The sequence below is a fragment of the Streptomyces sp. NPDC053474 genome (genome assembly GCF_044544845.1).
Classification (GTDB): domain Bacteria; phylum Actinomycetota; class Actinomycetes; order Streptomycetales; family Streptomycetaceae; genus Streptomyces.
In genome coordinates this window covers 283851-365134 of the sequence record NZ_JBITXV010000012.1, presented here as the reverse complement: position 1 = coordinate 365134, position 81284 = coordinate 283851, and the positions used below count along the sequence as shown (strand labels likewise).

Sequence of the window (81284 nt, the reverse complement as noted above, 5' to 3'; positions counted from 1 at the left end):
CCGGTGGTGTGGGGCACGCCCGGCACGAACGGTCAGCACGCGTATTACCAGTTGATCCATCAGGGTACGAAGCTGATCCCGGCGGACTTCATTGGTTTCGCCGAGCCGGTCGCCGACCTGAGGCCGGGCCTGGTCGCCCAGCATGATCTGCTGATGGCCAACTTCTTCGCCCAGACGCAGGCCCTGGCCTTTGGCAAGACGCCGGAGGAGGTGCGGGCCGAGGGCATCGCGGAGGAGCAGGTCGCCCACCGCACGTTCCGGGGCAACCACCCCACGACGACGATCCTGGCGCGGGAGCTCACGCCCTCGGTGCTTGGTCAGCTCATCGCGCTGTATGAGCACAAGGTGTTCGTCCAGGGGGCGATCTGGAACATCGACTCCTTCGACCAGTGGGGTGTGGAGCTGGGCAAGGTCCTGGCCAAGCGCGTCGAGCCCGCCCTGACCGAAGGCGCGGACGTCCCCGGCCTCGATGCGTCCACGAAGGCCCTGGTCACGAAGTACCGCGAGCTGCGCGGGCGTACCCCGGAAGGTGTGTGAACCGACATGGAACTCGGACTCGTAGGCCTCGGCAAGATGGGCGGCAACATGCGCGAGCGCATCCGCCGCGCGGGCCACACCGTCATCGGCTACGACCGCAATCCGGACCTCGCGGATGTCCACAGCCTCGAAGAGCTGGTGAGCAAGCTCAAGGGCCCTCGCGTGGTCTGGGTGATGGTTCCGGCCGGTGCCCCCACGCAGTCCACGATCGACGAGCTGAAGGACCTGCTCGCCGAGGGCGATGTCGTGGTGGACGGCGGCAACTCCCGCTGGACGGACGACGAGAAGCACGCCGCCGAGCTCGCCGAGCGCGGCATCGGCTTCGTCGACTGCGGTGTCTCCGGCGGAGTGTGGGGCCTGGAGAACGGCTACGCGCTGATGGTCGGCGGGGACGACGAGCACGTCGCGCGCGTCCAGCCGGTCTTCGACGCCCTCAAGCCCGAAGGCGACTTCGGCTATGTCCACGCGGGCAAGGTCGGCGCCGGTCACTTCTCCAAGATGGTCCACAACGGCATCGAGTACGCGATGATGCAGGCCTATGCCGAGGGCTGGGAGCTGCTTGAGGCCGTGGACTCGGTGACGGACGTCCGGGAGGTCTTCCGGTCCTGGCAGGAGGGCACGGTCATCCGTTCCTGGCTGCTGGACCTGGCGGTCAAGGCGCTGGACGACGACGAGCACCTGGACAAGCTGCGGGGCTTCGCCGCGGACTCCGGTGAGGGCCGGTGGACGGTGGAGGCGGCGATCGACAACGCGGTGCCGTTGCCCGCGATCACGGCGTCGCTGTTCGCGCGGTTCTCCTCGCGGCAGGACGACTCGCCGCAGATGAAGATGATCGCGGCGCTGCGCAACCAGTTCGGCGGCCACGCCGTCGAGTCCAGGAGCGAGCACTGAGCGAGGGCTGAGCGGGCTGTGACCCAGCCCCTCGGCCCGCGCGGCCCCTCGGGCAGGCCCTTCGCGGCCTGCCCGAGGGGCCGCGCGGAAAATCGCTGGCCGCACCGCGGCCGGGGCCGTACGATCACGCCCCATGAAGTGAGTGATGACCTCAGCGCGCCGATCCGCACGACGCCGTCCGAGCCCCGGCTCCGGCGTCGGCGCGGCGCGCCCGCACGCCCGTCATCCCCTTCACACGATCGGAACGCCATGACCGACGATGTCTTCCTGCACTCCGTCACCGAACGCCTCGCCGCCCTGCCCGGCGTGCACGCCGTCACCCTCGGCGGCTCGCGCGCCCAGGGAACCCACACACCCGACAGCGACTGGGACATGGCGGTGTACTACCGGGGCGCCTTCGACCCGGCGGACCTGCGCGCCGTCGGCTGGGACGGCGAGGTGTCCGAGCTGGGGGAGTGGGGCGGCGGCGTCTTCAACGGCGGGGCCTGGCTCAGCATCGAGGGCCGCAGCGTCGACGTCCACTACCGTGACCTCGACGTCGTCGAGCACGAGCTGACGCAGGCCTGGCAGGGGCGCTTCCACTGGGAGCCGCTGATGTTCCACCTCGCGGGCATCCCCAGCTACCTCCTCGTCGCCGAACTCGCCGTCAACCAGGTGCTGAGCGGCGCCCTGCCCCGCCCCGAGTACCCGTCGGCGCTGCGCACGGCGGCCCCGGCGTTCTGGCGCGGCCGGGCCGCCCTGACACTCCAGTACGCCAAGGGCGCGCACGCCGGGCGGGGCCGGGCCACCGAGGTGGCGGGGGCGCTCGCCGTGGCCGCCATGGAAACGGCCCACGCGGTCCTCGCGGCGCGCGGTGAATGGACGACGAACGAGAAGCGCCTCCTGGAACGCGCCGGGCTCCGCGACCTCGACACGATCGTGCCGGACCTGCGCTCGGACCCGGAGGCCCTGGCGCGCGCGATCGCGAAGGCGGAGAAGCTGTTCGCGGCAGCGTCCTGAACGACGTAGGGGCGGAAGGCTCGAAGCCCTCCGCCCCTACAGGAGTGCCCGAAGGGGCGCGGGGAACTGCGCGCCCAGCCACGAAGGACCCGCAGGTGACCCACGGCCCAACGCGGCCTACAGCCAAGCGTTAGCGAAGGGCACTGCCGAACAGCGCCGCCACAGACGGCGCCGAGAGGTCCTTGGGCCCGAAGGCCACGGACTTCTTGGCGGTGAGCCCCGCGGAGGTACCGCGCAGCGACCACAGGGCGCCCGCGCTCGCGTTCTCGTTGACCGAGGACGCGGCGAGGTCGGCGCGGCCGTCGCCGGTGACATCGAGCAGGGCCGTGGCGGCACCGAACGCGTCGCCCTTCTCGCCGACGCCGGGGATCCCGGGCGTGTCCTGCTGGAACGCCTGCGCACCGACGCCGGTCACACCGGCGGCGCTGCCGCGGACCAGGACGACGGAACCGGCGTCGGTCACCCGGCCGACGTCCTCGCCGGGCACACCGACGGCGATGTCGGCGAAGCCGTCGCGGTTGACGTCACCCACGGCGACGGAGGCGCCGAAGGCGTCACCGTCCTCCTCGGCGCCGGGGACGCCGGGCAGGTCCTGGTTGACCTTCTGGACCTGGCCGTCGCCGAGCTTCAGCCCGTCCTTCGAGCCGTAGGCGACCATGACCCCGGACTCGTATTCGCTGTCGCCGACCACCAGGTCGGCGTAGTGGTCGCCGTTGACGTCGCCGAGGGCGAGGGCCCCGTCGGAGCCGGGGGCCTGGCCCCGCTTGAAGCCGGTGGGCGAGCCGTACAGGACCTTGTTGCCCCACTCGCCGTCGCCGTAGTAGTCGTTCATGGCGATGTCGGCGCGGCCGTCGCCGTTGATGTCGCCGACGGCCTTGGGCACGACCGGGCCCTTCACGGAGCGCGGGCCGTCGATGCAGCTCTCGGGCTTGTCGGGCAGCGGGGAGCAGTTGAGGTCGGGGCGGTCGTCGCTGCCATAGCTCCACCACTGCGACTTGTCCATAAAGTCGAGGGTCGCGGTGGGCTTGGCGGTGCGGGAGATCGGGCCCTTCCACAGCTTGGCCCGCTGGTCGACCGGGTCGTCGCCGTGGTACGCCACGGTGGCGAACAGCGCCAGGTCGGTCTTGCCGTCACCGTCGAAGTCGCCCGCCTGCGGGGCGTGACCGTACGTGTTGATCTTCGTGCCGCCGGTGAGGCCGGACGCGGAGCCCCACACGATCACCGACCCGTCGTCCCGCCAGCCGGTGCCGATGACGAGGTCGGTGTAGCCGTCGCCGTCCAGGTCGCCCTTGGTGAAGGTGCGGCCGAACTCCTGCTTGGTGGTGGCCGCGCCGGGCACTCCGCTGGTGGAGCGGCTGATGATCTTCTTGTGGGCGGGGTCGAGGCCGTTCTTGGAGCCGTAGGCCACCGCCACGTACCCGGCCTTCTTCTTGCCGGAGACGGTGGCGCCCGGGGCGCCGACGACCAGGTCGGCGTAGCCGTCGCCGTTGAAGTCGTCCGTCGCCTTGGCGGCGGCGGCCTTCTGCGCGGCGGGCGTCGCGGCCTCGGCCGGGCTCTGGCCGAGGGACCAGATCGTCAGCCCACCCGTCAGCAGGGACATGGCGACCAGGGGCGTGGTGAGACGGGCTCGGCGACGTGCTGGAGACATGAGGTTCCCGGATTCCTTTGGTCGAAGGTCGGCGGTGCGTGTCCGTAAAGGTCGGCGGTGCGTGTCCGTACGGGAGTTCACCGCCGGTTCACTCCCTTGACCGCCCACGTCGCCCAATGGTTGCCCTGCGCCTCGGAGGTCTCTGTGGGTGACCGGGGAGTGACCGGGCGGGGCGGGCCGTCTGTCCAGGGCGGGGCGCGCAAGGCCGCCCGCGACCCGCGCCCTCAGGGGGGCGCGGCTCGCGGGCGGCTCGGACGGGGCCCCGGAGCCCCTGGTTCAGAGCAGGGTCAACAGGCCGCGTCGACGGAGCTCAGCTTGTTGTCGTGGGCGGGGTTGAGATTGCCCTTGAACCACCCCGGCATGGTGCCGAGGCGCCCGGTGTAGGTGCCGTCGTAGAGGACGATGGGCGTCGGCGTCCTGTTCCAGGCCGATGTCGCCTTGCCGTCCAGATAGCCGGGGACGTGGTGGCGTCCGCAGCTCGGGACGACCCAGAACAGCCCTTCGCCGTTGTAGTGCTGGAAGAAGCACGTGCCCGCACCGCAGCGGTCGTAGGCGTCCTGCGCGATGACGTCGCTGTTGGCTCCGGTCACCCGGTACAGGCCCTCGACCCCGGGGACCTTGGTGAACTGGGTCTCGGACGCGCTGGCGGCGTTCGGTCCGACGAATGCCGCCGCGAGCGCGACGGCACCGGCGAACACGGTTAGCGATTTCCGCACGAATTTCCCCTTCGGTTAGGAGTGTTGTGCTGGAGACGCGCGTGGAGCGGCAGCCGGTGGTGGCGCGAAGGGTGAGGGGCGCGAGGCGCGAGTGACAGCACGGTGCCGGGCCCCCGTTCCCTCTCCGGCTGCCCTCACATTGTGGCGCGCGGGCAGCTCGGCTTGTTGGCGCTGAGCGCGGGGTTCCTTGGCCCTCGGCGCAGGCTGCCGGGCCCGCCTTGACATGCAGCTGTATGGCTGCCTATCGTTTTAGGCAGCTGAATGGCTGCCTATCGGAGGGTGGGGATGGACCACCAGATGGACGAGGTCTTCAAGGCGCTGGCCGACGCCAGCCGCAGACGGCTCCTCGACAGCCTGAACGCGCGCAACGGCCAGAGCCTGCGTGAGCTGTGCGCGGGGCTCGACATGGCCCGGCAGTCGGTGAGCAAGCACCTGGCCCTCCTGGAGGAGGCCCATCTGGTCACCACCGTCCGGCGGGGCAGGGAGAAGCTCCACTACCTCAACGCCGAGCCCATCAACGCCATCGCCGACCGCTGGATCAGCCGTTACGACCGGGCGCGGGCCCACGCGCTCGCCGATCTCAAGCACGCATTGGAGAGCAGCACCATGAGCCGCACCGACGACACCGCGTTCGTCTACACCACGTACATCAAGACCACCCCCGAGAAGCTCTGGCAGGCCCTGACGGACCCGGTCTTCACCCGGCGCTACTGGGGCCTGGAGTTCGTCACCGACTGGAAGCCCGGCTCGGTCATGGCCTGGGAGGGGCACGGCCTGACCGGCCCCGACCCGGAGCAGGTCGTCCTGGAGTGCGACCCCTACCGGAAGCTCTCCTACACCTGGCACACGTTCACGCCCGGCTTCGCCAAGGCCGTCAACCTGGACGACGAGTCGCTCGCGAAGATCGCCGCCGAGAAGCGCTCCAAGGTGTCGTTCGACATCGAGCCGCAGGGGGAGACCGTCAAGCTCACCGTCGTCCACGACGGCTTCGAGCCCGGCAGCGCCGTCCTGGAGATGATCCACGACGGTTGGGCCGCGCTCATCTCCAGCCTCAAGACCCTCCTGGAGACGGGCGAGGAGCTCCCGGACCCCGACCGGAAGGACGCTTGAACTCCCGAGGTGCCCGCGGCGTCATAGGGGCATGACGACCCCACGGTCCACCGCGGTCCCGCTCGCCGTCGCCGCCCTCGTGGCCGCCCTCCTCGCGACGGGCTGCGGCGCGTCCGACGAATCCGACGAGGAAGACGCGAAGCCCGCCGGGGCCACTCTGCCCGCCCGTGAGCGCCCCACGGGGGACGAGTGGGCACAGGGCCCCGCCCGCCCGAAGGAGGGCGAGCCGTACGCGTACGACATGCTCGCGCACTGCGAGATCGCGTACGCGCGGTTCGGCGGGCGGTGGTGGAAGCTGGAGAGCGTCTCGGTGACGTCGAGGAGCCATGTGCGCGGGAAGGCCGCGGGGCCGGGCAACATCGTCCCCGGGTACATGTCCCTGATCGGGCCGGACGCGGCCGTGTTCGAGGCCGCGGGGCTCCCGCCGATGCACTTCGCTCCGCACCGGGGCAAACCCCCCGCCTGCCGGTAGCCTGACGGGGGAGGTGGGGACATGAGGGACGCGGACCCCGGGCTCTTCGGGCCCTCGTCGGTGACGTGGCAGATGCACGGCGACCCCATGATGTGGGTCGCGGGCATACGCGCCCTGTACCTCCAGGCGCTGCACCCGCGCGCCGTGCGCGGCGTCATGCAGAACTCCGACTTCCGCAAGGACGCCTGGGGCCGACTGATGCGCACGGCGGGCTTCGTCGGCACGACGACGTACGGCACCACCGAGGCCGCCGAGGCGGCGGGCGCCCGGGTGCGCAAGATCCACGCGATGCTGTCGGCGACCGACCCGGACACGGGGGAGCGCTACGGCGTCGACGAACCCGAGCTGCTCCTGTGGGTGCACTGCGCCGAGATCGACTCCTACCTCCACGTCGTGCGCCGCTCCGGCTTCCCGGTCGGCGCCGCGGCCGCCGACCGGTACGTCGCCGAACACCGCGAGAGCGCCCGCCTGGTGGGCCTCGACCCCGCCCGCGTACCTGCCTCGACGGCCGAACTCGCCGCGTACTTCGAGAAGGTGGCCCCCGACCTCGCCGCCGGAGCGGAGGCGCGCGCCGTCGACGACTTCCTGCGGCGGCCGCCCACCGCGCCCCTGCTGGTCCCGGCGCGCGCCCTGCTGTGGCGGCGCGTGGCGGACCTCGCCTACGCGTCGCTGCCCCGCTACGCCCACGAGCTGTACGGCAGGAGCGCCCCGCCGCCCGCGACGGTGACGCGCCGCCTCGTCACCACGGGTACCGTGCTGCGCTGCGTTCCCGCGCGTCTGCGCTGGCAGTTGCCGCCCCGGCACATCCTGCGCGCCATGGCCCGGCTCGGCCCGGGCAGCCGCCCCGCGTCGTACAAAGTCGCCAGACAGGACGCCATACTGGACGGGCCGGGGAGGGCGCGACGACGCGACGGGGGCGACAGCACGAGATGCCAGAGTCGGGGGACACCAGGCTGATCCAGGGCCGGTACCAGCTGCTCGACCTCATCGGCCGCGGCGGCATGGGCGAGGTGTGGCGGGCCCGCGACGAATCGCTCGGCCGCAGGGTCGCCGTCAAGTGCCTCAAGCCGCTCGGGCCCCAGCACGACCCGGCGTTCACCCGCGTCCTGCGCGAGCGCTTCCGGCGCGAGGCCCGGGTCGCGGCCGGGCTCCAGCACCGCGGCATCACCGTCGTGCACGACTTCGGCGAGTGCGACGGCGTCCTGTTCCTGGTGATGGAGCTCCTCGAAGGCCGCAACCTCAGCCAGCTCCTGGACGACAACCCGCGGCACCCGCTGCCCGTCGCCGACGTCGTGGACATCGCCGACCAGGTCGCGTCCGCCCTCGCCTACACGCACGAACAGGGCATCGTGCACCGCGACTTGAAGCCCGCGAACATCATGCGGCTGCACGACGGCACGGTGAAGATCTGCGACTTCGGCATCGCCCGGCTCGGCGCCGACATCGGCTTCACCTCGCGCCTGACCAACACCAACATCGCCATGGGCACCCCGCACTACATGTCGCCCGAGCAGATCAGCGGCGCCGAGGTCGACCAGCGCAGCGACCTGTACTCCTTCGGCTGCGTCCTGTACGAACTCGCCACCGGCGCCCCGCCGTTCGACCTCGACGACGCGTGGGCGATCCTCGTCGGCCACCGCGACACCGAGCCCGAGCCGCCGCGCCGCCGCCGCGGCGAACTCCCCGAGTTCTTCGACCGGATCGTCCTCGACCTACTCGCCAAACACCCCGACCAGCGGCCCGGCGACGCCCGCGAACTGGGCCGCCGCATCGCCGCGGGCCGCGGCGCCAAGCCGACCCGCCCCACCTACGTCCCCACCGTCGTCAGCCCGCCCCTGCGCCGCACCCAGCACCCGCCCCCCGAGCGGCCCACGGGGCGGCCCGCGCCCGGCCGGTCCGAACCGTCCCTGCCGTCGTGGACGCGCGGCATGACCACCGGCCACAAGGCGGCAGGCGCGGGCCCCCTGCGCCTGCCGCCGCCCGACGCGGCCGCGGGCCTCACCGGCGAGTGGATCCCGCGCGCCACCGGTCGCCCCACCAGCGAGCCGCGGCCCCCGTCCACCCCGTCGCCGGACCTGCTCGCGACCCTCGTCAGCCGCCACAACGCGGGCCTGAGCCTCGGCCGCCTCGGCCGCTGGACGGAGGCGGGCGAGGTGCACCGCGCCGTCGCCGCCGAGCGCGAGCACGTCCTCGGGCCCGACCACCCCGACACCCTCGCTAGCCGCTACGAGGTCGGGTTCACGCTCAGCCGCACCGGGCGGCCCGCCGACGCCCTGCGCGAGTACACCCGCGTCGCCGAGGGCCGCGAGCGCGCCCTCGGCGGCGAACACGCGGACACGCTCGCCGTCCGCCAGGAGATGGCGTACGTACTGGGCCAGCTCGGTCGGCACTTCGAGGCCCACCAGGTGTACACCTCGGTGCTCGCCGTGCGGGAGCGCACCGCGGGCCCCGACCACCCCGACACCCTGCGCTGCCGCCACAACCTGGCGTTCAACCTCAGCCGCCTGGGCCGCCTTGAGGACTCCTACCGGCTGGCCCGCGACGTCGCGGCGGCCCGCGCCCGCGTCCTCGGCCCCACCCACCCCGACACCCTCGTCACCCGCTACGAAGTCGCCTACACCCTCGGCCAGTTGGGCCGCTGGCCGGAGGCGCTGCACACCTACCGCGAGGTCGCCGAGGCCCGCGCCGCCGCCCTCGGCGCCGACCACCCCGACACGCTCGCCGCGCGCTACGAGGTCGGCATCAGCCTCGGCCGCCTCGGCCGCAGCGCCGAGGCCCTGGAGCTCTACCGCTCCCTCATCGAGGACCGCGCCCGCGTCAACGGCCCCGCCGACCCCGAGACCCTGCGCGCCCGCCACGGCCTCGGCGTCAACCTCGGCCGCCAGGGCCGCTGGGAGGAGGCGCTCGCCGAGGCCCGCGACGTGTGCGCCGTGCGCGAGCGCGTCCTCGGCGCGGACCACCCCGACACCCTCGTCAGCCGCCGCGAGATCGCCGTCGGCCTCGGCTGGCTCGGCCGCTGGGCGGACGCGCTGACGGCCTACCGCCACGTGGCCGCGGCCCGCGAGCGCGTCCTCGGCGCGGACCACCCCGACACCCTCGCCAGCCGCAACGACGAGGCCCACTGCCTGGAGCAGCTCGGGCGCGGCGCGGAGGCGGTGGCGCTCTACCGCAGGGTGGCGGCGCTGCGCCAACAGCGCGCGACGGGCAGCCCCTGACACACGGGGCGCCCCCACGTCCGAAGCGCACACCGCGCGAAACGCCTCCCCGCCCCGCGAAACGCCCCCTCGAAAACTGATCCGTGCTACGAAGAGGCATGCGACCCAGCTATGACGCCGTCGTGATCGGCGGCGGCCACAACGCGCTGGTGGCGGCCGCCTACCTCGCCCGCGCGGGCCACTCCGTGCTGCTCCTGGAGCGTCTGGGCCGACCGGGCGGCGCCGCCGTGTCCACCCGCCCGTTCCCCGGCCTCGACGCCCGCCTCTCCCGGTACTCGTACCTGGTGAGCCTGCTGCCCAGGAAGATCGTGCGCGATCTGGACCTGGACTTCCGGGTCCGCACCCGCTCCGTGTCGTCGTACACGCCGACCGTCCGCGACGGACGTCCCACCGGGCTCCTGGTGGGCCGCGGCGAGTCCCGGACGCGGGCCTCCTTCGCCCGGCTGACCGGCGACGACCGGGCGTACGAGGCCTGGCGCGACTTCTACGCGCTGACCGCGCACGCGGCCCGGCGGATCTTCCCGACGCTCACGGAACCGCTGCCCGGCAAGGCGGAGCTGCGGCGCCTGGTCGACGACGACACCGTCTGGCGCACCCTGTTCGAGGAGCCGATCGGCCGGGCCGTCGAGGCCCGCTTCACCGACGACCTGGTGCGCGGCGTCGTCCTCACGGACGCCCTGATCGGCACGTTCGCCGACGCCCACGACCCGGACCTGCGGCAGAACCGCTGCTTCCTCTACCACGTCATCGGCGGCGGCACCGGCGACTGGAACGTCCCCGTCGGCGGCATGGGCACGCTCACCCGCGCCCTGGCCGACCGCGCCCTGGCCGCGGGCGCCGACCTGCTCACCGGCCACGACGTCACGCGCGTCGAGACCGACGGCCTGCGCGCCGAGGTCTCCTACCGCACCGCGGACGGCGACGGCACGGTCGCCGCCCGGCACGTGCTCGTCGGCACCTCCCCGCACGAACTCGCCGCCCTCACCGGGCAGCCGCCGCCCCCACCCGCCGAAGGGGCCCAGCTCAAGGTCAACATGGTGCTCAAGCGGCTGCCCAAGCTCCGCGACCCCTGCGTCGACCCCCGCGAGGCCTTCGCCGGGACCTTCCACATCGCCGAGGGCTACGAGGAGTTGGCGCGGGCCCACGCCGAGGCCGCGGGCGGCGCGCTGCCCGCGGCGCCGCCCGCCGAGATCTACTGCCACTCCCTGACCGACCCCACGATCCTCGGCCCCGACCTGGTCGAGCGCGGCTACCACACCCTGACCCTGTTCGGCCTGCACACCCCGGCCCGCCTGTTCACCGAGGCCACCAACGCCACGGCCCGCGACGCGCTCCTGACCGCCACCCTCGCCCAGCTCGACGCGCACCTGGCCGAGCCCCTCGCCGACTGCCTGGCCACGGACGCGGACGGCCGCCCCTGCGTCGAGGCGAAGACCCCCCTGGACCTGGAGCGCGAGCTGCGCCTGCCCGGCGGCAACATCTTCCACGGGGACCTCTCCTTCCCGTACGCGGACGACGCCGCAGGCCACGAGGACCGCTGGGGCGTGGCCACCGCCCACCCGAACGTCCACCTCTGCGGCGCGGGGGCCCGCCGCGGCGGCGGCGTCAGCGGCATCGCGGGCCACAACGCCGCGATGGCGGTCCTGGGGCGCTGATCAGCGGCGGGAGCACTGATCAGCGGCTGGAGCGCTGATCGGCGGCGATCGGCGCTGGTGTACGGTCGGTCCCGGCCGACGCGGGGCCGGGAGGAGCGCCCCACGCGTGTGTGAAGGAAACGAGAGGTGCTCACCATGGCTGCCCGACGAGACGGCCGCCGCGCGGACACACCGACCTTCACCGAGCAGGCCCGCCGTCGCCAGCTCATCGAGTGCACGATCGACCTGATCTCCACCAAGGGCTATCCGTCGACGTCCCTGTCGGCCATCGCCGAGCGGGCGGGCCTGTCCAAGGCCGCGGTCCTCTACCACTTCGCCTCCAAGGACAACCTCACCCGGGCCGCGCTGGCCCACGTCCTGGAGGAGTTCACCGCGTACGTCAGCGAGCGCGTCGCGGCCGCGCCGGAGCCGCGCGCCGCCGTGGTCGCCTACGTCCGCGCCATGGTCGGCTACCAGCGGGAGAACCGCCGCCACGTGCGCGTCATCACCGAGATGCTCCTCGACGACCACGGCGGCACCCGCCTGAAGACCCCCGGAAGCCACGACACCGCGGGCCGCTGGCAGGCCCTCGCGGACCTGCTCACCGCGGGCCAGGAGGCCGGACACTTCCGGCCCTTCGACCCCGCCACGACCTCCCTGGCCATCGGCGGCGCCATCGACGGCGTCATCAGCCACTGGCTGGCCCACCCGGACCTCGACCTGACCGCGGCGGAGGACGAACTGGTGACCTTCACCCTGCACGCGATCGACCGACGCTGACGCGGGTCTCACCCGTCCTTGTCCACCGTGTCCATGGCCTTGCGCACGACGGCGCGGGTGCGCTCGACGAGTGCCGGGAGGGGGCTCTCGGCAGCCGTCGGGCCCAGGGGGGCCAGGGTCCGCGCGGCCCGCACCCCGGCCGCCATGGTCGTGAGGCGGCCGGGCTCGGTGTGTCGGCGCACGTGGGGGAACTCGTACCGTTCCTCGGCGCGGGCGTGCCGCGCCACCTCGGTGCGCAGCACGGCCAGGGCGGGCAGGAACTTGGCGTCCTCCGGATCCACGCCGTCGAGGCGCGAGAGCAGTTCCTTGGCCTCCCCCTCCTCCGTGAGCCGGTCCCGGACGACGTCGCGTCCGCCTGCGAACGCCGTCCGCGCGTAGGGGTGCAGGACCTCCTCCTCGGCCGTCTCGTGCACCGCGAGCAGCCGCACGAGGTGGCGGAAGGCGGTGCGCCGCTCGTCGCCCGTGGTGCGTTCCACCTCGTCGAAGAGGTTGCGGATGTCGCCGTGCTGCCGCATGAGCAGGGTGACGACGTCGCCGTCGCTCGCGGGCGTGTCAGGCATGGCGCTTCCTCTCGCGGGATGCGGTGTCGGGGTGGTCGCCCTCGGGCTGCGAGCGGTACTCGCGCCCGAACAGGTCGGCGTGCTGGGCCATGACCCGCTCGCTCGGCGGCTCCTCGCCGCCGTGGATCCGCTCCTGCATGCTCCGGAACCGCTCGTGCGCGTCCCGCACGTAGCCGGTGCCCAGCGTGGTCAGGTCGATCTGCGTGCCGAGGAGGCCGCGCACGTACTGCTTGTTGGGCTCGAAGGTGAGGACGCCGGGCAGCTCGGGGGCGAGGATCTCCCCCGGATCGCGTCCGTCGTGGCGGCGCATCAGGTCACAGGCGATGCGCAGGTGCTCCAGCTCCATGTTCAGGTGCAGCTCCCAGACGGCCTTCACCTTGGGGTCGGTCTCCTGCTCCATGAAGGAGTGGTAGAGGTAGCACTCGTTGTACTCGTGGGTGACGAGCTGCTCCCACCACGTCTCGCCGGGGTCGACGAGCGACTCGTAGTGGGTGACGTGCTCCTCCTCGACGAGCGCGATCTCCTGGTAGAGCTGGCGCGCGATCGGCTCCATGTACTGCGGGCCGACGTTCATGTAGAAGTTCATGGTCTGCTGCTCGGCGGACATCACGGTCAGCGCGTGCAGCTTGGACAGGGGCTGCGTGGTGGAGCGGTCGTAGGGCTCGCGGACGTTGTCCTCGGGCTGCCGGTGGTGGAGCTTGGTGGGGCGGCCCGGCATGACCTCGGTGAGCTGCTCGACGATCGCGTCGGCCTTGCGGTGCTCGATCATCTCGTAGAGGTTCGCGTACCGGAACAGGTGGTCGAAGTCCTCCAGGACGCCGAACTGGTACGCCTGCTGGAGGTACGGATCAGGCTCCGACCGGGCCACCCAGGCGGTGAGGTCCACCGCGACCTGCTCGTACGCGATGGTCGTCTCCAGGACCGAGGCGAGCCCCGGCAGGAGCCAGTTGACGGCCTTCTGCTGCTGTTGTTCGACGTACCTGACCTCGGCGAGGCGCCGCCGCACCTCAGGGTCGGGGCAGTGGCGGGCGAACTGATGGCTGAAGAGCGCCGCTTCGACCTCGATGCCGTTCATCGTGATGATGCGGCACCGGGTGTACGGATCGCAGTGGTCGGGGTCGATCGGTTCCACGTCCAGTTCGCGCCAGGAGCGTATCTGGCGGTCCAGCGGGATGCCTCGCTGCTCCAGGGGGTTCAGGGTCATCGGGGACTCCTCGGTTTCGCCGTGCCGGACAAGGCCGGCGCCGGGTACCCGGGGCCCGATGGGCGAAACGACGGGCCGGTGCCGGTCGGCCAGACGCCGTCGGCCGCGGGGACGGCACGTCGGACTGCGTCATGCGCGGCGCGGGCGCACGCTGGAGGCATGACAGCAGAGATTGTGGTGCACCGCGCGTCCCCGACCGGCGGCCGACGGGTGGACGTGCACGGGGAGAACGTCGGCGTCGCCCACAGCGTGGCGGACGTGACCGAGTTCCTGCGGCGCGCGGGCCTGGACCTCGACCCGGTGGAAGTCGCCGTGTCGCCGCTGATCGAGTGGCGCGGGGGCGGGCCGGAGGGGTGGGGACAGGGGAGCGGCGGCAGTCAGGAGGCGCCGCGGGGGTGAGGGAGCGGCGCCTCCTGGCTGCCGCCGCGGTCCGCTGTTCGCGCGGTCCGCTGTTCGCGCGGGGCGCGCCGCGAAGCGTCATGACGCAGGGCCATGTGACGTCACGTCATATGGCCCTGCGGCGTTTGTGGCACGCGGTCGCGTCGTGCGAGGTCGTGCGGCGTGAAGATCACTTGCGCACTCCGCCGGTGATTAGTTAGGTTAGCCTTACCTGAGTGGGCGGGGGAGTGTGTGGATTCGGAGCTGGTCACTTTAGGTGTGGGGGCGGCCGCGCGTCGGTCGTGGCCGTGGTCCGGCAGGGGCGTCGCCCCTGTCAACTCCCTTCTCCTCCCGTGTACTTGCCGCCCGGTGCGACACCCCGCCGCCCACCCCGTGCCGACCGCGCCGTCGGCCCCGATGCCCCCAGGAGCCACCCGATGACCCAGACCCTGTCGCCCGAGCAGCTCCGCGCCGACGTCGCGGAGCTGCTCGACTGCGACCCCGCCGAGATCGCGCCCGACGACAACCTGATGGACCACGGTCTGGACTCGGTGCGCATCATGTCCCTCATCGAGCGCTGGCGCGCCGCGGGGGCGGCCACCGTCGAGTTCCCCGACCTGGCCGAGCGGCCCGAACTCGGCCACTGGACAGCGCTGTTGACCGGTGGCGCCGCATGACGCTCAAGGACCACAGGGACCGGCACCTGGAGCGCATCGCGGAGGTCAGGGCGGGCCGCCACGCCGAGAAGGTGGGCTACCCGATCCGCGTCCGGCAGACCGAGGTCGTCCGCACCGCCATGGTCGGCACCGGCCTGCTGCGGCTCACCCTGGGCGGGCCGGGCGCCGCCGGGTTCGAGGCCCACTCCCCGGACGAACACGTGAAGCTGCTCTTCCCGGAGCCGGACGGCACGCTGCGCCTTCCCGAGCCGGACGGGTCGATGCTGCGCTGGCCGCGCCCCGCGCCCACCTCGCGCGAGTACACCGTGCGCCGCTACGACCCCGACGCGGGCGAGATCGACATCGACATCGTCCCGCACGCGGGCGGCCTCGCGTCGGACTGGGCCCACGCGGTCGAGCCCGGTGCCGTCGTGCACGTCGCGGGCCCGCCCGGCGGACTGATCGTCCCGCACGCCTACGACCGCTATCTGTTCGCGGGCGACATCACCGCGCTGCCCGCGATCGCCCGCTGGCTGGAGGAGCTGCCCCGGGACGCGCGCGGCTGGGCCTTCGTCGAAGTCGCCGACGCCGCGCAGGAGATCGACCTGTCCGCGCCCGAGGGCGTCGAGGTGCGCTGGCTGCACCGCGGCGACCGTCCGCCAGGCAGCGGCGACGCCCTGGCGCGAGCCGTGACCGAGGTGACCGTGCCCGAGGGCGAGCGGATCTACGTATGGGTCGCGGGCGAGGCCGGGCAGATCAAGCCGCTGCGCCGCTGGGTCCGCGACGAACTGCGCCTGGACAAGGCCGACCACGACATCACCGGCTACTGGAAGCGCGGCGTCGCCGACTTCGACGACGAGCACGACCACTGACCGTTCCCTCCCCTCCCCACCGCCGCCCCACGAGGCGGCCTCCCCGAACGAGCAAGGAGCTCCACATGTCGATACGCAGATCGTCGGGCCTGGCCGGCGCCGTCGCGCTGGGCCTGGTCCTGACCGGATGCGGGTCGTCCAAGGACGGGTCGGACGCGTCGGACAAGGGCGAGACCCGGGTGTTCGCCGCGGACAACGGCAAGATCAAGATCCCGGTCGAGCCGAAGCGCGTGGTCGCCACCGGCTACGCCGTGCCCGCCATGATCGAGGCCAAGGCGCCGCTGGTCGGCATCTCGTCGTGGAAGCGCGGCGAGCCCATGATGAGCAAGAAGGACCTGGCCATCTACAAGAAGGTCCCCAAGGTCGCGGGCGAGGCGGCGACCGAGACCAACTACGAGGCCATCGCCGAGGCCGAGCCCGACCTGATCGTCATCGGCGTCCCCGCCCCGGTCCTCGGCGACATCGACGTCAAGCGCCTGGAGTCCATCGCCCCGGTCGTGGCGATCGGCCCGACCGTGCCCTCCGCGTGGCGCGAGCTGTCCCGCAAGCAGGCCGACGCGGCGGGCTCGCTCAAGCGGTTCGACTCCCTGCAGTCCAAGTACGAGGCCAAGGCCGCAGGGCTGAAGAAGAAGTACAAGAACGTGCTGCCCCAGCTCAAGCTGGGCCACGTCGGCGCCTACGGCGAGTCCGCCAAGGGCACCTTCCAGCGCGAGTTCGGCCGCTCCTGGGGCACCAACATCGCCGAGGACATCGGCGCCACGTACTACGGCAAGGTCAAGAAGCCCGGGCCCGGCTCCCGCGCGGTCAGCGAGTACCCCTCCATCGAGGAGCTCCCGGCCTCGCTGCGCGACGCCGACGCCATCACGTACACGGTGATGGCCGACGGCAGCGTCCCGAAGTCGGTCCAGTACGTCATGGACTCGAAGCTGTGGAAGAACCTCCCCGCCGTCAAGGCGAAGAAGACCTTCCCGATCCGCTACACCGAGGCCGCGACCTACGGGCAGGCCATGCAGACCCTGGACGCGATCGACGAGTCGTTCGCTCCGCTCCTGAAGCGGTGACCGTCGCGGGCCGCGCGTCCGGAGCGGCATCCACCGGGCAGGTGGCGGCACCCGCCGAGCGGGACGCGCCGCGGATCGGGCTGCTCGTCGGCGGCCTGGTGCTGCTCGCGGCCGTCGCCGTGCTCAGCATGGGCGTCGGTGCCCGCTCGGTGCCGCCCATGGAGGTCGTACGGGCGCTGTTCGACTTCCAGGGCACCGACGACCACGTGGTCGTGCGGGACGTCCGGGCGCCCCGCGCGCTGCTCGCCGTCGCGGTGGGCGCCGCCCTCGCGGTGGCGGGCGCGCTGATCCAGACGCTGGCCCGCAACCCCCTGGCCGAGCCCGGCATCCTCGGTGTCACCGCGGGCGCCGGGTTCGCCATCACCATCGGCTCCGCGCTCGGCCTGGCCGGCGGGCAGGCGGGCGAACTGGGCTTCGCCGTCACGGGCTCCGTGCTCGCGGCCCTGCTCGTCGCCGCCGTCGGGCGGCACTCACCGCTGCGCCTGGTGCTCGCGGGCGTCGCCCTGACCGCGGTCCTGAGCGGCGTCGCCCTCGGCCTGCGCCTGATCCTCCCGGACGCCTTCGACACCTACCGCTTCTGGTCGGTCGGCTCGCTCGCGGGCCGTGAACAGGCGCCGCTGGCATGGCCGTTGACCGCGATCGCGGTGTGTCTGATCGGCGCGCTGCTGCTGAGCCGGGCGCTGAACGTCCTGAGCCTCGGCGAGAGCGTGGCGCACACCCTGGGCGCGAGCGTGGTCCGCGTGCGGGCCGCCGCCCTCGTGCTGATCACCGTGCTCAGCGGGGCGGCCACGGCGGTGGCCGGGCCGATCCTGTTCGTCGGCCTGATCGTGCCGCAGCTGGTCCGCAGGCCCGCCGGAGGCTCCGTGCCGTGGCTGGTCCTCTACACGATGGTGCTCGGCCCGATCCTGCTCCTCGTCGCCGACATGGGCTCGCGGGTCCTGCTGCCCACCGGCGAGGTGCCGGTGGCCATCGTGACCGCGTTCCTCGGCGGACCCATGCTGATCTGGGCGGTCCGCCGCCACGGGGCGGGGGCACTGTGAACACGCCGAACACGACCGCCGTACGCACCCGGCGGGGAAGTGCCGTGAGCGCGCTCGGACTGCGGGTCGAACGCCGCACGGTGGTGCTCGTCGCGGTCCTGACCGCCCTGATCCTGGCCCTCGGCCTGCTGGGCCTGTGCTACGGCGCGTCCTGGAAGACCCCCAGGGAGGTGTTCGCCGCGCTCAGCGGGGCCGAGCCCTCCGTGGTGATCCAGGACTGGCGGCTGCCGCGGGTCCTGGCCGCCCTCGTCTTCGGTGCCGCGCTCGGCGTGGCCGGGGCCCTCTTCCAGAACCTCACCCGCAACCCCATGGGCAGCCCCGACGTGATCGGCCTCGACGCGGGCGCCTACACCGGCGCCCTGGTCGCCCTCACCGTCCTCTCGGGCACCTCCGCGCAACTGGCCCTCGGCTCGGTGCTCGGCGGTCTCGTCGTCGCCGCCGTGATCTACCTCCTCGCGTACGACCGGGGCTTCTCCGGGCTGCGCCTCGTGGTGATCGGCGTCGCCGTCAACGCCATGGTGACCGCGCTCAACTCGTGGATCGTGCTGCGCGCCGAGCTGGAGGTCGCCATCGCCGCGGTCGGCTGGAGCGCGGGCTCCCTCAACGACGTGGGCTGGGACGACGTCGGCATCCCCTTCGCCGTCATCGGCGTCCTGCTGGCCCTGATCGCCACCCGGGCCCACGCCATGCACCAGGCCTCGCTCGGTGACGCCGTCGCCGTGACCACGGGGGTCGGACTCGACCGGCTGCGGCTCCTCATGGTCGTCGTCGGCGTCGGCTGCACGGCCACGGTGACCGCGGTCGCCGGTCCGATCGCGTTCATCGCCCTGGCCGCCCCGCAGATCGGCCGCAGGCTCGCGGGCGCGCCCGGCGTCCCGCTGCTGCCCGCCGCGCTGACCGGCGCGGTCCTGTTGCAGGGCGCGGACCTGATCGCCCAGATGCTCCTCGCCCCCGTCTCCCTGCCGGTCGGCGTGGTGAGCACCGCGATCGGCGGCTGCTATCTGATCTGGCTGCTGACCAAGGAGGTGAGGCGCGCGTGAGCGCACGCCTGACCGCGCGGGACATCACCCTGCGCTACGGAGACCGCGTGGTCTCCACCCGGCTGAGCCTCGACGTCCCCGACGGCGCGTTCACCGCCATCGTCGGCCCCAACGCGTGCGGGAAGTCCACCCTGTTGCGGGCTCTCGTACGTCTCCTGCGCCCCGACTCCGGGCACGTCGAGCTCGACGGCCGCGAGGTCGGCGGCTACGCGCCCAAGGCCCTGGCCAAGCAGCTCGGCTTCCTGCCGCAGGACCCGCTGGCCCCCGAGGACATCAAGGCCCGCCAGCTGGTGGCCCGGGGACGCTTCCCGCACCAGTCGCTCCTGGCCCTGTGGTCGCCCCGGGACGAGGAGGCCGTCACCGCGGCCATGGCCGCCGCGGGCGTCGCCGACCTGGCCGACCGGCCGGTGCGGGAGCTGTCCGGCGGCCAGCGCCAGCGGGTCTGGATGGCCATGGTGCTCGCCCAGGAGACCCCCCACCTGCTGCTCGACGAACCGACGTCCTTCCTGGACATCACCCACCAGTACCAACTGCTCGGCCTCCTTGCCCGGTTGCGCGACGAGGGCCGCACGGTCATCGCCGTCCTGCACGACATCAACCAGGCGTGCCGCTTCGCCGACCACCTGGTCGCCATGAAGGACGGCCGGGTGGTCGCCGAGGGCGAGCCCGGCGCCGTCGTGGACGCCGCGCTGATCAAGGACGTGTTCGACCTGCCGAGCATCATCGTCCCCGACCCCGTGACGGACACGCCGATGGTCGTCCCCACCCTGCAAGGAGAGTGAATTGAGCACCGCACGCGTGTCCTCGGACGGGCTGCTCGACCTGACGAGGGCCCAGCTGGGCATCTGGAACGCCCAGCGCCTCGAACCGGACTCGCCGTACTACGTGGTCGGCGACGTCGTGGAGATGTCCGGCGACGCACCGGTCGACCTGGACGCCCTGGTCGAGGCGGTCCGCGCCACCACCGAGGAGGCCGAGACGCTGCGGCTGCGGGTGCGCGAGACGCCGGACGGGCCGCGGCAGTGGGTCAGCGACGAGCCGGTCCCGGCGCCCGAGGTGGTTGACGTCAGCGCCGCGGCCGACCCCGCGGCCGCGGCGGCCGCGCTCGTCGACGCCGAGCGCGCGCGGGCGGGCGAGACCTGTCGAGGCATGGTAGAACGAACGCTCTATTCACGCCTCGTCATCAAGCTCTCCGACCGCGAGGTCTGGTACACCCAGCTCGGCCACCACCTGGTCTTCGACGGCTACACCGCCGCGATGCTCGCCCGGCGCACCGCCGCCCGCTACACCGCCCTGGTGCGCGGCGCCGAGCCGCCCAGGGCGACCTTCGGCTCCTTCGCCGACCTCGTCGCCGCCGACCGGGCCTACCGGGACAGCGACCAGGCCGCCGAGGACCGCGCGTACTGGGTCGAGCGGTTCACCCCGCTGCCCGACCTCGGCGACGCCGACACCGCCGCGGGCCCGCCCGAACACACCCTCACCGCCCGCGCCGTCGTCCCGGCCGACCAGGTCGCCCGGCTGCGCGCCTTCGCCGACGAGGCGGGCGTCACCTGGGGCGAGGCACTGATCGCCGGATACGCGGCGTTCCTGCACCGCATGCTGGGCCGCACCGACGTGGTGTTCGCGCTGCCCCTGATGTGCCGCACCGGCTCGACCGAACTGCGCACCCCCGCCATGGCGGTGAACGTCCTGCCGCTGCGGGTGACCGTGCGCCCCGGCGACGGCCTCGGCGAGCTGAGCCGCGCGGTCGCCGCCGCGATGAAGGAGATGCGCGACCACCAGCGCTACCGCGGCGAGGACCTGCCCCGCGACCTCGGCGTGCCCGGCGCGGGCGCGCTCCTCCACGGACGCGGCATCAACCTCAAGGCGTTCGACCTCACCCTCGACTTCGCCGGGGCCACCGGAGTGATGCGCAACGTCGCGGGCGGCCCGCCGGAGGACATGGGCCTGAGCGTCCTGCCCACCCGCGACGGCGGCCTCCTGCTCGGCTTCGAGGTCGACGCCCGCACCAACGACCAGGCCACGGTCGACGGCAAGCTGACCGGCCTGCGGACCCTGCTCGCCGGGCTCACCGACGGCCTCCCCGTCGGGCGGATCGCCCTGACCGACGACGTGGACCACCTCCTCGCCGACTGGGCGCCGCCCGCCCTGCCCGGGACACCGGCGGACGTGCCCACCGCCTTCGCCGCGATGGCCGCGGCCGACCCCGCGCACACCGCCCTGGTGTGCGGCGCCGAGCACCTCAGTGCCGGGGACCTGGCGGGCCGGGTGCACCGCGTCGCCCGCGCGCTGCGGGCCCGCGGCATCGGGCCCGACGACCTCGTGGCCCTGGCCCTGCCGCGCTCCGCGGACCTGGTGGTCGCGCTGCTCGCGGTCCTCGACGCGGGCGCCGCCTGCCAGCCCCTGGACGCCGCGCACCCCGCCGAGCGGCTGCGCGAACTGATCGACGACACCCGGCCCGCCCTCGTCCTCACCGACGGCACGCTCGACGGACTGCCCTGGACCACTTTGCTTCAGGAGGCCGCCGACCTGTCCGACGCGCCGCTGCGGGACGAGGAGTTGGCGGCGCCCCGCCACCCCGAGCACCTCGCCTACGTCATCCACACCTCCGGGTCGACCGGCCGCCCCAAGGGCGTCCTCGGCCGGGTCGGCGGCCTCGCCGCGCTCTTGCACCACCAGCGGACGACGGTCGTCGCCGAGGCCGAAGGGGCCGCGGGCAGACGGCTGCGCGTCGCCCACACGTACTCCTTCGCCTTCGACTCCGCCCTCGACCACCTGGTGTGGCTGCTGTGCGGGCACACCCTGCACGTCTACGACGCCGAGACCGCGCGCGACGCCGACGCCCTGCTCGCCGCGTACGCCCGCGACGGCATCGACGTCGTGGACACCACGCCGTCGATGGCCGCGCCGCTGATCGACGGCGGCCTGCTCGACCTGCGCCCGACGCTCCTCGTCCTCGGCGGCGAGGCCACCCCGCCCGCCCTGTGGCGGCGGGTCGCCGCCTCCGGGATCACCGCGCGCAACCTGTACGGACCCACCGAGGCGACCGTGGACGCCACCACCGCCCGGATCTCGGGCGAGGAGCCCACGATCGGCCACCCGCTCGCGGGCACCCGGATCCTGCTGCTCGACCACGCGCTGCAGCCGGTGCCGCACGGCACCGCGGGCGAGCTGTACCTGGCGGGACCGCACCTGGCCCGCGGCTACCTCGGCAGGCCCGGGGCGAGCGCAGAGCGTTTCGTGGCCGACCCGTTCGGCGCGCCCGGACAGCGGATGTACCGCACCGGCGACCAGGGCCGCTGGGTGCCCGGGCGTGGCCTGGAGTACCTGGGCCGCGGCGACGGACAGCTCAAGATCCGTGGCCACCGGGTGGAGACCGGCGAGGTCGAGGCCGCGCTCGGCGCGGTCCCCGGCGTCACCGCGGCGGCCGCCACGGTGCGCTCGGCCCGCCTGGTCGGCTACGTCGTGTCCGCCACGGCCACCGGCGACGCCGTGCGCGCCCACCTGGCCGAGCGGCTGCCCGAGCACATGGTGCCCGCGGCCGTGGTGGTCCTCGACGCCCTGCCCGTCACCCCCAACGGCAAGCTCGACCGCGCCGCCTTGCCCGCGCCCGCGGCCACCGGCGGCGGCCGGGAGCCGCGCACCGAGCGGGAGCGGCTGCTCTGCGCCGTCCTCGCCGAGGTGTTCGACGTCGAACGCGTGGGCGTGGACGACGACTTCTTCGCCCTCGGCGGCGACAGCATCACCGCCATCACCGTCAGCAGCCGACTGCGGGCCAAGGGCTTCGAGCTGCGCCCCCGCGATCTGCTGGCACGCCGCAGCTTCGCCGCCCTGGCCGCCTCGGCCGCCGCGGTCGAGGAGGACGGCACGGTCGACGAGCACGGCGTGGTCGACGAGGACGGCGCCCGGATCACGGACGACCCGACCGGGCCCGTGCCCGCGCCGCCGATCGTGCGCGGCCTGCTCGACCCGCACCCGGACGTCGACACCGTCGCCGGATACGCCCAGTGGACCGCCCTGCGCGTCGACGACCTCGCCCACAAGGACCTGGCCCGAGGCGTCCAGACCGTACTCGACCACCACGACGCGCTGCGGCTGCGCGCGGACGACGGCGTCCTGGAGGTGCTGCCCCGCGGGGCGGTGCGTGCCGTCGTCAACGAGGTGCACGGCGAGGACGTGACCGCCCTTGCCGAGCGCCTCGCCGGTGAACTCGACCCGCGCTCCGGCGACGTGCTGCGCGCCACCCTGGTGCGGACCGGCGATGGCGCCCCGGACCGGCTGGTCCTCGTCGTCCACCACCTCGCCATGGACGGCGTGTCCTGGCGCGTCCTGCTGCCCGACCTGCACACGGCCTGCACCGGCGGCGCCCTCGCCCCGGTCGGCGCGTCCTGGCGGCGGCATGCCACGCTCCTCGCCGAGCAGGGCGCCTCCGGCGCGCGCCGCGGCGAACTCGACCACTGGCGCACCGCGCTCGACGCCGCGCCCCGCCTCGGGGACCGGCCCCTGGACCAGCGGCGGGACACGGTCGCCACCGCCCACCGCTCGGTCACCGTGGCCTCGCCCGAGACCACCGAAGCGCTCCTGACCACCCTGCCCGCGGCCTACCGCGCCGGTGTCGACGAGGTCCTCCTCGCCGCGCTCGTGCTGGCCCTGCGCACCTGGGGCGTCAGTGGCGACGCGGTGACCGTGACGATGGAGGGCCACGGCCGCGAACACCTCGACCTGGCGCGCACGGTCGGCTGGTTCACCAGCGAGTACCCGGTGCGCGTGCCCGCGTCCGACGACGTGGGGCGGCTGCTGCGCGCCGCCAAGGAGGCCCGCCGCTCCGTCCCCGACGGCGGCGTCGGCTACGGCGTCCTGCGCCACCTCGACCCGCGGACCGGCCCCGAACTCGCGGAGACCCCGCCGCCGGACGTGCTCCTGAACTACCTGGGCCGCTTCGCCCAGTTGACCGGCACCGGCTGGCGCCTGCCGGAGCGGGACGCCTTCGCCGTCACCGAACCCGACGGCAAGGCCCTGGAACAGGTCCTCGCCCTCAACTGCTTCGTCCACGAGGAGGGCGCGCCGCGCCTGGCCGTGGAGTGGACCGCCGCGACCGAGGTGCTCCCCGCCGACGCCGTGACGGCCCTGCAGACGGCCTGGGCCGCCGCGCTGGATGCCCTCGCCGCGCACGCGCGCCACACCTCCGGCGGGCTCACCCCGTCCGACCTGCCGTTCGTCGACCTCGACCAGGACGCCATCGACGCCCTCGAACGCACCGGCCGCGTCGCCGACGTCCTGCCCGCGACACCGCTGCAACTCGGCCTGTCCTTCCACACGTTGGTCCGCGAGGAACAGGACACCGACGTCTACGTCGTCCAGGCCGTGACGACCCTGGTCGGCGACCTCGACCCGGACCGGATGGCCGAGGCCGCGCGGGAGCTGCTGCGCCGCAACGCCGCGCTGCGGGCGTACCTCGGCACGGCCGGGGACGACGTGGTGCAGGTGATCCCCGCCGACGTCGCCCTGGACTGGCGGCAGGACGACCGCTTCGACGAGGCTGTCCGTGCCGAGCTGGAACGACCGTTCTATCCAGAGCGGCCACCACTGATCCGCTTCCTGCTGTCCCGCGTCGGCCCGCGGGAGCACAAGCTGGTGATCACCAATCACCACGCCCTGCTCGACGGCTGGTCCATGCCGCTGGTCGGCCGCACCCTGCTCGCGATCTACGCCGAGCTGGGCGGCGGCCCCGCCGCACCCACCGCCCCGCCGCTCTCGGAGTACTTCCGCTGGCTGGCCGGGCGGGACCACGAGGCGTCCCTGGCCGCCTGGCGCACCGCCCTCGAAGGCGTCGACGACGCCACGCGCCTCGCCCCCGCGAGCACCGTCACCGGCGTCGAGCGGCCCGGGCGCGTCAGCGTCGACCTCGGCCGGGAGTTCAGCGACCGCCTACGGGCCTTCGCCCGCGCCCAGGGCGTCACCCTGACCACCGTGCTCCAGACGGCCTGGGGCCTGCTGCTCGGCAGGCTCACCGGGCGCCGCGACGTGGTGTTCGGCTGCCCGGTGTCCGGGCGGCCTGCCGAGGTCGACGGCGTCGAGTCGATGATCGGCCAGCTCGGCACCACCGTCCCGGTGCGCGTGGCCCACCCCCAGGACCGCACCGCGCGGGACCTCCTGGCGGACGTGCACGCCCAGAGCGTGGCCCTCGCCGACCACCACCACGTCGGCCTGCCCGCGATCCAGCGCGCGGTGGGCGTCGGCGAGCTGTTCGACACGATGCTGGTCATGGAGAACTTCCCGCTCTCCAGCCGCAAGCGCACCCCGCTCGCTCCCGGCCTCGACCTGGCCGGTGTGGACATCACCGACGCCACGCACTACGCGCTGACCGTGATCGTGATCCCCGACGACGCCCTCACCATCGGCCTGGGCTACCAGCCGAGCGCCTTCGCCGAGTCGACGGTGCGCGACTACGGCCGCTGGCTGCTCAACCTCCTGCGGGAGATCGTCGCCGACCCGGCGCGCCCCGCCGTCCGGCTGCCCGCCCTCGACCCCGAGGAGCGGCAGCGGATGCTGCGCACCGGCACCGAGGCCGTCCCCGCCAAGGCCCGCGGCCACTGGCTGGAGGAGTTCGCCGCCTGGGTGCGCCACAAGCCCGACGCGGAGGCCCTGGTCTGCCGCGACCGCAGCCTCAGCTACGCCGAGCTCGACCGCGCCGCCAACCGCCTCGCCCACGCCCTGATCGCCCGCGGGGTACGGCCCCAGGACCCGGTCGCCGTGCTCCTGGGACGCGATGTCGAGATGACCGTGGCCCTGTTCGGCGTGGCCAAGGCGGGCGCGGTGTACGTCCCCCTCGACCCGAGCTACCCGCGCGAGCGCCTGGCGTACATGCTCGACGACATCGCCCCGGCCGCCGCCGTGACGACCGGGGCCGAACTGCCCGCCGCACGCGACATCCCGGTCCTGCGCCTTGACGACCCGGCCACGCTCGCCGCCGCCCCCGACACCGACCCGGCCGAGGCGCGCGCGAGGCTCACCGACGACGCGCTCGCCTACGTGATCTACACCTCCGGCACCACGGGGCGTCCCAAGGGCGTCGGCGTCACCCACCGGGGCGTGCCCGATCTGATCGCCCTCCAGGAGGAGGTCGTCGGCGTCACCGAGCACGACCGGTATCTGCACTTCGCGTCGACGAGCTTCGACGTGGCGTTCTGGCAGACGATGGTGCCGCTGCTGTCCGGCGGCACCTCCGTGATCGCCCCCGAGGAGGTCCGCGTCCCCGGCGACGAACTCCTCGACTACATCGTCGAGCACCGGGTGACCGGAGTGAACCTGCTGCCGTCGTTCCTGGCCGCGATGCCGGACGACCGCACCGTCGACCCCGACGTGTTCTTCGTCGTCGGCGCCGAGCGCCTCGACCCGGAACTGGCCAGGCGCTGGGGCACGGGCCGCAAGGCGCTGTTCAACGCCTACGGCCCCACCGAAGTCACCATCAACTCCGTGACCTGGCACTACGAGGCGGACGACCCCGGCCCGCTGCCGATCGGCCGCCCCGACCCCCATGTGCGCGCCTACGTCCTCGACGGCGGGCTCCAGCCCGTCGGCGTCGGCGTCACGGGCGAGCTGTACCTCGGCGGGCCCAGCGTGGCCCGCGGCTACCTCGGCCGCCCCGGCCTGACGTCCGAGCGGTTCGTCGCCGACCCGTTCGGCGCGCCGGGGGAGCGCGCGTACCGCACCGGAGACCTCGTACGGTGGCGGCCTGACGGGCAGCTGGTGTCCCTCGGGCGCGTCGACCACCAGGTGAAGGTCCGCGGCTTCCGCGTGGAGCTGGGCGAGATCGAGTCCACGCTGACCCGCCACCCCGACGTGCGCGCCAGCGCGGTGCTCGTGCGCGAGGACCGGCTCGTCGGCTACGTCATCCCCACCGACGGCGCGGACCTGGACACCGAGGAGGTGCGCGCGTACCTGGCGGGCGAACTGCCCGACCACATGGTGCCGACCGCGTTCGTGGAGCTCGACCGGCTGCCGCTGAGCCCCAGCGGCAAGCTCGATGCCGCCGCCCTCCCCGCCCCCGAGACCGCGGCCGCCGCGCGCCGCGCACCGGCCACACAGGCCGAGGCGGTCCTGCTCGGCGTGTTCCAGGACGTCCTCGGCACCGAGGACATCGGCCCCGACGACGCCTTCTTCGCCATCGGCGGCGACAGCATCGTGTCCCTGCAAGTGGTCTCGCGCGCCCGCCGCAAGGGCCTCGGCCTGACCGCCCGGGACGTGTTCGAGGGCGAAACGGTCGCCGGGATCGCGGCGCGCGCCCGCACCCTGGACGACGCCGCCGGTCCCGTGACCGGGGACGCCCCGCTGACCCCGGTCATGCGGGACCTGCTGCGCCGCGCGGGCACCGCCGCCGACGGGTTCTGCCAGTGGGTGGAGATCTGCGTACCGCCGGGCGGCGACGAGGCGACCTGGCGCGCCGCGCTCGACGCGCTCCTGGCCCGGCACGACGTGCTGCGGGCCCACCTGGTGGCCGACGCCCTGCGCATCCCCCAGGTCGGCGCGGTGACCGCCGCCGACGTCCTGACGTGCGTAGCGACGGACGACGAGCCGCGGGACCTGGTCGACGCCCACATCGCCGAGGTCCGCGAGGCCTTGGACCCGCGCACCGGGCCGCTCCTGCGCGCCCTGTGGGTCGACGCCGGAGCCGAACGGCCGGGCAGGCTCGTCCTCGTCGCCCACCACCTGGTGGTCGACGGCGTGTCCTGGCGCGTCCTCCTCGACGACGTGCGCCACGCCTCCTCCGGTGGCGCCCTGGCCCGGCACGGCCAGTCGTTCCTCGCCTGGGCGCGCTCCCTGCGCGACGCCGACCGGGGGGCCGAACTGCCGCACTGGCAGGGCATGACCGCCACCCCGGCGCTCGCCGGGCCGCTCGACCCCGCCCGGGACACCGCGGCCACCGCGGCGCACCACGAGATCCGGCTCCCCGCCGACACGACCCGCGCCCTGATCTCGACCCTGCCCGCCGCCTACCGCAGCACCCCCGACGCCGTCCTCCTGACGGCGCTCGCCCAGGCGGTCCACGCCTGGCGCGGCACCCCGGAGGTCCTCGTCGCCCTGGAGAGCCACGGCCGTCCGAGCCGGGTCGACCTGTCGGGGACCGTCGGCTGGTTCACCGCCGTGCACCCCGTACGGCTCGACGCGCGCGACGACGTACGGGCCGTCAGGGAACGCCTGCGTGCCCAGGGCGACGGCCTCGGCCACGGCATCCTCACCGCCGCGGGCCTGCTTGACCCGGCGACGCCGGAGGTCGCCTGGAACTACCTCGGCCAGTACCCCGGCGCCCCGACCGAGGAGACGCCCTGGCAGCCCGCCCCCGACGCCGACCCGCTCGGCTCCGGCGGCACCGGCGACCTGCCCCTGCCGCACGCCCTCATGGTCAACGCCCTGGTGCGCGACGACGCGCTGGGGGTGCGGATCACCTGGCCGTCCGCGCTGTTCACCGCCGCCGAGATCGAGGAGCTCGCCGAGTACCTGCGGGCCGCGCTCCTGCGCACGGCCGCGGCGCCGGAGATCAGCGCGCTCGCCGGGGACCGGCCGATCGCCGAGGTGCAGCCGCTGACGCCGTTGCAGGAGGTGATGCTGCGGCACGCGCGCACCGAGCGCCCCGACCCGTACACCGTGCAGTCGACGTTCACGCTCGCCGGGCCGCTCGACGTCGACGCCCTGCGCGCCGCGGGCACCGGCCTGCTGGCCCGGCACCCGAACCTGGGCGCCGTGTTCCCCGCGGACCTCGCGGTGATCCCCCAGTCGCCCCGGCCGGACTTCCGGGTGTCCGACGGGCCCGCCGACGAGGTCTTGGCGGCCGATCTGGCCGAGCCGTTCGACCTGGCCGAAGGGCCGCTCGTGCGGCTGACCGTGATCCGCCGCGGCCCCGACCTCGCGGACCTGGTCCTGACCACCCATCACGTCCTGTCCGACGGCTGGTCGGCACCGCGCATCCTGACCGAGCTGTTCGCCCTGTACGCCGCCCGCGTCCGGGGCCAGGAGGCGGACCTGCCCGCTCCCGTGCCGTTCGGCGCCTATCTGCGCTGGCGCGCGGAGCACGAGCCCGACCTCGCCGTCTGGGCCGCGGAGCTGGACGGCCTGCCCGAGGGCGACCACCTGGGCGGCGGCGAGCCCGGACCGACCTGGCAGGAGCCCACGCTCCTCACCTTCGACGCGTCCCTGGTGGCGGGCCTCGCCCGGCTCGCCGCGCACCGCGGCCTGACCCAGAACACGCTGGTGCAGGGCGCGTGGGCGGTGCTCCTCGCCCGGCGCTCCGGGCGCGCGGACGTCTGCTTCGGCGCCATGGTCGCCTGCCGCCCCCCGGAGCTCGACGGGGTCGAGGAGATCATCGGTCTGCTCGCCAACACCGTGCCCGTCCGCGCCCGCCTCGACGGCACGCTCGCCGAGGCCCTCACCGACCTCCAGGCCCGCCAGCGGACCCTGGTCGAGCACCAGCACGTCGCCCTGACCGACCTGGAGCGGCTGACCGGGCGCCACCGCCTCTTCGACAGCCTCGTGGTGTTCGAGAACTATCCGGTCGACCCCGACCGGCTGCGCGCACCCGCCCCCGGGCTCACGGTCGTCGGCACCCGCTTCCGCGAGGCCACCCACCACCCGGTGACCCTGACGGTCATGCCGGACGGCGACGGCTGGACGGGCGTGCTCGCCCCCCGCGCCGGGGTGGACGTCGACGGCATCGCCGACGAACTCCTCGCCCTGCTGCGCACCTTGGGCGACCACCTCGACACCGACGTACGCGACCTCCTGGAGCACCGATGAGCGAGAAGGTCGCACCGCCGCCCGCGCGGGTCGACGCCGACCTGCTGCGCATCGCGTTCATCCTGGTGCTCGGCACCTTCATGGCCACGGTGGACGCCACGATCGTCAGCGTCGGCATCGACACCCTGTCCGCGGAGTTCGGCGCCTCGGTCACCGAGATCCAGTGGGTCTCCACCGCCTATCTGCTCGCGGTGGTGGCCGCCGTGCCCGCGTCCGGCTGGCTCGCGGGGCGGTTCGGCGGCCGCCGGACGTGGCTCGCCGCCGTCGGCGTGTTCCTGCTCGGCTCGGCGCTGTGCGCGCTCGCCTGGTCGGCGGCCAGCCTCATCGTGTTCCGGGCGGTCCAGGGCCTCGGCGGCGGGATGCTGCCCGCCACCGGGCAGGCGCTGCTCGCCCGGATCGCGGGACGGGAGCGCACCGGCCGGGTGATCAGCGTCGTCTCGGTCGTGCCGCTCCTGTCCCCGGTCCTCGGCCCGCTGGTCGGCGGCTCCCTCCTCGGCGTCGCCTCCTGGCCCTGGCTGTTCCTGGTGAACCTGCCGATCGGCGCCGCGGCGATGGTCCTCGCCCGCCGCTACGTGCCCGAGGTGCCGCCGTCGCCCCGGCGCACGGCGTTCGACCTGCGCGGCGCGGCCCTGCTCTCGCCCGGCCTGGCCGTGCTGGTCTTCGGCCTCACGGAGGTCGCCCACGGCCGGGCCCTGCCCGCCGCGCTCGGCGTCTCGGCGGGCCTGGCCATGCTCGTCGCCTTCACGGTGCACGGGCTGCGCACGAGCCGCACCCCGCTGGTCGACCCGCGGCTCTTCACCCGGCCGCCGTTCGGCGCCGCCGCCCTCGCGCTGCTCGTCCTGGGCGCGTCGGTGTTCGGCACGATGTTCCTGCTGCCGCTGTACTTCCAGACGGGCCGCGGCCTGACGCCGTGGGAGGCCGGGCTGCTGCTCGCCCCCCAGGGCCTGGGCGCGGCGGCCGGATCGGTCCTCGTCAACCGGACCATCGACACGGTCGCGCCCCGGACCCTGGTGCTCACGGGCATCGCGCTGATCAGCGCGGGCACCGTCCCGTTCACCCAACTCGGCCACGAGCCCCCGGACCTCGTGATCGCCGCAGCCCTCACCGTGCGCGGCGTGGGGATGGCCATGATCGGCGCGCCGGTGATGAACATCGTCTACAGCCGCATCGAACCCGAGCACCTCCCGCGCGCCTCCGGAGCGCTCAACCTGCTCAACACCGTGGGCGGTTCGCTCGGCACCGCCGTCCTCGCGGTGGTCCTGCAGAACCGGCTCTCCGCCCACGACGCCGACGTCTCCTGGGCGTTCGGCGACACCTTCTGGTGGGTGCTCGGCTTCTGCCTGTTCGCCGCCGCCGGGGCGACGCGCCTTCGGCGCTAGAGCCGGAGCCCCTGCACCAGGGGGACACGGTACGTCCCCGCGTTCTTACGCGGTTTTGCCGTTGCTCTGCCGTTGCTGTGCGGCACGCCCCGCATCGTGGTGCTCGCACCCGGGGAACACCGGGGCTCCCGGGAGCCCGAGGGGCTTGAGGCGAAGGAGAGGGCGATGATGTACAAGAGCACGGCGCGGCGCGCGGGTCTGGCGGTGGGCCTGATGGCGGTGGTGGCCTCGGCGCTGCCCACCGCGACGGCCACGGCCACCGGCGCCGCGCCGACGAGCGGCCCCACAGCCGCGGCGGCCCCCGGCTGGTGTCCGACCGCGCCCGGCCACCAGGTCGACTGCGGCCAGGAGAAGCGCCCCCTCGTGGCGGGCAAGCCCCGGCTCGGCACGGTCAAGGTGAGCTACGCCGTCGTGCGCCACCGCGGCTCCGGCCCCGCCAAGGGCACCGTCGCCTTGAACCCGGGCGGCCCGGGCGAGACCCTGATCGACAAGACCGAGGAGGTCACCTGGGCCCTGGGCGACCTCCTGAAGGACCACGACGTGCTGCTCGTCGACCCGCGCGGCACCGGAAAGTCGCAGCGCGTCCCCTGCGGAGTCACCGACGCCGCGTACCGGTTCGGCACCCGGGCCCAGCAGCGGGCCGCCGTCGAGCGGTGCGGCAAGAACCTCGGGCCCAAGGCCGCGGGCTTCACCTCGGCGGCCACCGCCGACGACATCGACGCCGTCCGGGCCCGCCTCAAGGTGCGCAAGCTCAGCCTGTACGGCCTGTCGTACGGCACCTACCTGATGCCGGTCTACGCCTCCCGCCACCCCGAGCACGTACGCAACATCGTGCTGTCGGGGGCCTACCCCCTCGCGCTCGACACGATGGCGCGGCCCAGCGCCCAGGCGGTCTCGACGACGCTGCGCCGGGTGTGTCAGCGCAGCGTTCCCGCGGCGTGCGACGGCGAGCGGGCGGTGCGGGACCTGGCCACCACGGCCAAGCGGCTGCGCACCGCGCCGCTGACGATCCCGATCACCACCGACCACGGCGTCTACCGGAAGAAGTTCACCGAGGACAAGCTCGCCAACCTGCTGTTCGAGGCGGCCAGCAGCCAGGTCGGCCTCGAACCGGAGAAGCCCTCGCTGCTCGGCCGACTGCCCCACGCCCTCAACCGCTTCGTCAAGGGCGACGCCGCGCCGCTGCGCACGCTGGTGCAAGAGGAGGGCGAGTCGGGCAGCGAGCTGGACCAGGCGCCGTACATCGCGGTCGTGTGCAACGACTACCGCAGGGACTGGTCGAAGGACGCGTCGAAGTCCGCGCGCTGGCGCCAGTACCGCGCCGCCCTCGCGGCCGTACGCCCCGGTGAGCACGGAGCGTTCAGCGCCAAGGGCTTCACCGAGGGGACCACGGACGCGGGCGACGTGTGCATCGGCTGGCCGGGCAAGGACACCCCTGACCCGCAGCCGACGAAGCCCGCGCTGCCCAACGTGCCGGTCCTCGTCCTGTCCGGCGACCTCGACTCCAACACGCCCGACGCGAGCGGCAAGAAGGCCGCGAAGCAGTTCCGCGACAGCCGCTTCTACTCGGCCCGCAACATGGGCCACGTGCCCGAGCTCGAACTGAGCGGCTGCGTCGTGGGCGTCTCCTCGACGTTCATCCGCTCCAACACCCCCGGGGACACCTCCTGCCTGCGGTCGCTCCCGCCGATCGCGGTCACTCCGGTACGCGGCTGACGCCGTCGGCCGAACCCCCGGCCGCGGGCAGCCAAGCGGGCTGGCCGCTGGGGCTGGTGCCCGCGTCGTCGGTGATGGTCAGGGTGACACCGTGATCGCGGTGAACAGACACTGGGCGGCCTCGGCCAACCTGTGCCGGGCAGCGGCAACGTCGTAGGAGATACGCGCGATGGACGATCCGGCCCGCCGTGAAGCGAAGGAACCTTCGCCATGAGGGGGCGGCCCCGCCCGCGGACGTCGGGCCCGGGCCCGACGTCACCCCTCGCCCCGCCGCGGCCCCGGCGAGCCGATCAGCGTGAACGCGGCCCAGATCTCCGGGGCCCGCCATGTGCGCCGCGTCATGAGGACCGCGCGGCGGAGCGCCTCGGCGGGGTCACCGGTCCGCGCCAGCTCCTGGTGGAAGCAGACCAGCGCGTCATGGGTCGGCTCCTCGGGCACCTCCCAGAGCGTGGCGACGACCGTGGAGACACCCGCGATGAGGAAGGTGCGGGCCAGGCCCAGTACGCCGTCGGCGGTGACCAGGCCCTGACCCGTCGCACAGCACCCCAGGACGGCGATCCTGGCCCGGGTCGGGGTGCTGGCCAGCAGGGTGCTGGTGAGCTGGCCGTGCTCGGCGCCCGCGGGCGTCAGGGCGATGCAGCCGGGGAGCTGGTCGAGCCGCAGCCGCGCGTCCAGCACGGCGTGGCAGGAGAAGTGCAGCAGGTCCGCGGAGCCCATCCGGTCGAGCACGGCCGGTACGGTCGCCGCCGGTCCCGCCAGGGCGGAACCCCTGTGCACACGGGCGACGGCGCGCGCGGTCTCCAGCGTCAGCGGCAGATCGGGCAGCGGCAGCAGGCGCCCGTCCGGAGTCGGCACCACCGCGTCCCGGACGCCGCCCACCACGAGCGCCCCGGAACCCCCGGGCGCGGCCTCGCCGCGCCACACGTCCTCGTGGGCGATCAGCTCCAGGGCGTGCAGGGACGGCACCATGGCGAGGGAGCACCGGCTGACGAGCGGTTCCCCCGCGACGGGCAGCGCGGCGAAGGGAACCGACCACAGCCCCCGCTGCGGCACGATGACCAGGCGCGCGTCGGGCCCCGAGGGCAACAGGTGCGCGACCTTCCCAAGGAGCGCGTCGGACCACCCCGCCATGAGCGCGTCGTCAGCGACCTGGCGCTCCAACTGCCGTACGGCCTCCAGGAGATCCACCGGCCGCGCCTCGTCGAGGCGGTCGTCGTCGGTCACCTCGCGCCGCACCTCGTGGTGGATGCCGCCGTCGGGGGTCACCACCCACATGTGGATCTCCCGAAGGAGCGGGGCCTGCCCGCTGACGGCCTCGATCTCGAAGTGCGGGGCGTACACGAGCAGCGTGGCCCCCATGCGGTGTGCCAGGCGCCGCATCCGCTCGCTGCCGGGCGGCTCCGCGGGCACCTGGGACCTGGTGGGCCGGGCCGCGCGGATGCGCTCGCTCAAGGGCCCCGAGCGTCCCCGCTCGGCGGCCTCAAGGGCACCGGTCACGTCGTCGACGCCGAGCCGCAGCTCCTGGGCGACCTGGGTGAGGGCCGTGGCGTGCGTGTCGAAGAGGCCGACCGAACCAGCCTCGTCACTGGCCGCCCGCAGCAGGGGCTCCCACAACTCCTGGGCCCGCCGCGCGTGGTGACGGGCGGCGGGCAGGTCCCTGGTGCCCAGGAAGGCGTGCGCCAGGTTGAGGTGGCCGGTCGCCATCCCCCGGTGGTCGTCGACGCGCTGCTTCAGTTCGAGGGCGCTCAACAGGTCCGCGACGGCCTCCGCCGGGCGGCCCGCCTGGAGGCGGATCCCGGCCCGGAGGTTGAGGGCGACGGCGCGCTGCCGCGCCTGCCCCGGGGCGAGCGCGGCAAGGAGTGCGTCGGCCATGGCCACGGCCTCGTCGTGCCGTCCCGCCCGGCTGAGCACTTCCAGCTTCGTCACGCGCGCCTGCTGGGCGAGCAGCGGGATGCTCCGGGCGGCGGCCCACGCCCGCTCCATGGCCTCCTCGGCCTCGGTGGTGTGTCCCGCCCTGCTGAGGGCCAGGGCGCGGTTGCCCTCGACCTCGGCGACCACGAGGTCGTCATCGTCGGGCCGCACGCAGCGGTGGGCGACCTCGGCCCACTCCAGCGCCCGCTCGCGGTGCCCCACCCCGTTCACGGCCAGGCTCAACTGGCTCGCGGCGAGCGCCGCCCGGGCGGCGCTGTCCAGCTCCCGCGCGACCTCGAAGGCCCGGTGCTGCACCTGCTCGGCCTCGCCGAAGCGCCCGGCGTGGGCGAGGGCGCTGCCCAGGTTGCTCAGCAGGGACCAGCGCAGTTCCCCGCCGGTCTCGTCGGCCGGTTCGCCGAGCGCCACCAGGGCCTCGCGGAACGCCTCGGCCGCCTCCACGAGCCGCCCGATCTGCGCGACCACCTCGCCGTACTTCCCGATGGCGGTGGCCCGGTCCTCGGGGTCGCCGTGGTCGGCGGCCCACGCGCGGAAGTCCACGGCACGCCGCTCCGCCTCCTCCAGCAGGCCCGCCATCATGCAGGCGGTGACCAGGGGTTCGAGCACCTTGGGCACCTCGGTGCTCAGCCCCTCGGCGGTGAGTGACTCAAGGGCCAGGGTGAGGTCGTCCCGCGCGGCCTGCCAGCGCCCCTCGCGCGCCGCCCGCAATCCGTCGACGCGCTTGACCTCGGCCCGCAGCCGTCGTCTGATCCCCATGGCGTGCTCCCCCCTGTGGTCACCTTCCGTCCCGCGTACGCCGTCTGCGGCCCAGCGCGTCGGCCGTCACGGCGACCACCGCCCCGGCCCCGGCGCCCACCAGCGACCACCGGGCCTGCTGCGCACCGCCCTCGGCCCCCTCGGCCACCAGCGTCGCCGCGGCCCACCCCACCGCCGCGCCCACGGCCCCCAGGAGGACGTGGTGCAGCACCGCGAAGGTGTCCGTACGCACCGCGCCGCGCGACCAGGCGAGCACGGTCACGGGCAGCGTCAGGGCGAGCGCCGCCAGCAGGGCGATCACCGGCGCCTGGACCGGACCGGGCACCGGCACGTGGTAGCCGAACGCCTGGATGGCGGCCAGGCCCATCAACAGGGCGCCGAGGAACGAGGTCTGAAGCAGCGTCAGGCGCTGTCGGTGGTCGGCCAGATGCACCTCGGTGGCCGCCAGGGCCTCGCGGGACACCTCGGCCGACGACTCGATCGTCGCCTGCACGTACTCCAGTTCGTCGTCGATGTCCTGCCGCAGCCGCTCCGCGAGGAGCCGGTCACCGGCGAACGGGCTCGCGGGCGGCAGCGGTGCGTCCGGCGGCGGCTCGAACTCCCCGGCCGCGGCCGCCGCCAGGTTGTCCCGGGCGATCTCCACCGTGCGGCGCATCATCCGGAGCCCGGCCGCCACCACGATCAGCCCCTGGCCGTCGGTCCGCAGCCCGATCAGTACGGCACGGGCGTCGAGGACCTCCCGCAGCGCTGGCCGGTCCCCGCCCAGCAGGCGCCCCGTGACCTCCCACGTCTGCCGCACCGCCGCACCTGCGCGGTCGCGCAGCTCCGCGTGACGGCTCCGCTCGAGCACGCTCCGTTCGTACCGCAGCTTCGCCGCGTGCAGCGCATAGCGCGTCAGCGGGGCCGGGCGGTCCCGGGCGTGCCAGGCGAAGGCGTCGAGGTCGCGCTCCCGCGCCACGGGGGCGAGCGCCACGAGACACCTGCGCCCCGGCGGGGCGCCGGTCCCGGGCGCCTCCCAGAGCGCGAAGCCCCCCTGGGTGCGGTGCGGCTCGCCGGGGTGCCGCCCCGCGAACGCGCCGCCCACCTCCTCGGCCACCTCCGGCACCACGGCGCCGGAGTCCTCCCTGAACAACGCCCCGGAACTGAGCCCGAGCAGGACCTGAACGGCACCCAGGCTCCCCGGACAGGCCCACGGCACCAGCCGCTCCAGGGAGTCCCAGCCGCTCTCCGGCTCCGGGGCCAACAGGAGCGTGACCCCGACGACGTCATGGCTCTGGAAGAGCAGCGCCTGATGGAGCCCGCGGCCGGGCCGCTGCCGGGCCGCCAGGACGCGGTAGCGGGGCGCGGGCCCGCCGACCGCGGGCACCTCGTCGAGCGACGGCTCGCCGGGCACGGCCGCGTCGAGGCCGAGACGGCCGCAGTCGTCCCAGACGCCCTGCACCCGGGACCTCCGCTCGGCAAGGCCCCCGGGGCCGACCGCGTAGAACACGTGGAGCAGCAGAGCCCGGCGGACCACCGCGCTCACGCGCCTGCCCCGCCCTCGTCGTCACAGGCGCCGTCGTCCGGTGAGCCGCCCGCGTCACGACTCGGCGAGGGAGCCTCCAAGCGGTTCAGGATCTCGGTGACCAAGACGTTGGACCGCTCGTACACCTCTGGCGGCGCCGGGACCAAGGGGTCGTCCTCGTGACGTGTCGCCACGAGGCGCGGTCCCGCCAGGGCGAGCCGGGCCGTCGCCAGGCGCAACCGCTCGCCGTCACCGGCCTGCCAGGCCTGCCCGATGGCTTCGAGGGCCGCCGCGACAGCGGCCCAGCGGGCAGTGGGCATCCGCCACGCCACGATGCGGCGCAGGGCGGAGACCGCCTGCCGCGCCGCCTCGCCGAAGTCGTTTCCCGTCGCCGTATCCGCCACGCTGCCCCCCGCCGCGTACCCGCCATCGCACAGGAACGGATGCCGATTGTCTTCGACGGTGCGCGGTCCGTACACCGCTTCGGCGGATCCTTTGTCAACGGCTTCCGGAGCGTCGGCAGGGCGTACGCGCGCACGGGAAGTTCATCCGTGTGGGGGACGGGTATTGGCCAACCACATCGATCCGGACGAGACTGCGCGGGAAAGCGGAGTCAGGGCGGCCGACCCGTGGGGGGTGTGCGGCGTCAGCCCGATCGGCCGTTGGGGGGCGTTCATGTGGGACAACGACGATTTCGCTGATCGAATGATGGCTCTGGTTCCCGCTGTGGCGCGGTACGCGCTCGAAGCGGGACGACGGGACCTGGCCGTTCGCCTGGACGAGGTCGAACGGCGCGTGCGCCAGGCACAGTTGACGGTCGTGGTCCTCGGCGAGTTCAGCAGCGGAAAGTCGACGCTGCTCAACGCGCTCCTGGAGGACGCGACGCTCTTCCCCGTCGATTCGTACGTCTCCACGCGGGTGCTCACCTCCGTGCGGTGGGGCGAGCAGGAGTCGATCACGGTGGAGCTGGCCGCGCGGCACGGGGGTGACACGGAGGAACGCGACGTGGGCCGCGACGGGTTGCGCGCCTACATCTGCGAGGCCGAGGTGCAGGACGGCACCGCGGCGACGGACGCCGAGCGGGTGGTCAGGGCCTCGATCCGCACGCCGAACGCGAAGCTCCGCGGCGGCGTCGTGTGCGTCGACACCCCCGGCATCGGCGGCGTCCACCGCGGCCACACGGCCGCCGCCCTCGGCGTGCTGCCCCAGGCGGACCTCGTCCTGTACGCGATCGACGCCAAGCGGCCGCCGCTGCCGTCCGAGCTCGCCTTCATCGAGCGGGTGGTGCGTGCCCTGGGCGCCGACGAGTGCCCCGAGCGCCTGATGTTCGCCGTGACGAAGGCCGACCAGACGGGAGACCCCGGCCGGGCGGTCGGCGAGGCGCGCGCCCGCCTCGCGGCGGTCCCGGGGCTCGACGAGCGGTCCGCTGTGCTCGCCGTGTCGAGCCGCAGCCGACTGCTCCAGCTCACCGGGGCTCAGCCACCGGACGAAAACCTCACCGGCTTCCAGGAGTTCGAGGCGCGGCTGTGGGAGGCCGTCGACCACGCCCGGCTGCGGCTGCGCGCGGGCGCGGCACTCGCCGAACTGCACTCCGTCGTACGCGGCCTGCTCGCACCCGTCGAGGAGGCCATCGGCGTCCTGGAGGCCCAGGACGCCGCGGCCCGCGAGAAGCTGGCCGCGGCCGCGGCCGCGCGGCGCGTCGAAGCCGAGCGTCTGGTCGCGGGATCCGCCACCTGGCCCGCGGACCTGGACGCGGCCTTCGACGAGGTCACCGCCGGGCTGCGGGCCCGCGCCGACACCACCCTCGCCCAGGCGTGGCGCGACCTGCGCGCCCGCTACCGGACCGACCCCGTGTTCCTCGACGACCCCCAGGCCGTCCTCGACGACCTGGCCGGAAAGCTCGCCGTGCTGGCGGGGCAGCTGGGGCGCTCGGCGGCCGACCTGTCCGGGGCCGCGTGCGAGGCGGTGGCCGAGCGCAGCGGCATCCCGCTGCGGAGCCCGATGTTCACGGACCTGCCGCTGCCGCCCCTGCCGGATCCACTGACCGTGCCCGCGGCCTCCGCGGCGGCCACGCCGAGCGTCGTCGCCAGCCTCACGACGGCCTTCGACGCCGCCGCGCGCGGGGCCCGCCTCGGCGTGGCCAGGGGTGAGGTCGTCGGCGCCATCGCCTGGGACCAGGCCGTGCACCTCTCGCTCCCGGGCGGCAGCCGCACGGGCAAGGTGGTCAACGGCGTCCTCCAGTCGATGGCGGAGGGCCGGGAGGGCTCGCGCCCGCCGACCCCCGGTGTCGTGGCCGGTCGCGTCGTCGGCGGCCTGGTCGGGGCGGTCCTCGCCTTCGCCGGGCAGGTCCGGGAGATCCGCAGGACGACGCACGCCGATCAGGTCGCCGCCCTGGACCGGCTGTTCGCCCCGTGGGAGGCGCAGCAGCGGGCCTTCCTGCACGACGCCGTGCAGGCCCTCGTCGACGCCTCCGCGGACCGGGCGCGGGCGGAGCTGCGCGACCGGATCGCCCAGCGCCAGGCGGAGTGCGAGACGGCCCGGATCGAGGTGGCCGCGGCCCTTGCGGCGGCCCGCAGCGACGCCGCAGCGGCCCTCGCCCCGCTGCTGGCCCGCCGCGACGGCCTGCGCCGGATCGAGACCGACGTCACGGCCCTCGTGGACGAACTCCGCGGCCGCCTCGCGGCAGCGGGGGAGGACTGACACGGAGATCCGTGACCAGGGCACAACACATCGGTGCCGACCGGCCGTTGAGCGGGGCGCGGCGCCCGCGCGCCCCCACGGGACGGACAGGACGGACAGACGCACCCCATGACCCTGCGGCACAGAGCCGAGCGAGCCGTCCGCGACGCACTCGCCCGCATCCCCGCCACCACGGCCACGCACACCGCGCGGGCGACCCTTGAAGCCCAGCTGCCGAAGCTCACCGCCCCGCTGCGGATCGCGGTCGCCGGACGCGTGAGCTCCGGCAAGTCCACCCTGGTCAACGCGCTCGTCGGCGCCCCCGTAGCCCTGACGGGCAGCGCCCCGCTCACCCTGGTGGTCAGCGTGCTGCGCCACGGCGACCGCACGGCGCTGACCGTGCACCACAAGGACGGGCCGCCCACGCGCCTCGAAGGCATCGGCCGGATCGAGGAGTTCACGGCCCGTGGACACCAGTCGGGCAAGCCGCGCCCCGTCGACCACGTCGAGGTGTTCGGCCCGCACGCCTGTCTGCGGCAGTTCGACCTCGTCGACACGCCCGGATTCGACTCGCCCTACGCACAGGACACCCAGGAGGCGATGCGCGCCCTGGGCGTCGACCGGGAGTCGGTGGCCGCCTCGTCGGCCGCCGGGCTCCGTGGCGCCGACGCCGTGATAGCCGTCCTCAACAGCGACGTGACCGCGCCCGACGCCGACGTGCTGCGCCGGTTCCACGACGCCGACGGCACCGGCTTCTCGCCGACGCCCGTCACCTCCATCGGCGTCCTGACGAAGGTCGAACTCCTGTGGCCCGGCGAGATCGGGCAGCCGGTCGACGACCCCCGCGACACCGCGCGCAAGCACGCCCGCCGCATCCTGGCGTCCGCGCACACCGCGCGCATGTTCCACGATGTACGCCCGCTGTGCGGCCTGCTGGCGGCGGGCGCGGCGGCGTTCGACCCCGAGGACGACTTCGAGGCGCTGCACGCCCTCACGGGCGTGTCCCAGGCCGCACTGGACCTGCGGCTCAGCCATCTGTCCGGCTTCGTGTCCGCCACCGACCTGCCCCTGCCCGCCGACCGGCGCCGCCGCCTCGCCGGTCTTCTCACCCCGTACGGCGTGTCCCTGGCCTGCCGTCTGCTGCGGGAGGGCGTGGACCGGCCCGCCGTGCTGCGCAGGGAACTCGAAGAACGCAGCGGGATCACCGCGCTGCGCCGGGAGCTGACGGAGCGGTTCGCCGCCCGCAGCGACCTGATCAAGGTGGCCCGGGTGATCGAGGAGATACGCGGCCTTCCGGCGCTCCTCGCACCCGACACGTCCGACCGCGACCGCGACCTCGTCGTGCGGGCGGTGGAGGCGATCACGGGCCTGGAACACTCCGAACCCGCCTTCATGGAGTTCGACCTCCTGCTGCGGCACTACACCGGACGCTCCCGGCTGTCCGAGAGCGAGGCGCGGGAGCTGGAGCGCGTCACCGGCGAGCGCGGCAGCACGGTGGCGGCCCGCCTCGGCCTCGCACCCGAGACGGGCCTGGCCGCCCTCGAACGCGCCGCGCTGGACCGCCTGGCCCACTGGAACGGCCCGCACCCCCCGCGGGAGCCCGGCGGCAGAGCCGTGGCCCACGTCCTCAAGCGCCGCTACGACGAGGTGTATCACCGGCTGCGGCGGGCCCGGGCGCTCCTGGACGACGTACCGGCGCAGGAGGAGGAGCGGGCCCCGGCAGCGCCCGCGCCCCTCCCCGACGCCCCGGGCCCCGTCGTCGACGGCCCCGTCGGCGGCGAGCCGGTCCTCGTGGTCGACCTGGGCACGACCACGTCCTCGGCGATCCTGCTCGGCGACGGCAGGACGCGTCTGTTGAAGGAGCCGGGCACCGGACGGGACTGGTGGCCCACCGCGGTGTACGACGACGGGCAGCTGCTCGTCGGCTCCGTCGCCGAGGCCCGCAGGGCGGGCGGCCCGGACTGCTTCCGCGCCGAGTTCAAACCCGAGATCGGCAGCCCCGTCCCCGTGCTGCGCGGCCCCGGGGGCGCCCATACGGCGGAGGACCTCGCGGTGGCCGTCCTCGCCGCCTTCCGCCGTCGCGCGGCGCCGCTCCCCGGCGGCGTTCCCTCCAGGCTGCTCGTCACGGTCCCCGCGCGGACCACCGGGCGACGACGCGACGCGATGATCCGTGCGGGCGAACGAGCGGGCTTCACCGACGTCGAACTGCTCGAGGAACCCGTGGCCGCCGCCCTCGCCCCGTCGGACGGCGGGCCCTGGCCACCCGGCAGCACCGTGCTCGTGTACGACCTCGGCGGCGGCACCTTCGACGCCGCCCTCGTCGGCATCGGCGACACCGGCCACACCCTCCTGGGCACCGCGGGCCTCGCCGACGGCCACGGCGGCCGGGACATCGACGCCGCGATCGTGCGCGACCTGACCCCGGCCATGGACGACTGGCTGCGGGCCGCCCCCGAAACCGCCGCGTACCGCGACCAGTTGGCCCACCTCACCCTCCGCTCAGCCATCCGGCTCAAGCACGGCCTCGCGGCCGAGGACTGCCCCGTGGAGAGGGTCGTTCCCGGCATGCCGCCGCAGAGCCTGAGCCGCAAACGGCTGGGGCAGCTCACCGAAGAGCTGCTCGCCGACTCGGTCGTCTGCTGCCGCACCCTGCTGGCCGAGACCGGAGTGGACCCGAAGGACGTCGACGTCCTCCTGGTCGGCGGAAGCACCCAGATGCCGTCGGTACGCCCGTATCTGGAGCGGTGCCTCGGCACCCGCGTGCCGGTCCGCTCCGCCCTCGACCCGGTGCTCGCCGTCGTGGAGGGAGCCGTGACCTGGGCCGAGGGCATCCCGCGGCGACGGGTCGCCGCCGACGGCCCGTCCTCGCTGCGCGCGCCCCTGGCCTGGACGCTGCCGGGCGGCCGGGCGACCCTGGTGCGCTGGTTCGCCGCCGGGGGAGCCGCCTACCGCCCCGACGCGGCCCTGGCCCGGGTCCGCCTCGCCGACAACAGCCTCTTCGACCTGCACGCGCGTACGGGAGGCCGCATCGAGCAGCACCACGTGTGGCCCGGTGACACCCTGTACTCGGGTACGTGGCTGGCCACGGCACTGCGCCCGGCGGGCCCGGGCGACCTCCTGCCCCGCCCGCGGGAGGTCCTGCGCTCGCCCGGCGTCGTCACCGCGCTGGCCGTCGCCCCGGACGGCCGCCACGTGGCCGTCGCCGTGCGGGAAGGCCCCGAGGACTCCGTGCTGCGGCTCCTGGACGCCCGCACCGGGGAGGCCAGGGACGAACTCCGCATCCGCGGCCGGGTTCTGTCGGCGGCGTGGTCCCGCCCGGGGACGTGGCCGGTCTTCGGCGTCTCGGGCGGCGAGCTGTCCGCGCACGGCGTGTGCGCCCTGGCCGCTCCGGCCCTCGGCGGTACGTCGGCGCGGCTGCGGCAGCTGGCCGAGCAGCCCGCCGCGGTGCTGGCCCTCGCCCAACTGCCCGGCGGGCGGGAGGTCGTGGTCCTCGGCGGCGACGGCGTCCTGCGGGGCGTCGACACGGCGACGGGGCGGGACCGGGTGGTCGCCGAGTTCCCGCACCGCCCGACCGTGCTCGCGGTGGATGACGACGGGACGAGAGCCGTGGTGGCCGGGGGCGGTGGACATCGCGGCGCCGTGCACGTCGTCGCCCTCGCGGACGGCGGACAGCGGTCGTCCTGGCCGCTGCCAGCGCAGATCAGAGGCCTGGCCTGCGGCCCGGGCAACGACGTCCTTGCGGGCGGCGTGACCTCCGACGACCACGGGTTCGTCGGATACCTGGGGCAGGGCGAGATGCTGCTGCCCTCCCGCGCGCAGCCGGTGCGGGCCGTCGCGGTCTCGCGGGACGGGGCCCTGCTGGCGGCGGTCGCGGTCGACGGCGAGGCCTGTGTCGGCGGGGCTCGGGGCCGCGGCACCTGGGCCCACCCCCAGTACCCGGACACCCCCGTCGCCCTGGCCTTCTCACCCGACGGCCACTACCTCCACATCGCGGGTGACGCCGGACTCAGTACGTGGGCCCTCACCGAGGCGCACCACCGGGTCGGCGACGAGCCCGCCGCCCCGACCGCACCGCGACAGGAGCCGCCCAGCCATGACACCTGACGAGGCCCGCACTCCCACGCCAACTCCCGCGTCCAGAGGGGCCGTTGGACGCCCGGCATCCGACGCTCACCCGCCGCTGGCCCCGCACACCCTGACGGACCTGTTCGCCGCCGCCCGCAGGAGAGCGGTCCAGCCCGCGAACCTGAGCCCCGCGTACGGCATCGGACAGGCGGTCGGCAACGCGATCGACGACGTACGCCGCGGCCTGGACGGGAAGCGACTGGATCCGCACGTCCGCTACCAGCTCACCCACCTGCTCGACGCGCTGAGCACCGCCGTGACGGAGACCGTCCGCACGGCCCTCGCCCAGCGGTCCGCCGCGGAGCGCGCACCACAGGTCGACGAGGAGGAGTCCAAAGGCCGCCTCGGGGACAGGCTGAGGCGGGGCGGGGGACGGCACAGGTACCGCTCGGCCGCCGAGGCGCGACGGCCCGCCGCTGCCCGTCCTTCGCCCGCCCCGGCCCTCGACGCGGTCGGCAAGGCGCTGCCGCACGTGGAGAAGGCCTTCGGCAAACCGCCCCCGACGACCGGGCCGCCCGCCCCGCCCTGGTACGAGCACGACGTCATGATGGAGCTGATCCAGGACCTGGTCAGCCTCCGTGACCGGGGGCGCGCGGAGCGGGTCTGGGACCGCGTCGGCGTGTTCCAGGAGCTCCTGCGTGCCCAAGGCATCGAGATCCTCGCGTACGACCCGCGGCTCCGGCCGGAGCAGCAGGCGGACGCCTTCCACCTGGAGCAGGTGACGCGGGACGCCGTGTGCCGGTACGAGACGGACCTGCCCGCCCTCGTCATGCACCCCGACGGCGACGACCGCCGGGTCCTCGTGCGGGGCAGGGCCCTGCGCCTGCCCGCGACCACCGCTCGGAACCCTCGGACCACCGCTCAGGGTAAGGAGAACGACCGATGACGCTGCTGGAACCGACGCCGCAGGGCACGTCAAAGGACCTGCCGGAGGCCGACAGGAGCCTGGTCATCGGGTTCGACCTGGGCCACGGCGAGACCGCCGTGGCCAGCCTGTGGTCGACCGCCGACGGAGAGCCGCACGTGGAGGACATCTCCCGCACCCCCAGTCGCGTACACCCCACCGTCGTTGCCCGCTGCCGGGCGGAGAACGACGGCCGGACGGAGGGCGACGACCGGGCGGAGGACGACGGCACCGGAGACGCGACCCTGGTCGGGGAGCCGTGCTTCACCGTGCTGCCCGCGCGGCTCGCCCGCGTCCCCGAGCCCCCACCGGACGGCCTCGTGGCGGGCGACGCGGAGTTCTACATGGGGTTCAAGCACGCCGGGCTCGACGCGCGGGCGCGGCGGGCGACGGACCTGTTCATCCGGCAGGTCGCCCGGGAACTCGCCCTGGAACGCACCGAGGGCGTCGAGACCTCCGGCATCCTCAAGATCACGCCCGGGACGCGGCTGCACTGGGTCTTCGGCGTCCCCTCCGGGTGGGACAAGGAGGAGTGCGAGGAGTACGAGCGGCTGCTCCGCTCCACCGTGACCGGTCTCTTCCCCGGCCAGAGCGTGGAGGTGGTGCCCGAGTCGCGCGCCGCGATGCTCTACGCCAAGGAGTCCGAGGAGTTCAAGACCGCCGATCAGCACCTGATGGGGGCCATCGCCGGGCGCGGCACGGTGCTGGTGATGGACATGGGGTCCCTGACGACGGACTACACCTTCGTGTCCGGCATGAGCGAGCTGCCCGTCGCCGACTGGAACTCCCGCTTCGGCGCTTCGCTCATCGAGAAGGAGCTGCTGCGCCGCGTCGTGGCCGACCACCGCGACAGCGCCCTCCTGGAGGAAGCGCTCGCGGACGACCCTCTGCAGCGCGCACGCCTCGAGTTCGCCTGCCGTCATGCCAAGGAGCGCTACTTCGGGCTCTCCCCCGACCAACTGCGGCTGAACCCCGGCCCCCGGCGCCTCGGGGGCGACGACGTCGTCGCCCGGTCGGGGGAGCTGATAGAGGTCTCCATCCGGCTCTCGCCGCCGCTGATGGACGACATCCTGGACGCGCGCCTGGACGCACTGGGCCGCTCCTGGCGCGCGGCGTTCCGCGAGGCGGTCGAGGGGGTGCGCGACAAGCTGGTGAAGGAGACCGGGAAGCCGCCGGACGTCGTGCTGATGACCGGCGGGGCGTCACGGATGCGGTTCGCGCAGGAGATCTGCCTCGACGTCTTCGAGGCGGAGGAGGGCGGCACCCGGGTGCTGCTCGGCGTCCGCCCCGAGCACGTGATCGCCAAGGGCCTGGCCATCGCGGGCCGCACGCGCCGCCGGGTCGAGGGGTTCCTGGAGGAGGTGGAGGTGCTGGCCCGCGAGCGCGTGCCCGCCGTCATCGGCGACAACCTGGAGTCCCTCGGCCTGGCCCTCGGCAAGGTCATCGTGGACGGCATCGTCGACGACCAGGTCTGTCCCGCGGTCGTACGGTGGCGCGAGGGGGAGCTGCGGCTGCTCACGGACATCGCCCTGGAGGTGGCGGGCAAGCGCGAGGCGTATCTGAAGAGCCCCGCCGGGCAGGCGAGGCTGAAAGAGGCCACCCGCGCCTGGTACGCCGAGGTCACCGCGGTGATCGACCGCGAGGCCGCGGCGATCGCGCACCGGTACGGGATCCCGACAGAACCCCTGCGGGTCTCGCCGTTCGGCCCCGCGACGACGACACCCCGGCCCGACGTCAACCTCGAACCGCTGCTTGAGACGCTGGACTCGATCCTCGGCCTGGTCGCGGCCTGCATGACGGCTATGACAGCGGGGGCGGCCATCGGGGTCATGTCGGCGGCGACGGAGGGCGCCGCCGGGGCCGGAGCCGTCGCCGCGGCGTCCAATCCGGTGGGCTGGGTGATCGGTTCCATCGTGGCGGCCGTGGCCGTGGTGATCGGCATTTGGATGGGCAAGGAGGCCCTCATGAAGTGGATCTCCAACGCCGACATCGCCGGTCCGCTGCGCAAGCTCAACCGCGAGAAGACCCTCCTCAAGAAGATCCGCACCCAGGCCGACGAGGACCGCCTGGAGGCGCAGGCGGCCGAGGACTTCGCCCGGCACTTCGCCGACAGCCACCGCGAGACGATCGTCGCCCGCCTCTCCGCCTCGGCCGGGGCCCACCTGACGAAGGCGGCGCGGGAGGCGGCCCTCCTGATCGACCGCCGCACGGAACCCGCGTGACCCGCGTCCGCCTTGGCGTGGGCGGTACCGGACGCTCCCCCTCCGGTCGGCGTACCGAGGGACGACGTCACGCTGACGGCCCGCTCCCTCGCGCGGAGCCCGCCCCGTTACGCAGCACCGAACCCACGCCGCCCGCACGCCGGGCGCCCGGGTGAAGCGGATACCGCCGACGCTCGGACGACCGCACGTACGACGGCTGCGTAGTGACGGTACGCAGCACGTCGGCGGCCGCGACCACCGGCGGGAGCGCTCCGGCTGGGGAGTTGCCGTGAGCACGTGGGCCCGGCAGCCGGAACGGCTACGTCCCGTCCAGACAGTGAAGGCTGTCCCACAGCCGACGTGTACGGCCATCGGCTCCGGGGTGGCGGTGGGCGGCGGGACGGCCCAGAACCGCACGGTGTCGCCCCGGCGGCCCGGGTACTCGCTCGTCCGCCTGGCGGACCCGCCGGGCGAGAGGCGACTACTAGGAGAGCGCGATGACCGCTGCTTCGTCAGCCGGTTACCCGGAGACCGGCCCGTCACAGGCCACGGCGCCGGTTGCGCGGCCCACCGGCGTGGAGACCAAGCCCGCTTTCAAGACAACGGAGTTGTTCGTCTACGTGGCCTCCGTCATCGCCGTCCTCATCGCTTCGGCGGTGGTGGGCGACGGGGACGACGGCAGCGACCGCTTCGCGGCGGACCGGGCGTGGCTGTACGTCACCCTGTTGACCATGGGCTATCTGATCAGCAGGGGGCTGGCCAAGTCCGGTGCCCGGAGCGTGTCGGACACCACCCTTCACCAGGGTTCCCACCAGCCTCACCAGCGCGGCTAGGCCCTCCGGCGCAGGCGGGCGCCCGCCCCCGGCTCCGCCCCCGGGGCCGGGGGCTCATCACTGTCGTTTCCCGCCCTCCGTCGAGGGAACCCGACCGGCACACCACAGGAGAGTCGGTATCGCCCGGCGGCGCCGCCGCTCTCCTGCCCGTCGTCCAACGCGAGAGAAGTGGAAGCGCCGTGACCGCGCGTACCAACAATGAGAAGGTCCTGCGTCTGCACGAGACCGGCTGGGCCAAGGCCCGCCGCCTGCGCGGCAAGAGCGTGCGCACCTGTCTGCCTCCCCTGCCCGACGAAGACACCCGCTCCGCCGCGCGGGTGGGTCCGGAGGGGAACATCGTCCGAGGTGACGACTGAGGCGCGGACCGCCGCGGGCCCGTGTTCGCTTGTTCGCCGCCGCCGAGCAGGACGGAGCCCCACGGGCCGGGGCGGCGCGCTGACCCGTCAGGCCGGTGGGCGAGTGCTCGTCGCCCTGACCGTCCGTACGAGACCGGTGAGGGCCAGTGCCGCCCCGATGGCCATCAAGACCACTCCGACCTTGGTGAGCGTGACGACCGGGAGCTCCACTCCGCCGGTGAACAGCTTCAGGGCCAAGCCGACGGCGAAGGTCGCGCTTCCTTCGGCGAGGTCCTTCGTGGCTCGGTTCACAGCTGCTCCCCCTGGTGACACGTGGTGCGTGAGGCTTTCGGGTCGCTGCCAGCCTAGGCAGGGGGAGGGGCGTCGATCTCGGCCCGGCGGGTGATTCCGCACTGCATCGTTGGATGGACGGCGGTGGAGTCCCACCCCGTCTTCCGGGGGCCCGTGATCTCACTCTGCCTCGGCCGGAGGCGGGGCGGTGTTCTTCGCCGCGTCGGGGTGCACGGCGTCGCGGAGCGTCCGCAGGTTGGTGACCAGGTCGGCCAGTTGCTCCGGGGTGAACAGGCCGGTGAACCAGCGCTCGATCTCGGTGAGGTGTTCGCCGAGCACTCCTTGCAGCCGCTCCGCGCCCTCCGAGGTCAGGACGGCGTAGGTGCTGCGCCGGTCATGGGGGCTGGACTCGCGGCGGACGAGCCCGCCGCGTTGCAGCCGGTCCACCACCCGTGTGACCCCACTCGTCGACAGGGACAACTGGGCGGCCAGGTCGGTCATCCGCAACTGCCTGCCGGGGGAGCGGCTCAAGCGCGTCAGGGCGTCGAAGTCCAAGGACGACAGCCCTGACTTCTCCAGGGTCGGCGCCAGCTTCGCGCTCAGCCCGGCGTGGGCCTCGAAGAACAAGCCCGCCGCGGTCAGCCGCGGGTCGTCGAAGACATCGGAATCCATGCCCCGCATCCTAACCCCAAGTACTTGCTGTGCGGATAGTTGACGTGCGGAATATCCCTGCGGTAGAAATCTGCTTGCCGCGTGGAAATTCCTCACGGCAACTAAATGGGGTCGGTGCGTCGACGGTGCTCGACCGCGCGCCCCCTCCACCAGAACGAGGAGTTCACCACCATGACCGCCACCTGGGTCGCAGGCTTCCGCTCCGCCGTGCTCAGCCCGTACGAGACCCTCCAGCTCAAGCCCTCCCGCGGCTTCCGCGACCAGACGCTGCGCCAGATCCTCCACCTCGACGGCGGAGGCGAGGCGTTGCGCGTCCTCCTCAGTAACGAATACGGCAAGGAACCCCTGGTCATCGGGGCGGCACGCATAGGAGTCCGCAGCACGGGCGGCGCCGTCGACCCCGCCACCGACACCGCCCTGCGTTTCGGCGGGGAGGCGCAGGTGGTCATCCCCGTCGGCGAGCGGCTCCACAGCGACCCGGTCGACCTCGCGGTGTCCGCCGGTGGCGACCTGGCGCTGACCCTCCACCTGCCCGAGGACACCGGCCTCGCGACCTACTCCCACACCCCCTCGCAGAACGCCTATCTGCTGCCCGGCAACGCGGTCGCGGCGGACTTCACGGACGCCGAGGAGATCGACGGACGCTACTACGTCACCGGCGTCGACGTCCTTGCCCCCGAAGGCACCGCGATCGCCGTCGCCTTCGGAGACTCCTGGTTCGAGGGCGTCGGCACCTCCACCGGCGCCAACATGCGCTTCCCCGACCAGCTGAACCGCAGGCTCGACCGCGGGTGGGTCGTCAACCAGGGCATCGGCGGCAACCGCCTGCTGACCGACGAAATCGGCCTGCGCGGCCTGGCCCGCTTCGAGCGCGACGTCCTGCGCGTGCCCGGCGCCACCCACGTGCTCCTCCACTTCGGCCTCAACGACGTGGGCCTGCCCGGCATGTCCGGCGAACCCCCGGCCACCGCCGAGGACCTGATCGCGGGCTTCACCGCGCTCGCCGACCGCGCGCGTACGCACGGCCTGACCGTCATCGGCATGACGATGGGCCCCTACGCGGGCACCATCTACCCCGGCGTCGACACCCCCGAAGGCCGCGCGGTGCGGCGCGAGGTCAACGCGTGGATCCGTACCGCCACCGTCTTCGACGCCGTCGTCGACGTGGCCGCGGCCGTCCAGGACCCTCAGGCGCCGGAGTCCATCCGCGCCGACCTCGACAGCGGCGACCACCTGCACCTCAACGACGCGGGCGCGCACGCCATGGCCGCCGCCGTCGACCTCGCGCTCCTGCGCCTGTGACGGCACGTCACCCGACCCGGCTCCAGGGGGCGGGGCCCTCGGAGCCTCCGGTGCCTCGGTGGCGCTGCTCAGCCTCGACGCCGCCGGACCGCCCACGCGGCGCGGCCGCTGGGTCGTCGCGGACGTCCCCGGCACGGCGAGCAGGCTCTGGTACGTCACGCGGTTCACCGTCGACGAGCAAGGCGGGCTGACCGTCGACCCCGTCATGACCTACCGGTCCGGGACCTGGGACACCGCCCTCTAGCCGTACGAGATGGAGACCGCCCATGCCCGCCAACCCGCATCAGGCCACGCTCCAGCGCCTGGCCGAACTCCACCGGGCGGACCTGGCCGACCTGCACCAGCAGGCCCGCAGGCTCCGGGAGATGCTGCGCCGCAGGCCGCCCCGGCCCGAGCCGCCGAAGCCGCCGCTGGCACGTGAGGTGCTGAGCGGCGACCTCGCGGGTGTCGAGCGCGCCATCGCCAAACACGACCGGATCGTCGAGCTCGCCCGCGACGAACGCGTCGGCGAGGTGCTGCAAGCCGTCGCCGACGACCCGGACCTCGCCCGGGAAGCGGCACAGGACTCGTTGGCGTTCGCGGCACGGCACGGCATCGACCTGCCCGCCACCCTCGTCGTCGCCGTGCTCGTCGCGGGCCGTGATGTGCCCGCCCGCTTCAGCAACGCCGACCGGACATGCCCTTCGAGGTCGCCTGGACGCGGGACGGCTTCCAGGCGCCGCCGGTGCCGGACCCGCCGCCCGGCCGCGCGGCCGCCGAACCCGTCTGACCGGCCAGGACCGTAGGGCCGTTCGGCCCGCGCCGGGGCGCCGCCCGGCCACTGTGCCGCGCGGGCGCCGGGGAGGATGCTGACGGCGTCGGGCCCGCCGCGGCACGACAGGAAGGCACAGCGGTGAACACCATGACCATGTCCAGCACCCGCATGCTGCGGGCCCTGCCCGCCGCCCACCGGGAACGTCTGCTGCGCGTCGCCCGTGACGTGCCCATCGCCGAGGGCACCCGCCTGTTCCACGAGGGCGGACGCGCCGACCGCTTCTGGGTCGTACGCACCGGCACGGTCACCCTCGACATGCACGTCCCCGGCCGCCGCTCACCCGTGATCGAGACCATCGGCTTCGACGAACTGGTCGGCTGGTCCTGGCTGTTCCCGCCGTACGTGTGGCAGCTGGGCGCCGTGGCGACGACTCCGGTACGCGCCTACGCATTCGACGCCCCCGTCGTACGATCCCTGTGCGAGAGCGACCCTCAACTCGGCGCCGCCGTAGGCCAATGGGTCGGCAACGTCCTGGCCCACCGCCTCCAGTCGGCCCGCACCAGGCTGCTGGACCTGTACGCGCCTTACGGCAGCGGGAGCACCCGTTAGGACAGTGCCCTGAAGGGGCGCGGGGAACTGCGCGACCAGCCACGACGATGCGGTCGCCGTCGCGGGCGAGGACGGGCAGGTCAGCGCCTACGATCACGGTGTCCAGCCCCCTCGGCCTCCTCGGGCCCCGTCAGCCCCCGATCGCGAGCAGCGAGACCCACAGGGCCGCCACCGACAGCAGCAGCGCGGCGGGCACGGTGAGGAGCCCGAGCCGGGTGAACTCGCCCAGCCGCACGTCACTGTCGTGCTCGCGGACGATCCGCCGCCACAGCAAGGTGGCGAGGGATCCGGCGTAGGTGAGGTTCGGGCCGATGTTCACCCCGAGCAGCACCGCCAGGACGGGGCCGGGACCGGCCGGTGCGGTCAGCGGCAGCAGGACCAGGACGGCCGGGAGGTTGTTGATCACGTTGGCCAGCACGGCGGCCAGGGCCGCGACGCCGAGCAGGGCCGCGAGTCCGGTGCCGTCGGGCACCACGCGGCCCAGCGCGTCGGCGAGCCCGTTGTCGACGACCGCGCGCACCACGACGCCCAGGGCCAGGACGAAGGCGCAGAACGGCAGGGCCGCGGCACGCACCAGGGCGGTGGGAGTGGTGCGGCGCCGGACCAGGGCGCGGCCCCCGAGCACGGTCGCGCCCGCCGCTGCCGCCCACGCCGGGTCGATCCCGACCGCGGAGGCCACCACGAAGCCCACCAGCGTGCCGACCACCGTGGCCAGCGCGAACACCGGCACCTCGCGCGGCTCAGCAACGGGCGGCGCCTCGGCTCCGGCGTCCAGGTCGGTGGCGAAGAACCTCCGGATGACCACGTACTCGACGGCGATCGCGGCCAGCCAGGGCAGGGCCATCAGGGCGGCGAAGCGGGTGAAGCTCAGTCCGCTCGCGGTGAACGCGAGCAGGTTGGTGAGGTTGGACACCGGAAGCAGCAGCGAGGCGGAGTTCGACAGATGGGCGCAGGCGTACACGTGCGGCGCGGGCCGCGCGCCGAGCCGGGCCACGGTGGCGAACACCACCGGCGTCAGGAGCACGACCGTGGCGTCCAGACTGAGCACCGCGGTGATCAGCGAAGCGGCGCCGAACACCTGCGCGAGCAACCGGCGCGGGCTCCCGGCCGCCCGCCTGGCCATCCAGGCACCGCAGGCCTGGAACAGGCCCTCGTCGGCACACAGCTGAGCCAGGACCAGCACCGCCGCGAGGAAGCCGACCACCGGGCCGAGGCGGGCGGCCTCGTCCGCCGCGTGGCCTAGCGGGATCGCCCCGGTGGCGATGACCACCCCGGCGGCCGGTACGGCTACGACCGCCTCCGGCCAGCCCCACGGTCGGACCACCGCACAGGCCAGGACCGCCAGGAGCAGCACGGCGGAGAGCGCTTCGGCGAGGGAGGCGTACAGGAGCGGAACCTTTCAGCGGCGGAGCCTTCCGCGGAGCCCTTCGAGGGCCCGGCGGGGAGGAAAAACGGCAGGACAGCATGATCCGCTGTCGTGTCATCCTCCAACTCCACGGGGTCCCGCCAGCCCCTCGGCCCCATGTGGACCCGACCAAGGCATTCCCCGTGCGACCGCTGCCGCCAGGTCCTCCCCGACCACTGTCCCGGCCCTACGGGGCCCTCCTGTCCCGGCCCTACGGGGCACTCCGTGGCCCCGGTTGGGACCAGCTCTCGAATATTCCTTGACACGAATATTCGTTGCAGAGAATAATAGAAGGCATGGACGCACTCCTCTCCGCACTGGCCGACCCGGCCCGGTGGCGGCTCGTGAGCCTGCTGGCCGAGCGACCCCGCCCGGTCGGTGTCCTCGCGCAGCTCGCCGAGGCGCGCCAGCCGCAGACGACCAAGCATCTGCAGACCCTGGAGCGCGCGGGCGTGGTCACGTCCCGCCGCACCGGCCAGCGCCGCGTCTACGCCCTGCGGCCCGCGGCCCTGCGGGAGCTCGCGGCGGAGCTCTGCCGCGTCGCCGACACGGCGGACCGGTCCGGTGGCCCGCTCGCGACGTTCGAGAGCTATGGGCGCGGCGTCGAGGTGGAGTGGCTCGCCGCGCGGGAGCCGGGGTGGGCCGACGGCCGCGGCTTCACGTTCTCCCGGTCCCTGCCGGGGAGCCCCGAGCTGGTCTGGCGCCACATGACCGAGGCCGACCTGCTCACCGGATGGTGGACGCCCGACGACCTCCGCGTCTCGGAGCTCGTCTTCGAGGCGCGACCGGGCGGGCGTCTCGTCCTGGAGTACCGCGACGCCGACGACGTGACCGGCTCCGACCTGGTCGCCGGGCGCGCGGAGGGCACCTTCGTCGACGTACGCCCCGGGGAGGGCCTCGGGTACCGGCTCTCCCCGCTGCTCCCCGACGGCAGCCCGGCCTTCACCGCCCACGTCGACTTCCGGCTCCGCCCCACCGACGCGGGCACGGACCTCGACGTCCAGTACCGGATCACCGACAGCACCCTCGACTCCGCGGACTTCATCGCGGGCATCGAGATCGGCTTCGGCCAGAGCCTCGACAAGCTCGCGGCGAACGTGGCGGCGGACGTCACGGGGGATCCCAGGAGCACCGACAGCCACACAAGCACCAGAACCACCACCAGCAGCACCAGCACGACGAGCATTGGCACCACCAATAGGGACACCCCACCCAGCCCCCATGCAAGGAGCACGAAGTGACTGTGCAGACCGCGGGCCGCCGAGTCGTCACCAACATCGCCCTCTCCCTCGACGGCCGTTACGCCCGCCCGGACAACCCCCTGGACATGGGCTGGGTGATGCCCTACGCCGTCACCGACGTGGCCCGTGACCACCTCACGAGCCTCTGGGAGCCCGCGACGACGGCCCTGCTCGGACGGGTCAACGCCGAGGGATTCCTGGGCTTCTGGCCCACCGTCATCGGCGCGGAAGACGCCGACCCGCGCGACGAGGGCTTCGCGAAGTGGCTCGTGGACACCGACAAGGTGGTCCTCTCCACGACCCTCGACGAGGCGCCCTGGGAGCGGACGACACTCGTCGACAAGCCCACCGCCGAGGCCGTGGCGGACCTCAAGGCGACCGAGGGCGGCGACATCCTCGTGCTCTCCAGCGCCAGTGTCATCAAGGCCCTGCTGGCGGCCGACATGGTCGACCGCCTCGCGCTCACGGTCTTTCCGGTCTTCCTCGGCGGCGGCCCGAGACTCTTCGACGACGGCCTGCCCGAGGGCCGGTGGGAGCTCATAAGCCAGAGCGCGGGCGACCACGGCACGCTGGCGCTCGTCTACGACCGGGTCCGCTGAGCCGAAGAGCGTCCCTTCACCGTCTGCCAGACTCACCCCATGGCTGATCATGAATACGACAGCAACTACCTTCTGGACAACAGGCAATCGGAGGCGGGCACCCGCTTCGGCGCGCTCTCCGAGCTGTTCGACCCGGTGACGTTCCGGCACGTGGACCGGCTAGGGGTCGGGGCGGGCATGCGCTGCTGGGAGGTCGGCGCCGGTGGCCCCTCGCTGCCGCTCGGGCTCGCGGAGCGCGTCGGGCCGACGGGCTCGGTGCTCGCCACCGACATCGACGCGTCCTGGACCCGGGACGTCGCCGACGGCGTGATCGAGGTACGGACCCACGACGTGGCGGCCGACCCGCCGCCCGCGCCGCCCGGCGGATTCGACCTCGTGCACGCCCGGCTCGTCCTGGTGCACATCGCCGACCGCGCCGAGGCCCTGCGCCGCATGGTGCAGGCGCTGAAGCCCGGTGGCTGGCTGCTCCTGGAGGACGCCGACCCGATGCTGATACCCCAGCTGTGCCCGGACGAGTCGGGACCCGAACAGCGACTCGCCAACCGGTTGCGATCCGCCTTCCGGACGCTGATGGCGGAGCGCGGCGCGGACCTCGCGTACGGGCGGACCCTGCCCCGCACCTTGCGCGAGGCCGGTCTGACCGACGTACAGGCCGACGCGTACTTCCCGATCACCTCGCCCGCGTGCACCGTACTGGAGGACGCGACGGTGCGGCAGGTCCGCCACCACCTGGTCGACCGAGGCCTCGCCACCGACGAGGAGATCGACCACCACCTGGCCAACGTCGCCGCGGGAGGGCTCGACCTGGGCACCGCCCCGATGGTCTCCGCCTGGGGACGACGACCGCAGCCCCACGGCCTCGTGGGGGAGGAGGACGGTCTCCGGTAGGCGGGCAGGGGCGGGCCCCAGCAGTGGGTCTGGGACGGCGCCCGGCTCCGCAACCCGGCCTACCACCGGTGCCTGACGATCGCCCACGCCAACGGCACCCCGCCCCACCCCAGTGAGCGGAGTCGAGCTCAGGCTGGTCCGGCTCCGCCGTCCAGCGGAGACCCGCCGGGCCGCCGCGGGATGTCGACGACACCGTCGTGCTGAGAGGCGATGAGCCGGGCGTAGACGCCGTCGCGGGCGAGCAGGTGTTCATGGGTTCCCGATTCGGCGACCCGGCCGCCGGTGAGGACGACGATCCGGTCGGCGGAGCGGATCGTCGACAGGCGGTGGGCGACCAGGAGCGTCGTGCGACCGGCCTGGAGGCGTTTCATCGCGGCCTGTAGCAGCGCCGTGTTCTCGGCGTCGAGGCTGGAGACCGCCTCGTCCATGACCAGGACGGGTGTGTCCCGCAGGAAGGCCCGGGCGATGGCGATGCGCTGGCGCTGGCCGCCGGAGAGCTGGGCGCCCCGTTCGCCGATGACGGTGTCGTAGCCGTACGGGAGCTCGGTGACGAAGTCATCGGCGATGGCCCGCCGTGCCGCCGCCACGACCTGCGAGGGGGTGGCGTCCTGACGGCCGATCCGGATGTTGTCGGCCACGGACGTGTTGAACAGGTACACCTCCTGAGGCACCAGCGTGATGAGCTCGCGCAGCGCGGCCTGGGGAAACGCGCGTACGTCGTGGCCGCCGACGGAGACCGAGCCGTGCCGGGCGTCCCAGAACCGCATGAGCAGGTGGGCGCAGGTGGACTTGCCCGCGCCCGAGTGGCCGACCAGGGCCACCGTCTCGCCCGGTGCCACGGCGAAGCTGACGTCGTGCAGGACGTCGGGGCCCTGCGTGCCGTAGCCGAAGGTCACGTGGCGGAACCGTACATGGGGAGCGACGGGCGGAGGAGGCGGCCGCGAGGCCAGATCGGTGACGGTCGGCGGGGTGTCGAGCACGGTGAGGACGCGGTCCGTCGCGGCCCGTACCGCGCCGAAGTTGCGGGCGGTGGAGAGGATGTCGTTGAGCGGGGCGAAGCAGTAGACGGCGAGGATCACGGCGACCGGCAAGGTGGTCGCGGGCAACCGGTGGGCCGAGACCAGCAGGGAGCCGGTGACGAGGACGGTGGCCATGCCGAGGGTGACGAGGGCGTCCGCCGCGGAGTGCTCGGCACCGGACCTGCGGCCGTGGGCGAGCTGGGCGCGGTAGAGGGCGGCCCCGCCCCGGCCGATCCGGTCCAGCCACGCCGTCCCGCGGCCGAACGCCACCAGTTCTCGCAGCCCCTGCACACCGTCCACGACATCGGCGTTGACCTCGCCGAGCCGCGCGCGCAGCTCCCTTCCCTGGGCGCCGGACCGTGCGGCCAGCCAGACCGGGACCGTGGCGATCGCCGCGAGGAAGGGCAGCACGGCCGCAAGCAGCAGGGGATGCAGCGTGCCCAGCACCGCGAGCGCGCCGAACGGGACGACGACGGCGACGAGGAAGCTGATCACGGTGTGGGCGAAGAACTCCTCGGTCAGTTCGACGTCGGCCATCACCGTCGAGGCGAGGTCCCCGGTGCGGCGACCGAGGAGATAGGCCGGAGCCAGGCGCTCCAGCGCTTCGTAGACCCGGACCCGCAAGGCGGCGAGGATGCGGTACGCGATGTCGTGGACCATCCACATCTCGGCCCAGGCCGCAGCGGCCCGCGCGATCACGAGCACGCCGAGCAGCACCACGCCGAGGCCGACGGCCCGCGCCGAGTGGCCGGTGGCGGCCAGGCCGACCAGCCACACCGCGGTGACCGCCGCGGCGATCCCACACGCCTGGTCGGCGATCCCGACGAGCAGCGCGAGGGCCAGCCTGCGGCGAAACCCCCTCATGAAGGGCAACAGACCGGTCAAGGCCCGGCCGTGCGGCGCGGACCGTGCGGCCGCCGGGGTCATGGCGCCGCCTGCGCGGCGACCATGCGGGCGTAGTCCCCGCGGCGGACCAGCAGACTCCGGTGGTCGCCGACCTCGGTGACCCGCCCGTGTGCCAGGACGGCGATGCGACCGGCGTCGCGGACCGTGGACAGGCGGTGGGCGACCACCAGTGTCGTGCGGCCCCGGCTCAGCCTCCCCAGCGCCCGCTGGATGTCGGCCTCCGCCGCGGCGTCGACGCTGGACGTGGCCTCGTCCAGGACCAGCACGGGCGCGTCCTTCAGGAGGGCTCGGGCGATCGCGATGCGCTGACGTTCGCCGCCGGAGAGCGTCAGTCCCCGTTCACCGACCGGCGTGTCGTATCCGGCCGGGAGGGCCTCGACGAAGGCGTGTGCTCCGGCGGCGCGGGCCGCTTCCCGCATCTGCTCCCCGGTGGCGTCGGGCCGGGCGAGCCGGAGGTTGTCGGCGATGGTGCCGTGGAAGAGATACGTGTCCTGGGAGACCACGGCGATCGTCTCCCGGAGCGTGGCGAGGGGCAGCCCACGGATGTCCGAGCCGTCGACGAGGACCCGCCCGCCGACGGGATCGAAGAAGCGCAGGAGCAAGGAGACCAGCGTGGTCTTCCCGGCGCCCGAGGGCCCCACGACGGCGAGCGTCCCGCCCGCCTCGAGCCGGAGGCTCACCTCGTCGAGGGCGGGGGCCGCGCGGTCGGCGTAGGTGAAGGTGACGCGCTCGAACTCGACGACCGGGGGCCGCTCGATCCGCGCGCGCCGCGAGGGAGCCGACGGCTCGGGTGTCTGCGGAACCGCGTCGAGGAGGGCGTGGATGCCCACGGCGGCCGAGACCGCGGTGTGACCCGCGTGCCAGAACCGGGACAGCTCGATGAACGGACGGAAGCACTCGAACACCAGGAACACGACGACGTAGAGCCCGGCGAGGTCCAGCGCCCCCTGGGCCAGGCGCAGCGCGCCGACGCCCACGCTGAGCGAGGTGCCCGCCGCGACCCCGAAGGCGGTGAGACCGGTGTCGACCAGGGACACGCGCATCTGGGCCATCGTGGAGCGGTACAACACCTCGGCCCGGTCGCCGAGTTCGGCCCGGCGGCGCGCTCCGGCGTTGAACGCCTTGAGCGTCGTCAGGCCCTGCATGGTGTCGAGGTACTCGGCGTCGAGCGCGGCGTAGGCGTCCCAGTGGGCCTGTCCGCGCTCGCCGAGCAGCCGGTCCCACCAGCGCGGCGCCAGCGGGACGAACACCACGAGGACCGCCACCAGCGCCCCGACGACCCAGTCGATCGACGTCAGGTAGGCGACGAGTCCGACCGGGGCGAGGAGACAGACGGCCAGTTGCGGCAGATAGCGCGCGTAGTAGCTCTCGACCGCCTCCACGCCGTCCACCAGGGCCGACTGCACGGTGCCCGTCCTGGTCCTGGTCAGGTGGCCGGGGCCCAGGGCGAGCAGATGCGCGTAGAGGCGGCGACGGAGCCGCAGTTTGGTCGCGGCGGCCGTCCGGCTGACGCACAGCTCGCGCAGTTGCAGCAGTCCGGCCCGTACGGCGACGAGCGCGAGGACCCCGGCGACCTGGCCGATGCTGGCGGTCCACGGCCTGTGGTCGCTCACCCGCTCAAGGACGGCGGCGACCAGCAGCCCTTGGCCGACGTAGGTGGCGGTGACGCCGAGCCCCACGGCCACCGCTGCGGCGATGTGCCAGCGGACAGCGGTGGCGAGTGCGAGGAGTCGGCGGTGGAGCAGCATCAGGCGTGCGGCAGCGGGAAGTAGTTGAGCTCCTCCTCCGTCAGCGGCCGTTGCCGCCAGCCGAGGGTGACCGCCATGTCCTGGATGCGCCTCTTGCCGAGGAACGGGAACGCCGCGGGGAAGTTGGGGACCAGGCCGGGGATGAGCACCCGGACCACGCGGAACCCCGTCTTGGCGACGTCGTGGGTGGTCACGTCCACGTAGATGATCTCGTAACCGCGTTTCTCGACCACGTCCCGGTACGTGGCGAGGGTGCGGTCGGGCAGCCGCGGCAGGTCGTTGATCGACCGGCTCGTGGGGGTGTCCACCCAGGGCCGCACCACCTCGGTGGCGCGCGGGTCGAGGAACAGCTGCTGCTGGCACAGCAGGTCGTTGACGTCGTGGAAGTCCTTCGCGTAGTCGTCGAGGTAGGCGCGGTCCTTGCGCCAGGGCTTGACCATGGCGTTGGTCCAGCCGGCCGCGACCGCCTCCCGGAACAGGCCCGCCGGATCGTCGAAGTCCCGGGTGCCGTCCTGGAGGGTCAACGCCTCGCCCCACGCCTTGCGGGCGGCGTCCACCGGCTCGGGCCGGGCGCCGAAGCCGATGGTGAAGAGCTTCTCGATGTGGTTCTCGACCACGCCCGCCAGGACCGGCACGTCGAACTCGTTGTCCAGCTGGATGAGCCAGGCGCGCTGGCCGAGTTCGGCGGGCCGCCCGGCCCACAGCGCGGCGAGTTCGGGGGGCTGTTCCACCTTGGGCAGCGGATGGCGGTTCATCCACCAGATCATGGTGGCGTCCCGCTCGATGACCTCTTCGATGCCGGAGACCAGCGCGTCGTCCAGGGTGTGCCCCGCGGCGAGCCCCGGATAGTAGAGGAAGTTGGTGGGCGGCACGTCCGCGTACTGGTCCATGTACCAGTTGACGTACACCAGACTGGCGGGCACCCACACGGGCCGGTCGGCGGTGAGCGAGCGGCCCCGCACCCAGTGGGTGGTCCGGTCGTGGGTGAACCGCACGAACGGGAAGCCGGGGCTGTCGTACAACCGGTCCGAGTAGAGCACGAGGCGGTCCGGGTCGAGCGCGGATTCCCCCGCCTGCTGGAGATCCTGGTACGAGGCCTCACGGACGTCGACGGTCTCGGTGATGCAGTTCCCGCAGTACCGCTCGACGGCCTCGCCGATCGCGGCGCTGCGGGCCGCCCGGAAGTTGCGGAACGCGGTGCCGCCGCAGACCACGTTGTTGGCCCAGGTGTACAGGCGGCGCATGTCGGCGACGTTGGTCTGCACCGTGACGAGGCGGTCGGGGACGGAGGGGTCGTGCTCGAAGATCTGGTGGGAGGCGATCAGGCCGGTGCGGTTGTCAAGCAGGAGGCGCTCGTTGAACGGCGGGGTGTCGTCGTCCAGGGGCCGGTCGGGCAGCGGAAGCACCGGGTGGCGCGCGATGGTCAGCTCGACCGGGTCGAGTTCGATCTCCGCCCACAGCGACCACGCGGTGACCCCGGCGACCCAGCGCTCGACGTCGATCAGCAAGTACGAGAGCATCCACAGGAGTTCGGAGGGCGTCGGGGTGCCTCCCGCGCCGAAGACGGCCTCGCCGGTCAACGCGGCGTGGACGTCGGGCCGTTCGGCCGCCGTGAGCCGTCGGCCCAGGAGGTCCCGGTAGTCGGGCGTACGGCCGGGTGCGACGGTCGGCCCGGCCCAGCCGCGGCCTTCGCTGAGGTGGAACGACGACCACAGGACCCGGTGCTCGGCGCAGAAGTCGTTCAGCGACTCCAGATAGCCGAGGTCGAAGCGGTCGCGCAGGGCGAGCACGACGGGCTTTTCTGCCGGATGCGCCGCCAGGGCGTCCACGAGGCCGGACCTGGACGTCACCTCTACCGAGGCGAAGTTGGCCGTCGCCGGGCAGACGCGGGCGACGTCGGTCAGCTCCGCGTCGCCCGTGAGGATCAGGGGTGTGGCCGCCACCCGCTCGGGATCGGGCCGTGGTCCCTGGTCGAACCGCAGCCAGTTGGCCTCGCCCGCGATGGGTTCCGCCGCGCTGAGCCCACCGAGTTCCGTGAGCTTCTCCAGGACTTCGCGGTAGCCCGCCGGGTCGGAGGTGGTGCGGACGATCTCCTCGACGGGGGTCGCGCCGTCACAGCGGGCCAGGACCGCCGCGACGTCCTCGGGCGCCGCTTTGATCTCGAAGAGGCCGCCTCTGGGGGCGATGGCGAGCGTGTGCCGCGCCGCGCCGGGGCGGGGCCAGACAAGTGGCCGTAATTCGACGCGCACCATGCGGGGGCAGCCGATCCCGATGGATTCATTGACCGTCAACGATTCCTCCAACCCATGAAGATCCGGGAATCACCGGTCGGTGATTCCCGGAACCCGGCACCTATTTCTCAGTCGTTCCAGGTGAACACAGGAGCGATACTTGAGTGGTTGTGACTCGGGGCCAGCATCCTCCGAGTGCGGTGGAAATCAATGTGCACGATCATTCGGTCCTCCTCACGGCCGTACGGCTCCCATCACGGATGTCGCCGCATGGTAGAGAGGGTGGTCGGTCGTGAGGGGCGCCGCACATACGCATTTGAGCGTAGGAGCCCAGAGCGCGGCCGATACCCAACTGCTGCGGCCATTCGGTTCCTGCAAGAAAAACGCAATAGCCAAGCCGCCGCCAGGCGGGGACGTAACGGCCGTGTGGAATTAATGACGTCCGACATGGAACTACGTGGATCGGCTCCACGGAATTCCCGTCGGGCTTCGGCCATCCCGACCGAATCATGTCGGCGCGACCCAAGTGCAGTCATGTACGGGAAAAGCGAGTGTGGCTCAGCAGACTGGTGAGGTCACTTTTCCCTCCGCGCATAGTTGGCTGATTCGGCGCTACGGAACGGCCGCGGCGGAAGCCAACGGCTCAGTCCGCCTGGACCTCCACCAGGTCCAGGCGGCCGCCCGCCAGCGCGATGGTCGCGGAGACCAGGGCCTGGAGGGCGAGGTCCTCGCCGGGCTGGTCCGGGGTGTAGAGGCATTGGAGCGTCAGCCCGTCGAAGCCCGCGAGGAAGAAGCGGGCGACGGCCTCCGCCGGCTGGGCGAGCTCGTGCCCGGTCCGCGCCGCCGCCTCGGACACCAGCTTCGCCGTCACGTCGGTCACGCCCTGGTAGTAGCTCCCGAGGGCCTCGGTCATCTCGGGGGTGCGCAGGGCGACCATGCTCAGTTCGGTCTGCAGGTTGTAGCGCATCGGGTCCTCCCGCACGGTGCGCCACAGGACGCCGACCAGGGCGACGATCGTGTCCTCGAAACCGGCGTCCCGCGGGGTCGCCTGCTCGACGCGTGCGATCAGGTCGGCGGTGAGCTGCTCCATCACCGCCCGGTACAGATCCGCCTTCGTGCCGAAGGTGTAGTGCACCGTCGCCTGCGCGACACCGAGCTCGGCGGCGATCGCACGCGTGCTGCCCGCGGCGACTCCCTCCCTGGTCATGAGGTCGATGGCCGCTTTGATCAGCTGAGGGCGGCGCTCGGCCGCGGAAACGTGAGCCATGCGCCCATCCTACCGACCTAGTCAGTAGAACAAGTCACCCGCTCAAGTCGGTCTTGGGTCGGACCGTCTCAGGGCCGGGCTCACGAGGGTACGGATGACCGCCTTGCCGAAGGCGCCACCGGCGGCGTAGTGGCGGTAGGCGTCGACGGCCTCGTCGAAGGGGAGGACTCGGTCGACCAGGGACCGGAGCCCGTGGGCCTCGATCAGGGCGTTCATGGCGGTGAACTGGGCGCGGCTGCCCACCGCCACGGCGCGGACCGTGGCGCCGGAGGCGAACAGCGCCTGCGGGGGGGGGGGGGGCGCGGACCTCGTCGGCCGAGGCGGGCGTGGCCGTTAGTCGACGACGTCATCGGCGCCGAGGCCGCGCAGTCGTGCCGCCTTGGCCGGGCTGTTGGTCGTGGCGATCGCTGTTCACCGCCTCTACTGGCACGTAGTTGCGCCCCCTTGGGTGGCGTGCGGGTGTATCGGTGACCACCTCCTGCCGGGGTGAGACGTCAGATGGAGACACGGCGGAACCTCAGGACTCAGACCGGGGGCAGCTACGGTTGGGGCACAGAGCACGGAGGGTTCCCCCCTGCGGAGACTCGTTAGGTCGAGCCGGTCCGGCCGCGATCCACTCAACCCGGCGTCGTTGTCAGTGCCTCCCCCTAAGGTCACCGCATGACGACATTCCGTTCCGGTTTCACGCTCTGGCAGATGGTCAGCGGGGCACGGGAGCTCACTGAGTATCCGAGTGTGCTGGAGCGCATCGATGCAGTGCTGCGCATCATGGGTCCTGCCTTCGGCGGGACTGGGTACGGCAAGGGCAGGCCGTTGGTGAACGCCTTGGAGGACGTTGCCCAAGAGGCGCTCCTGCTCGGAGATTTCGCTCTCGCGCAGCGGTTCCAGCGCTTCGCCGCTTACGCCGGCGGCGAACTGTTCCTCGAAATCCTGGAGAACTACTACGACGAGGACGCTCGGCATCGTAGCGAGGAAGGCATGCGCAGGCTGGTGGCCATGGGCGCCGATCGAGCGGTGGCTGTTTTGGACGCCCTCTCCAAGGACAACCCCGAGGCGACGGTGGCCGATGCGCGGGACCTCTTTCGCGGTATAGCCCTGTCTGTGGACCACTTGGGCATCGGTACGGGGGAGGGTGGGATCCGGCTGCCCACGCGAGAGAGGAGGCGACTCCAGCAGTACGGGCACATGGAGCTGGTCCTGAGGAACCTGCCGCGACCAGCCTCGACTGAGGCGGCGCGGATGGTGGGCGGCTTCCTCGCGGATGCCGACGCGGAGTTGCTCGCTCAGTTGCTGGAGCTGAAGGCCCGGCGAGCGGGTCTCGATGCTTTGCGTGCTGTGGTGGAGGATGAGACGAGCTCGGAGAGCGCCCTCCACGCCCGACTGAAGAATCAGGAGTGGATCTTCGGTGGTGCCTACGTGGCAGAACTGGCACGTAGGCAGTACACCGCGGACACGATTCTGGATATCCCGCTTCTGCGTGGTGATGGGTCTCTTCACGTGGTGGAACTCAAGCGTGCCAACATCAAGGACCTGGTGATTCGCCGCAGCGGCCACCTCATGTTGGGTGCCGCGGCCCACCACGCGGTGTCGCAGGCGCAGAACTACCTCCGCACCATGGACGAGAACCGCAAGGCCATCCTCGCGGACCATGGAGTCGATACCCGTAGAGCCTCGGCAACGGTTGTGATCGGGCATCCGCGGTTCGTCAGTGGGGGCATTACCTCCCAGGACATCGCGGAGACACTCCGCACCTACAACACACACGCGGCACGCATTGAAGTGATCACGTACGAAACCCTGCTGGAGTCAGCAGCCCGGATGCTGGCCCTTGCGTCGGCGCAGCAGGATCCTGACCAGACCGAGGAGCCCACGGCATGACTGAACAGACCCGGCCTGCGATCGAACAGTTGCTGGCCCGCCTGTGCGGTGGCGTGATTACAGGCAAGGACTACGTCGGCTACTTCCTCAACGAGCACGGAGAGGAGCTCGTCTTCGCCCAGCGCCGGGGAGAGAAGACCGCCCGGTTCTGGCATAGCGACGCCGAGTGGCAGATGTTCCGCGTCGACGACCACTCAGTACGGGTCGGCAGCGTGATGGACGGGGTGATCACCGTCGGCGACCTGATCATCGACCGTAATGAGGCGACATGGCTGTCCTCATGCCTTGCTGCCTGTAGGTGATCAGAATCCGCGTCATGTTCTCGCGAGCGCTGACCCCTGGGTAGCACTTATGACGTGATGCTGAGATGCCTAGCGCGGAATGATCGCCCTTTCGGGTGATCGAAATTGCGTGTGGCTGTTCGTACTTCAGTGCCCGTGTAACTGTCCTGCGGGTCAAGGTCAGTTGCACAGGCACTGGGGGCGGATGGTGGATGTAGAGGCGTGCGTTCGGCTCGCCGAGTGCGAGGTGCGGGAGGGCCTCGGCTGGGAGTCGGTGCCGTTGGAGATGCTGTACGCGGCTGAGCCGTGGCGGACGTTCCGCTGGTACATGGGGCAGAAGCACTACTCGGGTTCGCACTGGTCGAGTACGCAGTCGGATCACGTGATCTACGAGTCGCGGCTGGAGCTGGCACGGCTGCTCTACGCCGACTTCGACCGGGACGTGACGGCGATCGTGGCGCAGCCCTTCTTGCTGCGGGCCGAAGTGGATGGCGCGTTGCGCCGGCACATTCCGGACTACCTGATGGCCACCACGGCGGGCCCGATGGTGGTGGACGTCAAGCCGCGGCACCGTGCGGCCAGGCCGGAGCACGCGTTTACCTTCGCCTGGGCCCGGGAGGCGGTCGAGTCCCGCGGGTGGCGCTACGAGGTATGGAGCGAGCCGCCGGAGGCGGAGCTGGTCAATGTCCGGTTCCTGGCGGGCTACCGCCGTGACTGGCTGTTCGGCGGGGACCTGCTTGAGGAGGAACACGAAGAGGCGGTGGACGAGGAGCCACCGCCAGAGCGGCTCTTTGACCGGGCCGTCCTCGATGACGTACGCGACCGGGTCGCGTACGGGGACACACTGGGGGAGGCGTTCGCCTGTCTGCCCGGTCGTCCGGCGCCGCTGGTGCGGGCCGCGGTGCTGTATCTGCTGTGGAAGCAGCAGTGGTTGACCGACCTGAGCGTTCCGCTCAGCGCCCGCAGCGTGCTGAGGGGCGTGTCGTGAGCCGGGCCGCAGTGCGCGTGGGAGTGGGGACCCGCTTCTCCTACGACGGCGAGGTCGTGGAGGTGGTGGAGCTCGCCGGCACACAGGCCGGCGGCGAGGTGGTTCTCAAGGACGGGCGGGGACGGCTGCTGCGGCTGGCCGTCAAGGAACTGCTGCTTTCGGACCGTGCCCGGATCATTCCGGACGGGCCCGGACCGGCCTCCGATGCCCCGCAGGACGTGGCCGCGGTGGTGCTGGACCAGCTGGATACCGCTGCGCGCGAGCGGGTGCTGGAGCGGGCCGCGCACGTGAAGGAGGTGCTCACCGGGTTCCGCAGCGGCAGCGAGGAGCTGGCGGCCGTGGGCGAGCCCCGTGCCCCCTACCGGGCGGGCGAGCCGATGGTGAGCCGGTACGCGGCGAAGGCGGCCGAACTGGGGGTGGCCGCGCGGACGGTCAAGCGGTGGGTGTCGGCGTTCCGCCGGGACGGTGAGGCGGGACTGGTGCCGGCTCGCAGCGGGCCGCGTTCGGGGCACCGGAACGCGGAGGTGTGGTCACAGACGGCGCTGGAGGTGATGGTCGAGCACACGGGCCAGTCCCAGTCCAAGCCGTCGCGCAAGATGGTCATCGAGCGGACCCGGGCCCGGCTGCTGGCCCGGGGGTTCGAGGAGGAGGATCTGCCCAGCCGGGCGACGGCCTACCGCCTCCTGGAGGACCTGGAGCGGCGTCATCCGACGTTCCGGCTGAGTACGAAACGGAACCGGGACATCGCCGCCCGGCCCGGCGGGGTCTACGGGAAGCTGCGGCCGACCCGGCCGGGCGAGTACCTGCTGATGGACACCAACCGCCTGGATGTGTTCGCTCTGGACCCGGTCACGCTGCAGTGGCTGCAGGCGGAGCTGACCATCGCCATGGACTGGTACACCCGCTGCGTCTGCGGGATCAGGATCACCCCGGTGTCGACGAAGGCCGTCGATGCCAGCGTCGCTCTCTACCAGGCGTTCCGTCCCCGGCCTGCGGGAGCGGACTGGCCGGTGCACGCCCTCTGGCCCGAGCACGGCATACCGAGGTCGGTGCTGATTGACGCCACGGCACTGGAGGGGCCGATGCGCTCGGCGGCGTCGCCCGCGCTGGTTGCGGAGACGGTGCTGGTCGACCACGGCAAGGTGTTCGTCTCGGAGCATCTGACCAGCGTCTGCCGCCGGTTGGGGATCTCGGTGCAGCCGGCCAGGCTGCGGACGGGCCGGGACAAGGGTCCGCTGGAGAGATTCTTTCTGACCCTGCGCGAGGATCTGCTGCAGGGCCTCCCCGGTTACAAGGGGCCCGATCTGCACTCGCGTGGCGAACGCCCGGAGGGGGAGGCGTTCTTCTTCCTCCACGAACTCGAGGCGATCATCCGTGAGTGGGTGGCCTGCGTGTATCACGTGAGGCCGCACACGGGTCTGGTTGACCCGGGGGTGCCGGGGTTGCGGATGTCGCCGGCGGCGATGTTCGAGCACGGGCTGAACAGGGCAGGCTATATCGAGGTGCCGCGGGATCCGGACCTGGCGTTTGAGTTCCTGCGGGTTCAGCGGCGGAAGATCCAGCACTACGGCATCGACTTGGACGCCCGCCGCTACAACGGCCCGGCCCTGGATCCCTACCGCGGCATGCTCAGCGGTGAGCGGGACGGCAAGTGGCCGATCGCGGTGAACCCGGACGACATCAGCACGGTCTATTTCCGTGATCCCAAGAGCCGCCGGTGGCACGCACTGGCCTGGGAGCACGCGCCGGGCCGGGACATGCCGGTGAGCGAGGAGGCGCTGCAGTTCGCGCGCCGCCTGGCCGCAGCCCGGGACCGGTTCCCGGACGACAGGGCCGCGGTCCGGGACCTGTTCGAGCGGTGGAATCTCGGTCTGGGCACCACTCGGGTCGAACGCCGGATGGCGCTGCGCCTCGCCCGGGAACAGGCGGCCCTGGATCTGCCCGAGGCCGGGGAGAGCGTCGCCACGCTGCCGAGCGTGAGGCGCCTGATGGAACTCCCCGATGCGGTAGGGCCGCACCGCGCGGCGGAGGCCGCGCTCGGGGCGGGGGACGACGACGTGGCTGATGACGCTGAGCTGGCCGAGCTGGAAGACGACAGCGACTTCTACACCGATGCCCTGGAGGACGCGTGAACAGCGAGAGCACCTGGACGCCGGGAGACGCTCACCGCCTGGACGCGCTGACGCTGTCGCGCAAGGAGGGCTGGGCGGCGTTCGCGGACGCGGCGCCGCGAGTCCAGCCCGAATTGCTGCCGCGCAGCGACTACGTCGCGCTGGGGGAGCGGGCGCGGGCCGAGTACGACCGGGCCCGGCGAGTGTGGCACGCGAACCTTGGCCCGTTGCGCACCCCGCAGCTGGCCGAGTTGCACGAGGACTTGTGGGACATCGTCGACAGTAATCAGCAGGACGGCGACAAGGCCAAGGGCGCCGTTGCGGTGGACGCCTTTCCGGGGCTGGGCAAAACGACTGCGGTGCTGGCCTTCGCCCGGGACTTCCACCGCCGGGAGATCACCGAGGGCGGTGCGTTCACGGCCGGCGGGCACGAACGGCTCCCGGTCTGCCGGGTGGGCCTGACCGGCAACACCGGGATGAAGGACTTCAACCGGGCGATGCTGGAATTCTTCGGCCACCCCGGCCGCACCACCGGCACCACCGCGGAGTTCGCCCAGCGCGTCCTCGACTGCGTGCTCTCCTGTGATGTGAAGCTCTTGATCGTCGACGACCTGCACTTCCTTCGGTGGAGGGCGGCCGGCGGTGTCGAGGTGAGCAACCACTTCAAGTACATCGCGAACGAGTTTCCGGTCACCTTGCTGTTCGTCGGCGTCGGCCTGGCGGCGCGTGGCCTGTTCTCCGAGGGCGAGACCTACGACAACGCGGTCCTGGCCCAGACCGGCCGGCGCACGACCCGCCTGGACATGCGGTCCTTCGAGCTCAAGAGCGACCAGGGCCGCGCCGAGTGGCGGCAGCTGCTGCTGGCCCTGGAGAAGCGCCTGGTGCTCGGGGAGAAGTACCGGGGCATGCTCGCCGACGACCTGTTCGACTACCTCTTCATCCGCTCCAGCGGCCACATCGGCTCGCTGATGACCCTCATCAACCGCGGCTGCCAGCGAGCTGTGCGCACCGGCGCCGAGCACCTCGACAAGGACCTCCTCAGCCGGGTCAAGATCGACCAGGCGGCCCACCTGGCCCAGGACGACGTACGCAATCTTCTGAAGGGCCAGCGATCTAGACGGACCGGTCGGAAGGCGCTTCACCCGTGACGCACGCGCGGACCCTGCCGATCCGCCTGGCCCCGTACCCGGGCGAGGCGCTCGATTCCTGGTGGGAGGCGATCGCCCACCGGCTGGGCACCACCACCGGCGACGTCCTGTCCTCGATGGGCCTGCTGCCGAGCGGCCCGTCCAGGCCGGTGACCTCGGGCATCCTGGGCCGCCTCGTCACCCTCCTCGATGAGGATCAGGCGGCGACAGCCGCGTGGTCCGCCGGTATCCCCCCGGAGGAGGTACACGCCATGACCCTGGCCCGCTACGACCGGCGGGTCCACGTGATCGATCCACGGTGGCGCCGGGTCGCGGCCCGGCATGTCTGGGGGCGGGCCCGCGGTTCCCGATTCTGCCCGGCCTGCCTGGCCAACACCGGCGGCCGTTGGCTGTTGAGTTGGAGACTCGGCTGGTCCTTCGCCTGTCTCGACCACCATCTGCTGCTGGTCGATACCTGTCCTCGCTGCCGCCGTCCGCCGAGGCACTTCCCGGCGACGACCCGGCACCCGCTCGTTCCGGGGCGCTGCCACAGCCCGTCGCAGAAGCAGGCTCCGTCGGCTCGCTGCGGCCAGCCGTTCGAGGAGGTCGCCGCTCTCCGGCTGGACACGGAAGGCTCTGCGTCTGCGGCCCAATGGCTCATCGACACGGCAATCTCGTCCCAGCAGGCCGACTTTGGCGTCTACCAGACCAGGCCCCAGCCCAGTCTCGCGCTGTTCGGTGACCTTCGCGCCTTGGCGTCGATACTCCTGCGTCGTGCCCCCGATCGGCTGGCGGGCTTCGTCCCGCCGGAGATCTGGTCCCTGCACCAGCAGCCCTTCCCGGAGAAGCGACGCTCCTTTGATCCTGTTGAGGAGACCCGTCCGGGACGTCTGGCCCCGCAGCGGGCCGCGACCGCCGCCCTTGCCGTCAGCGCGGCCCTGCACATCCTCGGGCACGACAATGCGCACACGGCCGGAGCCGCCCTTCGCCACCTGATCAGCGACGCCGACGGCGTCATCCCGCTCAAGGTCGCACACCGGTGGCGCCACACCAGCCCGGTCTTCGACGCGGTCCACCTTGCGACGCTGGCCCCTCGCCTCAGTCACAGTGATCAACTGCGCTACCGCACCGCGGACCGGTTGCCTCGCAGGCCCGGCTCTGCGGCAGCCGCCCGGACCGCTCAGCGGGCTCGCAGGATCCCGACGCAGCTCTGGCCGGCATGGTCCGCGCGGCTGAGCCCTTCGAGCGGGGCCCTGTCGCGCACCATCCGCCCGGCCCTGTCGTGCTACCTCCTGCTCATCGGCGGCACGGGAGACTTCACCACAGCGACCCGCCTCCTTCGATCCCCGGCAGAAGACCGGCTCGGCCCCCACATGGCGCACCGGCTCACGAAGCAGGGGCACTGGAGGGCTGTCAGCCTCGCCCTGTCCGCGCTGGCGGACTACCTCGACCAGGAGGGATCACCGGTCGACTACCACCGCCGCCGCGCGGTCGACTACCGCGACCTGCTGCCCTGGGGCGCCTGGAGACAACTCTGCCGGGACGCCTCGTTAGGGAGGAATCCCTGACGACAGCCGGGGCAGCCCGCCGCCTGGGCGTCAGCCACGACGCTGTCCGCTTCGTCCTGCAGGAGCAGCCGGCGCCCTCCAAGAGATCCGCGATGTGGGAGAGAGGGGCGACCATTCGCCGGGCTCGCGCCGCGCTCCCCAGGGACACGTTCGCCCGCTTCCACCTCGAGGAGTACCGCTCGCTCAAGTGGATCGCGAAGCATGTCGGTGTGAACGAGGAGGCCATCAAGGTCCTGGTCCGCGAGTACGGCATGAGCCGCGCGGGCAAAGCGACCCGCTGGCGCCGGATCGATCTCGACTGGCTCCGCGACCAACGGGCCGCTGGACGCACCTGCCGCGAGCTCGCCGAGGAGACCGGCTTCTCGCTCGGAATGATCAGCTATCTGGGCCGGCGGCATGATCTGCCCGGTCGCCGGGCAGGGGCCGATCGGGCCGACAGCAGTGGTTCCTGAAGCCCTCTGGCGGCGCCCGCACTCCGTACGCGTCGCGCTTGTGAACAGCTCAGGTGTCTCAGCGCCTCGACTGTCTCAGCGAGGCTGAGCGCCGAAGTGTCTCAGGTGTCGGTGAGAAGCGTTACCTGTCTGTGGCCTGTGGCCTGTGTGCGGTGCGGGGAGCCTTCCGGCTTGGTCCAGTTGATCGGCAGGCAACGCCGTATCCCTAGATCCTCATTGAGGGCGTACCAGGAGTGGCGGACACGCGGCCGACGTCAGGAGTCATCACGGACGTGCAGGTGGAGCGTGCGAGCGAGGCCCTGGATGCTTTCGTCGACACGTTGAAGGTGCCGCAGGACCCTTCGCGTCGCGTTGATGTGCTCGGCCCGCGCCTCACCCTCGCTCACTGCTGGCTGGGTGGGAATCCCGGGGCCGCGCACGAGCGTGGTGCCGTCCTTGCCTCGGAGGGCTACCTGGCTGATCAGGGCCGCGAGGTTGCGGTCGATCCGGTGGGCTTCGTTCACGAGGCTCGGCTCGGCGCCGATGCGGAGGCCGGCCGGGACCAGTTCGACGGTGGCCGCCAGACTGCGGGCGTGGAAAGCCGCCGTCTCCAGCAGCCCCAGCACGCAGAGCGCGGTGCGCCGCCGGGACCGCAACGGGGTGATCGGGGTGATCAGTGGTTGCGCAGAAAGGCGCAGGCTCTCCAGGGCCGCATCCAGCGCGCGGGCCGGATCCAGCAGGTCCCCGCCGGACTCACCGCCCAGCCGGGCCAATGACTGGGAGAGCACCGCGCGCAGCCGCTCCAGCGCGTCGTGCAGCAACTGGTCCGTGCGTTCCCGGGTGCGCACTGGCAGTACGAGCAGGGCGGCGATCAGTCCGCACGCGATGCCCAGCGCGGTCTCTTCGATCCGCACCACCAGCACGCCCGGGTTGAGGGTGTGGAGCAGCGTGTAGAGCATGCCGATCATCGTGGTGACGAAGAAGGACATCAGCGTGTAGGACACCGCGAGCGTGTAGTACATCCCGAACACGCTGAGGCCCGCCAGGGTGAAGGCCAGCCAGGGGGCGTCGCCGATCAGGGCGGCAAGGGCGAGCCCAGCGGCGACACCCGCTACCGTGCCGGTCAGGCGCCGGTATCCCCTGACCAGGATCTCGCCGGTGGAGCCGGTGCTGATGAACACCACCCAGCACGTGAATACCGCCCAGTACCAGCGCTGCGGCGAGATCAGTTCACCGCCGACGACGGCCAACGCCGATCCGGTCGCGACCTGGAGCGCGGTCCTGGTGGTGGGGCGGACGCGGGGGACCGGCTGCTGCGGGACGGCCTTCTCCGCCAGGCCGGCATTGGCCGGGCCGGCGTCCTTGGCAGTGGACTCCTCGCGCGACCGTGCCGTCTCGGGGGTGTCCCGGACCGCCGGGGTTGGCCCGTCGGCGGCCAGGCGCAGCCCGATCAGGGCGCGGGTGAGGTCCCCGGCAGAGCGGAAGACGTCCTGCATCGCCGGGGATGCGTCGGGCAGTTGCTTGTCACCGCGGTAGCCGAGCAGCCGGTTGTGCACCGCGGCGGGATCGGTGCCCGTCGGCCGCTGCGGGCCGGTGCCGATGGCCGTGCGCAGCGCGCGCAGTTCCGAGACCAGTACGGGCAGCGTCGCCGCATCAAGGGTGTTGACGGCGGATCCGGCGAGGCGGGCCTGCGTCCGGTGCCCGCTCAGGGTATCGATGTCCGTACCGGGCCGCAGGACCCGCAGCACGAGGACGGCCAGTCGCTCCACGGCTGTCTCCGCTTCCGCTACGCGGCGCTGGATCGCGGAGGCGGTGCGTTCGTCGGGCGTGCCGGCTGCCAGCTGGTTCTGGACCATCAACGCGCCTGTGTGCAGACGGGCCGTGGACCGGCGCAAGGTGCTGACCGCCCGCTCGCCGTGCGACGCCTGCGGTCCGCCCTCGGACACGTCGATCAGCGCGTCCAGCACCAGCCCCAGACGCAGCCCAAAGGCCCGCTGCAGCCGTGCCAGCGTCCGCCCGGGCGACGAGCGCAGGACGGCGAACCTGACCAGCGCAGAGCTGGCGAAGGCCACCAGCACGGCCAGGAACAGCTGCGGCAACTGCTCCACGCGGGTGTTGACGAACTGGGTCACGAAGAAGAGCTGGAAGGCGAAGACACCCAGCGTGGTCGCGCGCGGGCCAAGCCGCCGGATGTAGAGGGCAGCGAAGATCAGCAGCACGAACACCACGTCCGCCACCACCCGGTGCGGTGCCAGCGCACTGCCCACCGCCACGACCGCCAGCGCGACCGGCACCCCCGACGCGAGGGTCAGCGCCTGGTCGCGCGGCCGGGGTTCGGTGACCGCGGCCGTGCTGACCATCGCCGTGAGGGCGCCCGTCACCAGGATCGGCACCGGGGCATCCAGCGCCGCGAGGGCGCCGAGCGTCAGCCCTACCGCGCCGACCGTGCTGAGCGCGGACCGCAGCCGGATCAGGCCGGGATCGGAGGCCAGGAACCGGTCGTATACGTGCGTCCACCGCGTTCGTGCCCGCTGCATGCCCCGCTGCTCTCTTCGCTGGATCGGTGGTGAAGGTGTTACGCCGTCAGCTTGTCGAGTGAGGCCAGGAAGTCGTCAACGCCGGTCACGTTGTGGGAGACCATGGTCAGGCCGCGCATCATCGCCTGGTACGTGACCAGACCGCCGGGAGCGGCTATCGCGTCGGTGAACGCCGTGACGTGGAAGCCGCGCTCCATCGCGGTGCGGGCCGTCGACTCCACGGCCATGATCCCGGAGACCCCGGCGATCGCCAGATAGTCGACGTTGCGCTGCCGCAGCTGGAATTCGAGGTCGGTGTGCTGCAGAACGTCGAGGCCCTTGTGCGGTGCGAGGACCACCTCACCCGGCTGGGGGGCCAACTCCTCGTGGAACTCGGTGCTCCAGGTTTCGGCCTCGAACATCCGCTTGTCGAACATCTGCCGATGGATCCCGGAGACGTGCCGCCAGGTCGAGTAGTCCTCATCGGTGAAGGCGGTCGTCGAGTAGAAGACGGGAACGTCCTTGTGCTGCCGCACCCCGGCGATGAGCTTCTTCAGGCTGTCGATCGTGCCCAGGCGCTCGTATTCCGGCGCGTAGATGGGATAGCCCTTGCCGTCCTTCGAGAAGTTCTCGTTGACGAGGTCAACGAGCAGCAGCCCAACGCGACCGGGTTCGTAAGCACTTGCCATGATCGTCCTCCAGCATAGAAGTCATCAGTGGCAGGCCCGTGAAGGCCAACCGTTACAGTGAATGACTGTAACTTAATTAGTGCGCGAGTGCGAGCGGGTCATGGCTCCCGCCCCTGAGGCGGTTGCGGGGCGACGGGCGGAACGCCCCCCTGCAGGCCCGCCGAGTGCCCGCTGTGCCCGAGACCCTGGTCCGCAGGCGCCTCCAGGATGAGGTGGGCACCTGCTGCGGACCGCAGCAGGGTCGGCCACCTCATGCTGGCCCGACGGTCCGGCCGGCACTGCTTTCCGGCGCCGCCACCCCGGGATCGCCCGGGGCGCCGGGCCGCGCCCGCCACCACGCAACGCGGACCGGCAATACGAAGCTCCGCCGCCTGCCACCGGTAGCCGCCCCCAACTCGCCCTCGCCGCCTCGCGGAGCCCGCACCGCTGGAACCGCGGGCCGGGCACTCGGTGCGCATCGCCGGGGCCGCGTGATGTTGGTGCCGCTTGGCTCGCGGCTCGGCGGGGACTCGTCCTGGCCGAGGGCGGATCGAGGATCCGTCCTCATCCTTGCCGCGAGTGAGGCCCTTCCTGCCGGTCGTGTGGCTCAACCGTGAAGGATCATGCAGCATAGATAACGTTACAGGTAACTTACGTAACTGAACTTGGAGTGCCTCAGATCCTGGAGGCCTACTACTGTGAACCCGACAAGGAGGAACCGCTGTGAGCAGCAGGAACGAGACGGCCGTCAGCCGCACGCGCCGCCCGCGGGGGCGCGCCCGGGCGGACGAGGCAACGACCGAGCAGCAGGCCGCACCGCACCCCGGGGGCAGGCCCCGCGACCCCGCGATCGAGGAGGCAATCCTCAAGGCCACCCGCGCGCGCCTGGCCGCCGATGGCTACTCGCGCATGACGATCGGTGACATCGTCGCGGACGCCGGCGTCACCCGCCCCACGCTCTACCGCCGCTGGCCCGGCAAGTACGAACTCACCGTGGATGCCCTCCTCTACGGCCTGCGCAAACAACGCGAGGCCTACCAGCCCCTCGCTCTGGATGCCATGACCCCGGTCGAGGCGTTCACTGAGGCGGTCCGCCGGGTCGACCCCCGCTACAGCAATCCGCGCGCCATGTCCCTGCACGGCAACTTCATGGCCGAAGTCGAACGCGAACCCGACCTGTTCACCTTGATCCGCGAGCACGCCACAAAGCCGCGCTGTGACGAACTCCTGGAGACCCTGCGCCACCTCCAGGACATCGGGGCTGTCCGCCAGGGCGCCGACCTCGACGCCGCCGTCACCCTCTGCCTCGGCAGCTACTTCGGTGACTATCTACTCACGGGCCGGGACACCCCCGGCGACCTCGCCGACCGCACCGTCGCTCTCCTGTGGCCCGTCCTGCGGGCAGACAACAGCGCACAGGCGCCACCTGCCTCGTGAAAGCGGACACGGCCGAGGGAGTGTCCGACGGCCCTGGCCCAGTATGGTCTTGCCCATCTCCCGGGCGCCCTCCCTCTGTACAAGGCTTGAACCGGTCGCCCGTGGGTTGAGGAGAAGGGCGGCCAGTAGCTGCGCCGTGCCGGGTGGCGGTATCCGGCGCCGTCTTCGCGCCGCTGGGTGTGACGAGAGCGCGATGAGGCGCCGCCGCGTACCTCGGGGAAGTGGTGGCTGCCGGGGGCGGGCGTGATCCAGCCGGGTCCCGGCAGCTGCTCGGCCCGACGAGCTCGGCGCCGGGGTCGGCCGGGACATTCCGGCGCGAGGGTGCTGCTGCCTCGTCGCGCCGGGCGGCCGGCTTGCCGGTCAGCGGGAGCGGCTGGTGGCGATCGTCGGCCATAGGGCGGCGGCGACCCGCTGGGCGTGGTCGGCGGGGGTGGCGCGGCCGGTGCGCAGGTAGTCGGCGAAGTAGCTGCCGAAGCACAGGCGGACGACTGTTTCGAGGTCGCTGTCCGTGCGTACGGCGCCGCGCTGCTGGAGCCTGACGAGCGTCATGAGGAGCTCTTCGCGGCAGGGCTGTGCGCCGTGCTCGCGCAGCTGCCGCAGAAGGCCGGGCTCGCGTTCGGCCGCGCCCATGAAGCTGCCGTGCAGGGGCATCATGCAGCTGTCGCACTGGCGCAGGCCGAGGCGGCGCACGGCCTCGGTGAAGGCCTCGCGCGGCGGGAGGCGGTCCGTCGGCAGCGACGGATGCGCCTCGCGCCGCCTGCGCAGGGCGTGCCGGAGTGCGTCGAGGGCCAGCTCGTACTTGTTCGACCAACGCCGGTAGAGGGTGGGGCGGGTGACACCGGCGTCCGCGATGATGTCGCCGATCGTCATCGCCGAGTAGCCGTCGCTGGCCAGACGGTTGCGGGCGGCCAGCAGGATCGCTTCCTCGATCGCCGGGTCGCGCGGACGTCCGCTGCTCCTGCCGGGCGGTGCGGTGGCGGGGTTGCGGCGCCGGGTGCCCCGGTGAGGGGCGTGTTCGGCAGTCATCTCGCCCTCCTTCCGCCGCGCACCCTAGCGCCATCCGGCATTTAGTTACACCCTTTGACTGTAACTAAAGCGGAGGGGTGGCGGGGCGGCCGCGGCCGGGAACCTCGCTGCGCTCCCGGTTCCGCGCTGTCCCCTCAGCCGCACGGACCGCTTCTTCGGTCCGGGACGCGGCCCCGCTCGGCCGTGCCGAGCGTGAAATCATCCCCGCCCCTGCCTGTGGCGAGCTGTGCCCCCGTCTGGAGCACCCGGCCTCGTCCGCCTGTGGTGTCCGAGGCAACGGCCGCTGTCATGCGGTGGCCTGCTCGTGCGGGGGTCTCAGGTCATGCCGTGTTGCCAGGCGAGGGCGGCGATCTCGACGCGGTTGCGGGCGCCGAGTTTGCGCTGGATGTTGCCGAGGTGCGTCTTGACGGTGGACAGGGTGACGTAGAGGGCCGCGGCGACTTCCTCGTTGGTCAGGCCCTTGGCGACCATGGCGATGACGTCCTGCTCGCGGGGGGTGAGCGGCTCGCCGAACGGGCGCAGGGGGGCTGCCGGTTGCCTCTGGTGCGGTGCAGGCGATGCGTGAGCCATGTGCTGGAGAAGGCGGAGGGTGATGGAGGGCGAGATGAGGCAGTCACCTGCGGCGGCTGCGCGGACGGCTTCGATGAGCAGGGCCGGTGAGCAGTCCTTGAGGACGAAGCCGCACGCCCCGTTGTGCAGGGCGCTGTAGACGTACTCGTCGAGGTCGAAGGTGGTGGCCATGACCACCTTGAGCGGCTGTTCGGCCCCCGGGCCGGCCAGGAGGCGGGCGGCTTCGAGACCGTCCATGCCGGGCATGCGGATGTCGAGCAGGCAGACATCGGGGCGCAGTCGGCGGGCCTGGGCCACGGCTGCCGTGCCGTCCGCCGCTTCGGCGACGACTTCCATATCCGGCTGCGAGTCGAGGATCATCCGGTACGCGGCACGCACGGTGGCCTGGTCGTCGGCGAGGAGGATACGGATCATGGCGCCCATCGTGCCAGGCGTCAGGACGGGTACCCGTGCCCGGTACGCGTCAGGGGGATGCGGGCAGCGACCTGCCAGCCGCCGGCCGGCCCCGGTGCCGCCGTCAGATCACCGCCCAGGGCGTGGACGCGCTCGCGCAGCCCGGTGAGGCCGAAGCCGGTCCGGCCCTGCTGCGAGGAGGTGTCGGCAGCGGCCGCAGGGGCGTTGTCGGTGACGCACACGGTGAGCAGGCCGGGGTCGGCGGCCGACCGGCGCACGTCGATAGCCACACGGTCGGTGTGCGCGGCGTGCTTGCGGATGTTGGTCAGCGCCTCCCGGACGAGGGCGTGGACGGCGGATGCGATGTGGTCCGCCGGGGGCGCCGCCAGCAGGCGGGGATCGAGGGTGAGGCAGACGTCGGGGCCCGAGGCGCGCAGGGAGTCGGCCAGGTCGTGCAGGCTGTGCAGGTCCTGGGGGGCGTGCAGGGGGGCTGAGCGGTCCGGCTGGCGCAGTAGGCCGACCATGGCCCGCATGGAGTCGGTGGCCTGTACGGCGGCGTCCTCGATGTGCGCCAGCGCCTCGTCCAGGGCCTGGGGGGTGGGCGGGTGTCCGGCGGCTGTGGTGAAGCGCACGGCTTTGACCTGGGCGGTGATGGCGGTGACGTGGTGGCCGACGAAGTCGTGCAGTTCGCGGGCGTACTCCAGGCGCTGGGCGTTGAGGCGGGCGTTCTTCTCCCGCTCCCGCGTGGCGTCGATCAGGCGCAGGTACAGGCCGAGAACGACCACCACGGGGAGGGCGAGGACCAGGAGAGGCACGCCGTACTTGGCCGCCGTGACGTGCTCGGTACCGGGCAGGCGCAGCAGCACCAGCGGGACGGCGAGCCAGGCGGCCGCGGCGAGCGGGATCATCCGCCCCAGGGGCTCATGGCGCACCGCGCGGGCAACGAGCAGCAGCAGCATGCCCATCTCCGCCATCCCGGGGGTGTGCTCCGGGCGGTGCGGCAGCTGGGCGGTGAGCAGGGACAGGCCCACGGAGGCTGTGACCGCACTCCACCCCGTACGCGCCAGATACTCGGGCGGCGCCAGCAGCGCGGCCAGGCACAGCAGGCCGACGGCGATGGTGGCGGCCGTCGTGGGCGCAAAGCCGGTGTCCAGCGCCTCGGCGGTGATCGCTGCCAGGGCGAGTGCGGCGACGCCGAGGGCCAGGCCACGACGGGCGGGAGCCCAGGAGGCGAGGACGGCGCGGGCCGGGAAGGCGGTCATGGCGGCTCACGCTACGCCCGCTCACCGCTGGTCTGCCTCCACCGTTTGACCGAGACGCCCGCACATCCCGCCCGGCAGCCCTCGGTCATCTGGTCGATCCGCGGAGCCGGCCGGCCTCGCAAGGATCGTCGACGTGGAACTGTCGTCCATCCGCAGGGGGGTTCGTATGAGCCGGGAGCGCGGCATCCATGGTGACCCATGCCCCTCCGCCGCCGCCTTCGCGGACCGCGTGGTCTTCTTCGCCGACGGGCGGATCGGGGACGAGCTGGAGCAGTCCACCGCCGAAGCCGTGCTGGACTGGATGAAGGCTCTCGACCCCCGGCGCCCACGCTGACTCTCTGGCCCCCCTTCGCCGAGGCGGCCATCGAGGCCGCCGTTGCCGCATCAGGACTCCGCTCATGTTTCGTACCGCGTGGCGCAACGCACGCGCCCACACCTCCCGCGTGGCGCTGACCGCGCTGGCCGTCACGGTCGGCGTCGCCTTCCTCACCGGGATCTTGCTGTTCACCGCCACGGTCTCCGACACGCTCACCGGGGCCTACCGGCAGACGTTCGCCCACACCGACGTGGTGATCCGCCCCGATGACAGCAGCACCGCCACGGCCACCGACAGGCGGCCCGCGTCCTTACCCGCGGCCGATGTACAGCGAGTGGAAGGCCTTCGCGAGACGAGCCGCGTCCTTGCCGTCGCCTCCGGCTATACCGCGCTCGGATGCCCGGACGGCCGTTCCGCCGGCCGCGGCGGCCCCACTCAGGGAAGCAACTACAACGCACCGGCCGGGAAGACGGATCCGCGCTACCGCTTCACCCGCGGCCGCCCGCCCGCCAAGAGCGGCGAGATCGCTATCGATGCGGCCAGCGCCGCGCGGTGCGGCTACCGGCCGGGGGGCACCGCCCGGATCTCGGTGGACGGGCCCGGTCTCACCGCCCGCATCAGCGGCGTCTTCACCACCCAGGCCGAACCGGCCGTCACCGGGGGCGGCAGCCTGGTGCTGTTCGACACCGCGACGGCACAGCAGCACTTCACCGGCCGCGGCCACTTCAGCGAACTCCAGGTGACGGCCGCGCCCGGTGTTACGGCCGAGCGGCTGCAGCAGGCCGTCGAGAAGACGCTCCCGGGCACACGCGCCCTGACGGCGTCCCTCCTCGCCCACGACCAGACGCTGGCCGGCGAGAGCGCGGTCGCCGGACTGCGCGCCACGCTGCTGTCCTTCGCCGCCGTCGCGCTGTTCATCTCCTGCTTCCTGATCACGAACACCTTCAGCATGCTCGTCGCCCAACGGACGCGGGAGATCGGCCTGCTGCGGGCGGTCGGCGCCACGCGCCGCCAGGTCACCCGCCTGGTGCTGGCCGAGGCATTCCTGGTCGCCCTCGTCGCCTCCCTGGCGGGCGTCGCGGCCGGCATCGGGGTCGCCCAGGGCCTGCGGCCCCTCGCTGACGGCCTGGGCAAGAGCGGCCCGCTTCCCTTGGGCGGGGCGCTGAGCCTGCCCGCCTACGCGCTGCTCCTTCCGCTGTTGGCCGGAGTGGCGACCACGCTGGTCGCCGCCTGGCTGCCCGCGCGGCGGGCAGCCAGGATCGCGCCGCTGGCTGCCCTGCGGGCCGCCCACGCCCCGGCACACAAGCGCGCGGGCAGGCGGCGCGTGGCCGTCGGCCTCCTCCTGGCCAGCGGCGGCGCGGCCGTGCTGCTGGCCGGCACCCGAACCACCCACCTCCAGGACGGCGCGCCGGTCCTGGCGCTGGGTGCCGTCCTGACGGCCGGCGGCCTCCTGGCCCTTCTGCCGACGCTGGTCCGACCGGCGCTCGCCCTGGCCCGCCCGCTGCTGGCCAGGAGCGGGATCAGCGCACGGCTCGCGACGCGCAACAGCGCCCGCAGCCCGCGCCGCACCGCCGCCGCGGCCGCCTCCCTGGTCATCGGCGTCAGCCTCGTGACCACCCTCACCATGATCGCGGCAGGCGGCCTCGCCGCGTCCAACGCCCAGAGCGCGCACGTACTCAAGGCCGACTACGTCGTCTCCATGCAAGACCTCGGTCCTCTGTCCCACACGGTCGAACGACGCCTGGCCGCCAGCCCCGACGTCACCGCCGCCGCAGCGATGCGGGCAGCGGAACTGACCATCGACCAGACCCCGCA

At 73.0% G+C, this 81284-nt stretch carries 61 protein-coding genes and 1 pseudogene (1 of these 62 only partly in view); 42 read left to right on the top strand and 20 right to left on the bottom strand.

The window, feature by feature from the left end:
• The 3 genes and pseudogenes from ACIG3E_RS28535 to ACIG3E_RS28525 form a co-directional block, all read left to right on the top strand.
• Nucleotides 1-537: pseudogene (locus ACIG3E_RS28535) on the top strand (glucose-6-phosphate isomerase); the annotation flags it as partial.
• Nucleotides 538-543: 6 nt separating this feature from the next.
• Nucleotides 544-1428: a phosphogluconate dehydrogenase (NAD(+)-dependent, decarboxylating) gene (gnd, locus tag ACIG3E_RS28530; RefSeq protein ID WP_399622210.1), complete on the top strand. Its 885-nt coding sequence runs from the start codon at nt 544-546 to the stop codon at nt 1426-1428.
• 249 nt (nt 1429-1677) lie between these two features.
• On the top strand, nt 1678-2427 hold the full coding sequence (locus tag ACIG3E_RS28525) for a nucleotidyltransferase family protein (protein ID WP_399622208.1): 750 nt from the start codon (nt 1678-1680) through the stop codon (nt 2425-2427).
• Between the two features lie 130 nt (nt 2428-2557).
• On the opposite strand, the gene ACIG3E_RS28520 is transcribed toward ACIG3E_RS28525, so the two are convergent.
• A complete protein-coding gene (locus ACIG3E_RS28520; protein ID WP_399622206.1) occupies nt 2558-4075 on the bottom strand; it encodes an FG-GAP-like repeat-containing protein in 1518 nt (505 codons plus the stop codon).
• Nucleotides 4076-4362: 287 nt separating this feature from the next.
• Complete coding sequence (locus ACIG3E_RS28515) at nt 4363-4791, bottom strand: peptidase inhibitor family I36 protein (RefSeq protein WP_399622204.1); 429 nt, start codon at nt 4789-4791, stop codon at nt 4363-4365.
• 297 nt (nt 4792-5088) lie between these two features.
• Here ACIG3E_RS28515 and ACIG3E_RS28510 point away from each other — a divergent pair, with 297 nt between their 5' ends.
• The 6 genes from ACIG3E_RS28510 (at nt 5089) to ACIG3E_RS28485 (ending at nt 12002) form a co-directional block, all read left to right on the top strand.
• A complete protein-coding gene (locus tag ACIG3E_RS28510; RefSeq protein WP_399622228.1) occupies nt 5089-5901 on the top strand; it encodes an ArsR/SmtB family transcription factor in 813 nt (270 codons plus the stop codon).
• 31 nt (nt 5902-5932) lie between these two features.
• On the top strand, nt 5933-6373 hold the full coding sequence (locus ACIG3E_RS28505; RefSeq protein ID WP_399622202.1) for a hypothetical protein: 441 nt from the start codon (nt 5933-5935) through the stop codon (nt 6371-6373).
• 21 nt (nt 6374-6394) lie between these two features.
• Nucleotides 6395-7330, top strand: coding sequence for an oxygenase MpaB family protein (locus ACIG3E_RS28500; protein ID WP_399622200.1), 936 nt, complete (start codon nt 6395-6397; stop codon nt 7328-7330).
• The gene (locus tag ACIG3E_RS28495) at nt 7303-9588 is read left to right on the top strand and encodes a tetratricopeptide repeat protein (protein ID WP_399622198.1); all 2286 of its coding nucleotides are present in this window, start codon (nt 7303-7305) and stop codon (nt 9586-9588) included. The genes ACIG3E_RS28500 and ACIG3E_RS28495 overlap by 28 nt, the downstream gene beginning before the upstream one ends.
• 98 nt (nt 9589-9686) lie before the next feature.
• The gene (locus ACIG3E_RS28490) at nt 9687-11243 is read left to right on the top strand and encodes a phytoene desaturase family protein (protein WP_399622196.1); all 1557 of its coding nucleotides are present in this window, start codon (nt 9687-9689) and stop codon (nt 11241-11243) included.
• Nucleotides 11244-11378: 135 nt separating this feature from the next.
• Complete coding sequence (locus ACIG3E_RS28485) at nt 11379-12002, top strand: TetR/AcrR family transcriptional regulator (protein ID WP_399622194.1); 624 nt, start codon at nt 11379-11381, stop codon at nt 12000-12002.
• Between the two features lie 8 nt (nt 12003-12010).
• Here the strand turns inward: ACIG3E_RS28485 and ACIG3E_RS28480 are convergent, their stop codons facing one another.
• Nucleotides 12011-12562, bottom strand: a complete 552-nt coding sequence (locus tag ACIG3E_RS28480; RefSeq protein ID WP_399622192.1) for a hemerythrin domain-containing protein — start codon at nt 12560-12562, stop codon at nt 12011-12013.
• The gene (locus tag ACIG3E_RS28475; protein WP_399622190.1) at nt 12555-13766 is read right to left on the bottom strand and encodes a hypothetical protein; all 1212 of its coding nucleotides are present in this window, start codon (nt 13764-13766) and stop codon (nt 12555-12557) included. Before ACIG3E_RS28475 ends, ACIG3E_RS28480 begins: the two co-directional genes overlap by 8 nt.
• 159 nt (nt 13767-13925) lie before the next feature.
• Here ACIG3E_RS28475 and ACIG3E_RS28470 point away from each other — a divergent pair, with 159 nt between their 5' ends.
• The 10 genes from ACIG3E_RS28470 (at nt 13926) to ACIG3E_RS28425 (ending at nt 32699) form a co-directional block, all read left to right on the top strand.
• Nucleotides 13926-14165, top strand: a complete 240-nt coding sequence (locus tag ACIG3E_RS28470; RefSeq protein ID WP_399622188.1) for a hypothetical protein — start codon at nt 13926-13928, stop codon at nt 14163-14165.
• 416 nt (nt 14166-14581) lie between these two features.
• Entirely contained in the window at nt 14582-14821 is a 240-nt protein-coding gene (locus ACIG3E_RS28465) for a phosphopantetheine-binding protein (RefSeq protein ID WP_399622186.1), read from the top strand.
• Nucleotides 14818-15672: a siderophore-interacting protein gene (locus tag ACIG3E_RS28460; protein ID WP_399622184.1), complete on the top strand. Its 855-nt coding sequence runs from the start codon at nt 14818-14820 to the stop codon at nt 15670-15672. Before ACIG3E_RS28465 ends, ACIG3E_RS28460 begins: the two co-directional genes overlap by 4 nt.
• Before the next feature lie 65 nt (nt 15673-15737).
• The gene (locus tag ACIG3E_RS28455; RefSeq protein ID WP_399622182.1) at nt 15738-16733 is read left to right on the top strand and encodes an ABC transporter substrate-binding protein; all 996 of its coding nucleotides are present in this window, start codon (nt 15738-15740) and stop codon (nt 16731-16733) included.
• The gene (locus tag ACIG3E_RS28450; RefSeq protein WP_399622181.1) at nt 16730-17773 is read left to right on the top strand and encodes a FecCD family ABC transporter permease; all 1044 of its coding nucleotides are present in this window, start codon (nt 16730-16732) and stop codon (nt 17771-17773) included. Before ACIG3E_RS28455 ends, ACIG3E_RS28450 begins: the two co-directional genes overlap by 4 nt.
• A 44-nt stretch (nt 17774-17817) precedes the next feature.
• A complete protein-coding gene (locus ACIG3E_RS28445) occupies nt 17818-18813 on the top strand; it encodes a FecCD family ABC transporter permease (protein ID WP_399622179.1) in 996 nt (331 codons plus the stop codon).
• Nucleotides 18810-19595 carry an ABC transporter ATP-binding protein gene (locus ACIG3E_RS28440; RefSeq protein WP_399622177.1) on the top strand — a complete coding sequence of 262 codons (786 nt, stop codon included), beginning with the start codon at nt 18810-18812 and terminating at the stop codon, nt 19593-19595. Before ACIG3E_RS28445 ends, ACIG3E_RS28440 begins: the two co-directional genes overlap by 4 nt.
• Nucleotide 19596: 1 nt before the next feature.
• Nucleotides 19597-29604, top strand: a complete 10008-nt coding sequence (locus ACIG3E_RS28435; RefSeq protein ID WP_399622175.1) for an amino acid adenylation domain-containing protein — start codon at nt 19597-19599, stop codon at nt 29602-29604.
• A complete protein-coding gene (locus tag ACIG3E_RS28430) occupies nt 29601-30983 on the top strand; it encodes an MDR family MFS transporter (RefSeq protein ID WP_399622173.1) in 1383 nt (460 codons plus the stop codon). The genes ACIG3E_RS28435 and ACIG3E_RS28430 overlap by 4 nt, the downstream gene beginning before the upstream one ends.
• A 165-nt stretch (nt 30984-31148) precedes the next feature.
• Complete coding sequence (locus ACIG3E_RS28425) at nt 31149-32699, top strand: alpha/beta fold hydrolase (protein ID WP_399622171.1); 1551 nt, start codon at nt 31149-31151, stop codon at nt 32697-32699.
• Between the two features lie 255 nt (nt 32700-32954).
• On the opposite strand, the gene ACIG3E_RS28420 is transcribed toward ACIG3E_RS28425, so the two are convergent.
• From ACIG3E_RS28420 to ACIG3E_RS28410, 3 genes are read right to left on the bottom strand one after another with little or no spacing between them, the layout of a single operon-like run.
• Entirely contained in the window at nt 32955-35384 is a 2430-nt protein-coding gene (locus ACIG3E_RS28420; protein ID WP_399622169.1) for a CHAT domain-containing protein, read from the bottom strand.
• 19 nt (nt 35385-35403) lie between these two features.
• A complete protein-coding gene (locus tag ACIG3E_RS28415; protein WP_399622168.1) occupies nt 35404-36909 on the bottom strand; it encodes a CATRA conflict system CASPASE/TPR repeat-associated protein in 1506 nt (501 codons plus the stop codon).
• Complete coding sequence (locus ACIG3E_RS28410) at nt 36906-37292, bottom strand: CATRA system-associated protein (RefSeq protein ID WP_399622167.1); 387 nt, start codon at nt 37290-37292, stop codon at nt 36906-36908. Before ACIG3E_RS28410 ends, ACIG3E_RS28415 begins: the two co-directional genes overlap by 4 nt.
• Before the next feature lie 301 nt (nt 37293-37593).
• Here ACIG3E_RS28410 and ACIG3E_RS28405 point away from each other — a divergent pair, with 301 nt between their 5' ends.
• The 6 genes from ACIG3E_RS28405 to ACIG3E_RS28380 all read left to right on the top strand — a co-directional run bounded on the left by ACIG3E_RS28405 (nt 37594) and on the right by ACIG3E_RS28380 (nt 47986).
• Nucleotides 37594-39588, top strand: a complete 1995-nt coding sequence (locus tag ACIG3E_RS28405; protein WP_399622166.1) for a dynamin family protein — start codon at nt 37594-37596, stop codon at nt 39586-39588.
• Between the two features lie 108 nt (nt 39589-39696).
• On the top strand, nt 39697-43671 hold the full coding sequence (locus tag ACIG3E_RS28400; RefSeq protein ID WP_399622164.1) for an Hsp70 family protein: 3975 nt from the start codon (nt 39697-39699) through the stop codon (nt 43669-43671).
• Nucleotides 43661-44578, top strand: a complete 918-nt coding sequence (locus ACIG3E_RS28395; RefSeq protein WP_399622162.1) for a hypothetical protein — start codon at nt 43661-43663, stop codon at nt 44576-44578. Before ACIG3E_RS28400 ends, ACIG3E_RS28395 begins: the two co-directional genes overlap by 11 nt.
• Nucleotides 44575-46818, top strand: a complete 2244-nt coding sequence (locus ACIG3E_RS28390; RefSeq protein WP_399622161.1) for a hypothetical protein — start codon at nt 44575-44577, stop codon at nt 46816-46818. The genes ACIG3E_RS28395 and ACIG3E_RS28390 overlap by 4 nt, the downstream gene beginning before the upstream one ends.
• Nucleotides 46819-47294: 476 nt before the next feature.
• Nucleotides 47295-47630, top strand: a complete 336-nt coding sequence (locus ACIG3E_RS28385; RefSeq protein ID WP_399622159.1) for a hypothetical protein — start codon at nt 47295-47297, stop codon at nt 47628-47630.
• Between the two features lie 179 nt (nt 47631-47809).
• On the top strand, nt 47810-47986 hold the full coding sequence (locus ACIG3E_RS28380) for a hypothetical protein (RefSeq protein WP_399622157.1): 177 nt from the start codon (nt 47810-47812) through the stop codon (nt 47984-47986).
• 87 nt (nt 47987-48073) lie between these two features.
• On the opposite strand, the gene ACIG3E_RS28375 is transcribed toward ACIG3E_RS28380, so the two are convergent.
• Nucleotides 48074-48277, bottom strand: a complete 204-nt coding sequence (locus ACIG3E_RS28375) for a DUF5708 family protein (protein ID WP_399622156.1) — start codon at nt 48275-48277, stop codon at nt 48074-48076.
• Between the two features lie 159 nt (nt 48278-48436).
• A complete protein-coding gene (locus ACIG3E_RS28370) occupies nt 48437-48928 on the bottom strand; it encodes a MarR family winged helix-turn-helix transcriptional regulator (protein WP_399622154.1) in 492 nt (163 codons plus the stop codon).
• Nucleotides 48929-49099: 171 nt separating this feature from the next.
• Here ACIG3E_RS28370 and ACIG3E_RS28365 point away from each other — a divergent pair, with 171 nt between their 5' ends.
• From ACIG3E_RS28365 to ACIG3E_RS28350, 4 genes are all read left to right on the top strand, one after another.
• Nucleotides 49100-50230: a GDSL-type esterase/lipase family protein gene (locus tag ACIG3E_RS28365; RefSeq protein ID WP_399622152.1), complete on the top strand. Its 1131-nt coding sequence runs from the start codon at nt 49100-49102 to the stop codon at nt 50228-50230.
• Nucleotides 50231-50288: 58 nt separating this feature from the next.
• The gene (locus tag ACIG3E_RS28360; RefSeq protein WP_399622150.1) at nt 50289-50474 is read left to right on the top strand and encodes a hypothetical protein; all 186 of its coding nucleotides are present in this window, start codon (nt 50289-50291) and stop codon (nt 50472-50474) included.
• Between the two features lie 22 nt (nt 50475-50496).
• Nucleotides 50497-51015: a hypothetical protein gene (locus ACIG3E_RS28355; RefSeq protein ID WP_399622148.1), complete on the top strand. Its 519-nt coding sequence runs from the start codon at nt 50497-50499 to the stop codon at nt 51013-51015.
• Nucleotides 51016-51131: 116 nt separating this feature from the next.
• Nucleotides 51132-51593, top strand: coding sequence for a Crp/Fnr family transcriptional regulator (locus ACIG3E_RS28350; protein WP_399622226.1), 462 nt, complete (start codon nt 51132-51134; stop codon nt 51591-51593).
• A 130-nt stretch (nt 51594-51723) separates the two neighbouring features.
• Here the strand turns inward: ACIG3E_RS28350 and ACIG3E_RS28345 are convergent, their stop codons facing one another.
• Nucleotides 51724-52980 carry an SLC13 family permease gene (locus ACIG3E_RS28345; protein WP_399622224.1) on the bottom strand — a complete coding sequence of 419 codons (1257 nt, stop codon included), beginning with the start codon at nt 52978-52980 and terminating at the stop codon, nt 51724-51726.
• 314 nt (nt 52981-53294) lie between these two features.
• Between ACIG3E_RS28345 and ACIG3E_RS28340 the strand changes: the two genes are divergently transcribed.
• Genes ACIG3E_RS28340 through ACIG3E_RS28330 form a run of 3 tightly spaced genes read left to right on the top strand, consistent with a single transcriptional unit; the run spans nt 53295 to nt 55726 of the window.
• Nucleotides 53295-54239, top strand: a complete 945-nt coding sequence (locus tag ACIG3E_RS28340; RefSeq protein WP_399622146.1) for a metalloregulator ArsR/SmtB family transcription factor — start codon at nt 53295-53297, stop codon at nt 54237-54239.
• On the top strand, nt 54236-54838 hold the full coding sequence (locus tag ACIG3E_RS28335; protein WP_399622143.1) for a dihydrofolate reductase family protein: 603 nt from the start codon (nt 54236-54238) through the stop codon (nt 54836-54838). Before ACIG3E_RS28340 ends, ACIG3E_RS28335 begins: the two co-directional genes overlap by 4 nt.
• A 39-nt stretch (nt 54839-54877) precedes the next feature.
• Nucleotides 54878-55726, top strand: coding sequence for a methyltransferase domain-containing protein (locus ACIG3E_RS28330; RefSeq protein ID WP_399622141.1), 849 nt, complete (start codon nt 54878-54880; stop codon nt 55724-55726).
• A gap of 128 nt (nt 55727-55854) precedes the next feature.
• Here the strand turns inward: ACIG3E_RS28330 and ACIG3E_RS28325 are convergent, their stop codons facing one another.
• The 5 genes from ACIG3E_RS28325 to ACIG3E_RS28305 form a co-directional block, all read right to left on the bottom strand.
• On the bottom strand, nt 55855-57609 hold the full coding sequence (locus ACIG3E_RS28325) for an ABC transporter ATP-binding protein (RefSeq protein WP_399622138.1): 1755 nt from the start codon (nt 57607-57609) through the stop codon (nt 55855-55857).
• A gap of 59 nt (nt 57610-57668) precedes the next feature.
• Nucleotides 57669-59399, bottom strand: coding sequence for an ABC transporter ATP-binding protein/permease (locus tag ACIG3E_RS28320; protein WP_399622135.1), 1731 nt, complete (start codon nt 59397-59399; stop codon nt 57669-57671).
• Nucleotides 59399-61690 carry a YcaO-like family protein gene (locus tag ACIG3E_RS28315; protein ID WP_399622133.1) on the bottom strand — a complete coding sequence of 764 codons (2292 nt, stop codon included), beginning with the start codon at nt 61688-61690 and terminating at the stop codon, nt 59399-59401. Before ACIG3E_RS28315 ends, ACIG3E_RS28320 begins: the two co-directional genes overlap by 1 nt.
• A gap of 583 nt (nt 61691-62273) precedes the next feature.
• Nucleotides 62274-62897, bottom strand: coding sequence for a TetR/AcrR family transcriptional regulator (locus ACIG3E_RS28310; RefSeq protein WP_399622130.1), 624 nt, complete (start codon nt 62895-62897; stop codon nt 62274-62276).
• 42 nt (nt 62898-62939) lie between these two features.
• Nucleotides 62940-63176, bottom strand: coding sequence for a zinc-binding dehydrogenase (locus ACIG3E_RS28305; RefSeq protein ID WP_399622223.1), 237 nt, complete (start codon nt 63174-63176; stop codon nt 62940-62942).
• Between the two features lie 381 nt (nt 63177-63557).
• Between ACIG3E_RS28305 and ACIG3E_RS28300 the strand changes: the two genes are divergently transcribed.
• From ACIG3E_RS28300 to ACIG3E_RS28270, 7 genes are all read left to right on the top strand, one after another.
• The gene (locus ACIG3E_RS28300; RefSeq protein WP_399622127.1) at nt 63558-64775 is read left to right on the top strand and encodes a Shedu anti-phage system protein SduA domain-containing protein; all 1218 of its coding nucleotides are present in this window, start codon (nt 63558-63560) and stop codon (nt 64773-64775) included.
• Complete coding sequence (locus tag ACIG3E_RS28295) at nt 64772-65077, top strand: hypothetical protein (RefSeq protein ID WP_399622124.1); 306 nt, start codon at nt 64772-64774, stop codon at nt 65075-65077. The genes ACIG3E_RS28300 and ACIG3E_RS28295 overlap by 4 nt, the downstream gene beginning before the upstream one ends.
• A 184-nt stretch (nt 65078-65261) precedes the next feature.
• Nucleotides 65262-66044 (top strand): TnsA-like heteromeric transposase endonuclease subunit, encoded by a 783-nt coding sequence (locus ACIG3E_RS28290; protein WP_399622122.1) that lies wholly within the window; start codon nt 65262-65264, stop codon nt 66042-66044.
• Entirely contained in the window at nt 66041-68176 is a 2136-nt protein-coding gene (locus ACIG3E_RS28285; RefSeq protein ID WP_399622119.1) for a Mu transposase C-terminal domain-containing protein, read from the top strand. Before ACIG3E_RS28290 ends, ACIG3E_RS28285 begins: the two co-directional genes overlap by 4 nt.
• Entirely contained in the window at nt 68173-69303 is a 1131-nt protein-coding gene (locus ACIG3E_RS28280) for an AAA family ATPase (RefSeq protein WP_399622116.1), read from the top strand. The genes ACIG3E_RS28285 and ACIG3E_RS28280 overlap by 4 nt, the downstream gene beginning before the upstream one ends.
• Nucleotides 69300-70850 (top strand): TniQ family protein, encoded by a 1551-nt coding sequence (locus ACIG3E_RS28275; RefSeq protein WP_399622114.1) that lies wholly within the window; start codon nt 69300-69302, stop codon nt 70848-70850. Before ACIG3E_RS28280 ends, ACIG3E_RS28275 begins: the two co-directional genes overlap by 4 nt.
• A 92-nt stretch (nt 70851-70942) precedes the next feature.
• Nucleotides 70943-71302: a hypothetical protein gene (locus tag ACIG3E_RS28270; protein WP_399622111.1), complete on the top strand. Its 360-nt coding sequence runs from the start codon at nt 70943-70945 to the stop codon at nt 71300-71302.
• A gap of 254 nt (nt 71303-71556) precedes the next feature.
• On the opposite strand, the gene ACIG3E_RS28265 is transcribed toward ACIG3E_RS28270, so the two are convergent.
• Nucleotides 71557-73818, bottom strand: a complete 2262-nt coding sequence (locus ACIG3E_RS28265; protein ID WP_399622109.1) for an FUSC family protein — start codon at nt 73816-73818, stop codon at nt 71557-71559.
• Between the two features lie 38 nt (nt 73819-73856).
• Nucleotides 73857-74486, bottom strand: a complete 630-nt coding sequence (locus ACIG3E_RS28260; protein WP_399622106.1) for a cysteine hydrolase family protein — start codon at nt 74484-74486, stop codon at nt 73857-73859.
• Between the two features lie 702 nt (nt 74487-75188).
• Between ACIG3E_RS28260 and ACIG3E_RS28255 the strand changes: the two genes are divergently transcribed.
• Nucleotides 75189-75902: a TetR/AcrR family transcriptional regulator gene (locus tag ACIG3E_RS28255; protein ID WP_399622103.1), complete on the top strand. Its 714-nt coding sequence runs from the start codon at nt 75189-75191 to the stop codon at nt 75900-75902.
• Between the two features lie 360 nt (nt 75903-76262).
• Here ACIG3E_RS28255 and ACIG3E_RS28250 read toward each other — a convergent pair whose 3' ends face one another.
• The 3 genes from ACIG3E_RS28250 to ACIG3E_RS28240 all read right to left on the bottom strand — a co-directional run bounded on the left by ACIG3E_RS28250 (nt 76263) and on the right by ACIG3E_RS28240 (nt 79153).
• Complete coding sequence (locus tag ACIG3E_RS28250; protein ID WP_399622100.1) at nt 76263-76928, bottom strand: TetR/AcrR family transcriptional regulator; 666 nt, start codon at nt 76926-76928, stop codon at nt 76263-76265.
• A 315-nt stretch (nt 76929-77243) separates the two neighbouring features.
• Nucleotides 77244-77921 (bottom strand): response regulator, encoded by a 678-nt coding sequence (locus tag ACIG3E_RS28245; protein ID WP_399622097.1) that lies wholly within the window; start codon nt 77919-77921, stop codon nt 77244-77246.
• An 11-nt stretch (nt 77922-77932) separates the two neighbouring features.
• On the bottom strand, nt 77933-79153 hold the full coding sequence (locus ACIG3E_RS28240) for a sensor histidine kinase (protein ID WP_399622095.1): 1221 nt from the start codon (nt 79151-79153) through the stop codon (nt 77933-77935).
• 133 nt (nt 79154-79286) lie between these two features.
• Between ACIG3E_RS28240 and ACIG3E_RS28235 the strand changes: the two genes are divergently transcribed.
• Together ACIG3E_RS28235 and ACIG3E_RS28230 are read left to right on the top strand one after the other, a co-directional pair.
• A complete protein-coding gene (locus ACIG3E_RS28235; protein WP_399622092.1) occupies nt 79287-79487 on the top strand; it encodes a hypothetical protein in 201 nt (66 codons plus the stop codon).
• Between the two features lie 64 nt (nt 79488-79551).
• On the top strand, nt 79552-81284 hold the 5' portion of the coding sequence (locus tag ACIG3E_RS28230; protein ID WP_399622089.1) for an ABC transporter permease. The gene runs 811 nt beyond the window's last position; 1733 of the gene's 2544 nt are visible here — the first part of the coding sequence; its start codon is at nt 79552-79554; the stop codon falls past the right edge of the window.

Excerpts from the sequence above, each read along its gene's own strand:
- ACIG3E_RS28405 (WP_399622166.1), top strand. The coding sequence starts at position 37,594 with ATGATGGCTCTGGTTCCCGCTGTGGCGCGGTACGCGCTCGAAGCGGGA.
- ACIG3E_RS28240 (WP_399622095.1), bottom strand. The coding sequence starts at position 79,153 with ATGACCGCCTTCCCGGCCCGCGCCGTCCTCGCCTCCTGGGCTCCCGCC.
- ACIG3E_RS28495 (WP_399622198.1), top strand. The coding sequence starts at position 7,303 with ATGCCAGAGTCGGGGGACACCAGGCTGATCCAGGGCCGGTACCAGCTG.
- ACIG3E_RS28425 (WP_399622171.1), top strand. The coding sequence starts at position 31,149 with ATGATGTACAAGAGCACGGCGCGGCGCGCGGGTCTGGCGGTGGGCCTG.
- ACIG3E_RS28390 (WP_399622161.1), top strand. The coding sequence starts at position 44,575 with ATGACGCTGCTGGAACCGACGCCGCAGGGCACGTCAAAGGACCTGCCG.
- ACIG3E_RS28260 (WP_399622106.1), bottom strand. The coding sequence starts at position 74,486 with ATGGCAAGTGCTTACGAACCCGGTCGCGTTGGGCTGCTGCTCGTTGAC.
- gnd (WP_399622210.1), top strand. The coding sequence starts at position 544 with ATGGAACTCGGACTCGTAGGCCTCGGCAAGATGGGCGGCAACATGCGC.
- ACIG3E_RS28355 (WP_399622148.1), top strand. The coding sequence starts at position 50,497 with ATGCCCGCCAACCCGCATCAGGCCACGCTCCAGCGCCTGGCCGAACTC.
- ACIG3E_RS28325 (WP_399622138.1), bottom strand. The coding sequence starts at position 57,609 with ATGAGGGGGTTTCGCCGCAGGCTGGCCCTCGCGCTGCTCGTCGGGATC.
- ACIG3E_RS28295 (WP_399622124.1), top strand. The coding sequence starts at position 64,772 with ATGACTGAACAGACCCGGCCTGCGATCGAACAGTTGCTGGCCCGCCTG.
- ACIG3E_RS28510 (WP_399622228.1), top strand. The coding sequence starts at position 5,089 with ATGGACGAGGTCTTCAAGGCGCTGGCCGACGCCAGCCGCAGACGGCTC.
- ACIG3E_RS28470 (WP_399622188.1), top strand. The coding sequence starts at position 13,926 with ATGACAGCAGAGATTGTGGTGCACCGCGCGTCCCCGACCGGCGGCCGA.
- ACIG3E_RS28340 (WP_399622146.1), top strand. The coding sequence starts at position 53,295 with ATGGACGCACTCCTCTCCGCACTGGCCGACCCGGCCCGGTGGCGGCTC.
- ACIG3E_RS28245 (WP_399622097.1), bottom strand. The coding sequence starts at position 77,921 with ATGGGCGCCATGATCCGTATCCTCCTCGCCGACGACCAGGCCACCGTG.
- ACIG3E_RS28465 (WP_399622186.1), top strand. The coding sequence starts at position 14,582 with ATGACCCAGACCCTGTCGCCCGAGCAGCTCCGCGCCGACGTCGCGGAG.
- ACIG3E_RS28270 (WP_399622111.1), top strand. The coding sequence starts at position 70,943 with ATGTGGGAGAGAGGGGCGACCATTCGCCGGGCTCGCGCCGCGCTCCCC.
- ACIG3E_RS28455 (WP_399622182.1), top strand. The coding sequence starts at position 15,738 with ATGTCGATACGCAGATCGTCGGGCCTGGCCGGCGCCGTCGCGCTGGGC.
- ACIG3E_RS28475 (WP_399622190.1), bottom strand. The coding sequence starts at position 13,766 with ATGACCCTGAACCCCCTGGAGCAGCGAGGCATCCCGCTGGACCGCCAG.
- ACIG3E_RS28250 (WP_399622100.1), bottom strand. The coding sequence starts at position 76,928 with ATGACTGCCGAACACGCCCCTCACCGGGGCACCCGGCGCCGCAACCCC.
- ACIG3E_RS28310 (WP_399622130.1), bottom strand. The coding sequence starts at position 62,897 with ATGGCTCACGTTTCCGCGGCCGAGCGCCGCCCTCAGCTGATCAAAGCG.
- ACIG3E_RS28290 (WP_399622122.1), top strand. The coding sequence starts at position 65,262 with ATGGTGGATGTAGAGGCGTGCGTTCGGCTCGCCGAGTGCGAGGTGCGG.
- ACIG3E_RS28385 (WP_399622159.1), top strand. The coding sequence starts at position 47,295 with ATGACCGCTGCTTCGTCAGCCGGTTACCCGGAGACCGGCCCGTCACAG.
- ACIG3E_RS28320 (WP_399622135.1), bottom strand. The coding sequence starts at position 59,399 with ATGCTGCTCCACCGCCGACTCCTCGCACTCGCCACCGCTGTCCGCTGG.
- ACIG3E_RS28300 (WP_399622127.1), top strand. The coding sequence starts at position 63,558 with ATGACGACATTCCGTTCCGGTTTCACGCTCTGGCAGATGGTCAGCGGG.
- ACIG3E_RS28505 (WP_399622202.1), top strand. The coding sequence starts at position 5,933 with ATGACGACCCCACGGTCCACCGCGGTCCCGCTCGCCGTCGCCGCCCTC.
- ACIG3E_RS28485 (WP_399622194.1), top strand. The coding sequence starts at position 11,379 with ATGGCTGCCCGACGAGACGGCCGCCGCGCGGACACACCGACCTTCACC.
- ACIG3E_RS28420 (WP_399622169.1), bottom strand. The coding sequence starts at position 35,384 with ATGGGGATCAGACGACGGCTGCGGGCCGAGGTCAAGCGCGTCGACGGA.
- ACIG3E_RS28265 (WP_399622109.1), bottom strand. The coding sequence starts at position 73,818 with ATGCAGCGGGCACGAACGCGGTGGACGCACGTATACGACCGGTTCCTG.
- ACIG3E_RS28350 (WP_399622226.1), top strand. The coding sequence starts at position 51,132 with ATGACCATGTCCAGCACCCGCATGCTGCGGGCCCTGCCCGCCGCCCAC.
- ACIG3E_RS28370 (WP_399622154.1), bottom strand. The coding sequence starts at position 48,928 with ATGGATTCCGATGTCTTCGACGACCCGCGGCTGACCGCGGCGGGCTTG.
- ACIG3E_RS28330 (WP_399622141.1), top strand. The coding sequence starts at position 54,878 with ATGGCTGATCATGAATACGACAGCAACTACCTTCTGGACAACAGGCAA.
- ACIG3E_RS28365 (WP_399622152.1), top strand. The coding sequence starts at position 49,100 with ATGACCGCCACCTGGGTCGCAGGCTTCCGCTCCGCCGTGCTCAGCCCG.
- ACIG3E_RS28500 (WP_399622200.1), top strand. The coding sequence starts at position 6,395 with ATGAGGGACGCGGACCCCGGGCTCTTCGGGCCCTCGTCGGTGACGTGG.
- ACIG3E_RS28490 (WP_399622196.1), top strand. The coding sequence starts at position 9,687 with ATGCGACCCAGCTATGACGCCGTCGTGATCGGCGGCGGCCACAACGCG.
- ACIG3E_RS28525 (WP_399622208.1), top strand. The coding sequence starts at position 1,678 with ATGACCGACGATGTCTTCCTGCACTCCGTCACCGAACGCCTCGCCGCC.
- ACIG3E_RS28395 (WP_399622162.1), top strand. The coding sequence starts at position 43,661 with ATGACACCTGACGAGGCCCGCACTCCCACGCCAACTCCCGCGTCCAGA.
- ACIG3E_RS28430 (WP_399622173.1), top strand. The coding sequence starts at position 29,601 with ATGAGCGAGAAGGTCGCACCGCCGCCCGCGCGGGTCGACGCCGACCTG.
- ACIG3E_RS28520 (WP_399622206.1), bottom strand. The coding sequence starts at position 4,075 with ATGTCTCCAGCACGTCGCCGAGCCCGTCTCACCACGCCCCTGGTCGCC.
- ACIG3E_RS28400 (WP_399622164.1), top strand. The coding sequence starts at position 39,697 with ATGACCCTGCGGCACAGAGCCGAGCGAGCCGTCCGCGACGCACTCGCC.
- ACIG3E_RS28460 (WP_399622184.1), top strand. The coding sequence starts at position 14,818 with ATGACGCTCAAGGACCACAGGGACCGGCACCTGGAGCGCATCGCGGAG.
- ACIG3E_RS28480 (WP_399622192.1), bottom strand. The coding sequence starts at position 12,562 with ATGCCTGACACGCCCGCGAGCGACGGCGACGTCGTCACCCTGCTCATG.